Source organism: Microbacterium altimontanum (genome assembly GCF_058349865.2).
In genome coordinates this window covers 307,366-421,013 of sequence record NZ_JBYRJB020000004.1, presented here as the reverse complement: position 1 = coordinate 421,013, position 113,648 = coordinate 307,366, and the positions used below count along the sequence as shown (strand labels likewise).

Below are 113,648 nucleotides of genomic sequence, written 5' to 3'. Positions count from 1 at the left end.
AGTCTTTCTGTGGGAGCGAGCGGAACGGGCGGCGACATCACAGATGTCGGTACACGTCCTGAAGCGTCAGCCCCTTCGCGATCATCATGACCTGCAGGTGGTAGAGCAGCTGCGAGATCTCCTCGGCCGCCTCGTCGTCCGACTGGTACTCGGCGGCCATCCAGACTTCGGCGGCCTCTTCGACGATCTTCTTGCCGATCGCGTGCACCCCCGCGTCGAGCTCCGCCACGGTACCGGAGCCGGCGGGACGGTCGGCCGCTTTCGCGGCGAGCTCGTCGAACAGCGCGTCGAACGTCTTCACCATGCCAGGGTACCGGTCCCCCGGCCCGGCTCGGACCGGATGTCGACGCCGCGCTGCACCCCCACCCGGACCGCTCGCCTGTCGCAAATCGACCGTCGATGGGCGCAGGAAGGTCGATTCGCGACAGGCGAAGGGTCCCTCAGTGGCGGTGCGCGGCGGCGGTGGAGCGCAGCGCGGCGATGGCGGCGACGGGATCGTCGGCGCCGAAGACCGCCGAGCCGGCCACGAACGTATCGGCTCCGGCTTCCGCCGCCTGCGCGATCGTGGACTCGGAGATCCCCCCGTCGACCTGCAGCCACACCGACGAGCCGCGACGGCGCGCCTCGTCGGTGAGGGCACGCAGCTTCGGCATCGTCTCGGGCATGAACGACTGGCCGCCGAAACCCGGCTCGACCGTCATGACGAGGATCTGGTCGACGTCGTCCATGAGCTCCCGCAGCGTCTCGATGCCGGTCGCGGGCTTGACGGCGACGCCGGCGCGGGCGCCGATCTCCCGCAGCCGGCGGGCGAGCCCCCTCGGGTCGGCGGCGGCCTCGAGGTGGAACGTGACGGATGCGGCGCCGAGCTCGGCGTAACCGGGAGCCCACCGGTCGGGGTCGTCGATCATGAGGTGCACGTCGAGCGGGACGGGACTGGTCGCCTGGATGCGCTCGACCATCTGCGGACCGAACGTCAGGTTGGGGACGAAGTGGTTGTCCATGACGTCGACGTGGACGAAGTCCGCCGCGGCGATGCGGCCGAGCTCGGCCTGCATGTTGACGAAGTCGGCGGCGAGGATGCTCGGGTTGATGCGCGGGGCGGTGTGGGGCACGCCCCCATTATGTCGGGCGGCCCGGCGGTCAGCGCCGGCGCAGCAGGCTGATGAACATCGCGTCGGTGCCGTGACGGTGCGGCCAGAGCTGAGCACGCCCCGAGCCGTCGGCGGGAGCGGGAAGATCCATCGGCGCGCGGGCGATCGTCTGCAGCACGGCGCGGGCGTCGAGCTCCTCGATCGCGTCGCCGTGCCGGCGATGGACCTCCGCCAGCACCCCGGTGGTCTCGGCCAGGTGCGGCGAGCACGTCACGTACGCCACGATGCCGCCGGGGGCGAGGCCGGTGATCGCCGCCGACACGAGCTCGGTCTGCAGGGCCGTGAGCTCGGGCACATCGGCGGGCGTCTTGCGCCATCGCGCCTCCGGCCGGCGCCGCAGCGCGCCGAGCCCCGTGCAGGGCGCGTCCACCAGGATGCGGTCGTACGCGCCGGCCTCCTCGCCGCCGCGGACCCGGCCGTCCTCCTCGGACACGGACACGGGAAGCGGCACCGCCTCCAGCGCGCGCCGCACGAGCCCCGCGCGCGCCGGCACGAGTTCGTTCGCTTCGAGGCGCGCACCGTGCGCGAGCGCCTCCGCCGCGAGGATCGCCGTCTTTCCGCCCGGGCCCGCGCACAGGTCGAGCCAGCGCTCGCCGGGCCGGACCGGCAGCGCGCGGGTCAGGGCGAGCGCGGCCAGCTGCGATCCTTCGTCCTGCACGCGCAGGCCGCCGTTCGAGCCGCGCACGAGCGGCTCGGGGTCGCCTGCCCCGGCCTGGAAGCCGAACGGCGAGTACGGCGTGCGCGCCGCGTCATCGGGCAGTTCCGCGACGCCTGGCAGGGCGGCCATCGTCACGCGCGGCGCGGCGTTGTCGGCCTGCAGCAGCGCATCGAGCTCGTCGCCGCGCCCCTCGGCGGCCAATGCCCGGCGCATCGCCCGGATCACCCAGACCGGATGCGCCGTGCGCAGCGCGAGCCGCTCGTCGTCGGAGCGCGCCGACCGCTCGACGAGGGCGAGCCACTCCCCCGGCGTGTCGCGGGACACGCGTCGCAGCACGGCGTTCGCGAACCCGGCAGCTGGTCGCCCGGCGCCGTCGCGGACGAGCTGCACCGTCTCGTTCACCGCCGCGTGCGAGGCGATGCGCGTCGACATGAGCTGGTGCACGCCGAGACGCAGGGCGTCGAGCACCGCCGGGTCGATCTGGGCGGCGGGACGGTCGGCGGCTGCCGCGATCACCGCATCGTAGGTCGCCTGGCGTCGTAGCGTGCCGTACGCCAGCTCGGTGGCGAGGGCGGCGTCGGCGCCGCTGAGCCCCGCGCGGTCGATGAGCCGCGGAAGCAGGAGGTTCGCGTACGCATCGTCGGCGTGCACAGCCCGGAGGGTGTCGTAGGCGACTCCCCGTGCCGTCGCTGCCGTCACGAGCCGGCCACCGGTTCGCCGGCCCGCAGGCCGCGCCACCAGTCGCCGGCGTCCATCGCAGACTTGCCGGCCGGCTGCACGCGCTCGACGATGACGGGATCGTCGGCGGTGCCGATGAGGATGTCGCGGCCGTCCTGCGCGATGCGTCCGGGGGCCAGCCCGCCCGCCCGGTCGCCCGGGCGCAGCGCGAGGACCTTCACTCGCATGCCGGCGACCGTCGTGAACGCGCCGGGTTCGGGCGTCGTGCCCTGCCAGCGCGCGAGGACGCGCGCCGCCGGCTCATCCCACTGCAGTCGCGCGTCATCGATCGTGAGCTTCGGCGCGAGGGTGGCCGCGCCGCTCTGGGGCGTCGCGGTGGCGGTGCCCGTCGCGATCTCGCCTACGACCTGCGTCAGGAGGTGCGCGCCACGGTGCGCGAGCGCGTCGAGCACGTCCGCCGCCGTCGCCAGCGGCGGCACGTCGTAGCGCAGCTCACCGAGCACGTCACCGGCGTCGAGGGCCGCAACGAGGCGGAACACGCTCGCGCCGGTGGTCCGCTCCCCGGCGATGAGGGAATGCTGCACGGGCGCCGCCCCGCGCCAGCGCGGCAGCAGCGAGAAGTGCAGGTTGATCCAGCCGTGCTCAGGCGCCGACAGCAGCGGCTCACGCACCAGTCCGCCGTAGGCGACGACGACGCCGAGCTCGGGGCGCAGGTCCTGCAGTGTGGCGGTGACGTCGCCGGCGAGGCGCGCGGCCTTCACGACGGCGAGGCCGAGCTCGGCGGCGGCGGTCGCCACGGGGGACGGCGTGAGCGTGCGCTTCCTGCCCTGCGGCGCATCGGGCCGTGTCACGACGGCGATGATCTCGTGATCGGATGCGGCGAGCCGCTGCAGAGCGGGCACGGCGACCTCGGGGGTGCCGGCGAACACGAGGCGCATGGTTCTCCTCAGAATGTCAGCGCGGGGCATCACAGCTCGGGATCGAGCACATCGGCGCGCACTTTGAGTGTATTGCGCGGTCCTGCCGGCTTGCCCTTCGCCGGCCGGCGGGTGCGCAGCGCAGCCGTGACGACGGCGCCGCGCAGCGCCTCCGCGACTGCCCGGCCGTGGGCGTAGCCGAACCGGACGAGCGCGCGCGCCGCCGCATCGGCGCCGTCGACCGGCACCGGCCCGAGCACCGCGTCGGGTCCGAGCGCGGGGACAGCATCGCGCACGGCGGCGAGGGCGGCCTCGACCTCCGTCCTCGTCCCCTCCACGGCCGCGACGCGCACCGCCGGCGGCATGAGCAGCGGCGCCCGTTCGGCCAGCTCGGCGCGGGCGTAGGCCGGCTGCGTCCACGTGGCGAGTGCACGGGCGACGGGCCCGGCGACGCCCACGAGGTGCACCGGGGACCCAGGTGCCGCCAGAGCGGCGGCGTTCGACCACCAGCGCAGGCACGACTCTCCGATCCGAAGGTCGTCGGCCTGCAGCATCCGGTCGCCGTCGAGCAGCAGCACCGCACGGTACCCCCCGGCTGCGATCGGCTCGGCGCCGCGCGTCGCGATGACGAGCGCGGGCTGGGCGCCCACGCGCGCGACCGGGTGCTCTCCGTCGGCGACGATGACGCGCGTGCCGGGGAACGCCCGGCCGAGCTCGTCGGCGGTGCGCTCGCTCCCCGCCGAGGCCATGCGCACGCGGGTGGAGCCGCAGTTCCCGCACGTCCATCCGTGCGCCGAGCGGCCGCACCACGTGCACTCCGGCACCGCACCGTGGCGCCGGGCGTGCAGCGGTCCGCCGCACGTGGTGCAGCGGGCCGGCCGGCGACACTCCGCGCACACCAGGGTCGGCGCGAAGCCCGGACGCGAGACCTGCACAAGCACGGGGCCCTCCCGCAGTGCTTCCCGCGCCGCGGCGAAGGCCGCCGACGGCACGCGTGATCCGCGGGACTCGCCCTCCTTCGTCGCCGAGAGCACGACGCGCGGCGACGATCGGCGGGCAGGGGCCAGATCGCGGACCCATCGGGCGTCGACGAGCCGCTGCACGTCGGTGGAGCGGGTGTGCCCGGCGAACACCAGCGCGCACGGTTCGAGCTCCTGTCGCACGAGCGCGGCGTCCCGCGGATGCACGCCGGGGCTCAGCGGCTCGCTGAGCAGGGAGTCGCCGTCGTCCCAGATCGCGAGCAGGCCGAGCTCGTGCACGGGTGCGTACACGGCCGAGCGGTTCCCGATCACGATGCAGGGGACCTCCGCCAGCGTGCGCAGGTAGGCGGCGTAGCGGCGCGGGCCCGACTGTGCGGCGTCGACGCGCACGATGGCATCGGTGGGGACGAAGGATGCGAGTGCCGCCTCGAGCTGGTCGAGATCGCGGTGGTCGGGGGCGACGAGGATGGCGCTGCGTCCGGCATGCAGGGAGTGCGTGGCGGCGGCGGCCAGCAGCACGGCCCAGGAGCCGACGTCGGCGCCGTCGGGAAGCGGCGCGGGATGCGGAGGGGCGTCCACGGCCGCGCGGCCGCGCGCGGTCAGGAGATCGGCGAGTCCGGGGAACGCGTCGAGCACCGTGCGCGCACGCTGCTCCTGCGCGTCGTCGACCTGAGGCGCGGCAGGGGCGTCACCGGTCGCCCACGACTTCTCGGCGCGCACCATGCGCCTGGGGATGGCAAGGCGGAGCACGTCGTTCGCCCCGCCGGCGGCGCGGTCGGCCACCCGCCGGGCGAGGGCGTAGAGGCGAGCGGGCAGCACCTCCACGGGCGAGACGACGGCGTCGATCTCGGACAGCGGACGGTCGGCGGGGTCGTCGTCGGCGAGCTCGACGATATACCCGTCGACGACGCGTCCGGCGGAGCGCAGCGGCACCTTCACGCGCACTCCCGCCGCGGCATCCGCACGCAGCTCGTCGGGCACGGCGTAATCGAACAGCCGATCGAGCTGCGGCAGGGGCGAGTCCACGAGCACGCGTGCGACGCGGCGCGCGGCCATGTCAGATCCCGGCGGCGCGGCGCAGCTCGTCGACGCGGTCGGTCCGCTCCCAGGTGAAGTCGGGCAGCTCACGGCCGAAGTGGCCGTAGGCCGCCGTCTGCGCATAGATCGGGCGCAGCAGGTCGAGCTGCTCGATGATGGCGCGCGGACGCAGGTCGAAGACGTCGCGGATCGCGCGCGTGATCGTCTCGTCGGGCAGGGTGCCGGTGCCGAACGTCTCGACGTACAGGCCGACGGGGCTCGCCTTGCCGATCGCGTACGCGACCTGCAGCTCGAGCCGCGACGCGAAGCCCGCGGCCACGGCGTTCTTCGCGACCCACCGCATCGCGTAGGCGCCGGAGCGGTCGACCTTCGAGGGGTCCTTTCCGCTGAACGCGCCGCCGCCGTGGCGTGCCGCTCCCCCGTACGTGTCGATGATGATCTTGCGGCCGGTGAGGCCGGCGTCGCCCTTCGGGCCGCCCGTGACGAAGGGGCCGGCGGGGTTGATGAAGTATTCGGCGCGCGACGCGTCGAGACCCGTGGTCTCGAGGATCGGGTCGATCACCTCGGCCCGGACGGCGGCACGCAGCGCCGCCATCGAGATCTCCGGATGATGCTGGGTCGACAGCACGACGGTCTCGATCGTGCGCGGCACGTCGCCGTCGAACCCGACGGTGACCTGGGTCTTGCCGTCGGGCCGCAGGAACGGCAGCGCCTCGGTGCGACGCGCCTGCGTGAGGCGCTCGGCCAGCCGGTGCGCCGTCCATGCCGTGATCGGCATGAGCTGCGGCGTCTCGGTCGTCGCGTAGCCGAACATGATGCCCTGGTCGCCGGCGCCGAGTTCGTCGTTGGGGTCGGTGGAGCCGTCGTCACGGTGCTCGAGGGCGCGGTCGACGCCGGCCGCGATGTCGCCGGACTGCTCCCCGATGGACACGCTCACCCCGCACGAATCCCCGTCGAACCCGGTCTCGCTCGACGTGTAGCCGATGCGGTTCACGACGTCGCGCACGGTGCCGGGCACATCCGCCCACGCCTCCGTGCGGACCTCGCCGGCGACGTGCACGAGCCCCGTCGTCACCAACGTCTCGACCGCCACGCGGCTGCCCGGGTCCTTCGCGATGAGCACGTCGAGGATGCTGTCGGAGATCTGGTCGCAGATCTTGTCGGGGTGCCCCTCGGTGACGGACTCGGACGTGAACAGGCGCAGCGGCGTCATTGTGCTCCCAGGGTCGAGGGGTGGACGGGCACCAGTATGCCCCCAGCCGCCGACACGGCGGACGCTGGGGGCACTGGATGACTCAGGGTTACTCGGCCTGGCGGAGGCGGAGCTTGTCTTCGTTGATCTCGTGGAGCGCGATCGTCAGCGGCTTGTCCTCGACCGTGGAGTCGACGAGCGGCCCGACGTTGTCGAAGAGGTTGCCCTCGTGCAGGTCGGAGTAGTAGTCGTTGATCTGCCGCGCCCGCTTGGATGCGTAGATGACGAGCTGGTACTTGGAGTCGACCTTGTCGAGCAGATTGTCGATGGGCGGGTCGATGATGCCCTGGTTGCTACCGGCCATGGGAAACCTCCTGGTTAAGTCCTGTGCTCGTCATTCTACCCGGCGCGCGTGCGGCTTCACTGTGCGAGCGATGCGACCTCGGCCGCGGCGCGCGCCACGTCGTCGTTGACGACGCGGTAGTCGAACTCCGCCTGCGCCGCGAGCTCCGTCCTCGCGGTGCGCAGGCGCCGGGCACGCTCTTCGTCGTCTTCCGTGCCCCGCCCGACGAGGCGGTTCACCAGCTCGTCCCAGCTGGGCGGGAGCAGGAACACCAGCGTGGCCGACGGATCCGCGGCGTGGACCTGCCGGGCGCCCTGCAGGTCGATCTCGAGGAGGACCGTGCGTCCGGCGGCCATCGCGTCCTCGATCGGGCGCCGCGGAGTGCCGTAGCGGTGCTTGTTGTGCACGGTGGCGTGCTCGAGGAGTTCGCCGTCGGCGACCATGCGGTCGAACTCGGCGTCGTCGACGAAGAAGTAGTGCTCGCCGTCCACCTCCCCGGGCCGGGGAGACCGTGTCGTGGCAGAGACGGACAGGAGGATCTCCGGGTGCGCGGCCCTGATCTGGGCCGCGACGGTGCCCTTGCCGACGGCGGTCGGACCGGCGAGCACGAGCAGCCGGCTGCGCTGCGACCGCGGTTCGGGCTGGGGGAAGCGGCCGTCCAGCCAGCTGCCGAGCGCACGCAGCTGCCGCACACCCAGTCCGCCCAGCCGCTTGACCGGCGAGATCTCCAGCTCGGCGAGGATGCGGTCGCGCTTTCCCTCGCCGATCGCGGGGAGGGCCGTGAGGAACTCGGTGACGCGCAGCGTGCCGGCCGCCGAGGAGGTGTCGGCGCGGGCCCGGCGCACGACTTCCTGAGGCGAGGCGACGCGGGTGGCGATGTCGCGCTTGAGGCTCGCCCGGGCGCGCCGGGCCGCGATCGCCTTCTGCGACGCGGCGACCCGGTCGACCTCGGGGGGATGCTGTGCGTCGACCACGGTTCATGCCTCCAGTTCGCTGTGGTGGTTCGAGATCGCCTCGACCAGGCCGTCCGGTCCTGCGGAGAGGATGCTGCGGCTCGCGCTCGCGAGCACGTGCGGCGTGAGCGCACCGAACAGCGCGGAACAGTCTGCCAGCTGCGCCCCCTGATGTCCGAAACCCGGAGCGAGAAGGGGCATCCCCTCGAGCAGGTCGTCGGTGAGGCCGAACGCCGTCCGGTCGACCGTCGCGCCCACGACGAGCCCGATGCTGCGCCATCCGTCGCCCGAGTCCTCGAAGGAGCGCACCGACCCCGCGACCTCGGCCGCGACCGGCCGGACGTCGGCGTCGACCGCCTGCTGCAGCAGCGCCGCCTCCGGGTTGCTCGTGGCGGCGAGCACGAACACGCCCTTGTCGTTCGCCAGGGCGAGCTCGGCCGTCTCGCGCAGCGTGCCGACGCCGAGGTACGGGCTCACGGTGACGGCGTCGGCCTCGAGGGGAGCCCCGGGAGCCAGCCATGCCTCGGCGTAGGCGCGCATCGTCGAGCCGATGTCGCCGCGCTTGGCGTCGGCGAGCACGAGCAGCCCCGCGTCGCGGGCGGCACGGATGACGTCCTCGAGCGCCGCGAGCCCGGCCGCGCCGAAGCGCTCGAAGAACGCGACCTGCGGCTTCACGACCGCGACGCGGCCCGCGGCCGCCTCGACCACGCGCAGCCCGAACGTGCGCGCGGCGTCGGCCGACGCATCCAGCCCCCACGCCCGCAGCAGCTCGCCGTGCGGGTCGATGCCGACGCACAGACCACCGTGCGCCGCGAGCCCGGCGCGCAGTCGCGCGCCGAACGAGCTCACGCCGGCACCGCCCGGTCGGCGGCGTACTCCTGCAGGCTGCGGACGCCGAACCCGTCGCCGGTGGCGTCGAGCGCGGTCACGGCGGCGCCGAGCGTGGCGATCGTCGTGAACAGCGCCTTGTCCGCGGCGACGGCCGTGGCGCGGATCTCGTAGCCGTCGGCGCGCGCCGACATGCCGCTCGGGGTGTTCACGACGATGTCGATCGCGCCCTGGTCGATGAGGTCGACGACGGTCGGCTGCCCGTCGGCCGCGCCGTCGCTGTACTTGCGCACCACCGTCACCTCGATGCCGTTGCGGCTCAGGATCTCGGCGGTGCCCTCGGTGGCCAGGAGCGTATAGCCCATCTGTTGGAGGCGGTGGGCGGGCAGGATCACGGCGCGCTTGTCGTCGTCGGCCACCGAGATGAAGACGGTGCCCTGGCGCGGGATGCCGCCGTACGCCGCCGCCTGGCTCTTGGCGAACGCGGTCGGGAAGTCGCGGTCGAAGCCCATGACCTCCCCGGTCGAGCGCATCTCAGGGCCGAGCACCGAGTCTACGGTCTTGCCCTCGGCGGTGCGGAAGCGCTTGAACGGGAGCACCGCCTCCTTGACCGCGACCGGCGCGTCCATCGGCACCGTGGAGCCGTCGCCGGCGGCCGGAAGCATGCCCTCGGCGCGCAGCTCGGCGATCGTGGCGCCGGCCATGATGCGGGCGGCGGCCTTCGCGAGCGGCGTTCCCAGGGCCTTCGAGACGAACGGCACCGTGCGGCTGGCACGCGGGTTGGCCTCGATGACGTACAGCACCCCGGCCGAGACGGCGAACTGCACGTTGAGCAGTCCCCGCACGCCGACGCCCGCGGCGATGCCGCGCGTCGCGTCGCGCACGCGGTCGATCTCGGTGCGACCGAGGCTCATCGGCGGCAGGGCGCAGCTCGAGTCGCCGGAGTGGATGCCGGCCTCCTCGAGGTGCTCCATGATCCCGCCGATGTAGAGCTCCTCACCGTCGTAGAGGGCGTCGACGTCGATCTCCACGGCGTCGTCGAGGAAGCGGTCGACGAGCAGCGGCTTTCCCTCCCCGATGATCGCCTGATCGCCGATCCGCACGAAGTAGTCGCGGAGGCTGGGCGTGTCGTAGACGATCTCCATGCCCCGGCCGCCGAGCACGAAGCTCGGCCGCACCAGCACCGGGTAGCCGATCTCCTCGGCGACCGCGACGGCGCCCGCCTCGTCGACGGAGGTGCCGTGACGCGGCGCGACGAGCCCCGCCGCGTCGAGGATTCCGCTGAACAGGCCGCGCTCCTCGGCGAGGTCGATCGCCTCGGGGCTCGTGCCGAGGATCGTGTACCCGGCGTCCTCGATGCCCTTCGCGAGGCCCAGGGGCGTCTGGCCGCCGAGCTGGCAGATCACGCCGAGGATCTCCCCCGACGCCGACTCGGCGTGCAGCACCTCGAGTACGTCTTCGAGGGTGAGCGGCTCGAAGTAGAGGCGGTCGCTGGTGTCGTAGTCGGTCGAGACCGTCTCGGGGTTGCAGTTGACCATGATCGTCTCGAAGCCGGCGTCGGCCAGCGCGAACGACGCGTGCACGCAGGAGTAGTCGAACTCCACGCCCTGCCCGATCCGGTTCGGCCCCGAGCCGATGATGACGACCTTCGTCCGGTCGGAGGCCTCCACCTCGGTCTCGGCGTCATAGCTCGAGTAGTGATACGGCGTGAGGGCCGGGAACTCCCCCGCGCACGTGTCGACGGTCTTGTAGACGGGCCGCACGTCGAGCCCGTGGCGGACGCCGCGCACCTCTGCCTCGTCGAGACCCCGCAGCTGGGCGATCTGTGCGTCGCTGAAGCCGTGCTCCTTCGCGAGGCGCAGAGTAGCGGCATCCAGTTCGCCGGCGGCGCGCACCGCGTCGGCGACCTCGTTGATGAGCGCGATCTGGTCGAGGAACCAGGGGTCCATCGCCGTCGCGTCGAAGAGCTGCTCGACGGTCGCGCCGAAGCGCAGCGCCTGCTGGATGAGGATGATCCGGCCGTCGGTCGGGGTCTTCGCCTGTTCGATGAGCTCGTCGACGGAACGCGTCTGGTCGCCCCAGTGGAAGCTCGAGCCGCGCTTCTCCAGCGACCGCAGCGCCTTCTGCAGCGCGGTCGTGTAGTTGCGCCCGATCGCCATCGCCTCGCCCACCGACTTCATCGTGGTCGTCAGGGTCGTGTCGGCCGCGGGGAACTTCTCGAAGTTGAACCGCGGCACCTTCACGACGACGTAGTCGAGCGTGGGCTCGAAGCTCGCCGGGGTCACCCGCGTGATGTCGTTCGGGATCTCGTCGAGCCGGTAGCCGATCGCGAGCTTCGCGGCGATCTTCGCGATCGGGAAGCCGGTGGCCTTCGACGCGAGCGCCGACGAGCGCGACACGCGCGGGTTCATCTCGATCACGATGATGCGGCCGGTGGCGGGGTCGACGGCGAACTGGATGTTGCAGCCCCCCGTGTCCACGCCCACGCGGCGGATGATCTCGATACCGATGTCGCGCAGCTTCTGGTACTCGCGGTCGGTCAGCGTCAGCGCCGGGGCGACGGTGATGGAGTCACCGGTGTGCACGCCGACCGGGTCGACGTTCTCGATGGAGCAGACCACGACGGTGTTGTCGGCGCCGTCGCGCATGAGCTCGAGCTCGTACTCCTTCCAGCCGAGGATCGACTCCTCCAGGAGCACTTCGTTCGTCGGCGAGTCGTGCAGCCCGGCGCCGCCGATGCGGCGGAGGTCCTCCTCGTCGTAGGCGAAGCCCGAGCCGAGTCCGCCCATCGTGAAGCTCGGCCGCACGACGAGCGGGTAGCCGAGCTTCTCGGCTCCGGCGAGCAGCTCGTCCATCGTGTGGCAGATCACGCTGGCCGCGACATCCGCCCCCGCCTCGAGCACGAGCTCCTTGAAGATCTGCCGGTTCTCGCCCTTCTCGATCGCGTCGGGCTTGGCGCCGATGAGCTCGACGTCGTACTTGGCGAGGATGCCCTGCTCGTGCAGCGCCATCGCGGCGTTCAGCGCCGTCTGGCCGCCGAGGGTGGGCAGGATCGCGTCGGGCTTCTCCTTCGCGATGATCGTCTCGATGACCTCGGGGGTGATCGGCTCGATGTACGTCGCGTCGGCGAAGTCGGGGTCGGTCATGATCGTGGCCGGATTGGAGTTGACCAGGATGACCCGCACGCCCTCGGCGCGCAGCACGCGGCACGCCTGGGTGCCGGAGTAGTCGAACTCGCAGGCCTGGCCGATGACGATCGGGCCGGACCCGATGACGAGGACGGAGCGGATGTCGTCGCGCTTGGGCATCAGTTGTTGTCCTTGTTCTCGAGGTGCGCGATGACCATCTCGCGGAAGCGGTCGAAGAGGTAGTTGGCGTCATGCGGACCGCCCGCGGCTTCGGGGTGGTACTGCACCGAGAAGGCGGGGATGTCGAGGGCGCGCAGTCCCTCGACGACGCTGTCGTTCAGGCCGACGTGGCTGACCTCGACACGGCCGTAGCCGGCGGGGCTCTCGACCGGTCCGTCGAGCGGCGCGTCGACGGCGAAGCCGTGGTTGTGCGCGGTGATCTCGACGCGGCCCGTGTGCTTGTCGAGCACGGGCTGATTGATGCCGCGGTGGCCGAACGGCAGCTTGTAGGTGCCGAATCCGAGAGCGCGGCCGAGCAGCTGGTTGCCGAAGCAGATGCCGAAGAACGGCGTGCGGTCGTCGAGCACGCGGCGCAGCAGCGTCACCTGCTCGTCGGCGGTGGCGGGGTCGCCGGGGCCGTTGGAGTAGAACACCGCGTCGACGCCGGCATCCCGGATCTGCTCGTACGTCGCGTCGTGCGGCAGCACGTGCACGTCGAAGCCGCGGGCGGCGAGGTTCTCGATACTCGCCTGCTTGATCCCGAGGTCGATCAGCGCGACGGCGCCGATACGCTCTCCCCGCGCCGGGACGACGGACGCCTCGGCCACCGACACGGCGGCCGACAGGTTCCGGCCGGCCATCGCGGGCGCTTCGCGCACGATGCGCACCTGCTCGTCGGGGTCGAGCGCGGCGGCGTCGCCGGAGAAGATCCCGCCGCGCATGCTTCCGGCGGAGCGGATGTGGCGGGTCACCGCGCGGGTGTCGACGCCGCTGATGCCGACGATGCCGTCCTCGACGAGCGCGTCGTCGAGCGACGTGTTCGCCCGCCAGTTCGACACGACGCGGGACGGGTCGCGCACGATGTAGCCGGCGACCCAGATGCGCCGCGATTCGGGGTCTTCGTCGTTCATGCCGGTGTTGCCGATGTGCGGCGCGGTCTGCAGCACGATCTGGCCGGCGTACGAGGGGTCGGTGAGGGTCTCCTGGTACCCGGTCATCCCGGTCGAGAAGACGACTTCGCCGAGGGAGGTGCCGCGCGCGCCGTAGGCGCGGCCGCGGTGGCGCGTGCCGTCCTCGAGGACGAGCACGGCGGGGTCGGTGTTCACAGTCATGCGGCGGATCCTGTCCGGTGGTTCGTGATGAGGGTGCGGATGTCGTCGGCCAGGGTCTTGGCGGAGACGTCCTGCGGTCTGAGATAGGTGTCGACGGTCGTGCCGGGGTCGGTGCGCCAGGTGAGCCTGACGAGTCCGTCCCTCTCCACGACGCGGTCGATCGCGACGGTGGCCTGGCCGACGTCGTCGATGCGCTCGGCGGGCACGACGAGGCGGTCCTGGCCGGGAAGGTCGAGCGCCACGCCGGCGTCGGCCACCGTGATCACGGCGCGCGAACGGAAGCGCAGTCCCGGTGCGGCGATGCGCTGCAGCGGCTCCCCGGCGCGGGTGGTGGCGACGTACAGTCCCTCGTGCACGGCGATCACGTCGGCGCCGTCGGGCAGCGCGCGCGTGCCGGTGAGCGGCTGGGCGTCGCGCCTGGTTCGTCGGATCCAACCCCACGCCATGAGCGCGATCAGCACCACCGCGAGGGCGACGACGATGAGCACGGAGGTCTGCTGGTTCATGCGCGGCCCTCCGCCCCGTCGTCGATCGTGACACGGCCGCCGTGCACCGTCCACCGGACGCTGCCGGGCAGTTCCCGCCCGAGGTACGGCGAGTTGTCGCTCCGGCCGTGCAGGTCGACAGAGGTGAAGGCGCCGCCCGCCTCCGGGTCGTAGAACGTGAGCTCGGCGGGCTCTCCGGCCTCGATGGGCCTGCCGTGCCCGGCGAGGCGGCCGATGCGGGCCGGGGTTCGCGACATGACGCGGGCGACGTCCGCCCAGTCGAGAAGCCCGGTGGAGACCATGGCGGCGTGCACGACGCGCAGCGCCGATTCGAGCCCGACCATCCCGTTGGCGGCGGCCTGCCATTCGCAGGACTTCGCCTCGGCCGGGTGCGGTGCGTGGTCGGTCGCGACGATGTCGATCGTCCCGTCGGCGAGTCCTTCGCGCACCGCCTGCACGTCCTCGCGACGGCGCAGCGGCGGGTTCACCTTGTACCGCGCGTCGTAGCCGCGCACGAGCTCCTCGTCGAGGAGGAGGTGGTGCGGCGTGACCTCGGCCGTGACGGCGATGCCGCGCTTCTTCGCCCAGCGGATGATGTCGACCGAGCCCGCCGTGGACAGGTGGCAGACGTGCAGCCGCGAGCCGACGTGCTCGGCGAGGAGCACGTCGCGGGCGATGATCGACTCCTCGGCCACGGCGGGCCAGCCGGCGAGGCCGAGCTCGGCGGATACCGTGCCTTCGTTCATCTGCGCGCCCTCGGTGAGCCGGGGGTCCTGCGCATGCTGCGCGATCACACCGTCGAACGCCTTCACGTACTCGAGCGCCCGGCGCATGATGAGCGGGTCCCAGACGCAGAACCCGTCGTCGCTGAACACCCGCACCCGGGCACGGGACGAGGCCATGGCGCCGAGTTCGGCGAGCCGCTCGCCCTTCTGCCCGACGGTCACGGCGCCGATGGGCTGCACCGTCACGAGGCCGGCGGCCTCGCCGAGGGCCAGCTCCTGCTCCACGACGCCCGCGGTGTCGGCGACGGGCGAGGTGTTCGGCATCGCGAACACGGCGGTGTAACCGCCCGCGGCCGCGGCCTTCGAGCCGGTGAGGACCGTCTCGGACGCTTCGTAGCCGGGTTCGCGCAGATGCGTGTGGAGGTCGACGAGCCCGGGCAGGGCGATGAGACCGTCGGCGTCGACGACGCGGGCGCCGGCGTGCGAGAGCCCCGTGCCGGTCTCGGTGATGCGCCCGTCGGCAATCAGGATGTCGGCCGGGTCGCCGCCGTCGATGCGCGCGCCGCGGAACAGGAGGACCTCGGTCATCGTGCGTCCTCCTTCTGCGTCTGTCCGCCGGTGGACGCATCGACGCTCCGCTCCCCCGCCAGCAGCAGGTAGAGCGCAGCCATGCGCACCGACACTCCATTGGTCACCTGGTCGCGCACGGTTGACCGGGGCGAGTCCGCTGCCTGCGCGCAGATCTCCAAGCCACGGTTCATGGGACCGGGATGCATGACCATCGTACTCTCCGGCAGCGCGGCGAACCGTTCCGGGTCGAGACCCCAGCTGCGGGAATACTCCCGTTCGTTCGGGAAATACGCGGCGTGCATGCGCTCCGCCTGGATGCGCAGCATCATGAGCGCGTCGGGGCCGGCGGCGACCGCCTCGTCGAGGTCGTACCCGACCTGCACCGGCCAGGCCGAGACATCCTGCGGCACCAGCGTCGGCGGTGCGACGAGCGTCACCTGGGCGCCGAGGGTGTGCAGCAGCCAGACGTTGGAGCGTGCGACGCGCGAGTGCAGGATGTCGCCGACGATCGTCACACGCATCCCGTCGAGGTCGCGGCCCCGGCTGTCGGCGCCGTAGCGCCGCTTGCGCATCGTGAACGCGTCGAGGAGCGCCTGAGTGGGGTGCTCGTGGGTGCCGTCGCCCGCGTTCACGACGCCGGCGCTGATCCAGCCGCTCGTGGCGAGCGTGCGCGGTGCGCCGGAGGCGCCGTGCCGGATCACGACGGCGTCGGCGGCCATCGCCTGCAGGGTCTGCGCCGTGTCCTGCAGCGACTCGCCCTTCGAGACCGACGAGCCCTTCGCCGAGAAGTTGATGACGTCGGCGGACAGGCGCTTCGCGGCCGCCTCGAACGAGATGCGCGTGCGTGTGGAGTCCTCGAAGAAGAGGTTCACGACGGTCTTGCCGCGCAGCGTCGGCAGCTTCTTGACCTCGCGCTGCTGCGTGTCGGCCATGTCTTCGGCGACATCGAGGATCTGCAGGGCGTCATCGCGGCCGAGGGTCTTGGTGTCGAGGAGGTGCCTCATGACTCGATCGTCACCTCTTCGGCGCCGTCGATCTCGGCGAGGCGCACGTTCACCCGCTCCTCCCGCGAGCTCGGCAGGTTCTTGCCGACGAAGTCGGGCCGGATCGGCAGCTCGCGGTGGCCGCGGTCGACGAGGATCGCCAGCCGGACGGCCGCGGGCCGGCCGATGTCCTGGAGCGCGTCGAGGGCGGCGCGGATGCTCCGACCGGAGAAGAGCACGTCGTCGACGAGCACGACCGTCTTCCCGTCGATGCCGCCCGACGGGATCTGCGTCGGCTGCGGCGCGCGGGTGGGATGCCGGTGCAGGTCGTCCCGGTACATCGTCACGTCGAGCGCCCCGACCGGGACGTCGGCTCCGGCGACCTTGGCGACGAGCGTCGCCAGACGCTGCGCCAGGGTGACGCCGCGGGTCGGGATGCCGAGGATGACGAGGTCGTGCGCGCCCTTGTTCGACTCCAGGATCTCGTGCGAGATCCGCGTCAATGCGCGCGATATATCGGCGTCGTACAGCACGGTGCGCGTGCTCATCGCCGCTCCCTTCTCCGCCTCACGGGACGGGGTTAAAGGTTGCTTGCCCGATCAGTCTACCGGGCGGCGGCGCCTCAGCCGGCCGGACGCAGCGCCTCCTCGGAGACCGGGCACTGCTCGGAGCGGATCGGGTGACCCTGCGTCGTGAGACAGCGGCCGGTGGCGAGGTCCCACTTCCAGTCGTGCATGCTGCAGGTGAGCACGCCGTCCTCGATCTTGCCGGTCTTCGAGAGGTCGGCGCGCAGGTGGGGACAGCGGCGCTGCACCATCCATTCGCCCAGCTGCACGTCTTCGCTCGTGTCGCTCTGCTCCGAGTACCAGTTCTCCACGTACTCGATGCGGTCGTTCGACAGGCACTTGAAGAACGTGTAGATGAACTCGTTGAACTTGCCCTTGCGTCCCGCGGTGAACTGCATCGACAGGAAGATCGAGTTCGACCAGTCGATCTCGTGGTCGCGGATGTTCGTCGAGACCAGGTCGGCGGGGATGGTGTACCAGAACTCGCAGTCCTCGCCGGCGTACTCGCGCACCTTCGCCTTCGGGAAGTCGACGACGAGATCGAGTTCGCCGATCGTCATGCGGACCGGCCCCCCGACGCCCAGCCGGATCGTGCGCGACTTGCGCAGGAGCGGCTCCCACCATGCCTTCAGCTCGGCGAGCATCTCGGCGGGCTGGAGCACGGCGGCGCGGGATGCCTCTTCGTCGCGCAGCTCCTGCTGGCGGCTTGCGCGCTGCTCCTCGAGGTAGCTCAACTTGTCGTGGAACATCCGGTCGATCTCGGCATCGGTGTACAGCGTCTGGGTGATCGAGATCTCACCGTCGTTCAGGTCGACCTGCGTTCCCGGGACGAAGAGGTAGCCCTTCTGCTCCGGTCGCTCGAGGGCCATGTGCTCGAGGAACTGCGCCTGGTCGGTGAAGATCGCGTCGTCCTGCTGCCCCCAGCCGTTGAACCGGAACAGCTCGTCGCGCAGGAACATGGGCGGCCCCGCCATGGGGAACACGTGCTCGGCGTCGACCTTCTCGATGTAGTACATCGCCCGCTTGTTCTGCGCGTCGCGCTTGAGGCGGGCGAAGTTCTGCTTCGCCTCCTGCGGCAGGTCGTAGACCATCGGCCACCAGATGGCGCCGGAGGTCTGCGTGAAGTACGCCTGCGGCTTCGAGAAGCCGAGCAGCTTCTCGAGGTCGAGCGGGTGCGAGTCGTTCTGGTTCAGGACGCTGGCGGTGCCGTCGTCGACCGAGAGCGACGAGTCGCCGATCGGACCGTCGCTCGGCGCGCGCAGCGGGGTGATCATGAGCTTCAGCGCACCGAACTCCAGCGGTACACCCGCCTGCGTGTAGACGATGTTGGTGTAGCCCAGGCGTCGGATGTCGTCTTCGAGGTCGTCGGTCGGATAGTCGGGCAGCAGCACCGGGATGTCCTTGCGGATGTACCGCTGTAAGAGCAGCGGATCGAAGTGATCGCGGTGGCGGTGCGAGATGTACAGGAAGTCGGCGTTGCCGAAGCGCTCCCAGTCGAGCCCGCGGTTGTCGGGGAACGGGAACCACGAGCCGTAGAAGCTCGGCCCGATGACGGGGTCGCAGATGATGCTGCCGCCGGCGGTCTCGATGAACATTCCCGCGTGGCCGAGGCCGGTGATCCGCATGAAACTCCTCCAGGATGACTCGACCCACGAGTCTACGCGGCACCGAGTCGGGGCATCCTGGGGAACGCCGTGACGATCCCGGTCAGTCGAAGAGCTCGCGGATGTCGTCGGCCGTGAGCGTCTGCGCGAACAGATCGTCGTCGTCCATCACGGACCGGAACAGCCGGGCCTTGCGCTGCTGCAGGGCGAGCACCTTCTCCTCGATCGTGCCGGTCGCGATCATCCGGTACACGAAGACGCTGCGGGTCTGGCCGATCCGGTGCGTGCGGTCGATGGCCTGCGACTCCGCGGCCGGGTTCCACCAGGGATCGAGGAGGAACACGTAGTCGGCCTCCGTGAGCGTGAGACCGAACCCGCCGGCCTTCAGGCTCACCAGGAACACGGGGGCGTCGCCGGAGCGGAACGCGTCGATGACGTCGGCTCGGCGCCGCGTGGACCCGTCGAGGTACTCGTGGGCGATGCCCGCCGCGGCGAGCCGGTCGGCGGCGAGCTGCAGGAACGACGTGAACTGGCTGAAGACGAGGCAGCGGTGGCCCTCGCTCGCAAGCTCCGCGACATGCTCGACGAGTGCGTCGAGCTTCGCCGACGGAACGCGGGCGTCGGTCTCGTCGATGAGCACCGGGGCGAGGCTGAGCAGGCGGAGCATCGTCAGCGAGCGGAACACGATGAAGCGATTGCGGTCGAGGTCCTCCAGCAGACCGAGCACCTTCTGCCGCTCGCGCTGCAGCACGGTGTCGTAGATCGCGCGGTGCGCCGGGGTCAGCTCGATCGGGAGGATCTGCTCCTGCTTGGGCGGCAGCTCGGTCGCGACGCGCTCCTTCGTGCGCCGGAGCATGAGGGGCCGCACGCGGCGGCGCAATCGGCCCAGCCGCGCGGCGCGGAAGGGCGCGCCCTCCTGGTTCTCGGGGACCTTGCCCTTCTCGATCGGGCCGATGTACTCCTCCCGGAAGCGGCGCGCCGACGGGAACAGCCCCGGCGACGCGAGGGAGAGCAGGGCCCAGAGCTCGGTGAGCGTGTTCTCCAGCGGCGTGCCGGTGATCGCGTACACCGCGTCGGCCCTGAGACTCTTCGCGGCCTGGTGGAGCTTCGTCGCAGGATTCTTCACGAACTGCGCCTCGTCGAGGACGACGGCCGCCCAGTCGACGTCGGCGAACTCGGCTTCGTCGAGGCGCAGCAGGGTGTACGACGTGACGATCACGTCTGCCGCGACCGGGAGCGCGCCGCGGCGCGCCCGGGTCGCGTCGACGATCTGCACGTCGAGGTCGGGCGTGAACCGCTCGGCTTCGCTGTGCCACGTGGGAAGAACGGAGGTCGGGGCGACCACGAGGACCGGCCGCTGCTCGCCCGCCTCACGCAGGTGGGCGAGCAGCGCAAGGGCCTGCAGCGTCTTTCCGAGCCCCATGTCGTCGGCGAGGATGCCGCCCAGGCGGTGCCGCCACAGGAACGCGAGCCAGTCGAACCCGCTCTGCTGGTAGGGGCGCAGCGTCGCGTGCAGGCCCGCGGGCGCCGGAGTCGGCTCGATGCGGTCGACGTCGCGGAGGCCGTCGGCGAGGGCCCGCCAGGACCCCGCGGGTTCTGACACGTCGGCGAGATCCTCGAAGTCCTCCCAGAGCGTCGTCTGGTAGCGGCTGATGCGCGGCCCGGTCTCCCATTCGGCGAGATCGGCCGATTCGTCGATCAGTTCGCGCAGCCGGTCGAGGGCCGGGTGCGCGAGCGAGAAGTACGACCCGTCGACGAGGAGCAGCTTCGCGCGGCGCTTCGCGAGGGCGGTGAACAGCGGTTCGAACGGGATGCGTCGGCCGTCGATCGTCACGACGACGCCGAGATCGAACCAGTCGGGGTCGGTGCTCTCCACCGTCGAGACGGTGATCTCCGGGTCGCCGGTGAGCTCCCGGTAGGCGCGCGGGCGGCCCTTGGTCACCACCCGGATGCCCTCGAGTCCCTTCAGCGCCGGGACGGTGCGCGCGACGAACTCGGCGGCCTCGATGCCGCGCAGCGACGAGTGCGGCTCGAGCGGGACGGCGGCGGTATCGTGCCACACGTGCGCCAGCCGGGCGCGGACCGCGCTCTCCGCCTCCGCGTCGCGGTCGGGCGACCCGTCGGCGTCGAAGGGATGCCGCTGTCCGTCGGGGTACGACCACTCGACGTGGTAGTCGACGACCTCCCGGGGACGGAACTGGACGGTGAACTCGAGCACGGGCGGTGCGGGATCGGGGATGCGGATGCCGTCGTCCGCGACGATCTCGCAGCGGCGGGAGAGCCGGGGAAGCCCGACGCGGAGGAACTCCTCGGCCTCGCCCGGCGGCACGACGAGGCCTTCGGGGGTCGCCAGGACTGCGACGAGCGGCTCGCTCAGCGGCGCTTCGGCGAGGGTGAGCGCGATCGTGCCGCGTGCGACGTCCCAGGTATACAGGCCGGTGCGTCCGACCGTGCGCACGTGCGCCGGCTCCCGCTCGCGTCCGTCGACGACGACGCGCGGTGTCAGCGCCAGTCCGCCGGCGGGTTCACGCGAGAGCACCAGTGTGGCCGCCGCATCCGTCGCCAGCTGCACGCGCTGCCCCTTGCCTGCGGCGACGATCTCGACGCCGAGCCCTGCTGCCGTGCGCAGGTGCGGCCAGAGCAGCGTCGAGGCGACGACGTCGAGCGTGAGCCACTCGGACGCATCGGGGAACGCACCGAGCGACCGCACGTCGTGCGCGATGCTGTGCAGCTCGAGCAGCCACCGCACGTGGGTCTGGTCGAAGCGATGGCCGTATCGGCGGAGGCCGTCCCACGACACGTCGCCCTTGATCCAGCTTCCGGTGGCCCGGCTGCGCGCGAGCGGGCGCAGCCCGACGAGCAGCTCGCCGCCGGCCGTGGCGGTGCCCCGCGGGGTGGCGGTCTCCACCCGGCGCGGGGCCCATTGCGCGAGCCCGCCGGAGTGCCGGTGCCGCAGTTCGACGCCGAGCGCGAGCGGTGCGCCGGCGTCGGACGTGCGGGCCGCCGAAGCCGACAGCAGGTCGCGCCAGGAGGCGTTCACGGCCGAGACGTCAGGACGAGCGGGCGATGCGGGCGAGCACTCCGTGCACGAACGCGCCGGATTCGTCGGTGGAGAACTCCTTCGCGAGCTCCACCGCCTCGTCGATCGCGACGGCGGCGGGGACCTCATCGTTGAAGAGGATCTCCCACGAGGCGATGCGCAGCAGCGCGCGGTCGACGGCGGGCATGCGGGCGAGCGACCAGTCCTTCGCGAATGTGGTGATCTGCTCGTCGATCTCCTCGCGGTTGTCGATGATGCCGTCGACGATCTCCCGGGCGTACAGCCACGACGCCTCGCGGGCGGGCTCGTTCGCCGCGCGCTTGGCCTCGGCGGCGAGGATCGTCGCGATCTCGTCGCCGCGGACGTCGGACTGGAACAGGATGTCGAGCGCGCGTTTGCGCGCCTTCGTGCGTGCGCTCATGGCTGCCGGCGGAACCTGCTCAGTTGACGCGGCCGAGGTAGTCGCCGGTGCGGGTGTCGACCTTGACCTTGGTGCCGGTCTCGAGGAAGAGCGGCACCTGGATCTCGTAGCCCGTCTCGACGGTCGCGGCCTTCGTGCCGGCCGAGGAGCGGTCGCCCTGCAGGCCCGGCTCGGTGTAGGTGATCTCGAGGACGACCGACGCGGGGAGCTCGACGTACAGAGGGTTGCCGTCGTGCAGCGCGATCGTGACGAGCTGGTTCTCGAGCATGAAGTTCTTGGCGTCGCCGACGACGACGCCGGGGACGGTGAGCTGGTCGTAGTCGGCGGCGTCCATGAAGACGAATCCGTCGCCGTCGCTGTAGAGGTACGTGAAGTCGCGGCGGTCGACGTTCTCGATCTCGACCTTCGAGCCGGCGTTGAAGGTCTTGTCGATCGTCTTGCCGGAGACGACGTTCTTCATCTTCGTGCGCACGAACGCCCCGCCCTTGCCGGGCTTGACGTGCTGGAACTCCACGACGCTCCAGAGCTGGCCGTCGATCTTCAGGACGACGCCGTTGCGGATGTCTGCGGTGGATGCCATGTGTCAGTGTTCCGTTTCGTTCAGGGTTCTCGCGAGCACGGGTGCGCACGCACGTCCGGCGTGCGGCCGACAGTCGATTCTACGGGACGAGCGCGTCGTCGCGGGCTGGCGGCGGCGCGAGGGGCCGCGGTGCGGCCGGTCAGCCCTCCGCCTGCCCCGCGATGACATCGCACAGGAGGCCGACGGCGCGGCCGTATCCGGCGACCCCCTCCCCCACGACGTGCACGATGGCGACGTCGTTGACATAGGAGAACCGTCGGAACTCCTCGCGGGCGTTCACATCCGAGATGTGCACCTCGGCGACCGGGAGCGCGACGCCCGACAGCGCATCGCGCAGGACGACGGACGTGTGCGTCAGCCCTCCGGGGTTGATCACGATGCCGGCGCAGTCCGCACGCGCGTCGTGGATCGCGTCGAGCAGCACTCCCTCGTGGTTGCTCTGCACGGCGCGGACCTCGAATCCACGCCGTGCCGCGGCATCCATCGTGATCCGCACGACGTCGGCGAGCGTGTCGGTGCCGTAGATCTCGGGTTCGCGGGTGCCGAGCAGGTTGAGGTTCGGCCCGTTGACCAGCAGCAGGCGACGTGGCACGGTCACTGTCCCACCTCCTGGTATGCGGCGAACAGCAGCGACTCGTCGGGCGCCTGCATGACGGTCGGCTTGCCGATGTCGTCGAGCACGATGAAGCGCAGCATGCTGCCGCGGGCCTTCTTGTCGCGGCGCATCGTCGCGAGCAGCTGCTGCCAGGCGCCGGCGCGATACGTCGTCGGCAGACCGAGAGCGGTGAGGATGCGGCGATGCCGGTCGACCGCGTCGTCGGAGAGGCGGCCCGCCAGCCGGGACAGCTCCGCGGCGTACATCATCCCGACGCTGATCGCCGCGCCGTGGCGCCACTGGTAGCGCTCGGCGTACTCGATCGCGTGGCCGAGCGTGTGGCCGTAGTTGAGGACCTCCCGCAGGCCCGCCTCGCGCAGATCCTCCCCCACGACGCGCGCCTTCATGCCGATCGCGAGCTCCATGCAGCGGCGGAAGGCGTCGCTCGTCGGGTCGACGACCGCGACCGGGTCGGCCTCGATGAGGTCGAGGATCTCGGGGTGGGCGATGAACCCCGCCTTGACCACCTCGGCGAATCCCGCGGTGCGCTCGTTCGCCGACAGGGAGTCGAGCAGGTCGAGGTCGCAGATCACGGCTCTCGGGGGCCAGAACGCGCCGACGAGGTTCTTCCCCTCGTTCGTGTTGATCCCGGTCTTGCCGCCGATCGCCGCGTCGACCATCGCGAGCACAGTCGTCGGCAGCTGCACGACTGCGACGCCCCGCAGCCATGTCGCGGCGACGAAGCCGGCGAGGTCGGTCACCGCTCCGCCGCCGAACCCGACGATGACGTCGGTGCGGGTGAAGTCGGCCTGTCCGAGCACCTGCCAGCAGAACGACGCGACCTCGATGCGCTTGCCGGGCTCCGCGTCGGGGATCTCCGCGAGCAGCACCTGCAGGCCGGTCTCGCCGAGGTCCTCGCGCAGCTGCGCCGCGGCCGTCGCGAGGGACGGCTGGTGCACGATGAGCACCTTCTGCGCGCCGTCGGGAATCGCGTCGGGAAGGGTCTGGCGCAGGATGCCGCGCCCCACTGTGATGTCGTACGGGTGCTCGCCCGCCACCGTGATCACCGTGCGGTCCGTCATGATGTTCCTTCCCGGCGCGCGTCGCGCTGCGCCCATGCGTTGCCCACCCAGTCTGCGACCGCGGCGACGATGTCGCGAATGTGGCCGGCGGAGGTGTCGAACGTCACGTCGGCGAGCTGCGCGTAGAGGTCGGCGCGCTCCGCCGCCACCTGCGACCACCGCTCCATCGCGTCGTCCCCCTGCAGCAGGGGCCGGGCCGAGTTGCGGATTCGACCGGCGACGGTGCGCGGATCGACGGTCAGCAGCACGACCGGATGAGCGGCCAGATCGGCGCGCGTGTCGGGATGCAGGACCGCGCCGCCGCCCAGCGCGACGACGCCGTCGGTCTCCAGGGCCTCGCGCACCGCGTCGCGCTCGAGGGCGCGGAAGCGCTCCTCCCCGTCGTTGGCGAAGATGTCGGCGATCGGGCCGTGCGCGCGGGCGATCGCGATGTCGGTGTCGAAGAAGCCGACGCCGAGCGCCTTCGCCGTCTTGCGGCCGATGCTCGTCTTGCCGGCGCCCATCGGGCCGATGAGCACGACGCTGCGACCGGTCATGCGAGCGCGGTGTCGCTCGCCGCGGCGGTGCGCAGCGTCGGCGGGATCGCGGCGAGGTACGCGTCGAGGTTCCGCGCCGTCTCATCGACGCTGTCGCCGCCGAACTTCTCCAGCACGGCCTCCGCGAGCACGATCGCGACCATCGCCTCGGCCACGACGCCGGCGGCGGGCACGGCGCAGACGTCCGAGCGCTGATGGTGGGCCGAGGCGGTGTCGCCGGTCGAGACGTCGACGGTGCGCAGCGAGTGCGGCACCGTCGCGATGGGCTTCATTCCGGCGCGCACGCGCAGGAGCGTGCCGGTCGACATCCCGCCCTCCGTGCCGCCGGCGCGGTCGCTCGCGCGGGTGATGCCGGCCTCCGCCACGAACAGCTCGTCGTGCGCGGCCGATCCGCGCCGCCGCGTCGTCTCGAACCCGTCGCCCACCTCGACGCCCTTGATCGCCTGGATGCTCATGAGCGCCTGCGCGAGCCGTCCGTCGAGGCGCCGGTCCCACTGCACGTGCGAGCCGAGCCCGGGCGGCAGTCCGTACGCCAGCACCTCGACGATGCCGCCGAGCGTGTCGCCGGCCTTGCGGGCGTCGTCGACCTCGGCCACCATCCGCTCGCTGGTGGCGGCGTCGAAGCAGCGCAGCGGATCGGCGTCGAGTGCCGCGACATCGTCCGGCGCCGGCAGCGGGGCGTCGTCGGGCGTGCGCACCGGGCCGATCGACAGCGTGTGGCTGACCAGCCGGATGCCGAGCTCGCCGAGGAACGCCCGCGCGATCGCGCCGAGGGCGACGCGCGCGGCGGTCTCGCGGGCGCTCGCCCGCTCGAGGATCGGACGTGCCTCGTCGAAGCCGTACTTCTGCATGCCGACGAGATCGGCGTGGCCGGGCCGGGGTCGGGTCAGCGGCGCGCCCCGCCCGCGGGAGCGCTCGGTGAGCTCCACGGGCTCGGCGCTCATCACCTCGGTCCACTTGGGCCACTCGGTGTTGCCGATGCGCAGCGCGATCGGGCTTCCCATGCTCAGCCCGAAGCGCACGCCCGCCGAGATCGTGAGCTCGTCCTCTTCGAACTTCATGCGGGACCCGCGCCCGTAGCCGAGCTTGCGCCGGGCGAGGTCGGCCTGGATCGCCTCGCGTGAGACCGGGACGCCGGCCGGCAGTCCCTCCATCAGGGCGACGAGTTCGGGGCCGTGCGATTCGCCGGCGGTGAGCACGCGGAGCATCCTCCCAGTCTCCCATGCCCCGTGCGGCCGTCAGTCGTCGATGACGGATGCCCGCATCGCCGCCAGCACTGCCTCCTCGTCGGGAACCTCGAGGTCGGGTCGGCCTCCGCAGAACACGCGCACCTGCCGCAGCGCCTGGTGCACGAGCATCCCGATCCCGGGGACCGCCCGGCTCCCCTGCCGCTCCCACGCTCGGGCGAGCGCGGTCGGCCAGTGACCGTAGACGACGTCGTACAGGACGCCGCCGCGGGCGGCGAGCGTGTCGGCGGTCCCCTCGGCGACCTCCGCGCCGCCCGGCAGCGTCGCGAACGTGAGAGGCACCGGGTCGAGCGTGTCGGAGAGGGCGCCGGTCGTGACCGTCACGCCGAGCGACTCGCCCAGCGGGACGAGGGATGCCGCCGCCTGCGGACGCCGCGCGGTGACGTGCACGCGTCGTACGCCGAGCGCGGCGAGGCCGACGAGGGCCGATGTCGCGGTGGCCCCGGCTCCCACGATGCGGGCCGCCTCGATCCCGTCGAAGCCGTGCTCGCGAAGGTCGGCGGCGATGCCCCCGACGTCGGTGTTGAAGCCCTGCGGCCCGGTGTCGGAGAGCAGCAGCGTGTTCACCGCGCCCGTGAGGCGGGCGGCGTCGTCGAGGCTCTGGGCCGCGTCGCGTGCCACCCCCTTCAGCGGCATCGTCAGCGACAGGCCGCGCCAGCGTCCGTCGAGGCCGGCGAGGGCATCGGCGAACCCGGCGGCGTCCACCCGCCGGCGCCCGTACTCCCAGTCGAGGCCCAGCACCCGATAGGCCGCGGCGTGCAGACGCGGCGACAGACTGTGGTCGATCGGGTCGCCCCAGACGGCGAGACGGTCGCCTGTCAGCATCCCGAGTCCGGGTGCGTCGTGCACCACTGCTGCCACTGCGCGACGGCCTTCTGATGCTCGGCGTATGTCGTCGTGAACACCGTCTTGCCCGTGTCGAGGTTCACCGTGACGAAGTAGAGCCACGGGCCCGGAGTGGGATGCATCGCGGCGTCGATCGCCTGGTCGCCGGGGTTGGAGATCGGGCCGACCGGCAGACCGGTGTGCACGTACGTATTCCACGGGTTGTCGTCCTCGAGCGCCGCCTTGCTGGAGCTCGCCGTGCCGTCGTGCATCTCGCCGTAGCCGTACTGGGCGGTCGAGTCCATCTGCAGCTTGCCGAACGTCTCCTTGTTCGAGGGGTCGAGCCGGTTCTCGATGACGCGCGAGACCTTGTAGAAGTCCTTCTCCTCGCGTGCCTCGCGCTGGATGATCGACGCGATCGTGAGGATGCGCTCCCGGTCGGCCGCCGGCACGTTCGCCTCGTCGAGCGAGGCCACCGTGCGGTCGACCATGGTCTTGATCACGTCGCTCGCGGTCACGCCCGGCTGGAACTCGTACATCGCCGGGAAGAGCCATCCCTCGAGGGTCTTGGCCTTGACCCCGTACTTCGACGGCTCCTTGGCCGCGGCCTGGAAGTCGGCGAGCGGGATCTTCAGGGCATCGGAGAGACGCTTGAGGATGACGTCCTCGGTGAGCCCCTCCGGCAGCAGCGCCGAGTTCTCCAGCTTCGAGGCGGGGTCCTCGAGCGCCTTGAGCGCCGCCGCGGCGGTCATCTTCTTCTGCAGCTTGTAGACCCCCGGGTAGAAGGTCGGGCTCTGCCCGGAGCTGATGAGCATGTCGTAGAACACCGAGGAGGTCTTGGTGACGCCGGCCGCCGCGAGGGATTTCGACACCGAGGCGCCGTTGTCGCCCGAGACGATCGTCACGAGCGCCTCGCCCGTCGCGAGGCCCGGCTCGTAGTCCTTCGGCTCCTCCCAGCCCATGAAGGAGCGGATCTTGTCCTCGTACGTGTTCCACACGTACAGCCCGCCGGCGCCGATCCCGCCGAGCACGACGAGCACCACGGCGAACGCGATCCAGCGCGCGCGCCGCTTCTGCCGCTTCGACTTCTTCGGCGGCGGTGCGCCGAGCGCGTCGGTCGTCGCCGATCCCGTGAAGAGGTCCTCGAACGAGGGCCGGGCGGGCGCGGCCGGAGTGGCCTGCGGCTGCGGCGCGTCCTGCGCAGCCGCACGAGCGGCCGCCTCTCGCGCCGCGCGGCGCGACGGCGGGGGGACGTCGGTGGACACGTCGTTCGAACCACTGTCATCGGGCATTGTCAGGCGGGCTCCTGCGCTGGGGGGAGAAGGTCTCCGGCCGGGCGACCCGTACGCTTCTCGATGTCGATGGCGTGCTGGAGGAAGACCACAGCGGCGACCTGGTCCACAATGCTACGAGATGAACGCTGTGATCTGCCCGATCCGCGCAGAGCGGCGTGTGCGCTGACGGTGCTGAGCCGCTCGTCGACGAGGCGGACGGGCAGGGCGGATGCCACTGCCAGCGCCGCGGCGAACTCCCGGGCGTCCGTGGTCGACGGGGTGTCCTGCCCGCTCATGTTCAAGGGCAGTCCGACGATGAGTTCGAACGCGTGGTACTCGTGCGCGAGCTCGACGATGCGCGGGATGGGGTCGCCCTCGCGCGGCACCGTCTCGACGGGGACGGCGAGCATCCCGTCGGGATCGCACCGTGCGACGCCGACACGGGCCTTGCCCACGTCGACGCCGAGGCGCGCCCCCCGGCGGAAATCGCTCACGCGGCCTCCAGGCCCGCCCGCACCGCGGTCAGCGCCGCCGGCAGGGCCGCGGGGTCGGCGCCGCCGCCCTGTGCGACGTCGTCGCGTCCGCCGCCGCCGCCGCCGAGGGCCGCGGCGGCCGCCTTCGCGAGCGCGCCGGCCTTGACGCCGGCCGCCCGGGCCGCGTCGTTCGTGGCGACGATGACGACCGGACGGCCGCCTGCCACGCCGCCGAGTGCGACCACGGCGGCGTCGGCGCCGAGGCGCTCGCGCACCTGCAGGGCGAGCGAACGCACATCGTCGGCCGAGCCGACCGCGCCGACCGAGGCGGCGACGAGGCGCTGCCCTCCGACGCGTTCGGCGGCATCCGCGAGCGCCGGAACGCGCCCGGCGAGGGCCTGCGCCTCGAACGCCGCGATCTTCTTCTCCGCCGCCTTCAGCTGGGCGGTGAGGTCGGCGATGCGGGCGGGAAGCTGATCGCGCGGTGTCTTCAGCGTGCTGGTGAGCTGCGAGACGATGGTGCGCTCGGCGGCGAGGTCCCGGAACGCGTCGAGGCCGACGAGGGCTTCGACCCGGCGGTTCGAGGCGCCGACCGACGATTCGCCGACGAGGTTGATGAGGCCGACCTCGGCGCTCGAGGAGACGTGCGTTCCCGCGCACAGCTCTCGGGACCACGGGCCGCCGATGTCGACCATGCGCACGGTGTTCCCGTACTTCTCACCGAACAGCGCCATGGCGCCCAGCTCCTTCGCCTCGGCGAGCGGAAGGACGCGCGTGGTGACCTGCAGGTTGTCGCGGACGGCGTTGTTGGCGATCTCCTCGATCTCGCTCTTCGTCGCGGGCGACAGCGCCTGGCCCCAGGCGAAGTCGAAGCGCAGGTAGCCGGCGCGGTTGAGCGAGCCGGCCTGCGTGGCCGACTTGCCCAGCGTGTCGCGCAGCGCGGCGTGCACCAGGTGGGTCGCCGAATGCGCCTGTGCGGCGGCACGGCGGTTGGACGCATCCACCACACTCGTCGCCGGCTGGCCGACGCCGACCTCGCCCTGGGTGACCTCGACGGTGTGGCTGACGAGCCCGGGAACCGGCTTCTGCACGTCGAGGACCTCGAGCTCGTAGCCGGGGCCGACGATGGCGCCCTTGTCGGCGACCTGACCGCCCGATTCCGCGTACAGCGCCGTCTCGGCGAGGATGATCTCGGCGATCTGGCCCTGGCTCGCGTGCTGAGCCGGAACCCCGTCGACGAGGATGCCGAGCACCGTCGAGGGTGTCTCGAGATGGGTGTAGCCGGTGAAGACCGTCTCCCCCAGCGCCCGGAACTCGCGGTACACGCTCTGGTCTGCGAGGGCGCGCTTGCGCGAGCGGGCGTCGGCCTTGGCGCGCGCCTTCTGCTCCTGCATGAGGGTGTCGAACGCCGAGCGGTCGACATCGAGCCCCGCCTCCTGCGCGACCTCGAGCGTGAGGTCGATCGGGAAGCCGTAGGTGTCGTGCAGCAGGAACGCCTCCGATCCGCTGATGGCCGCCACGCCCGCCTTCTTCGTCTCGTCGATCGCGAGATCGAGGATCGTGGAGCCGGCGGCGAGGGTGCGCAGGAACGTCTCCTCCTCCGCGAACGCGTAGCGGGAGATCCGCGTCCAGTCGTCGGCGACGACAGGGTACGCATCCTTCATCGCGTCACGTGACGCGGCGAACAGCTCGGGGAAGGTCGCTCCCTCGACGCCGAGCAGACGCATCGCCCGCACGGTGCGTCGCATGAGGCGCCGCAGGATGTAGCCCCGGCCCTCGTTCGACGGGGTGACCCCGTCGCTCAGGAGCATGAGCGACGACCGCACGTGGTCGGCGATCACCCGGAAGCGCACGTCGTCGCCGTGCTCGGCGCCGTAGCGGCGTCCGCTGAGCTCGACGGCGCGGTCGAGCACGGGCCGCACCTGGTCGATCTCGTACATGTTCTCGACGCCCTGCTTGAGGAACGCGACGCGCTCCAGGCCCATCCCGGTGTCGATGTTCCGCTTGGGCAGGGGCCCGACCACATCGAACTCGGTCTTCGACCGCACGTTCGTGATCTGCTCCTGCATGAACACGAGGTTCCAGATCTCGGTGAAACGGCTGTCGTCGACGGCCGGACCGCCGTCACGGCCATAGGCCGGTCCCCGGTCGACATAGATCTCGGAGCAGGGGCCGCCCGGCCCGGGCTGGCCGGTGTGCCAGTAGTTGTCCTCTTTGCCCATCCGCTGGATGCGCTCGTCCGGCAGGCCGGCGATCCGCTTCCAGAGCCCGGCGGCCTCGTCATCGTCGTCGTAGACGGTCACCCAGAGGTCGCGCTCCGCGAAGCCGAGCCCGCCGTCGGCTTCCGCACTGGTCAACAGCTCCCAGGCGTAGCCGATCGCACCTTCCTTGAAGTAGTCGCCGAACGACCAGTTGCCGAGCATCTGGAAGAACGTGCCGTGGCGGGCGGTGTGCCCGACCTCCTCGATGTCGAGGGTGCGGATGCACTTCTGCACGTCGGCGGCGCGCGGGTACGGCGCGGGAACGAGCCCGTTGAGGTAGGGGATGAAGGGCACCATGCCGGCGATCGTGAACATGATCGACGGGTCGTCGCTGACGAGCGAGGCGGACGGGACGATGACGTGGTCGTTCTTCTCGAAGTACGAGAGGTAGCGCTGGGCGATCTCAGCGGTCTTCATGCGGTTCTTTCATGGATCGGATCGCGCAGGGCAAGGCTCTGCGCGCAGCAGGGGGAAGCGCCGGGGCGGGCGGGCGGAGGGGGTTCAGGCGCCGGCGGCGGCGTCCTTGACGGCGGCGGACACCGCATCGGTCGCGCTGCGCGCGGCGTCGGCCGCGGCATCCTTCGCCTCACTCACGGCCGAGGAGAGCCGCGTCTCCTGCTCGCGGTAGGCGTCGCCGATGCGATCGGTGAACTCGGCGATGCGGGCGTCGATCTCGGCGAGCACCTCGCGACCGCGGGGGTCCTTGTTCACGTAGTGGGCGAGCACGAAACCGCCGGCCACACCGAGCAGGAGCAAGAGGAGCTTCTTCATGTCATCCCTTCCGCGCGCGCGGGCGGCGGCGCGACCTTCCCCATCGTAGGCGGAAATGCCGGAAGGGCGTCGGGTCGCCCCGACGCCCTTCCGGACATACCGCGGATGCGCGGACCGGTCAGATCCGGATCAGCGGCCCGAGTAGTACTCGACGACGAGCTGCACGTCACACGTGACGGGCACCTCGGCGCGCTTCGGGCGACGCACGAGGCGCGCCTGCAGCTTGTCGAGCTCGACCTCGAGGTAGCCGGGAACCGGGGGAAGAACCTCGGCGTTGCCGCCGGCGGCTGCGACCTGGAACGGCTCGGTGCCCTCGCTGCGCTGCTTGACGTGGATGAGCTGGCCCGGCTTCACGCGGAACGACGGGCGATCGACGATCTGGCCGTCGACCATGATGTGCCGGTGCACGACGAACTGGCGGGCCTGCGCGGTCGTGCGGGCGAAGCCGGCGCGGACCACGAGGGCGTCGAGGCGCATCTCGAGCAGCTCGACGAGGTTCTCACCCGTCAGGCCGTCCTGGCGCTTGGCCTCCTTGAAGACGATCTGCAGCTGCTTCTCGCGGATGCCGTACTGCTCGCGCAGACGCTGCTTCTCGCGCAGGCGGACGGCGTAGTCGCTGTCGGCCTTGCGCTTGGTGCGGCCGTGCTCGCCGGGGCCGTAGGGGCGCTTCTCGAGGTAGCGCGCGGCCTTCGGGGTGAGCGCCACGCCGAGGGCGCGGGAGAGGCGGACCTTGCGGCGGTCCTGGGACTTCGTGACCACGAAGCGTTCCTTCCATGACGCGGCCGTGTCTTTCACGGCTCGCGGACGTATCCCCCGCTCTTCGCCCATCCGGACTGCACGCCGGGGCACGCCGGAAGGTCTTGATCAGAAGAGGGAGATGCCCGGAAACACGGTTTCGAGCCGCTCAAGTCTAGCAGAGCCCGATCCGAGTCACTCTCCGAGGATGCGACGGATCTTCTCGAGGCGGGCCTGGACGTCGCGCTCGGCGCCGCGCGCCTTCGGCTCGTAATACCGCCGCCCGCGCAGCTCGTCGGGGAGGTACTGCTGGGGCGCCACGCCGATCTCGCTGTCGTGCGGGTACACGTAGCCCTTGCCGTGGCCCAGCCGCTTCGCTCCGGGGTAATGCGCGTCGCGCAGGTGCACCGGAACGCGCCCGAACCCCCCGCCGCGGACGTCGGCGATGGCCTTGTCGATCGCCAGATACGCCGCATTCGACTTCGCCGTCGTCGCGAGGTACGCGGTCGCCTCGGCGAGGGGGATGCGTCCCTCGGGCATGCCGATGAACGCGACGGCGTCGGCCGCGGCCACGGCGATCTGCAGCGCCTGCGGATCGGCGAGGCCGATGTCCTCCGCCGCGGAGATGACGAGGCGACGGGCGATGAAACGCGGGTCCTCCCCCGCCTCGATCATCCGCGCGAGGTAGTGCATCGCGGCGTCGACGTCCGACCCGCGGATCGACTTGATGAAGGCGCTGATCACGTCGTAGTGCTCGTCGCCCTGCCGGTCGTAGCGCAGCAGCGCCTTGTCCACCGCCTGCGCGACGTGCTCGGCGGTGACCGTCGGCGCGGCGCCCGCGTCGTCGTCGGGCTCCTCATCCTCGTCCTCGCCGTCCCCCGGCTCCTCGACGGCGGGGACGGCGAGGGATGCGGCAGCCTCGAGCGCCGTCAGCGCCCGCCGCGCGTCACCCGACGACAGGCGCACCAGCGCCGTGCGCGCCTCGTCGGACAGCGTCACCGCGCCGGCGAGCCCGCGCGGGTCGTCCACCGCGCGATCGACGAGGAGCGCGAGGTCGTCGTCGGTGAGCGGCTGCAGCGTGAGCAGCAGGGAACGGCTCAGCAGCGGCGAGATCACCGAGAACGACGGGTTCTCGGTGGTGGCGGCGATGAGCACGACCCAGCCGTTCTCCACGCCCGGCAGCAGCGCATCCTGCTGCGCCTTCGTGAACCGGTGGATCTCATCGAGGAAGAGGATCGTCGACTGCCCGTAGAGATCGCGCTGATTCAACGCATCCTGCATCACCTCGCGCACGTCGCGTACGCCGGCGGTCACCGCCGAGAGCTCGACGAACCGACGTCCCGACGACCGGGCCACCGCCTGCGCCAGCGTCGTCTTGCCCGTGCCGGGCGGCCCCCACAGGATCACCGAGACGGTGCCGGCGGCCGTCGCATCGCGGTCAGCGAGCTTCACCAGCGGCGAACCCGGGCGCAACAGGTGCCGCTGACCGGCGACCTCGTCGAGCGAGGTCGGACGCATCCGCACCGCCAACGGCGTCTGGCCGGAGAACAGCGCGGAAGGACGGGTCACCCCCTCAGGCTATCGAGAGCCCCTGACCTCGCGCCGTGCGACGTGGGCTTTGTCGGCTCATATCCGGCGCCCTTAGGATCGTCCCTGCCCGACACCGGGCAGTGACGACGTGGGATGGAGGCGCCGTGGCGGCGAGCAGGGACAGGGATGCCCGCATCCGGCGCGAGCGGGCGCGCGCGTACGAGGCGCGTCTGCAGCTGAACGCACAGCGGGCGCGACGACGGGTCCGCGACAACGTGATCGGCGGCATCGCGGGCGGCATGCTGCTGATCGGCATCGTCGGTGCGCAGACCGCGTACTACACCGCGGGACCGGGCAAGCCCGCCCCCGCACCGAGCACGACCCCGACGCCCACCGTGACGACGCCGGCTCCCGCCGTGACGACACCGGTGCCGAGCGCGACACCGTCGCCCGCGACGACACCGTAGGCGGCGGGGAGGTCGTACTAGGCTGGTGACCCGTCCATTCCCCCCGCAGACGGCGCGAGCCGTGATGAGGTGCACCCCGTGACTGCCGACGCAGAGAACACCCCCGTGACCCCGCCCGTTCCGGGCCCGCGACCCGCCGCGGTGCCGAAGCCCGGCCCCGCGGCGAACAAGCCCGGTCCGGCGCCGAGCACGCCCAGCGACGAGCCCTGGGGCCGCGTCGACTCCAGCGGTGTGGTGTCGGTGCGCGAGGGCGGGAGCTGGCGTGTCGTCGGCGAGTACCCCGACGGCACGCCTGACGAGGCGCTCGCGTACTTCGAGCGGAAGTTCGCCGACCTCGCCGGCGAGGTGTCGCTCCTGGAGGCGCGGCACCGTGGGGGCGGCGCCTCAGCGGCCGACCTGCGCACCACCGCCACCGCGCTGCGCGAGAAGACCGTCGACGCGACCGCCGTGGGCGACCTCGCCGGCCTGCAGCAGCGCGTGGACGCGCTGCTCGCCGAGCTCGAGGAGTCCGCTGCCGCGGAATCGGTCGCGGCCCGGGAAGCGGTCGATGCCGCGATCGCGGAGCGCACCGCGCTCGTCGAGCAGATGGAGCAGCTCGCGGCGCGCGACCCCAAGTCGGTGCAGTGGAAGCAGACGACCGCCCAGGTGAACGAGCTGTTCGAGCAGTGGCAGTCGCAGCAGAAGAACGGTCCGCGGCTGCCCAAGTCGGCGGGACAGCGCCTGTGGAAGCGGTTCCGCGACGCCCGCGCGACCATCGAGAAGCATCGCCGCGACTTCTACGCCGAGCTCGACGAGACGCACAAGGACGCCCGCACCCGCAAGACGACGCTCATCGAGCGGGCGGAGGCGCTCGCGCCCAAGGGCGAGGACGGCATCGCCGCCTACCGCGACCTGCTCGACGCGTGGAAGAACGCGGGCCGCGCCGGAAAGAAGGCCGACGACGCGCTGTGGGCGCGGTTCAAGGCCGCCGGCGATGCGCTCTACGGCGCGCGCGCCGAGCGCGAACAGGCCGACGCCGAGGCGTCGCGGGAGAAGATCGACGCGAAGCGCGCGCTCCTCGACGAGGCGGCACCGATCGTCGACGAGCCCGACCTCGGCAAGGCGCGTGCGGCGCTCACGGGCATCCAGCGCCGGTGGGACGAGATCGGACGCATCTTCCCCCGCGACAAGGAGCGGGCGCTCGACGACGAGCTGCGCAAGATCGAGCAGAACGTCCGCGGGCGCGAGGACGCCGACTGGAAGCGCAACAACCCGGAGACCAAGGCGCGCGCGAACGACATGACGCGCCAGCTCACCGAAGCCATCTCGAAGCTGGAGCAGGAGCTCGCCGCCGCCGAGGCGTCGGGCGACAAGCGGGCGATCGCGAAGGCCGCGGAGGCCCTCGAGGCACGCAGGGCCTGGCTCAAGGCCGTCGGCGGCTGACGGGTTCTCCACAGACCCGGCCGGCCCGCGCCACGCGGGGTCCGGGTGGGGCACACTGCCGTGTATGGCATCGCCCCACCTCTACTTCGCCGGCGACCGCCTCTCGCAGGCCGAGCTGACGGCGGCGTGCCTGGACGGTCATCTCGTCGCGGTCGACGAGGCGTTCATCCCGGCCGACGCCGTCGAGACGCCGGCGCTGCGCGCGGCATCCCTTCATCCCCTGCTCGGCGAGGCGCTCGCGGCCACCCACCTCAGCGCCGCGTGGATCCACGGGGCGCTCTGCGCGCCGCCGGCCCGGCACCGCGCGCAGCGCGTCTGTGCGCGACGACTCCACCACATCATCGACCGCAGACTGGACTACCGCGACCGCCGGCTGCCCCCGGGTGACGTCATGGTCGTCGGCGGAGTCGCCGTCACCGTTCCGGACCGCACGCTCGCCGACCTGGCGCGTGTACCCGATGCCGATCACGAGCACGCCGCCCGCATGATGGCGAGCACGGGCGTCGCCGACGTGGCGGCGGCGGTCGCCCGCCTCACCGCATCCGGTCCCCTGCAGAACAAGCGCGTCGCCCTCGCCCTGCTCGAGGAGATCGCCGCGGCACAGCCGGCGGATCAGCCCGAGGTCACCCGGTAGACGTCGTATACGGCCTCGATCCGCCGCACAGCGTTCAGGACGCGGTCGAGGTGCACCGTGTCGCCCATCTCGAACACGAAGCGGCTGATCGCCAGCCGGTCGTCGTTCGTGGAGACCGTGGCGGAGAGGATGTTGACGTGGTGCTCGCTGAGCACGCGCGTCACGTCGCTGAGCAGCCCCGACCGGTCGAGCGCCTCGACCTGGATCTGCACGAGGAACACGCTCTTGGTCGTCGGCGCCCATTCGACGTCGATGAGCCGCCCGGGGTCGGACATCAGCGACTTCACGTTCGTGCAGTCCGCGCGGTGCACCGAGACGCCGCTGCCGCGCGTCACGAACCCGACGATCTGGTCGCCCGGGACCGGAGTGCAGCACTTCGCGAGCTTGACGAGGATGTCGGGCGCCCCGCGCACGAGGATCCCGGAGTCGCTGCCGCCGCGGTGCGACCGCGGCTTGCCGCCGTGCGGGGGAAGATCGATCGGGCCGGTCGCCGCCTCGTTCACCGTGATGAGCGCCGTGACCTTCTCGAGCACCGACTGCGTGGAGACGTGGCCCTCGCCCACGGCCGCGTACAGCGCCGACACGTCCTCGTAGCGCAGCTGCTGGGCGACCTCGGCGAACGAGTCCTGGTTCATCAGGCGCTGCAGCGGCAGGTTCTGCCGGCGCATCGCGCGGGCGATCGCCTCCTTGCCCTGCTCGATCGCCTCCTCGCGGCGCTCCTTCGTGAACCAGCCGCGGATCTTGTTCCGCGCCCGGGTGCTCTTGACGAAACTCAGCCAGTCCTGGCTGGGGCCGGCATCCGGGTTCTTCGAGGTGAACACCTCGACCACGTCGCCGGAGTGCAGCTCGGACTCCAGCGGAAGCAGGCGCCCGTTGACCTTCGCGCCCATCGTGCGATGCCCGACCTCGGTGTGCACGGCATAGGCGAAGTCGACGGGCGTCGCGCCGGCCGGAAGGCCGATCACACGGCCCTTCGGCGTGAAGACGTAGACCTCTTTCGCGCCGATCTCGAAGCGCAGCGAATCGAGGAACTCCCCCGGGTCGGCCGTCTCGGCCTGCCAGTCGGAGATGTGCGCGAGCCACGCCATGTCGGCGTCGGCGGCGCGGCTGTCGGCCTTGCCGGTGTTGACCCGCTCCTTGTACTTCCAGTGCGCCGCGACGCCGTACTCGGCCTGCTGGTGCATCTCATGCGTGCGGATCTGGATCTCGACGGTGCGGCCGCCGGGGCCGATCACCGTCGTGTGCAGCGACTGGTACAGGTTGAACTTCGGCGTGGCGATGTAGTCCTTGAACCGCCCCGGAAGCGGTGTCCACCGCGCGTGGATGGCGCCGAGCACGGCGTAACAGTCCCGCACGGTGTTCACGAGAACCCGGATGCCGATGAGGTCGTAGATGTCGTCGAACTCACGGCCTCGCACGACCATCTTCTGGTACACCGAGTAGAGCTGCTTCGGCCGGCCCATCACCTGGCCGCGGATGCGCAGGTCGCGCAGGTCGGCCTCGACGTCGCTGATGACGCTGTGCACGTACTGCTCGCGCTGCGGAGTGCGCTGCTTGACGAGGCTGTCGATCTCGGCGTACAGCTTCGGCTGGAGCACCGCGAACGACAGGTCCTCCAGTTCGGCCTTGATCGTCTGGATGCCGAGCCGATGCGCGAGCGGCGCATAGATCTCGATCGTCTCCGTGGCCTTCTTCTTCGCCTTCTCGGGCGGGACGAAGCCCCACGTGCGGGCGTTGTGGAGACGGTCGGCGAGCTTGATGAGGAGGACCCGGATGTCGCGCGACATCGCGACGATCATCTTCCGGACGGTCTCGGCCTGCGCGCTCTCGCCGTACTTGACCTTGTCGAGCTTGGTGACGCCGTCCACGAGCATCGCGACCTCGTCGCCGAACTCCATCGTGAGCCGGTCGAGCCCGTACTCGGTGTCCTCGACGGTGTCGTGCAGGAGTGCGGCGGCGACCGCGCGGGGCCCGAGACCGAGGTCGGCGAGGATCTGCGCGACGGCGAGCGGATGCGTGATGTACGGCTCGCCGCTCTGCCGCTTCTGGCCGGCGTGCGCCGCCTCCGCGGTGGAGTATGCGCGCTCGATGATCGACAGGTCGCCCTTGGGGTGGTGCGATCGCACCGTGCGGATCAGCTGCTCGACGTCATCGCGCCGCGCGCTGCGCGAGAAGATGCGCGGCACGAGGCGCCGCAGCGAGGAGCTCTGTCCCGCGGGGATGGTCTCGGCCATGGCTGCACCTCCTCCGCGTCGACTGGGCCAATTCTACGATGCCCCGTGCGCGCGGCATCCGGCGCGGCCCGGGGCGCTCCTCACACCGTGACGGCGGCCTGCGCGCGCGTCTTGCGCACCTTCGCGTCGTGCGCCTTGAGTGCCGGCTCGTTCTCCCGGAACAGCGAGTACAGCGGCGAGGCGACGAACAGCGTCGAGTACGCCGCGACGATGATGCCCACGAAGATCGACAGCGAGATGTCGCTGAGGGTCTGCGCACCGAGCCAGATCGCGCCGATGAACAGGATCGCCCCGACGGGCAGGATCGCGACGATCGTGGTGTTGATGGAGCGCACGAGCGTCTGGTTCACGGCGAGGTTCACCGACTCGGAGAACATCCGGTCGTTGTGCCCGCCGTCCTCATGCGTGTTCTCGCGGATCTTGTCGAACACGACCGTGGTGTCGTACAGGGAGTACGCGAGGATCGTCAGGAAGCCGATCACGGCGGCGGGCGAGATCTCGAAGCCGGCGAGGGCGTAGATGCCGATCGTGATGACGAGCACGTCCACCAGGCCGATGATCGCGGCGGCCGACATCTTCCAGGTGCGGAAGTACAGGGCGAGGATGAGGAAGGTCAGGGCGAGGAAGATCGCGAGTCCCCACAGCGACTGCCGGGTGACGTCGGCGCCCCAACTGGGACCGATGAAGGATGCCGTGACGTCGGCCTGATCGACGTGGAACTGCGAGGCGAGCGCGTCGCGCACCTCCTGCGTCTGCGCGCTGCTCATCTGGTCGGTCTGCACGCGCACACCGTCCGAGCCGACGGTGGTGACCTTCGTCGTCGCGTCCGGGACCACCGAGAGGACGGCCTTCGTCGCGGCATCCTGATCGGGGTTCGACACTCCGGAGACGGTGAACTGCGACCCGCCGGTGAACTCGATCGAGAACTGCACCGGCCGGAACAGCGGCACGAGCACCGATCCGACGACGAGGATCGCCGCGATGATGAACCACAGCCGCCGCTTGGAGACGAACGGGAAGGAGACCTTGCCCGAGTAGAGGTCGTTGCCGAACTGGCTCATGACGCCCATCAGTCCTCGGCTCCCTTCTTCGAAGAGTCGGTACTGCCGCTGCCGCGGGCAGCCAGCTCGGACTGCAGCTTGCGCTCGGCGATCGTCTGCCGGCGCTCCGCCTCACCGCGTGACCGGCCGGTGCGCCGCGCGGCGGCGCCCTTGACCTCCGCGACCGGTGCACGGAACTGCGCGCGCCCGCGGTACACGGCACCGAGCGCGTCGGGGTCGAGCCCCGAGAGCCGGTGCCCCTCGCCGAAGAAGCGGGTGCGGGCGACGAGCTGCATCACGGGGTGCGTGAACAGGATGAAGATCAGGATGTCGATCGCCGTCGTGAGACCGAGGGTGAATGCGAAGCCCTTCACCGTCGCATCCGCGAGGATGTAGAGCACCACGGCGGCGAGGATGTTGACGGCCTTCGCGATGTAGATGGTGCGCTTCGCGCGGCCCCAGCCGTCTTCCACCGCACCGGTGATCGACTTGCCGTCGCGCAATTCGTCCCTGATGCGTTCGAAGTAGACGATGAACGAGTCCGCGGTGAAGCCGATCGTCACGATCAGACCGGCGACACCCGCGAGCGACAGGCGGAAGCCCATGCGCCACGCGAGGATGCACAGCGCCGCCCACGTGATGACCGCCATGACCGCGAGGGACGCGATGATCACGAACCCGAGCGCGCGGTAGCTCACGAGCGAATAGACCGCCACCAGGGCGAGGCCGATGAGGCCCGCGATGAGGCCGATCTGCAGCTGCTGCGAGCCGAGGGTCGCCGAGATCGTGTCGGAGCTCACGACGGTGAAGCTCAGGGGCAGTGCGCCGTACTTCAGCTGGTCGGCGAGCACCTTCGCGCTCTCCTGCGTGAAGCTCCCCGAGATCGACGGCTGTCCGTCGGTGATGACGGCGTTCATCTGCGGCGCGGAGATGACCCTGCCGTCGAGCACGAACGCGAACTGGTCGCGCGGCGACTGGTTCTGCCCCTTCAGGGCGAACAGCCGCTGGCTCACGTCGGCGAAGGTCTTCGTGCCGTCGCCGTTGAACTTCAGCTGGACTTCCCACTGGCCGTTCTGCGAGTTCTGCCCGTAGGAGGCGTCGACGATCGACGATCCGTCAAGTTCGACGGGCCCAAGGATGTACTTGGCAGAGCCATCGTCGCTGCAGGTGATGAGCGGCTCGTCCTTGGGCTCGTTGGCCGGGTCGTTGTCCTTGCTGTTGCAGTCGTACGCGAGGAACTCGGCCTGCAGCTTGGGGGTGACCCAGCTCATGTCGCTGCCGTTGCTGGGCGACGCGGTCGGCGTGGACTGCAGCGTCGGCGCGGGAGTCGGGTACGGCGTCTGCTTGCCGTCGTCTCCGACGAACGACGTCGACGGTGCGCCCGTGTACAGCACGGCACGCAGCTGCAGCTGGGCGGAGGCCTCGATGCGCGCACGCGTCTCGTCGTCGGCCTGGCCGGGGATCTGCACGACGATCTGGTTGCCTGCCTGCGTCGTGATGTCCGACTCGCCGACACCCGACGCATCCACACGCTGGCGGATGATCGTCGCGGCCTGGTCCATCTGGTCCTGCGTCGGCGCCGATCCGTCAGGAGTCTTCGCCTGAAGGATGATCTGCGTCCCGCCCTGCAGGTCGAGCGCGAGCTCCGGGACCCACGACGCCTCCTTGAACGCATACACGCCGAGCGCGTTGATGCCGAACAGCACGGCGATGACGATGACGAGGCCCAGCAGGGCGCGCCAGGCGTGCCGGACAGGAGTCGATGTGGCCACGGAGGGTCAGCTTTCTCGCAGAAGGACGGGTCAGGCCTCGGGGGTGTCCTTCTTGTCGGACTGCTCGCTCTGCGCGCGCAGACGCTCGGCGGTCTCGTCGGCCGTCTCCACGCGCGGTGCGTCGTCGGCGGGGACCTCGTCGGCGGCGACGGCGGGCTCGTCCGTGGGGGTGATCACGCGCAGGATGGCCTGGCTGTGCACCTTGATGTCGACACCCGGCGCGATCTCGACGACGGCGGGCTGGTCGAGGTTGTCGGGGTCGTACGAGACGATCGTGCCGTACAGGCCGCCCTGGAGCAGCACCTCTGCACCGGGGACGGTCTGACGGGCCTTCGCCTCCTGCTCGGCCTTCTGCTTCGCCATCCGGCGCCGGGAGCTCCAGAACATGAAGACGAGGAGGATCACCAGGAGGATGATCAGACCGTACTGCTGGAAGAACTGAGCCATGAGGCGGCAGGCACCTTTCGAAAGCGGCGCGCCAGGGCGGCGCTGCCGGAGGATTGGGGGGAAAGCCTTCAGCGATTATAGGTCATCGAGGTTCAGGGCCCCGTCCGCGTGCCGCAGGCCCAGATGGGCGTAGGCCGCCGGCGTCGCGACGCGCCCGCGCGGCGTGCGCCCCATGTAGCCGATCCGGACGAGGTACGGCTCGACGACCGACTCGATCGTCTCGGCCTCTTCGCCGACAGTGACGGCGAGGGTGTTCAGGCCGACCGGGCCGCCGTGGAACCGGCGGATGAGGGCGTCGAGCACTGCACGGTCGAGGCGGTCGAGCCCGATGGGGTCGACGTCGTAGAGCTCGAGGGCGGCGTCGACCTGTGCCGTGTCGACGGCGTTCGTCGCAGATCCCGAGCCGTGCACGATGACGTAGTCGCGCACGCGGCGCAGCAGGCGGTTGGCGATGCGGGGGGTGCCGCGGGAGCGCCGGGCGATCTCGGCCCGCGCCTGTGCCGGCAGCTCGATCTCCAACATCGTGGCAGAGCGGCCGACGACCTGCTCGAGCTCTTCGGGTTCGTAGTACTCGAGGTGAGCGGTGAACCCGAACCTGTCGCGCAGGGGATTGGGCAGGAGGCCTGCTCGCGTGGTCGCTCCCACGAGCGTGAACGGTGCGAGGTCGAGCGGGATGCTCGTGGCGCCGGCGCCCTTGCCGACCATGATGTCGATGCGGAAGTCCTCCATGGCGAGGTAGAGCATCTCCTCGGCGGAGCGCGCCATGCGGTGCACCTCGTCGATGAACAGCACTTCTCCGGGGGTGAGGCTCGACAGCAGTGCTGCGAGGTCGCCGGCGTGCTGGATCGCCGGGCCGCTCGACAGCCGCAGGGCGCGCCCGCTCTCATGGGCGACGATCATCGCGAGGGTCGTCTTGCCGAGGCCGGGAGGGCCGGCCAGCAGGATGTGGTCGGCGGGGCGCTGCTGGATGCGTGCGGCGTCGAGCAGCAGCTGGAGCTGTCCGCGCACCTTCTGTTGGCCGATGAACTCCTTCAGTGACGAGGGGCGCAGTGCCCCCTCGATCGCGAGCTCCGACTCGTCCTGCGCCTGGGGGTCGAGGTCATCCACGGCCGGCCCCCGTCCGTGCCGGGCCCAGGTGTGCGAGCGTCAGGCGGAGCAGGGCGGGCACGTGCGCGCGGTCGGCGGGCGACGCATCCGCTGACACCGCCTCCACAGCTTCGGCCGCCACCCGCTCCGACCAGCCGAGTCCGACGAGTGCGGTCACGACCTGCCCGCCGACGCCGTCGGGAGCGGCATCCGGCGCGGGCGCCGCCGCGGGAGGCGCGAGCTTTCCCGTCAGCTGCACCACGATGAGCTTCGCGGTCTTCGGGCCGATGCCCGATACGCGTCGGAACGGTGCATCGTCATCGTCGGCGACGGCCTGGGCGATCTGGTCGACGCTCATCGCCGACAGCACTCCGAGCGCGGACTTCGGGCCGACGCCGGTGACGCCGAGCAGGATCGTGAACAGCGCGCATTCGGCACGCTCGGCGAAGCCGTAGAGCGAGAGCGCGTCCTCGCGGACGATGAGCGTCGTGTGGAGCTGCAGCTGCTCCCCCACGCGCGCCGCGCGCGCGACATCCGGCGTGACCGCCACCGAGAACCCCACGCCGCCCACGACGAGTTCGACGAGGTCGGGGCCGGTGTGGAGCACGGAGCCGTGCAGCGAGGAGATCATGAGCCAAGCCTAGGGGGGTTCTCGGACGTTTGTTCGATCGACACGCGCGCTCACCGCCGGGCGACGCGCTCCGCTGCCGCCCAGGCACGCTGCGCGGGAGTGAGCCCGGAGGTCTGAGCCGCCGGGGCGTTGATATCGCCGCGGCGCCACGCGTGGCAGAGCGCGAGGGCGAGCGCGTCGGCGGCGTCGGCGGGCTTCGGCAGCTCGTCGAGCCGCAGAACCCGCGCCACCATCGTCTGCACCTGCAGCTTCTCGGCATTGCCGTACCCCGTGATGGCGGCCTTGACCTCGCTGGGGGTGTGCGTGGCGGCGGGGATGCCGTGCTCGGCGGCGAGCAGGAGGGCGACGCCGCTCGCCTGCGCGGTTCCCATCACGGTGCTGCGGTTGTTCTGCGCGAAGACGCGCTCGACGGCGAGCACATCGGGCCGGTGCTCGGCGAGCACCTCGCGGATGCCGGCTGCGATCGCGGCGAGCCGCCGTTCGATCCGGGAATCGAGGGGCGAGCGGATGACGCCGACATGGACGAGGCGTGCCGAGCGGTCGGGAGCCACGTCGACGACGCCGACGCCGCAGCGAGTGAGGCCGGGGTCGATCCCGAGCACGCGCAGTCGTCGGCTCATCCTTCAACCGTACGCAGAGCGAAGGCGCACGTCGGTGATCGACGCGCGCCTTCGTTCACGGGGTCAAGTTCAGTCGTCCTGCTCGAGCTCCGCCTGCACCTCGGCTGAGAGGTCGAAGTTGCTGAAGACGTTCTGCACGTCGTCGCTGTCCTCGAGTGCGTCGATGATGCGGAACACCTTGCGAGCGGTCTCGGCGTCGACCTCGACCTTGAGCGACGGCACGAACTCGACGTCGGCGGATTCGTAGTCGATCCCGGCGTCCTGGATGGCGGAGCGCACGGCGACGAGGTCGGATGCCTCGGTGATGACCTCGAACCCCGACGGATGCGGTTCGACCTCCTCGGCGCCGGCCTCGAGCGCTGCCATCATCACGTCGTCCTCCGTCGTGCCGTCGCCCGAGACGACGAGGACGCCCTTGCGGGTGAAGTTGTACGAGACGCTGCCCGGGTCGGCGAGGGTGCCGCCGTTGCGCGTGAGGGCCGTGCGCACCTCGGCGGCGGCGCGGTTCTTGTTGTCGGTGAGGCACTCGATCAGGAGGGCGACGCCGTTGGGACCGTACCCCTCGTACATGATCGTCTGGTAGTCGACCGACTCGCCGGAGATGCCGGCACCGCGCTTGATCGCGCGGTCGATGTTGTCGTTGGGGACCGAGGTCTTCTTGGCCTTCTGCACGGCGTCGTACAGGGTCGGGTTGCCGGCAAGGTCGGCGCCGCCGATCTTCGCTGCGACTTCGATGTTCTTGATGAGCTTGGCGAACGACTTGGCACGACGCGCGTCGATGACGGCCTTCTTGTGCTTGGTCGTCGCCCACTTGGAGTGGCCGGACATGCTGACAAGTTTACGGTGTCGGCACCGGCGGGCGTGCGAGGGGCCGTGGCGGCGGAGCGATCCCTCGGTCAGCTCGCGAGCTTGACGAGGGTGCGCAGGTTCCGGTTCGTCGTGGTGCGCTTGTACACCGCGCGCGAGAGCACCTTCGCGAAGGGCGTGCTGACCGTGGTGCCCTTGACGGGGTTCCAGTAGACGACGCCGTCGCCGGGCTGCACCGGGTCGACATCGGGGTCCAGTCCCTGGGCGGCGGCGGCGAGGTCGTCGACGACGGCTGAGTCGGAGGCGAAGACGACATACGGATGTCGCGCGGGGTCGTCGGCATCGAAGGGGAACGCGTCGATCGCGTCCTGGAGCTCCTCGAGGGTCACGAGCACGATCCAGGCGTCATAGTCGAAGCACTCGCGCAGCGCGGCCTCGATCCCGTGCTTCAGTGCCGAGCGTCTGGCGGGCCCTTCAGGCGCCTCGAACCTCACATTGCCGCTTGCCAGCACCGTGCGCACGGCGTCGAACCCGAGCGTCGTCCGGAAGAGCTCGGCGAGGTCGGCCGACCGGATCGAGATGCCGTTCACGTTCACCCCGCGCAGGAGGGCCACCCACCGTGTCATGCCCCGAGGTTACGGGCTCGCGCGCTCGTGTGTCTCAGACGGACGCCGGCTCGCCTGGAGGGATCATGCGCCGCGACCGGAAGGCTGCGCACACGAGCGAGCCGCCGCTACGTCGCCTCAGAAGGGTGCGGGGTCGCGTTGGAGTGCCTCACGCATGGCGTGTCTGTGTTTCGGGTCTGGGTGGAGCAGCGCGGTCATCTGGAATCTCACCGTGCCGGGTGGTCGAGTGAGGTGGGTGCGGCGAGTGGGCGCAGTCCACCGCAGGATCCCGCCGCCGAGCTGCTCCACCGACCAGTCGGTCTCGTGTTTCACGGTGTGATGGCGTTTGCACAGGTGCTCGAGGTTGCACAGGCACGTCGGACCACCCTCCGCGTACGCGATCGTGTGATCGATATCGCAGTTCTGGACGGGACGCCGGCATCCCGGGAACCGGCACTGCTGGTCCCGCACCTGTAGGTACAATTTCTGCTTCTTCGTGGGTCGGTACCGGTCGACGCTGATCGGCACCCCGGTGGACGGGTCGGTGAATACCCGTATCCACGTCGGCGCTATCCCGGCGAGCTGCTTCGCGGTGTCATCATCGATGGGTCCGAACCCCGCGACGGCGGCCCCACCGATCCTGGTACCGGCGAGGGTGGTGGCGGGGACTGTCACCTGCACGGTGGGTGAGATGGCGCCGAGCGCGCTTCGTGCTTGGTCGGTGGCGCCGTGGCCTTCGGGGACGCTGGTCAGCAGCAGGTCGCAGAACACGTCGGCCATGATCTGCGCCTGCGTCCGCTCATCAAACACCGGCGCCTCGGCCGCAGCATCCGTGGTGTCCGCGTGGCCGGCTGCATGGCTGCCATCCGCGCCGCTTGCCACATGGGCGGCATCCGCGTCGCCGCTGTCGCCGTCGACAGGCGTGTCACCTGCGGCGGTCGCGGCGTCACCGGCCTCCGTCGTGGCGCCGCGGGCGTCGGCCATCACCCTCGCATCTGCTTCCGCTTCCGCCTTCGCAATGGCGGCGGCTTCGGCGTCGGCCTTCTCTGCCTCGTTCTGTGCGTACAGTTCGGCGGCCATGTCCCGCAAACGGTTGAACAGTCCGACGCCTTGCGCGGTAGGGACGTCGGCGGTGATCCGGGACAGTCCCGGCTCCAGTTCCCGCACCGTGACCTTGCGGCGCTTGACGGCTTCGCGTACCCGCTGTTCGGTTCCTTCCGGGTCCAGCCGCTGCACCAGCCCGTCCAACGCGGGCCGCAGCTGCCCGGGGGTCATCTCCGCCGCCATATCGAGGGCGACCGCCTCGTACTCGCGGCGGACCGTGTCATCCTCGATCACCGCACCGGTGTCCGCGATCACCATCGCATGCTCGGGTGAGATCTGGCCGCAGGAGGCGTCATAGAGGGTTTCGTAGAACTGGTTCGTGAGCGTCCACGCGGTGGACACCTTCCGCGCTACCTGCCACTCACTCAACCGCAGAGAGGCGGCGACCCCGGCGAAGATCTCCCGCATGCCCAGCTGCGTCGCGTGGGTGATCGCACCGTCGCGGGCACCGCGTTCCCGTTCCCGGCGTTCCACCAGGCCCGCGACGCGTTCGAAGAAGAACATCTCCGCCGCGAACGCCGACGCCGCCCGCTCGCGACAGTGGGAGAGGTGATCGACGATCTCATCCAACTCGGAGATCACCGGAGACAGACCCGCGCCCGGTGTCGACATCGGTGCCACCTCCTCGTAGAGATCCTCCTGATCGGTACTTCCAGTGTACCGAACACGCGTTCGATCTGCAAGGATCTTCTTGCCCCGAGATCCTGCCTGAAGTGGCGAAGCAAGGCAGTCTCGTCGTCCACCTTCACCGCCACCGCGAGAGGTCGCTGGCCTTCCCAGATTCGTACATAGCATCATCCATCCTGAGCGTTCTTTATGCCCTGGCATCTCCCAGACATGACGAACCTCCCCAGCCCGGACACCCCCCATCCCAAGCCAGCGGAGAAGCGAGCCGAATCCCAGCGCACGCACGCACCACCGGGCTTGCGACCCACCTCCCCCGTGGCACGGCGCCACGCCCCCTCACCCCTCGGAGGAAGAACGTCCAGCTCTCTCCCGCGCCGCGTCGAGCAGGAGCTGATGGAACCGCGTCTCGCCGTTCATCTCGGGATGGAAGGACGTGCCGATCAGGTCGCCCTGCCGTACGGCGACGACGGTGCCGTCGTCGAGACTCGCGAGGGTCTCGACCTCCGGCCCCGTCTCTTCGACGAGCGGTGCCCGGATGAACACCGCGTGCACCGCGGGCGCACCGACGGCCGGCACATCGAGGTGCGTCTCGAACGACTCGACCTGGCTGCCGAATGCGTTCCGGCGCACTGTGACGTCGAGACCGCCGAGCGTCTGCTGACCGACGATGCCGTCAGCGATGCGGTCGGCGAGCATGATGAGCCCCGCACAGGTGCCGTACACAGGCAGCCCCGCGGCGATCGCGCGCCGCAACGGCAGCTGCACGCCGAACGTGCGCGACAGCTTGTCCATGACCGAGGACTCACCGCCGGGGATCACCAGGCCGTGCAGCCCGCCGAGCTCGCGCGCCCGGCGCACCGCGACGGTCTCGGCGCCGAGGCCGTGCAGGACGTGCATGTGCTCGCGCACGTCGCCCTGCAGCGCGAGCACGCCGATCCGCACCACGGTGCTACCAGCCGCGTTCGGCGAGACGATGCGGTGCGGGGAGGTCCGCGACGTTGATGCCCACCATCGCCTCGCCGAGACCCCGCGAGACCTCGGCGATCACGGCCGGGTCGTCGTGGAACGTCGTCGCCTTCACGATCGCCGCAGCACGGGCGGCGGGGTCGCCCGACTTGAAGATGCCCGAACCGACGAACACGCCGTCGGCGCCCAGCTGCATCATCATCGCCGCATCCGCCGGCGTCGCCACTCCCCCGGCCACGAACAGGACGACGGGGAGCTTGCCCGTCGCGGCGACCTCCGCCACGAGCTCGTACGGCGCCTGCAGCTCCTTCGCCGCGACGTAGAGCTCGTCCTTCGTCATGGAGCGCAGCACGTTGATCTCTGCCGAGATCTTCCGGATGTGCTTGGTCGCCTCCGACACGTCGCCCGTGCCCGCCTCGCCCTTCGACCGGATCATCGCGGCACCCTCGTTGATGCGGCGCAGCGCCTCGCCGAGGTTCGTCGCGCCGCACACGAACGGCACGGTGAACTCCCACTTGTCGATGTGGTTCACGTAGTCAGCCGGCGAGAGCACCTCGGACTCGTCGATGTAGTCGACGCCGAGCTGCTGCAGGACCTGCGCCTCGACGAAGTGGCCGATCCGCGCCTTCGCCATCACCGGGATGGACACGGCGGCGATGATGTCATCGATGAGGTCCGGGTCGCTCATCCGGGCGACGCCGCCCTGCGAGCGGATGTCGGCGGGCACGCGCTCCAGTGCCATCACCGCGACAGCGCCCGCGTCCTCGGCGATCTTCGCCTGATCGGCGGTGACGACATCCATGATGACGCCACCCTTGAGCATCTCGGCGAGCCCGCGCTTCACGCGTGCGGTGCCGGTGTGAGTCTGTTCTGCCACGATCGCCCTCTCGTTGATTGCCACAGGATGCGGCATTGGCCTATGCCAAAACGTAGCACGCTCGCGTACAGTCGTGACCGGAGGATTCATGAGCATTCCCACTGCGATCGGCATCGCCGGCGCCACCGCGGCCGAGATCGCCGACAGCGTGCGCGCGCTGCACGACCGCGGCGAGCTGCGCGAGGGCGACCCGCTCCCCCCGGTACGCGCGCTCGCGCAGGAGCTGGGCGTGAACCGCAACACCGTCGTCGCCGCGTACCGCCAGTTGGCGCAGACGGGCCTCGTCGAGTCGCTCGGTCGCGCCGGCACGCGCGTCGCATCGCGGCGGCCGCTCGCCCAGGAGGGGTTCGCGGCCGACAGCGTGCTGCGCGATGTCGGCACCGGGAACCCCGACGCCGCCCTCATCCCCGGCCTCGCCGAAGCCCTCTCCGCGGTCGTCGGGCGTCCGGTGCTCTACGGAGAGCCTGTCATCGACCCCGATCTGGAGGCGTGGGCGTGGGAGTGGATGGCGCGCGATGTCGCACCGGACCGGGTGCGCCTCACCGTCACCTCGGGAGCCGTCGATGCGGTCGAGCGACTGCTCGCCCAGGCCCTCACCCGCGACGACGCCGTGGCGCTGGAGGACCCGTGCTGGCTCGCCGGCATCCAGACGGTGCGCCTCGGTGGCTACCGGCCCATCGCGGTGCCGACGGATGCGGAGGGGATGACGGTCGACGGGCTGCGCGCCGCGCTCGGCCAGGGCGTGCGCGCGGTGATCTGCACCCCCCGGGCGCAGAATCCGACCGGCGCAAGTCTCAGCGCGGAGCGCGCGGCGGCCCTGCGCACGGTGCTGGCCGATCACCCCTACGTCCTGGTGATCGAGGACGACCATTTCTCGCTGCTGTCCCAGCAGCCCTTCCACAGCATCGTGGGGCCGGAGCATCGCAGGTTCGCGCTCGTACGGTCGGTGTCGAAGTTCCTCGGCCCCGACATGTGCCTCGCCGTCACCGCATCCGACGCCACCACCGCCGATCGACTCGCCCAGCGGCTCAGCCCCGGCACGACCTGGGTGAGCCACCTCCTGCAGCGGCTTGCGACCGCACTGCTGGCCGACCCGACCGTCCGCGTCGACATCGCGGCGGCCGGCGCCCACTATGCCGCCCGGAACGCCGCCTTCGCACAGCGGCTCCGAGGCCTCGGGCTCCACGCCCCGATCGGCGACGGCCTCAATCTCTGGGTGCCGCTGCCCGTGCCCGCGCGTGCCGTGTCGGAGCAGCTCATGCGCCGCGGGTGGCTCGCGCGCACCGGCGACGAGTTCACGCTGTTCGGCGACGCATCCGCTCACCTGCGCCTCACCGTGCATGAGCTGTCGGATGCCGATGCCGACGCGCTCGCGGCGGATCTGGCCGCTGCCGTCGGCGCTGTCGGCGGCAGCCGCACCGAAGTGGGATGATCGATCGGTGACGATCCTCTCCATCCAGTCCGCCGTCGCCTACGGACACGTGGGCAACTCCGCCGCCGTCTTCCCCCTGCAGCGCATCGGCGTCGAGGTCATACCGGTCTACACCGTCAACTTCTCCAACCACACCGGGTACGGCGCCTGGCGCGGCCCGCTCATCAGTCCCGACGACGTGCGCGACGTGATCACCGGCGTCGAAGAGCGCGGGGCATTCGCCGACGTCGACGTCGTGCTCTCGGGCTACCAGGGCGGCGAGGGCATCGGCGACGTCATCCTCGACGCCGTGACCCGGGTAAAGGCCGCCAACCCGCGCGCTGTCTACGCGTGCGACCCGGTCATGGGCAATGCGAAGTCGGGATGCTTCGTCGCACCGGCGATCCCCGAGCTGCTGCGCGAGAAGGTGGTGCCGGCCGCCGACATCATCACGCCGAACCAGTTCGAGCTGGGCTACCTCACGGACACCGCACCCGACACGCTCGCTTCGACGCTCGACTCCGTCGACGCGGCGCGGGCGATGGGACCGCGGACGGTGCTCGTCACGAGCGTCGAGCGGCCCGACCGGCCCGCGGGGACGATCGAGATGCTCGCGGTGGACGACGACGGCGCGTGGATCGTGCAGACTCCGCTCCTGCCGCTGAAGGCGAACGGATCGGGAGACGTCACGGCGGCCCTCTTCACGGCTCACTACCGCCGCACGGGAAGCGCCGCGGAGGCGCTCGCCCGCACCACCTCGAGCGTCTTCGATCTGCTGCGCCTCACCCATGAGTCGGGGCAGCGCGAACTGCAGCTCATCGAGGCGCAGGACTTCTACGCGACTCCGCGCATGCAGTTCGAGGTCGCGCAGGTGCGCTGAGCGTCACCAGGCGTCGGCGACGGCCCGTCGCACCTCACCGAGCAGCTGCGGCAGGGCCTTCGTCTTCGCGATGATCGGGAAGAAGTTCGCATCCGTCGCCCAGCGCGGCACGATGTGCTGGTGCAGATGCTCGTCGACGCCCGCGCCGGCCACGCGGCCCTGATTCATGCCGATGTTGAACCCGTCGCAGCGCGACACCTCGCGCAGCGTGCCCATCGCGTGCTGCGTGAGGGCGCCGATCTCGGCGACCTCCTCCGCCGTCGCCTCGTCGTACGTCGCGATGTGACGATACGGGCACACGAGAAGATGGCCGGAGTTGTACGGGAAGAGGTTCAGCAGCACGTAGGCGGTCTCCCCGCGATAGACGATCAGGCCGTCCTCGTCCGCCTTGCCGGGCGCCGCGCAGAACGGACACGACTCGCGCATGGCCTCCGCGCCCGCCCGGATGTACGCCATCCGGTGCGGCGTCCACAGCCGCTGGAACTCGTCGGGCACCCCGGGGAGGTCGCTCGCCGCGACCAGTCCTGGAACCGGGCCGGATGCGGCATCCTCGCTCATGCCAGATCCTCGGCGGTGTTGACGAGCGTCTTCTCGTCGATCGCCCGGCGCACGAGGCGCACGGCGTCGTCGACCGGTACGCCATTGCGCTGCGACCCGTCACGGAAGCGGAACGACACGGTGCCGGCCGCGCGGTCCTGCTCCCCTGCGATGAGCTGCAGCGGGACCTTCTGGGTCGTGTGAGTGCGGATCTTCTTCTGCATCCGGTCGTCGCTGTGGTCGACCTCGGCACGCACGCCGTCGGCCTTCAGCCGGGCGACGATGTCGTCGAGATAGTCGGCGTATTCGTCGGCGACGGGGATGCCGACGACCTGCACGGGTGAGAGCCACACCGGGAACGCACCGGCGTAGTGCTCGAGAAGGATGGCGAAGAACCGCTCGATCGACCCGAACAGCGCACGGTGGATCATCACCGGCCGGTGCTTCTCCCCGTCGGGACCGGTGTACTCGAGCTGGAACCGCTCGGGCAGGTTGAAGTCGAGCTGCACCGTCGCGAGCTGCCAGGTGCGGCCGAGGGCATCCTTCGTCTTGAGATCGATCTTCGGCCCGTAGAAGGCGGCCTCGCCGGGGACCTCGGTGAGCTTCAGACCCGACGCCTGTGCGACTCGGCGCAGGGCATCCGTCGCGACAGCCCAGTGCTCCTCGTCGCCGATCCACTTCGACTTCTCGTCGTCGCGCATCGACAGCTCGAGTTCGAACTGGGTGAGACCGAAGTCGCGCAGCATCGACAGCACGAAGTCGAGCACGCGCGTCGCCTCGTCCTCGAGCTGGTCGGGGGTGACGAACAGGTGCGAGTCGTCCTGGGTGAAGCCGCGCACGCGGGTGAGGCCGTGCAGCGCACCGGAGAGCTCGTAGCGGTACACCGTGCCGTTCTCGTACAGCCGCATGGGCAGGTCGCGATAGCTGCGCGCGCGCTCGCGGTAGATGAGGATGTGCATCGGGCAGTTCATCGGCTTGAGGTAGTAGTCGATGCCCTGCTTGGTGATCTCGCCGTTCTCGTCGCGCTCCTCGTCGAGCCGGATGGGCGGGAACATTCCCTCCCGGTAGGTGACGAGATGGTTCGACTCGAGGAAGAGATCCTTCTTCGTGATGTGCGGCGTGTACACGTAGGTGTAGCCGCCCTCGCGGTGGCGCTTGAGTGCGTGCTGCTCCATCTCCTGGCGGATGATGCCGCCCTTGGGATGCCAGACCGAGAGGCCCGAGCCGATCTCGTCGGGGAACGAGAACAGATCGAGCTCCTTGCCGAGCTTGCGGTGGTCGCGCTTGGCCGCCTCCTCCAGGCGCTCCTGATAGGCACGCAGCTCGTCCTTCGTCGGCCAGGCGGTGCCGTAGATGCGCTGCAGCTGCGGGTTCTTCTCGCTCCCGCGCCAGTAGGCCCCGGCCACGCGCTGCAGGGCCCAGCCGTTTCCGATGAGCCGGGTGTTCGGCAGGTGCGGGCCGCGGCACAGGTCCTTCCACACCGTTTCGCCGTCGCGATCCACGTTGTCGTAGATCGTCAGCTCGCCGCCGCCGACCTCGACGCTCGCACCCTCGGTCTTCTCTGCGCCGCCGCCCTTCAGGCCGATGAGTTCGAGCTTGAACGGCTCATCGGCGAGCTCGGCACGGGCCTCGTCGTCGGTGACGACCCGGCGCACGAACCGCTGGCCCTCGCGGATGATGCGCTGCATCTCCTTGGTGATGGCCTTGAGGTCGTCGGGGGTGAACGGCTCGGGCGTGCCGAAGTCGTAGTAGAAGCCGTCGGCGATCGGGGGGCCGATGCCGAGGTTCGTCTGCGGCTTGAGACGCTGCACCGCCTGCGCGAGGACGTGCGCAGCGGAGTGGCGGAGGATGTTGAGCCCGTCGGGGCTGTGGATGGTGACCGGCTCGACGTCGTCCGTCGTGTGCACCGTCGTGGCGAGGTCCTTCAGCTCGCCGCCGACGCGCATGGCGACGACGGATCGATCGGGGAACAGGGCGAAGCCGTCGGTGGAAGTGGTCACCCGTCGAGTCTATCGGCGCCCGGCGCGTGGCTTCGGCGGGCGATCGGTGCGATCAGGCGACGGTGATGTCGACCTGGATCTCTCCCGCGAGGTGCTCGAGGTCGGACACCGCCGCGTCGATGTGGGCGGGCTGCGCGGCCCGGGCGGTGACGGTGGCTTCGAACAGCTCGCCGCCGGCCATCGGGGCGGCGAGGGTCCGACTCGTGAACCGATCGATCGTGAGTCCGGCACCGGCGAGGGTGCTGGTGAGGTCGCGGACGATGCCGGGCCGGTCGTTGCCGAGCACCGTCAACGTGACGCGCTCTCCCGACGGAACGGCGGATTCGGCGTGGCCACGGTAGGGCGTGATCGCGAGGAGCCCGTCGAGCTCGCCCAGGGCGCCGGTGAGCGCGTCGGCCTTCTCATCGGGCACCTCGACCAGCACGATGCCGGCGAAGGCGCCCGCGAGCTCGGCGAGCTCGCTGCGCTCCCAGTTGCCGTCATGCGCCGCGACGGTGTCGGCGAGGGCGCGGACGAGTCCGGCGCGGTCGTCACCGACGAGGGTGAGCACGAGATGGGCCATGCGCCGAGCCTACTGCGCTCTGCCTTCTGCGCCGTGCCTTCGGCGCGAGGTTGATGCAGCGGTAGGTGGCGGCGTCAGGCGCCGACGGTCGCGTGCTCCCGGGCCTCGTGCCTTGTGTGCGCCTCGTCGTGCTGAGGCGCCTCGTCGCGGTCGCCGTGCGCGTCGGCCGACTCCGGCCGGCGCGGCGTGGCCTTCGCCCGCACGGTGCGGGCGAGGTGATGGGCCGGCCGCTCGACGATGAGCCAGAACACCCAGGCGACGATGAGCGACAGCGGCACCGCCGTGAGGACCGTCCACCGCGCGGCATCCGTCATGTTCGCCATGAGGATCACGATCGGCTCGTGGATGAGGTACAGGCTGAAGGAGATCGCGCCGAGCAGCGCGATGGGCCGCCACGTGAGGATGCGGCGCAGCGCCGTGCAGTGGACCGCCGCGACCACCAGCAGGGCGGCGCCGAGAACGATCGGCGCCTGGGCGAACGCCACCGCGCCGGCGTGGCCGAGGGGCAGCAGCAGGAGCCAGTGCATGCTCAGCAGCACGGCCGCCAGGAGCAGGAGGCCGGTCCAGACGAGGCCGCCGGCCCGGCGCGTCATCCGGGTGACCACGCGGCCGATGCGGTCCCACTCCCCCTCGATCGCGACGCCCAGGCCGAAGATCGGCAGGTACTGCAGCGCGGCCACGCCGGTGGAGGCGCCGACCGACGAGAGGACGATGCACGCGACGCCGAGCATCCACGCGGGGATCGCCCGGGCGGCGTAGGCGGCGACGGGCAGGATCAGCGAGAAGAGCACCTCCCAGCGGAGCGTCCACAGGGGCGACACGACGCCCGAGGTCCCCCCGACGAGGGTCAGGTCGCGCAGCACGTCCGAAAGCGGATAGCCCGGTGCCCGGTCGAGCCACGGGCTCGGCGGGGCGCCGTCGTGCGGCAGCAGGATGATCGCATAGGCCAGCGCGACGGCGCCGATCACCGGCACGTAGAGGCGGAGGACGCGCGACGGGAAGTACGCGAACCAGTCGAACGATCGCGACCGCACCGCACGGGCGAGGACGAACCCCGAGAGCACGAAGAAGACCACGACAGCTTCGGCTCCGCCCCAGACGAGGTGGAGCGGCGTATACACGAAGGCGAAGCGCAGCGGGTTCCCGTCCACGTGTCCGCCGTAGTAGGCGGCCGCGAGCGACGGCGAGACCAGGAGCGCATGGTGGACGACCACCACGAGCGCTGCGACGCCGCGGAGCCCGTCGAGAGCAGACAATCGTGAAGCTGCTGGCATCTTCTCGACGTTACAAAGCCGTTATGAAGAATCCCTGAACATCGGCGGGTTGTGAGAACAGTCTCATGCCGAGCACCCGTCCGCAAACGGCAAAACCCCCGGTAAACCGAGGGTTTCAACGAGTGCGCGATACTGGGATCGAACCAGTGACCTCTTCCGTGTCAGGGAAGCGCGCTACCGCTGCGCCAATCGCGCCTATACAGGCTGTTCACTTATCCGGCCGGAGCCAGGAGTGGAGGTGGCGACGGGATTCGAACCCGTGTAAACGGCTTTGCAGGCCGGTGCCTAGCCACTCGGCCACGCCACCGCGTGGTTCGAACCCCACGGCGTGATCCCCAGGGGGTTCTCGCACTCGAGCGGATGACGAGACTCGAACTCGCGACCCTCACCTTGGCAAGGTGATGCGCTACCAACTGCGCTACATCCGCATTTCCGCCCCGGATCTCTCCGGCGCAGATACGACTCTAGCCGATTCGCACACCGTCGCAAAACCAGATGTCGCCCGCGCGTGTCATGCTCAGGTGGTTCGAAGGGGCCCGCAATATCCGGTAGAGTCTTCTTGGCCCCGCGGGGCCGAGGGCGATTGGCGCAGCTGGTAGCGCGCTTCCTTCACACGGAAGAGGTCGTCGGTTCGAGTCCGGCATCGCCCACCCCGATCTCACTCCGCTCGCGAGGGCTTCGACGCCTTTCCATCGAGCCAGAGCACGTCCGACTCGTCGCGGTGGCTTCCGCTCGTCCCGACGTGCTTCGCGTCGATCTGCGGACCCTTCTTGATGACGTGCACGAGCGCCATCCCGTGTCCCCGTCCGAGGCCGTAGTCGGCCTTCAGCCATTCGAGGATCGTGCCCGCCTTCACCGATGGGTCGGCGAATCCCCTCTCCTGTGCCTTCTCGACGAGCTGCCGGGGCGTGAGTCCGGTCTTGTCCTCGATCGCGTCGAGGTATGCCTGAAACGACATCGTTCGCCATCCTTCCTCGGCGCGCCGCGGCTCCCCCGAGACGCGCGCCGTCACGCGGTCACCTTATCGTCCTCCAGCGCGTACCCTTCCTCGCCGTGCACGACGGTGTCCACGCCGGCGAGTTCGTCCTCGCTGCCGATGCGGAACCCCATCACGGCGTCGATGCCCCGCCCGATCGCCCAGGAGATGCCGAACGAGAAGACGAGCACCGCGACCGCCGCGATCGTCTGCACGATCAGCTGATCGGCGTTCCCACCCGTGAACAGCCCGGTGCCGGTCGCGAAGAAGCCGAGGAAGAGCGTGCCGATGAGTCCGCCCACGAGGTGCACGCCGACGACATCGAGCGAATCGTCGATGCGCAGCAGGTACTTGAGCTCCACCGCCTTCGCGCACACGACGCCGGCGATGAGTCCGAGCAGCAGCGCCCAGCCGGGCGTGAGGTTCGCGCACGCCGGCGTGATCGCGACGAGCCCCGCGACCGCGCCGGAGGCCGCGCCCACGGAGGTCGGCTTGCGACCGGTGAGCTTCTCGATCGCCAGCCAGCCGAGGATCGCTGCGGCCGTCGCACCGAGCGTGTTGATCGTGATGAGCCCGATCGGCGACTCCCCGGAGGCGATGCCGTCCCCGACGGCCGCTGCACCCCCGTTGAAGCCGAACCAGCCGAACCAGAGGAGCGCCGCTCCCAGCAGCACGAGGGGGACATTGTGCGGCTTGTGGATCTGCCGGCTGAATCCGACGCGTTTGCCGAGCACGAGGGCGAGGGCGAGGGCGGCTGCGCCGGCATTGATGTGCACCGCGGTGCCGCCGGCGTAGTCGATCACGTTCGCCGACAGTCCCAGATGGGTGCCGAGCGAGGCGATCCACCCGTCGGGGTTCCACACCCACCCGGCGACGAGGAAGTAGTCGAGCGTGACGAACAGCGCGACGAACGCCATCCAGGCGCCGAACTTCGCACGGTCGGCGATCGCGCCGGAGATGAGCGCGACGGTGATGATCGCGAACGTCGCTCCGAACGCGACCCCGACCAGGTCCACGTTCGAGTGCTCACCGCCCGCGAGCGCGGCGAGGCCGAAGTCGGCGAACGGGTTGCCGACGAAGCCCACCCATCCCGTCGAGACGTTCTGCATGCTGAACCCGTACAGGATCCACAGCACCGCCACGAGACCCATCGCACCGAAGCTCATCATCATCATGCTGACGACGCTCTTGGCGCGTACGAGACCGCCGTAGAAGAACGCCACGCCGGGCGTCATGACCAGTACGAGGGCTGTGGCCACGATGTACCACGAGAGGTTTCCGCTGTCCATACTCGACAGTGTGGAGCCGCGACGTTTCCCGCAACGTGCCGGTTCGTTTCGGCGGTGTTACAGCGCGGGCCGCCATGTGAACATCGCGTTTCCGCGACCCGCGCCCGCCCGCGCGTCAGGACGTCGTCAGTGCGATGAGGCGGGAGATCGCTCGCAGGTACTTCTTGCGGTACCCTCCGGCGAGCATCTCCGCGCCGAACACGTCGCTCAGCGGCCGACCGGTCGCGCGGATCGGCAGCTGGGCGTCGTACGCGCGGTCGACGAACGCCACGAAGCGCAGCGCCGCAGACTGATCGTCGAGCTGCTCCACGTCGCGCAGCCCGATGACGTCCACTCCCTCGATCAGGCGGATGTACCGCGAGGGGTGCACCTTCGCGAGATGGCTGACGAGGGTGGCGAACGAGTCGTCCGAGACGACAGCGGATGCCGCGGCCTCGGTCACGGCGTGCTCGTAGGCCGCCTCGTTCAGCGCCGGGGCCGTGCCGTCGACGGCCCGCTGCCGGTAGTCGGTGCCGTCGATGCGGATCGTCTCGAAGCTGTCGGACATCGCCTGTATCTCGCGCAGGAAGTCCTGCGCGGCGAACCGGCCCTCGCCCAGGGCGTTCGGAGGCGTGTTGGATGTCGCAGCCAGGCGCGTGCCGCCGGCGACGAGCTCGCCGAGCAGCCGGGTCATGACCATGGTGTCGCCGGGATCGTCGAGCTCGAACTCGTCGATGCACAGCAGCTGCGACCCGCCGAACAACTCCACGGTCTTCTGATAGCCCAGTGCTCCGACGAGCGCCGTGTACTCGATGAACGAGCCGAAGTACTTCTGCCGGGCGGGCATCGCGTGATAGATCGACGCCAGCAGGTGCGTCTTGCCGACCCCGAACCCGCCGTCGAGGTACACGCCGGGCTTCGTCTCCGGCGCCTTCTTCGCCCGACGGAAGAACCCTCCCCGGCTCGTCGGCGCTCCCGGCGAGCTGAACGCCTCGAGCCGGTCCTTCGCGCTCTGCTGCGACGGGTAGGCCGGGTCGGGCCGATACGTGTCGAAGGTCGCGTTGCGGAACTGCGGCGGCGGGACGAGGGCGGCGACCATCTCGACCCCGGAGACCTGAGGGAGACGATCGGTGAGATGCACGATTCCGGTGCTCAAGGGCGGGCTCCTGCGACGCGGACATGTCCGATCCGAGGCGAACATGACGCAGTGTGAACGGGCGGGCTCGACGCCCGAACGGGCGACTAGTCTCGGAAGAGACGGCATCCACCCTACGCCGTCGCATCCCGACACCCGATCCGAGGAGTGCGCCGTGCCCGTCGATTCCGACACCTCATCCGCCAAGTTCGCCGAGTACGCCGACCCCGCGCGCCTCGTCACCGGCGACTGGCTGCAGGAGCGCCTCGGACAGCCGGGACTCGTCGTCGTCGAATCGGACGAGGACGTCCTGCTGTACGAGACCGGCCACATCCCGGGCGCCGTGAAGGTGGACTGGCACACCGAGCTCAACGACCCGGTCGTACGCGACTATCTGGACGGGGACGGATTCGCGAAGCTCCTCGGCGGCAAGGGCATCTCCCGCTCCGACACCGTCGTCATCTACGGCGACAAGAACAACTGGTGGGCCGCCTACGCCCTGTGGGTGTTCTCCCTCTTCGGACACGAAGACGTGCGGCTCCTCGACGGCGGACGCGACCTGTGGATCGCCGAGGGGCGCCCCCTGACCACCGAGAAGACCGTCCGCACCCCCGTGGACTACCCCGTCGTGGAGCGCGACGACAGCGACCTGCGCGCCTTCCGCGAGGACGTCCTCGCCCACTTCGGCCGGCCGCTCGTCGACGTGCGCTCGCCGGAGGAGTATTCGGGCGAGCGCACGTCGATGCCGGACTATCCCGAGGAGGGCGCCCTCCGCGGCGGCCACATCCCCACGGCCTTCAACGTGCCGTGGAAGCGCGCGGTCGCCGACGACGGCACATTCAAGCCGCGCGCCGAGCTGGATGCGATCTACCGCGACGAACTCGGCCTGAGCGAGGGCGACGCCGTGGTGGCCTACTGCCGCATCGGCGAACGTTCGAGCCACACCTGGTTCGTGCTGCGGCACCTCCTCGGGTTCCCCGACGTGCGCAACTACGACGGCTCCTGGACCGAGTGGGGGTCCGCGGTGCGGGTGCCCATCGCCACCGGCAGCGAACCCGGCGAGGCCCCGGCCCGTTCCTGACCGGCGTGGGAGAATGGCGGGGATGACACTCCTTCCCGACGCCCTCGCCGAGATCCGCGACGAGTTCCTCGAGCTCGATGAGCCCGAACGGCTGCAGCTGCTGCTCGAGTTCTCGCGCGAGCTCCCCGCCGTGCCCGCGCGGTACGAGGACGATCCGGGTCTCTATGAGCGCGTCACCGAGTGCCAATCGCCGGTGTTCATCGCGCTCGAGGTCGACGACGAACAGGTCGTCACGATGCACGCGACGGCACCCGCGGAGGCGCCGACCACCCGCGGCTTCGCGAGCATCCTCGTACAGGGGATCACCGGTCTGAAGGCCGCCGAGGTCCTCGCGATCCCCAGCGACTACGCCCAGAGCCTCGGGCTCACGCGGGCCGTGTCGCCGCTGCGCCTCGCCGGCATGACCGGCATGCTCGTGCGGGCTCAGCGCCAGGTGCGCGCGCTCACCAGCGTCTGACGGTCACGCCGCCTGGTCGACGGCGGTGAACCGATGCTCGTCGAGCCACCGGCGGATGGCGTCGCTCCATCGCTGCGAGTCGTAGTTCCACAGCTTGGTGTGGCGCGCGACCTGGAAGGTCTCGAGCGTCACCAGGTCGGGCCGGGCCTCGGCGAGCCGGTGCGAGCCGTCGGCGGGAACGAACCCGTCGTCGTCGCTGTGCAGGATGAGCACGGGGCGGGTCAGCTCGTCGGCGCGCGCGACGATGTCGAGCCGGTCGAGCGGAATGGGATCGGCGCCCGTCAGCACCGTCGCCCACTCGGCCTGCAGGGCGCCCAGCGCCAGTTCGCTGACCCGCTCGGGGACCTTCAGCAGCCGCGCCTGATAATCCAGCACGACGCGCCAGTCGACGACCGGCGAGTCGAGGATGACACCGGCGATCGCCTCGCGGTGCGGTGAGCCGAGCGCCAGCTGCAGCGCGATGGCGCCGCCCATCGACCAGCCCATCAGCACGGCCCGCGATGCGCCGCGCCGAAGGGCGAACGCGATCGCGGCGTCGACATCCCGCCACTCGGTCGACCCCAGCGCGTACCGCCCGGTGCGGCTGCGCGGAGCGTCGCCGTCGTTGCGGTACGAGGTCACGAGCACCGGGAAGCCGAGGGCGTGGAACACCGGCACGGCGCGCAGGCATTCGGCGCGGGTGGTGCCGCGCCCGTGCACCTGGATGACCCATGTGTCGGCATCGGGCTCACCGTCGAAGAGCCATGCCGGGCACGGCCCGAGAGCCGAGCCGATGAGCTCGGTCGAGAACGGCAGGTGCAGCTGATCGGGAGCGTCGTAGTACCAGCCACTGAAGGCGGCATCCGCCGACAGGCGCGACTCGGGGCCGATCTCGGTCAGCAGCTTGCGCTTCACCGTCGTGGCGTCGGCGCCGAGCACGGTGCCGAGTTTGATGTACGACTCGGTGCCCGAGGTGAACAGTCCGTAGCGCCCAGGAAGCTCGGTGTCGGCGGTCCGCGCGAGGGTGATCGTCTGCGCCGGCACGTCGACGTCGACGATGGCGGTGTCGCGCTGCCGCGGCACCGGCGTGACGATCTTGCGCGCCATCCGGACGGAGGCGTAGCCCCACAGCGCGAGCGTGGCGCCGAGCGCCGCGGACAGCAGGCTCACGGCAGTGCGGATGCCGAGAACGGCGGCGGGTGAGGCGCCGGCGGATGCGGCGCGCCTGGAGGGCTTCATCGACCGTTCACTCTAGTCTGTCGGCGTGGCAGACCCCCGTGAATCGTCGCCCTTCGAACGCGCCGCCGCGCAGGTGCGGGCGACGACGTTCCGCGCCGATCTCGTCGCCCGGGAGATACCGGCTCCGAACGGGCTCGCCCCCTTCGCGCTCGCGATCGCCGCAGACGTGCGACCCGACCCCGACAGCGGCGAGTCGCCGTACGGCACCGGACGGTTCGTGCTGCTGCACGACCCCGAGGAGCCGGAGGGCTGGCAGGGCGCATGGCGTATCGTGAGTTTCGCGCAGGCGCCTCTGGAGCCTGAGATCGGAAGCGATCCGCTCCTGGCGGACGTCACCTGGTCGTGGCTGATCGATGCCCTCGACTCCCGGCACGCGGAGTACCACTCCCCGGCCGGAACCGCCACGAAGACGCTGTCGCGGGGCTTCGGGTCCCTCGCCGCGGAAGGCGACGGCTCCCAGATCGAACTGCGCGCCTCCTGGTCGCCGACCGGCGACATGGCGGTGCACGTGCAGGCGTGGGCCGAACTCGTGTGCATGCTCGCCGGGCTGCCGCCGGGGTCGGAGGGAATCGAAGTGTTCACGGCGCGGAGGATGATGCGTGACTGAGTACGAGGTGCTGGCCGATGCCGCCGCACTCGAGCATGCGGCAGAGCGCCTCGCCGCGGGGTCGGGCCCCGTCGCCGTCGACGTGGAGCGGGCGTCGGGGTACCGCTACTCCCAGCGCGCGTACCTGATCCAGGTGTTCCGCCGCGGCGCCGGCACATTCCTCTTCGACCCCCCTGCGATCGGCGACCTCCAGCCCCTGCAGCGGGCGATCGGCGCCCAGGAGTGGATCCTGCACGCCGCGAGCCAGGATCTGCCGTCACTGCGCGAACTGGACCTGGTGCCGCCGGTGATCTTCGACACCGAGCTCGCCGCACGGCTGCTCGGCCACGATCACGTCGGCCTCGGCGCCGTGGTCGAGGACGCGCTGGGCGTCACGCTCGCCAAGGCCCACTCGGCGGCCGACTGGTCGACGCGTCCGCTCCCCCAGCCGTGGCTGGAATACGCGGCACTCGACGTCGAGTACCTGCCCGATGTGCGGGATGTGCTCGCCGCGGAGCTCGCCGAACAAGGCAAGGAGGAGTTCGCGCGACAGGAGTTCGCCGCCGAGCTCGCCCGCCCCGCCAAGCCGCCGCGCGAGGACCCGTGGCGCCGGCTCAGCGGGCTGCACACTGTCCGGGGCCGGCGGGCGTTCGCCATCGCGCGAGAGCTGTGGACGGCACGCGAGGAGTTCGCGCAGACCGAGGATGTGTCACCCGGCCGGCTCGTCCCGGATCGTGCGCTCGTCGCGGCGATCCAGGCCGACCCGAAATCGAAGGGCGAGCTCGCGGCGCTCAAGGAGTTCACGGGGCGCGCGAGCAGGACGCAGCTGGACCGATGGTGGGCGGCGTTCGAGCGCGGACGTGCGACATCCGATCTGCCGCTGGAGCGTGTGAAGGGCGATGGCCTTCCGCCGGTGCGCGCCTGGCGTGACCGGCATCCGGCCGCCGACGCACGGCTGAAGACGGCGCGGCCGGTGGTGGAGGCGCATGCCGAGGCGCTGCACATGCCGACAGAGAACCTGCTCACCCCCGAACTGCTGCGCCGCGTCGCCTGGCAGCCGCCCGAGGAGATCACCGCCGGGTCCGTCGGACAGGCGCTCGCCGTGCTCGGCGCCCGGCCGTGGCAGGTTGCAGAGACCGCACACATCATCGCCGATGCGTTTGTCGCATCCGTGCAAGAGGCCGAGTCGGGCGACGAAGCCGCTTCGTAGGATCGCCACACCCGGTTCGAGGGGCTGCAGGGCCCTGCCTAGGCTGGGGTCATTCTCACCTATTTGGAGGCAGAGTGGCCGAGCTTTCGGACGTCTATTTCGTCGACGGAATGCGCACCCCGTTCGGGCGCGCCGGCGAAAAGGGCATGTACTGGAACACCCGCGCCGATGACCTCGCCGTGAAGGCGACCATCGGGCTCATGGAGCGGAATCCCGCCGTTCCCGCGGACCGCATCGACGACGTCGCGATCGCCGCGACGAGCCAGACCGGCGACCAGGGGCTCACGCTCGGCCGCACGGTGGGCCTGCTCGCCGGTCTTCCCCAGACCGTGCCCGGATTCGCGATCGACCGCATGTGCGCGGGTGCGATGACGAGCGTGGCGATGATGTCGGGCTCCATCGCGTCCGGCATGTACGACGTCGCCCTCGCCGGCGGCGTCGAGCACATGGGCCACCACCCCATCGGGGCCAACGCCGACCCGAACCCCCGATTCGTCGCCGAGCGCATGGTCGACCCGGCGGCGCTGAACATGGGGGTGACCGCCGAGCGCATCCACGACCGGTTCCCCGAGCTCACGAAGGAGCGCGCCGACCGGTACGGCATGCTCAGCCAGCACAAGGCGCAGGCCGCCTACGACGCGGGCAAGATCCAGCCCGACCTCGTGCCCGTCTCGATCAAGGACGCGTCGGGCGCCTGGGGCCTCGCCACCGAGGACGAGGGCCGCCGGCCCGCCACGACGATGGCGGACCTCGCCGGGCTGAAGACCCCGTTCCGCCCGCACGGCCGTGTCACCGCCGGCACCTCTTCGCCGCTGACGGACGGCGCGACGATGTCGCTGCTGGCCGGCGGCGACGCCGTCAAGGAGCTCGGGCTGACGCCGAGGATGAAGCTCGTGTCGTTCGCGTTCGCGGGCGTGCAACCGGAGATCATGGGCATCGGTCCGATCCCCTCCACGGAGAAGGCGCTGCGCAAGGCTGGTCTGTCGATCGATGACATCGGCCTCTTCGAGCTCAATGAGGCCTTCGCGATCCAGGTGATCTCGCTCCTCGACCACTTCGGCATCGCCGACGACGACCCCCGGGTGAACCAGTGGGGCGGTGCGATCGCCGTCGGCCACCCGCTCGCCGCGTCCGGCGTGCGCCTGATGATCCAGCTCGCCGCCCAGTTCGCGGAACGGCCGGACGTGCGCTACGGATTGACCGCGATGTGCGTGGGCCTCGGCCAGGGCGGATCGGTCGTGTGGGAGAACCCGAACTACGACGGCAAGAAGAAGAGGAAGTGACCGCGGTGGCACAGACCGTCTCCGAACAGTACGCATCCGTCGACTTCTCGCCGCTCGACGCCCTCGCCGGCGACGAGGTCGTGACCCACTCGCCGGTCCGCGACGTCCGCCTGCCGTCGGGCAGGGTGCTCGCCCTCATTACGCTCGACAACGGCCGCGATCACCGCCGCCCGAACACGCTCGGCCCCGCCACTCTCGCAGAGCTGAACACGACGCTCGAGGGCCTGGCCGCGCGTGCCGCGGCGGGCGAGATCGCCGCCGTCGGCATCACCGGCAAGCAGTACATCATGGCCGCCGGCGCGGACCTGTCCGACATCTCGAAGGTCGGATCGAAGGCCGGCGCCAAGCTCATCGCGCAGCGCGGCCATCAGGTGCTCGGCCGGCTCGGCGAGCTGGGGGTGCCGACGTTCGCGTTCGTGAACGGCCTCGCCCTCGGCGGCGGGCTGGAGATCGCCCTGAACGCGACGTACCGCACCGTCGACGCATCCGCTGCCGCGATCGCCCTGCCCGAGGTGTTCCTCGGAATCATCCCGGGCTGGGGCGGCGCGTACCTGCTGCCCAACCTCATCGGCATCGAGAACGCGCTCGAGGTCGTGATCTCGAATCCGCTGAAGCAGAACCGGATGCTCAAACCGCAGCAGGCGTACGACTACGGCATCTTCGACGCGATCTTCTCGCCGGCGAACTACCTCGAAGATTCGCTGCGATGGGCCGACGGCGTGCTGAGCGGCACGGTCAAGGTCGAGCGGAGGAACGAGCCGGGGAAGATCGAGCGCTCGGTGAAGTGGCCGGTCGCCATCAAGATGGCGCGCGGGATGCTGGAGAGCAAGATCGGGACGGTTCCGCGCTCGCCGTACGCCGCGCTGGAACTCCTCGAGAAGGCGCGCAGCGGGTCGAAAGCGGAGGGATTCGCCCGCGAGGACGAGATGCTCTCGGAGCTCGTGGTCGGCGACCAGTTCGCGGCGTCGATGTACGCGTTCGACCTCGTGCAGAAGCGCGCGAAGCGGCCCGTCGGCGCTCCCGATAAGGATCTCGCGCGCAAGGTCACGAAGGTCGGCGTGATCGGCGCCGGGCTCATGGCGAGCCAGTTCGCCCTGCTGTTCCTGCGCAAGCTGCAGGTGCTGGTACTCATCACCGACCTCGATCAGGCGCGCGTCGACAAGGGCCTCGCCTACATCCGCGACGAGATCGGCAAGCTGGAGGGCAAGGGCCGGCTCGATGCCGACACCGCGAACAAGCTGCGCGGGCTCGTGCACGGCACGACCGACAAGAGCGAGTACGCCGATTGCGACTTCGTCATCGAGGCGGTGTTCGAGGAGGTCGGCGTCAAGCAGCAGGTCTTCGACGAGATCGAGAAGATCGTCGCCGACGACGCGATCCTCGCGACGAACACGTCGTCGCTGTCGGTCGCCGAGATCGGCGCGAAGCTCGCCCACCCCGAGCGGCTCGTCGGCTTCCACTTCTTCAACCCGGTGGCGGTGATGCCGCTCATCGAGATCGTGAAGACGGACGAGACGACGGATGCGGCGCTGTCGACCGCCTTCGTCGTCGCGAAGGGTCTCGGCAAGAACGCCGTGCTGACCGCCGACGCGCCGGGCTTCGTCGTCAACCGTCTGCTGGCCAAGGTCATGGGCGAGGCGGCACGCGCCGTCTACGAAGGCACCCCGGTGGACAAGGTGGAGAAGGCGTTCGCCCCGCTCGGGCTGCCGATGGGGCCGTTCCAGCTGATCGACCTCGTCGGCTGGAAGGTCGCCGCGCATGTGCAGGACACCATGGCGCATGCCTTCCCCGAGCGGTTCTACGCGAACGAGAACTTCCACGCCCTGGCCGAGCTGCCCGAGATCGTCGAGAAGGACAAGGGCGGTCGGGTCACCGGGTTCACGAAGGCCGCGGAGAAGGTCCTGAAGCCGGCCGTCGGCAAGACGCCCGTCGACGACGCGACGATCCTGACGCGGGTGCAGGACGGCCTCGCCCACGAGATCAGGATCATGCTCGACGAGGGCGTGGTGCCCGAGGTGGAGGACATCGACCTGTGCCTCATCCTCGGGGCCGGCTGGCCGTTCATCGACGGCGGCGCGTCGCCCTACCTCGACCGTGAGGGAGCGTCGCAGCGCGTGTTCGGGGACACCTTCCACCACCCGCCGATCCGCGGCATCGACGCCTGAGGCCGGTCTCCTCGCCGCGGAGACATCCCGACACGAGGGTCCCTTTCGCTGGAAGGGGCCCTCGTCGCGTCCCTCTCCTCGCCTCGTCCGCCGGCAGCGGCGGGGGCGTCAGAACAGCTCGTCCTCCGTCGGCGCATCCGCGCGGCCGACGGCGTCGCCGCGTGCGAGGATCAGGGCGGCGACCGCGAACACCAGCATGAGCACGCCGAGCGGGTTCGCGAAGCCGATCGCGATGCCGAGGCCCGGCTCCGCCGGTCCGGTGAGGATCGTCTGCAGGCCGTCGGCTGTCACGTCCGGGATCGTGAGCCCGAGCAGGACGGCGCATCCCCACGACGCGAACAGCGTGCCCCACGTGGCGCGACGCGTCGAGTAGCCGTTTCGCGCCGTGCGAACCACGGCCTCCGCGATGAACAGATGCAGGATCACCAGCACGATGCCGAGCGTCAGGGCATAGACGAGTGTGAGGGCGCCGGCGACGCCGAACAGGGCCCGACCGAAGGCGATCCAGCACGCAAGGGCGATGCCCGCCACGGCGATGAGCACACCCGGAGAGGAAGACCGCATCCTCCCACCGTATCCGAGCCGCATTCGCGGTCCTGCGGGGGCATGAAAGGCGGAGATCTCACCGAAGGCGGAGGAAATCCGCCCGCTCTCTCCGAACCTCGCGCCATCTCCGCCTTCCGCGCGCTGGTTAGGGTTGACCCAGGAGCGGAAGGAGCATCGCAGTGGATCAGTCGCCGCGCGACTTCGACACCGTGCGCACACCCGACCGGCCGATGGCCTTCACCGGGCGCGAGCTGCGATATGGCGCCTGGGTGGCGTGGCTCACGTTCGTCGCCCTCCTGCTTCTCACGCTCACCCTGACCGCGGCCATCAGCGACCTCGTCATGCGTCCGCAGCCAGGGTGGGGCTCAGCGACGCGCTTCCTGGTGGTCGCCCTTCCTGTGGCTGCTGTCTTCGGCGGCGCGGTCTCGGCGCTGGTCGCGCTCACGCTGCTGCCGGTCGTCGCGGCGCTCGCACGGCGTCTTGAACGGGTCGCTGACCGTCGGGTCCATGTCGCCGTTTATGCCGTCTTCGGCGCGGTGCTCGGCCTCGCGGCGTGCATCGTCTCTCGGCTCGCATCCGACATGCCACCGGGCAGCATGGGCGGTGACGGGGCGGTCTTCGCCGTCGCCGCCGGCATCTGCGCCGCATCCGTCGTCTTCGGGTGGTGGCGCGCGGTGCGCAGGGCCTTCAGGCGGCCGGATCGCCTGATGCGAGCGAGTTCGCGCTCCGCCGCTCCGGCGGACTGATCGAGCAGACGTCGGACTCCCCTGGAACCGGGCGCGCCGACGGCACGCGCGTGCCGAGCACCTGCGCGACGATGTCGGCCGCGATCCTCGCCGCCGTCAGCCCTGCATCGTGGAGGATCTCCTCGCGGGATGCGTGCGGGATGAAGTCGTCGGGAAGGCCGAGCTCGTCGACGGCGGTGTCGACCCCTGCCTCGCGCAGCACCTGGCGCACGCGCGTGCCGACGCCGCCGACGCGGATGCCGTCCTCGATCGTGATCACGAGGCGATGGGAGGCGGCGAGGTCGACGATCGACGGCGCCACCGGCACGACCCACCGCGGGTCGACCACCGTCGCGCCGATCCCCTGCGCCAGCAACCGGTCCGCGACGTCCACGGCGACATGCGCCATGGGCCCGATGCCGACGAGGAGCACGTCGGGCGTCGCGGCACGGGCGAGCACGTCGACGCCGTCGGCGAGACGCTCGAGCGCCGGCAGCTCGTCTGCGACGCCGCCCTTCGGGAAGCGGACGACGGTCGGGGCGTCGTCCACGGCCACCGCCTCCCGCAGCTCCTCCCGCAGGCGCACGGCGTCGCGTGGAGCGGCGATGCGGATGTGCGGCACGATCTGCAGCGTCGCCAGATCCCAGATCCCGTGGTGGCTCGGGCCGTCGGGGCCGGTGACCCCTGCCCGATCGAGCACGAACGTAACGCCCGCGCGGTGCAGGCCGACGTCCATCAGCACCTGGTCGAAGGCCCGGGAGACGAAGGTCGCGTACAGCGCCACCACCGGGTGCAGACCGCCGTAGGCGAGCCCCGCGGCCGACGCGACGGCGTGCTGCTCAGCGATGCCGACATCATGCACCCGGTCGGGGAAGCGCTGGGCGAACGGCAGCAGCCCCGTGGGACGCAGCATCGCGGCCGTGAGGGCGACGACGTCGGGGCGATCGGCGCCGATCTCGGCGAGCTCGGCGGCGAACGCATCCGTCCACGACTGCGCCGACGACCCGCCGAGGGCGGCGCCCGTGCGCGGGTCGATCCGCCCCACGGCGTGGAACTGATCGGCGACGTCGCTGAGCGCCGGGGCATACCCGCGTCCCTTCTCGGTGATCGCGTGCACGATGACCGGCGCACCGTAGCGCTTGGCGAGCTGCAGCGTCTCGACGAGGGTCGGGATGTCGTGCCCGTCGACCGGACCCAGGTACTTGATGTCGAGATTCGAGTACAGCGCCTGGTTCCCGGTGAAGCGGGACAGGAAGCCGCGGGTGCCACCGCGCAGTCCGCGGTGCATCGCCCGGCCGAGGGCGCCGAAGCGGTGGAAGAGGTCCTCCGACCGCTCGTCGAGCTGCCGGTAGGTCTGGGCGGTGCGGATGCGGTTGAGATACCGGGCCATGCCGCCGATCGTCGGCGCGTAGGACCGGCCGTTGTCGTTCACGACGATCACGAGGTTGCGGTCGTTGTCGTCGGAGATGTTGTTCAGCGCCTCCCACGTCATCCCGCCGGTGAGCGCGCCGTCGCCGACCACCGCGACGACATGCCGGTCGCGCCGGCCGGTGCGCGCGAACGCCCGCGAGATCCCGTCGGCCCAGCTCAGCGAGCTCGACGCGTGCGACGACTCCACGACGTCGTGCGGGCTCTCGGCGCGCTGCGGATATCCGGCGATCCCCCCGGCCGAGCGCAGCTGGGAGAAGTCCTGCCGCCCGGTGAGCAGCTTGTGCACGTACGACTGATGACCGGTGTCGAACACGATCGGATCGTTCGGGGAGTCGAACACGCGGTGGATCGCGAGGGTGAGCTCCACGACACCGAGGTTCGGCCCGAGGTGGCCGCCCGTGCGGGCGACGTTCTCGATGAGGAACCCGCGGATCTCCGCCGCGAGGCGGCTCATCTCGTCGGGGGTGAGCGCATCGAGGTCGCGGGGACCAGCGATGGTCGGCAGAATCGCCATGCGTCTCCTTCCGCGCCCGCACAATTCTACGCAGTGGCCCGGCGTGCGCCACGGGAACGGCCCCGGAGCCTGCATGGCTCCGGGGCCGTTCGACGGGATGCGTCGGCTCAGACGAGCGAGCGCAGCACGTACTGCAGGATGCCGCCGTTGCGGTAGTAGTCCGCCTCACCGGGGGTGTCGATGCGGACCACGGCGTCGAACTCCACCGGTGCCTTGCCCTGGGGCGAAGAGTCGGTGGGCGTGGCGACCACGTGCACGGTCTTCGGCGTCGAGCCCTCGTTGAGCGCCTCGATGCCGGTGATCGCGAACTCCTCCGTGCCGTCGAGGCCTAGGGAATCCGCCGTCTCGCCGGCGGGGAACTGCAGCGGGATCACGCCCATGCCGATGAGGTTCGACCGGTGGATCCGCTCGAAGCTCTCCGCGATGACCGCCTGCACGCCGAGGAGCGTCGTGCCCTTGGCCGCCCAGTCGCGCGAGGAGCCGGAGCCGTACTCCTTGCCCGCGAGCACCACGAGCGGAGTGCCGGCGGCCTGGTAGTTCACGGAGGCGTCGTAGATGAACGACTGCGGTCCACCATCCTGCGTGAAGTCGCGCGTGTAGCCGCCCTCGACGCCGTCGAGGAGCTGGTTGCGCAGCCGGATGTTCGCGAACGTGCCGCGGATCATCACCTCGTGGTTGCCGCGACGCGAGCCGTACGAGTTGAAGTCCTTGCGGTCGATGCCGTGCTCGGTGAGGTACCGGCCGGCCGGGCTGTCGGCCTTGATCGCGCCGGCGGGCGAGATGTGGTCGGTCGTGACCGAGTCGCCGAGCTTCGCGAGCACCCGGGCGCCGGAGATGTCGGTGACGGGCTCCGGCTGCGCCGCCATGCCCTCGAAGTACGGGGGCTTGCGCACGTAGGTCGACTCGTCGTTCCACTCGAACACCGCGCCGGTGGGCGTCGGCAGCGACCGCCACCGCTCGTCGCCGTCGAACACCGACGAGTACTCGCGGTTGAACATGTCGGTCGAGATCGACGAGTCGATCGTCGCCTGCACCTCGCCGGCGTCGGGCCAGATGTCCTTGAGGAACACCTCGTTGCCCTCGCTGTCGGTGCCCAGCGCGTCGGTGTCGAAGTCGAAGTTCATCGACCCGGCCAGCGCATAGGCGATCACCAGCGGCGGCGACGCGAGGTAGTTCATCTTGACGTCGGGGTTGATGCGACCTTCGAAGTTGCGGTTGCCCGACAGTACCGCGGTCACGGCGAGATCGCTCTCGTTGACGGCGGCGGAGACCTCCTCGATCAGCGGACCGGAGTTGCCGATGCAGGTCGTGCAGCCGTAGCCCACGGTGTAGAAGCCGAGGTTCTCGAGATCCTCGGTCAGCCCCGACTTGTCGTAGTACTCGGTGACGACCTTCGAGCCGGGGGCCAGCGTGGTCTTCACCCACGGCTTGACCTTCAGCCCCTTCTTCGCCGCGTTGCGGGCCAGCAGGCCGGCGGCGAGCATGACCGACGGGTTCGAGGTGTTGGTGCACGAGGTGATCGCGGCGATCGTGACGGCACCGTGATCGATCGTGTACGTCTCGCCGTCGGCCGACGTGACCTCGGTCGGCTTGGAAGCCGTCTTGGGCGCGTGCGAGTGGTGCGAGTGGCGGTGGATGCTGTGCTCGTCCTCGGGCGAGTTCGCCGGCGGGTCGGATGCCGGGAACGACTCGGCGATCTCGAGGTCGACCAGGTCGTGCTCGGCGTCGGCGTAGTTGCGCAGGTCCTGCTCGAACTGCACCTTCGACTCACTCAGCAGAATGCGGTCCTGCGGGCGCTTCGGACCGGCGATCGACGGGACGACGGTGGAGAGGTCGAGCTCGAGGTACTCGCTGAACACGGGCTCGACGGCCGGGTCGTGCCAGAGCGTCTGCTCCTTCGAGTACGCCTCGACCAGCGCGACCTGCTCGTCGCTGCGGCCGGTCAGCCGCAGGTAGTCGAGCGTCACCTCGTCGATCGGGAAGATCGCGGCGGTCGACCCGAACTCGGGGCTCATGTTCCCGATCGTCGCGCGGTTGGCGAGCGGAACGGATGCCACGCCCTCGCCGTAGAACTCGACGAACTTGCCGACCACGCCGTGCTTGCGCAGCATCTCGGTGATCGTCAGCACGACGTCGGTCGCGGTGACGCCGGCGGGGATCTCGCCCGACAGCTTGAACCCGACGACGCGCGGGATGAGCATCGACACCGGCTGGCCGAGCATCGCGGCCTCGGCCTCGATGCCGCCGACGCCCCAGCCGAGCACGCCCAGGCCGTTGACCATCGTGGTGTGGGAGTCGGTGCCGACGAGGGTGTCGGGGTACGCGCGCAGCACGCCGTCGACCTCGCGGGTGAAGGTGACGCGGGCGAGGTACTCGATGTTCACCTGGTGCACGATGCCGGTCCCGGGCGGCACGACCTTGAAGTCGTCGAACGCCGTCTGGCCCCAGCGGAGGAACTGGTAGCGCTCGCCGTTGCGCTGGTACTCGATCTCGACGTTGCGCTCGAACGCGTTCGGCGTGCCGAACAGGTCGGCGATCACGGAGTGGTCGATGACGAGCTCCGCCGGCGACAGCGGGTTGATCTTCGTCGGGTCGCCGCCGAGGTCGGCCATCGCCTCGCGCATCGTGGCGAGGTCGACGATGCAGGGCACACCGGTGAAGTCCTGCATCACGACGCGCGCGGGCGTGAACTGGATCTCGGTGTTCGGCTCGGCGTTCGGGTCCCACGACCCGAGCGCCTGGATCTGCTCCTTGGTGACGTTCGCGCCGTCCTCGGTGCGGAGCAGGTTCTCCAGCAGGACCTTGAGGCTGAACGGGAGCTTCTCGTAGCCCTCGACGGCGTCGATCCGGTGGATCTCATAGTCGGTGCTGCCGACCGTCAGGGTGCTCTTCGCACCGAAGCTGTCAACCGTGGACACGTCTCGTCTCCTTCGTCGGCGGCGGTTGGCAGGCGTTCGCCCGCCGTCCCATCATCCCCCGTCGCACGGACCGCCACCAGTGAGGGGCGCCTTACCGGCACAGGGGAAATTTATCTTGATATCAAGATAAATGTATCACTCCCCCATGGTCGGCGACGCGTGCGACGCACCGTCCGCCGGCTTCGGATACAGCCCGCGCACGGCGAGCCATGTGACCGCCACGAGCGGCGCGAACAGCGGCAGGCCGAGGATGAGCTTGAGCGTGCCCAGCGCCGTCACCTGATCGGCGAGGAAGAGCGGCAGCTCGACGGCGAGGCGCACCGCGAACAGTGCCGCCCAGGCGATCGTGAGCCAGAACAGCACGCGCCGCTTGCGCCGATCGCGCCGCCACGCGGTGCCGTCGTTCATGAGCCAGCCGACCGCGACGCCGATGAGCGGCCAGCCGATGAGCGCCGAGACCAGCAGCGCGGTGCCGTAGACGCCGTTCGTGACGAGGCCCAGCACGAAGTTGTCGGCCGCGCGGCCCGTCCACAGGGCCAGCGCGGCGGCGGCGCCGGTCGCGATGAGACCCCCGATCGCGGCGGAGGCGGGTGAGCGCATGATGAGCCGCGCCGCGGTGAAGACGACGGCGAGTCCCACCGACAGCCCGACGGCGAGCCAGAGGTCGCCCTGCTTCGATCCGGGCTGCACCGTGAGCGTCCACACGACGACGAAGACGAGCGTGGGGAGAACGGACTCGAGGATGCCCCGCCAGCCGCCCATCGCACGCCACACGACGTGACCGGTGCTGCCGCCGCGCGCGGGATCGAGGCCCGCCCGGCGGGCGGCGGCGCCGAGGGCGGCGCCGATCATGTCGGATGCGGCCGGCTCGGCCGCATCCTTCCGTCCGTTCTCCGGGTCCGTCACGCGGCGCCCGGCGTCGACGGCATCTTGAGCGGGATGAGGTCGCGCGGCGGCATCGGCGACCCTCCGCGCACGACGACGATCGAGCGGAAGAGGTCCTCGAGCTTCGCCGCGGCATCGATGTCGGCCGTGGCGGCTCCGCCGATGACGCCCCGGAGGAACCATCGCGGTCCGTCGACGCCGACGAATCGCGCGAGCCGACGCCCGGCCGTGCCGTCCGGCGAGACGACGGGGACCTCGGCGAGCAGCTCGGCACCGAGCGGCCCCTCGCGCTCCTCGACGCGTCCGCCCTGCTGGCGCACCTGCTGACGGATCTGCTCGCGGGTCTCGTCCCACAGCCCCGCCGACCGCGGAGCGGCGAACGGCTGCACCTGCAGCGTCGAGTCGGCGTAGTCGAGTCCGACGGCCACGATGCGCTGCGACTGCTCCTCGACCTCGAGCCGGAGGTTCAGCCCCTCGCGCGGGAGGATCTTGATGCCGCCGAGATCGATGTACGGGCGGACCGGATTCGCCTCGGAGTCGTCGAACGGCCCGGCCGTGGCGCGGTCGGCGGGTGCCGACTTGTCGGCGCCGGAGGCGGAGGTGGCATCGGTCATGAGGTTGTCCTCGTCTCGTTCTGGTAGCCGGTGGAGCCGAACCCGCCGATGCCGCGGGCGCTGTCGGGCAGCGCGTCCACGGGCAGGAACACGGCGCGGGTGACCGGCATCACGATCAGCTGGGCGATCCTGTCGCCGGCGGCGATGTCGTACGCCTCGCCGCGGTCGGTGTTCAGCAGGGTCACCTTGATCTCCCCGCGGTAGCCGGCGTCGACGGTGCCGGGCGAGTTCACCACCGTGATGCCGTGCTTGGCGGCCAGCCCGCTGCGCGGGACCACGAAGGCGGCGAACCCGTCGGGCAGGGCGATCCGCACCCCGGTGCCCACGAGCGCCCGCCGGCCCGGCTCGAGGCGGACGGCCTCGGCGGCGACGAGGTCGGCCCCGGCGTCACCGGGGTGCGCGTAGGCCGGAACCTCGGGGGCGATAATGGGAACGTCCACGGTTTCGGTCACTCATCGAGGGTAATGCAGAAGACATCAGCGGGCGCCACCTCCGGCGCCGACATCCGGTACCGCGAGCGCCTGACGCCGTCCCTGTGGACGATCGTCGCCGCAGCGGTCGCGGCCCCCATGGCAGCGATGGTGTTCGTGCCGTTCGACAAGACCCTCGCGCTCGTGATCGGATGCGTCGTCGCGGTGCTCGTGGTCTGGTTCGTGCTCGCCGCCGCCCCGCGCGTCGAAGTGGCGGGCGGCGAACTGCGAGCGGGGCGCGCGCACATCCCGGTGTCGCAGCTCGGCGAGCCGAGCTGGGCGACCGGGGCGGACGCCCGCGACCTGCGCGGTCCCGGTCTGCCACGGGACGCGTGGCACCTCATCCGCGGCGGGATCGACGGCATTCTGAGCGTCGAGGTGACCGACCCGGCCGATCCGGTTCCGGTGTGGATCGTGTCGTCCCGCACACCGGATCGGCTCGCGGCGGCGATCCGTCGTGCGCAGCGCGCGGACACGACGGACGCCGCCTGACGGCTCAGGCCGCGCAGTCGATGCAGATGGGGCCGGCCGCGTCTTCGTGATCGAGCTGCGAGCGGTGCTTGACGAGGAAGCAGCTCATGCAGGTGAACTCATCCTCCTGCGGGGGAAGGACGACGACATCCAGCTCGAGGTCGGACAGGTCGGCACCGGGCAGCTCGAAGCCCGAGGGGTTGTCGGAATCCTCGTCGCCGGTGGAACCTGAGAGCTTGTCGGGAACCCGCTCTTTCAGGGCCTCGATCGACTCGCTGTCGTCCTCGTTCTTGCGCGGTGCGTCGTAATCGGTGGCCATTCCTGGAGGTCTCTACTTTCCCATGGTGATGTGCATGCGCCCGTTCGGGGCGGCGACAGTCTGCATGACGCGAGGGCATTTCGCAAATGGGGATGCGGGCGCCCCCGCGGTCGGGTCGTGAACGTGCGATGAAACGGACGGCACGCCCGCGATATTCCCTGCGACGGGGCTCCTCCGTGCGAACATGGGCGCACATCCGCAATGGAAAGGCGCGGTTCGCATGGAACAGCTCAGAGTCATCGGATCCGAAGACGACGCCCTCGTCCTCGCGACCGAATCCGGACAGCGCTTCACGCTCGCCGTCGACGACGTGCTGCGCAGCGAGCTCAAGCGCGCGCACCGGCACGCCGAGCGCGCTGAACCGCGCGGTGCGCGACCGAGCCCGCGCGACATCCAGGCGCGGGTGCGCGCCGGTCTGTCGGCCGCCGAGGTCGCGGAGGCGCTCGGCGTCACCCTGGAGGACGTCGCCCGGTACGAGGGCCCGGTGCTCGCGGAGCGGGAGCACATGGTCGGGCAGGCACTCGCCGTCCCGGTGCTGGTCGCCGGCGATCTCGACGACGGCTCGCCGACCTTCGGCGGCGCCGTGCGGATGAAGCTCGCGGAGGCGGGCGCAACCGGTGAGCGCTGGACGAGCTGGAAGGACGAGACAGGCTGGATCCTGAAGCTCGAGTTCACCGCCGCCGACGTCGACCACGACGCCCGGTGGAGCTTCGACCCCCGCCGCAGCACACTGTCGCCGCTGAACGCCGACGCGTCTCAGCTGTCGCGCCAGGGATCCCTTCCGGAGGGACTCATCCCCCGGCTCCGTGCCCTCGATGTGCCGCAGCCGAAGGACGACTCCCGCTTCGACAGCGGGGCCTTCGGCCCGCGTCGGCTGCAGGTCGAGACCGACGACGAGTCCGCGCCGGCCGCGGCGTCATCGGTGACGGACGCCGCGATCAAGCGGGCGCCGGAGCAGTCGCAGACCTCGAGCGAGACGGCGGATCTGCTCGAAGCCCTGCGGCGACGGCGGGGACAGCGCGCACCGCTCCCGTCGGAGGCCGACGAGGTGCCGGCCGCATCGGAGCCGGTCGCGCTGTTCGACGCCCTCGAGCCCGGTTACGACCCGGCCGAGGAGGAAGCGCCGACGCGGGAGCCGGAGCCCGAGCGCGCGCACGCGACGCAGGGCGATGCGCGGCGCAAGGGACGCACGGCGATGCCCTCGTGGGACGAGATCGTCTTCGGCGCGCGCACCGAGGACAGTTGAGCTCAGCGGTCGGCGTACGCTCCCAGGCGGACCAGCGGCACGACCCGCTCCTCGTCGGTGAGCGAGCCGTGCTGGCCGATCATCTTCTGCGGCCCCTTGTCCGCTTCCCGGTCGTCGTAATACGCGATGCCCGCGCGAGCGGCGACGAGCACGTCGCCGATCCGGTCGCGCACGGCGTCGTCCACCCACCCGAACACCCCCGCCGCGATCGCCTCGTCACGGGAGAAGACCCAGGACCGCCCGCTCTCCGACGCGCGCCAGGCGGCGAGCACCGCATCAGCCCGGCCCGGCTCCGCGTACAGATGGAGCATCCGCGGCTCGCCCGCGACGGTGCGGACGTCATCGGTGAGGCCGTCGCCGTCGCGCAGCAGGATCTGCCGGTGGCGGGGCACATCCACCATCCCGTGGTCGGCCGTGACGACAGCCCCCACACCGGGCGTCAGCGCGGCATCGAGGGTTCGCGCCGCGCCGTCGACGCGTTCGAGCACCGCCGACCATTCGTCGGACTGCCAGCCGTGCTTGTGCCCGACGCCGTCGAGCTCCGGCGCATAGACGTAGATCAGGGCGCCCGGATGCCGCGCGGCGAGGTCCGCCGCGGTCGTGACCCGCTCCTCGACGGCACCGGCGGAGAAGATCTGCGCACCGCGCAGCGTGGCGGCGGTGAAGCCGCTGTGGGTGAACTTCGCCTGGGAGACCACGAAGCACGGCCGTCCCGTCTCCGCCTCACGCTGCATGATCGGCTCGCTGCGCTGCCAGACACGAGGGTCGAGAGTCCCCTCGTCCCAGCCCTTGAGCTGGTTGACGGCGACGCCCGTCGCCGGGTCGACGACGCGGTATCCGACGACCCCATGGGCGCCGGGTGCCGTGCCGGTGAGCAGGCTCGTGAGGGCGGCGGCGGTGGTGGACGGGAAGACCGTGCGCGTGACATCGCGTCTGGCGCGAGCCGCCGCCAGGAATCGGGCGTGCCCGGACCTCGCGCCCAGGTTCAGCGCTCCCAGCCCGTCGACCACGAACACGATGGCAGCGGAGGCCGGGGCGAACCAGCCCGAGGTACCGGACAGGGATGCCACCAGCTGCGGCACGACCCCGGTGAGGCTCCGGGCATGCGGCGGCTCGGCCGGTAGGCTGATGGTCATCGGGGCCAGTCTCGCACACGACGCGCGGCCCCTGTCCGCCCACCCGAGAGCCGGAGCCGTATGCCTGCCAAGACCCCTTCGCCGTCGAGCCCGGATCAGGAGCGGATCGAAGACGTCGACGTCTCGGCGGAGATGCAGGGGTCGTACCTCGAGTACGCGTACTCGGTGATCTATTCGCGGGCGCTGCCCGATGCGCGCGACGGTCTCAAGCCCGTGCAGCGACGCATCCTGTTCCAGATGGCCGAGATGGGCCTGCGTCCCGACAAGGGACACGTCAAGAGCGCCCGCGTCGTCGGCGAGGTGATGGGAAAGCTGCACCCGCACGGCGATTCCGCGATCTACGACGCGCTCGTCCGGCTCGCCCAGCCGTTCACGATGCGGGTCGCGCTCGTCGACGGTCACGGAAACTTCGGCTCGCTCGACGACGGCCCGGCGGCGTCGCGGTACACCGAGGCGCGGCTGGCGCCGCCGGCGCTGGCGCTGACCGAGAGCCTCGACGAGGACGTCGTCGACTTCATCCCCAACTACGACGGCCAGTTCCAGCAGCCGCAGGTGCTCCCGGCCGCGTTCCCGAACCTCCTCGTCAACGGCGCATCGGGCATCGCCGTCGGCATGGCGACGAACATGGCGCCGCACAATCTCATCGAGGTGATCGCCGCCGCGGTGCACCTGCTGGAGAATCCCGATGCCACGGTCGAGGAGCTCATGGAGTTCGTCCCCGGGCCCGACCTGCCCGGCGGCGGCATCATCACCGGCGTCGACGGGATCAAGGAGGCGTACCAGACCGGCCGCGGCAGCTTCCGCACCCGGGCGAAGGCGACCGTCGAGTCGCTCGGCCCGCGCAAGACCGGGATCGTCGTCACCGAGCTGCCGTACCTCGTGGGACCGGAGCGCGTGATCGAGAAGATCAAGGACGCCGTCACCGCGAAGAAGCTCACCGGCATCTCCGACGTCGCCGACCTCACCGACCGCAAGCACGGACTGCGCCTCGTGATCACGGTCAAGACCGGCTTCGACCCGAAGGCCGTGCTCGAGCACCTGTACCGGCTCACGCCGCTCGAGGACTCGTTCGCGATCAACAACGTGGCCCTCGTCGACGGTCAGCCGAAGACGATGGGCCTGCGGGAGCTGCTGCAGGTGTACCTCGACCACCGGGTGCAGGTCGTCACGCGGCGCAGCGAGTACCGTCTCGCACGGCGCCGTGAGCGCCTCCACCTCGTCGAGGGACTCCTGATCGCGATCCTCGACATCGACGAGGTCATCCAGGTGATCCGCAGCTCCGATGACAGCGAGCAGGCACGCACGCGGCTGCGCGACGTGTTCGATCTGTCCGAGCTGCAGGCCGAGTACATCCTCGAGCTGCGGCTGCGGCGGCTCACGAAGTTCTCGCGCATCGAGCTGGAGGCGGAGCGGAACGAGCTGAACGCCGCGATCGAGGAGCTCGTGCGGCTGCTGGGCGACGATGTGCTGCTGCGGCAGCAGGTCGCGCGCGAGTTGGACGCCGCGGCCGACGCGTACGGCACCCCCCGGCGCACGCTGCTGCTCGACGGCGGGCCCGTCCGGCCCCGGAGCGCGAAGCCGACGGCGGAGCTGGAGATCGCCGACACCCCGTGCCGCGTCTTCCTGTCTGCCACCGGCCGCATGGTGCGGGCCGATCTCGTCCCGGACGTCCCGGGCGGCGGCATCGTCACACCCGCCCGGCGGTTCAAGCACGACGCGATCCGCGCGAGCGTCGACACGACCGTCCGCGGCGATGCGGGCGCGGTGACATCGGCGGGCCGGCTCGTCCGCTTCTCCCCCGTCGACCTGCCGGCGGTTCCGGGGAACTCCGTCCAGCCGGCGGCGGGCACCCGCGCCGATCAGTACCTCGCCCTGGCCAAGGACGAGCACGTCGTCGGGATCGTTCCGCTGGCGGACGAGCCGGCGATCGCCCTCGGCACCGCGGCCGGCGTCGTCAAGCGGGTGTCGGCCGGTGAGATCTCGACCAAGCACGACGTCGAGATCATCGCCCTGAAGCCCGGCGACGCGGTCGTGGGGGCGGCGCCGGCTCCCGATGACGCCGAGCTCGTCTTCGTGACGTCGGATGCGCAGCTCCTGCGGTTCCCGGCATCGTCGGTGCGACCGCAGGGGCGCGGCGCCGGCGGGATGGCGGGCATGCGCGTCACCGCCGGCGAGCGGGCGGTGTTCTTCGGAGCCGTTCCGGCCGACGCCGCGGACGCCGTCGTGGTGACGGTGGCGGGGTCGAGCCAGGCTCTGGCCGGCGCCGACGCCGGGACCGCGAAGGTCTCCGACTTCGCCGAGTACCCGGCGAAGGGGCGCGGCACCGGTGGCGTGCGCGCACAGCGCTTCCTGAAGGGCGAGGACGCCCTGCGACTGGCATGGATCGGCGAGGCCGCGCGCGCCGTCGGCACCGACGGCAGCGTGCGGCAGCTGCCCGAGACGGGCGCGAGGCGGGATGCGTCGGGCACGCCGTTGGACGGCGTGGTCGGCGCGATCGGCACCGCCGTGCGCTGACGCCCGCGCGTTGCGCGCCGGAGCGGCGGCCTACGCGTCGATGCGCTCGCGCGCGAGGCGGTGGCTGGAGTCGACGATGAACGACCGCCGCGGGGCGACGTCGCTGCCCATCAGCATCTCGAAGACGGCCGACGCCGCCTCCGCGTCCTCCACCCGCACGCGGCGGAGCGTGCGTCCGGCCGGATCCATCGTCGTGGTGGCCAGCTGCTCCGCATCCATCTCGCCGAGCCCCTTGTACCGCTGGACGGGCTCCTGCCACCGGCGCCCCGACTTCGAGACCTTCGCGAGCAGCGCGTGGAGCTCCTGCTCGCTGTACGTGTAGATCGTCTCGTTGGGCTTCGTGCCGGGGTTCACGACGATCACCCGGTGCAGCGGCGGCACGGCGGCGAACACCCGGCCGTCCTCGATGAGCGGCCGCATGTAGCGGAAGAAGAGGGTCAGCAGCAGGGTCCGGATGTGCGCACCGTCGACATCCGCGTCGCTCATCATGATGATCTTGCCGTAGCGTGCGGCGCTCAGGTCGAACGACCGCCCGGAACCGGCGCCGATCGACTGGATGATCGCGGCGCACTCGGCGTTGCCGAGCATGTCGCCGATCGAGGCCTTCTGGACGTTGAGGATCTTGCCCCGGATGGGCAGGAGCGCCTGGTGCTCGCTGTTGCGTGCGAGCTTCGCGGTGCCGAGGGCCGAGTCGCCCTCGACGATGAACATCTCCGATTCGGCGACGTCGTTGGAGCGGCAGTCGACGAGCTTCACCGGCAGTGACGACGACTCGAGGGCGCTCTTGCGGCGCTGGGTCTCCTTGTGCGCGCGCGCCGAGATGCGCGCCTTCATCTCGGAGACGATCTTGTCGAGCAGCTGTGACGCCTGCGCCTTGTCGTCGCGCTTGGACGACGTGAGCTGCGCGGTGAGCTGCTTCTGCACGACGTTCGAGACGATCTGACGCACCGCCGGGGTGCCGAGCACCTCCTTGGTCTGTCCCTCGAACTGCGGCTCCGCCAGGCGCACCGTGAGGACCACCGTCAGTCCGGCGAGCATGTCGTCCTTCTCGAGCTTGTCGTTGCCGATCTTCAGCTTGCGCGCGTTCTGGTCGACCTGGGCGCGGATGGCCTTGACGAGGCCCTGTTCGAAGCCCTGCTGGTGGGTGCCGCCCTTGGGCGTCGCGATGATGTTGACGAACGACCGCACGACGGTGTCGTATCCGGTTCCCCACCGCACGGCGATGTCGACGTCGCACGAGCGCTCGATCTCGGTCGGCACCATCGCCCCCGACGGCTGGAGCACCGGGACGTTCTCGGTGAAGCTGCCCGAGCCGGTGAGTCGCCAGGTGTCGGTGACGGGCGCGTCCGTGGCGAGGAACTCGGCGAACTCCGAGATCCCGCCGTCGAACCGGAACACCGACTCGACGGGCTCGAATCCGGCGGCCACCTCGCGCTCGTCGCGGATCACGAGTTCCAGGCCCGGCACGAGGAACGCCGTCTGCCGCACCCGCTGCTCGAGCTCGGTGAAGCCGAACGCGGCGTCCTTCGTGAAGATCTGCGTGTCCGCCCAGTAGCGGATGCGTGTCCCGGTGACGCCCTTGGCCACCTTTCCGACCGTGCGCAGACGGCTGGCCGTGTCGAACGGCGTGAAGGGAGCGTCCGGCCCCTCGCCGTCGAAGATGCCCGGCTCGCCGCGGCGGAACGACATCGCCCACGTCTTGCCGTCGCGGTCGACCTCGACGTCGAGCCGGCTCGACAGAGCGTTCACGACCGACGCGCCCACGCCGTGCAGGCCGCCCGAGGCCGCGTAGGATCCCCCGCCGAACTTGCCGCCGGCGTGGAGCTTCGTGAAGACCACCTCGACGCCCGACAGGCCCGTGCGCGGTTCGATGTCGACGGGGATGCCGCGTCCGCGGTCGCGCACCTCGACGCTGCCATCGGCGTACAGGATCGTGTCGATGCGGCTGCCCGACCCGCCGAGCGCCTCGTCGACGGAGTTGTCGATGATCTCCCAGAGGCAGTGCATGAGGCCGCGCGAATCGGTCGAGCCGATGTACATCCCGGGCCGCTTGCGGACCGCCTCGAGCCCCTCGAGCACCTGCAGATGATGGGCGGAGTACTCAGCAGTCACAATCCTCAAGGATATCGGGCGGGCCGATAGGCCCTGGCCCGACACACGGCCCGCTCCCCGGCCCGTACGCGCTGAGCGAAATGCGCGGCGATCCGGGCATCCCCACAGGCCGCCCGTGGTTGTATTCCTTGTACGCACCGTCCATCACACAGCACGAGGAGGCAGACGATGAGCACACTCACAACCCCCGAGGAGCAGGCCCTCGTCGAGTACCGCCTGACGGCGATGGACCGGTGCGACGCGTGCGGCGCACAGGCGTACATCGCCGCCGTGGTGGGCGGCAGCGAGCTCCTCTATTGCGCGCACCACGGGCGCAAGTTCGAGGAGAAGCTTCGCAGCGTCGCCACCAGCTGGCACGATGAGACCGCCCGCCTCGACCAGGCCTGAGCCTGCCGCACGTCGGTGTCGGCGCCGTGAGCGCCTGAGCCGGCCGCTTCCTCAGCGGTAGCGGCGCTCGAGCCGCGGCGAGATCCGCAGCATCACCTGTTCGCCGATCGTCCCCAGGATCTCGGCGGCATCCGTCATCGTCCCATGGGCGCGGCCGCCGAGCAGGGCGACCTCGTCGCCGATCGCCGCGTCGGGCCAGCCCTCCACCTCGCACTGCGTCGCGGAGATGGACAGCAGCGTCCGCGGTCCGGCGGGAGTCGCGACGTCCCAGCGACCGGCGAGCCGTGAGTCCAGGCCGTCGAGCGACCCCACCGCGACGGTGACGCGGCCGCCGTCCACTCCCGCGACCGGAGCCACGAGGGTCGCGATGGGACGGATGCCGAGTTCGGCGTCGCTCGGCCCGTCGGAGGGACGGATGCCGTAGGCGAACGCGCCGATGCGCACGAGATCGAAACGGAACTCGGCGCGAGCGAACGCCGCCGCGCTGGCGGCGAGGTGCCGCAGGACGGGGCGATCGCCGAGCGCCTTCGCCGCCGCGACGAAGATCTCGCGCGAGGCGTCGTCCTCGGCGTCCGATGCTTCCGCGATATGACTCCAGACGCCCTCGACCCGGAGCGCTCCCCGGGCCTCGGCGGCGCGCGCGTCGGCGACGGCGTCCGCCCACCCCTCGGGGCGGATGCCGTTTCGATGCAGACCGCTGTCCACCTTCAGATGGACCCGAACCGTACCGCCGGTCTTCGCGGTGACGCGCGCCGCATCGCCGATCAGCCCACGCGTGCCGAGGCCGAGCTCGATGTCGTCGTCGATCGCCGCGCGGATGTCGTCGTCGCCGTAGACGGTCCAGGCGAGGATGCGTGCTCCCCCCGCTGAGGCCGGTCCGGCGACTCGGCGCACCCGCTGGGCGGTGTCCACATCGAACGTGCCGAACCAGCGCACTCCCGCGGCGACGGCCGTGCGGGTGATCGTCTCGAGCCCGTGGCCGTACGCGTCGTCCTTCACCACGAGCAGGTGTTGCGCGGGCGCCACCGTGGTGCGGATGCGCCGCAGGTTCGCCTCGAACGCCGCGAGGTCGACATCCACGCGCGCCGTCATCGCACGTCCTCCCGCTGTGCGCGGGCGCCGGCGAGGACGGCGATCTCCGCAGCGGCGAGCCCCGTCGCCGTGACCCAGTCGGCCAGGGAGGGCTCCCCGCGCGCCGGGTCGCCGAAGAAGACGACCTCGTCGCCCGGCTCCGCGTGCAGATCGCCGAGATCGATGACGCAGGCGTCCATCGCCACGCGTCCCACGATGGGCGCGCGCCCGCCGGCCACGGCGACCGTGACGGCGCCGCCGACCTCGCGGACCACTCCCTGCGCGTAGCCGCCCGACACGAGACCGATCAGGGTGTCGTGGGCGGCGCGGAAGCGGTAGCCGTACGAGACGCCCTCGCCGGTGCGCAGCGGCTTCGTGCCGAGCAGGCTTCCCCGCAGCGACATCACGGGCCGCGCCGGCGCGCGCGGTCCGACCTCGCTCGGCAGGCCCCACAGTGCGGACGGGTCGACGGAATCGGCCGGAGTGTCGCCGTCGGCGAGCACGCGCAGCCCGGCCGCTGCCACGGTCTCGGCGCACGCGGCGAGGCCGTGGCCCCAGGCGTCGCGGCGCAGATCGGCGACGGCGCCGTCGCCGTGCGCGGCACGCAGCGCCGCGGCGTTCGCGTGCAGCGCGGAATGGGAGATCAGGGCGCGGACGGGGCGCGGGGCGGTGGCGGTCATGCCGCTACCAGGTCATCACTGCTTCGTGCTCGGGGCGGGTGCCGGTCCGGATGCCGGTCGCGGTGACGCGGGTCTCGTAGAGCCCCGGGATCCAGTTGCCCTCGATGAGCACGGGTCCGGTGGGCGTGACGGCGACGTCCCATCCCACGTACGGCACCTCGGGGAGCACGCGCGCGGCCCGGTCGATCAGCGCGACCACGTCGTCCCACATCGGCACCCGGAAGTCGGGAATCGACAGCCCCGAGTCGGGGTGGACCGGGTAGAACGTGTTGTTCTTGCCGGAGTGGCCCTGACCGACGGCACGGCCGTCGGCGTCCAGCATCGTGAAGAACCCGCCCCAGCTGAACTGGTCGCTCACCGCTCCGCGGCCGAACTTCTGCACGCGCGAGACCAGGTGCACCGCGTCGCCGTCGAAATAGGAGACGACCCGCGTCGTGTTCACGGTCCCCGGGCAGTAGGCGGCGAGGTCGGGATGCTGCACGATGGCCTCCTCCACGAGCACCTGCCCCTTCGCCACGAGCTCGTCGTAGAACGCCGTCCAGTCGGTGACGTCCTCCGCCTGGTACCGGAACACCCCGTGCCCCTCGCGGCTGATCGGCTCCTTCGCGATCAGCACGGGATGGCGCTGCGCGAACGCCTCCAGGTCGGCTGCCGTCGCTTTCCCGAGGTCGAGCCACTCGCGCCCGGTGAACTCGGCGAACCGCGCGTGGAAGCGGCGCTTGTCGTTGAGGGTCTCGGCAGCTTCACGGTCGTTGAGCCTGTTCGCGATGTGGTGCTGCACGAGGGAGGTCATGAACGTCTTGCGCTCGCGCCGGCTGAGCGCCGCGAAGTCGGCCTCGTAGTAGTCGAGGAACGCGGTGTCATGGAACGCCGCAGCCCACAGCATGTCCACCGCCACCGCCGGCATCCACTTGCCCTGCTCCTGGGAGATCTGACGCGCCAGCGTGGTCACCCGCGACGGCCGGAAGGCGCGGGCGCGGTTCGCGAAGTACTTCACGCGGGCGTTGAGGTCGATCTTCATTGCGGGGAGGGTCGCCTTCCAGGTTCAGGGCGCTGCGGCGGACACGGCGCGCGGGGACCGGTCAAGCATAGTCGGCGGGCGCTGGCCGTCCCCTGAGGGAAAGGGGCCGGGAGCCTGCGTGATACGTTCGAGCGCATGGGTCAACTCGCCGTTCGGCTGCGCTATCTGGCCGGTCGCGCACGCAACCTCAGCCCCGCGAACCTCGCCGAGTTCACCCAGCACGTCAAGCGCGTGTCGAAGGCCCCGACGCCGGTCATCATCGCCGACATGCTCTGGTGCTCGGTCCGCTACGACATGGGGTTCCGCGACTACGCCGTGTGGGACATCCGGCTCCTGAAGGCCCGGGAGCGGAAGACGTGGATGACGCATCCGAAGTCCTTCCGGATCACGAAGATGCTCAACAGCGCGGACGCACGCCCTCTCGTCGAGGACAAGACCATCTTCTACCGCGACTTCGCCGACGACATCCGCCGGGAGTGGGTGGACGTGCGCACCACCGACGATGCCGGGCTCGCTGCATTCCTCGAACGGCATGAGCACGTCATCGCCAAGCCCGCGAACGGCTTCGGCGGCGGCGGGATCGACCGGGTGAGGAGCGCCGACGTCACGGATCTCGCGAGCTGGCGCACGGCCCAGATCGAGAAGGACCAGACACTGCTCGAAGAGGTGCTCCCCCAGCATCCCGACCTCGCCGCCGTCTACCCCGGCAGCGTGAACACCGTGCGTCTCGTCACGTTCCTCGACCCGGCCGGCACGTTCCACGTGATCGCGGGCGTGCTGCGCATCGGCAACGGCGGGGTGATCGACAACTTCGCCGGCGGAGGCATGTTCACGATGCTCTCCGATCAGGGCGTCGCGCTCTACCCCGGCGTCGACAAGCAGAGTAACGTGTACGAGAAGCATCCCGTGACCGGTGTGCAGATCGAGGGCCTGCGGGTGCCGATGTACGCCGATGCCGTCGCGATGACCGAGCGGCTCTCGCGGCGGCTCCCCCAGATTCCGTACATCGGGTGGGACATCGCCATCACTCCGGATGGACCGGCCGTGATCGAGGCGAATCACAACTCGAGCGTGTTCCAGATGAAGCCCACGGTCTCCGGCGTGCGCACGGGGCTGCTCTCGCGCTACCGCGACGCCACCGGACTGGATCTCTGAGACCGACCTGACGCGAGAGGCTCCGGCGACCCGGCGCCTCTCGCGCGTTCAGACGGGACGGACGATGCCGAGCGGCGTCGACTCGTGGCCCTGCCCGAGCGGATTGTCGCGCAGGATCGCGACGAGCCGCTGCTCCGCGGCACGATCGAGGGTCGACCCGAGGATGTTGCCGCCGAGGTCGTTGATGTCGACCACGGCGACCTCGCAGCGGGTGTCGAGCAGCGCCTTGAGCCGTTCCGCGACCGCCCGCGGCTGGGTCGGGCCGAGCACGACGGCTTCGTTGTAGGGCGGGATCGTGTGCTTCGTCGGCCCGTCGATCGCGCGCGCCTTGTCGCCGGCGATCCGGTAGAAGTCGCCCTTCCGCCCGAACGCCTTCGTCACGGCCGCGACGACGGCGGCGAACAGGATGCGCGGGGTTCCGCACTCGCGCAGCGCCATCTCCATCGTCTCCGGCATTCCCAGGCCGATCCCGTAGGGCGTCTTCGTGACGTACTTCGCGAGGAACGTCGCGAGCCGACGGGGCCGGATCTCCGAGACAGGGTACGACCGGCCCTGCGTGATCGCGACGATCTTCTCCGTGACGAACAGCGTGTCGCCGGGCTGCACGTGGGCGCCGGCGCTCTCCCGCACGAACACGTCGAGGTCGTCGCCCGGCATCACGACCCGCGTGCGGATCGGGATGCGGGCGTACGACGCTCCGTCGATCGTGACGGTGAGGGCCTTGCCGGCGTTCGCCTCGCCGCTCACTCGAGGTAGTCCCGCAGCGACTGCGAGCGGGACGGATGCCGCAGCTTCGCCATGGTCTTCGACTCGATCTGCCGGATGCGCTCGCGCGTCACCCCGAACGTGTCGCCGATCTGGTCGAGCGTCTTGGGCTGTCCGTCACCGAGACCGAAGCGCATCCGGATCACGCCCGCCTCGCGCTCGCTGAGCGAGTCGAGGAGGGACTCGAGCTGGCGCTGCAGCATCGTGAAGCCCACGGCGTCGGCGGGGACGACCGCCTCGGTGTCTTCGATGAGGTCGCCGAACTCGCTGTCGCCGTCCTCACCGAGCGGCGTGTGCAGCGAGATCGGCTCGCGGCCGTACTTCTGCACCTCGACGACCTTCTCGGGCGTCATGTCGAGCTCGCGGCTCAGCTCCTCGGGCGTCGGCTCGCGGCCCAGGTCCTGCAGCATCTGACGCTGCACGCGGGCGAGCTTGTTGATGACCTCGACCATGTGCACAGGGATGCGGATGGTGCGCGCCTGGTCGGCCATCGCCCGCGTGATCGCCTGGCGGATCCACCACGTCGCGTACGTGGAGAACTTGAAGCCCTTCGTGTAGTCGAACTTCTCGACGGCACGGATGAGGCCGAGGTTCCCCTCCTGGATGAGGTCGAGGAATTGCATCCCGCGGCCGGTGTAGCGCTTGGCGAGCGACACCACGAGACGCAGGTTCGCCCCGAGCAGGTGGCTCTTCGCGCGCTGGCCGTCGCGGGCGACCCACTGCAGGTCGAGCCCGAGCTGCGAGGACTTCTCGGTCGCCGACATGTTCGCGAGCTTCTCCTCGGCGAACAGACCCGCTTCGATGCGCATAGCGAGCTCGACCTCTTCGGCCGCGTTCAGCAGCGGCACCTTGCCGATCTGCTTGAGGTAGTCCTTGACGGGGTCCGCGGTCGCGCCGGTGATCTGCGTGGAGTAGACGGGGACGTCGTCCTCGTCCTTCGAGGAGATCACGATCGCGCCGGAGGGCAGCGGCTCGGTGAACTCCTTCTTCTTCGCGTTGGCGGAGTCGTCGTCTTCGTCCTCGTCGCTCGTCTCCGCGTCGGCCTTGTCCGTCTTGCCAGCGGCGGTGGGCGCGTCGGTCTCGACGTCGTCGATCTCCTCGTCGATCTCGTCCTCGGGCTCGTCGGAGGACGTCGTCTTGCTCGCCTTGGTCTTCGCGGGTGCCTTCGCTTCGTCTCGCTCCGCTCGCTCAGTGCGACGCTTCGCCGGCGCCTTCTTAGCCGGCGCGGTCTTCGCCGCCTTCTTGCCGGCCGGCTTCGCGGGCGCCTCGGCGCTCTGAGCCGCCGCCACCTCTTCGACCTCGGTGTCCTTGGTGCGCGAGCGGGTTGTGGTCTTCGTGCCTGCGGTCACGTTTCGCCTTTCGCCGGGAGCTGGTGTCACGCCGCCCCGTGTCGTTTCGGACATGGTCGTTTCGGACACTAGTAAGACCCTTGTCAAGTCCTTCTGCGGTCTGGGCTCCCCCTCACGAGGACCCCACGCAGACGCTGACAACGGGTCGGTGATCCATTGTCGCACATTCCGCGCCCGTCCCCGGACGCCTCGACAGGGAGTTCACCAGAGGAAACGTCCGGTCGGCGGCGGATATTCCGCATCCTCAGCCGAGCGGTCCGCCGTTCTTTTCGTCGTCGCCCGACGGGCGGGTGGCGAGGAACCGCTCGAGCTCCGCGGCGAGCTCCTCGGCGCTCGGCAGGTCGCCCGTGTGCACCATCGGGGCGGCCTGGGTGGAACCCGCCATATACGCGTCGTAGCGATCCTCGAGGGCCGTGAGCATGCGGGTGAGCTCCTCGTTCTCGTCGACCTGCTCCTGCACACGCTGGAGGAAGCCGCGGTTGCGTTCCCGCAGCTCCTCGCCCGTGAAGACGAGCCCGGTGGCGGCGGTGATGCTGTCGAGCGCGGCCAGGGTCGCGGCGGGATACTCGGTGTCGCCCAGATAGTGCGGCACCAGCAGGATGAATCCGGCGACGGCCGTTCCGTCCTGCGCGAAGCGGTGCTCGAGGAGGTGGCCGATCGTACCCGGCACCTCAGTGTGCGGCCGCCAGACGGAGTGCGCGGCGGTGAGCTCGGGACGCGTGCCGCTGACCGTCGTCCCGATCGGTCGGGTGTGCGGGACGGGCATGGGGATGGAGTGGATCCAGGTGACGGTGGAGACGCCGTATTCCTCGGAGAGGGAGAGCACGCTGCGCGCGAAGCCGTCCCAGACGAAGTCGGGCTCATACCCCGCGAGAAGCAGGAAGGGCTGGCCGAGAGCGTCGCGCACGAGTGAGAGCTCGAGCCGCGCGGGTCGGTAGCCGATGATGCGCTCCCCGTCGAACGTCACGGCGGGACGGCGCGCCCGGTAGTCGAGGAGCACGTCGTTGTCGAAGACGACGAGCGGGGACGACTCGAGATCGTCGTGCATCACGTCGATCAGCTGCGACACGGCGCTCCCCGCGTCGGTGAATCCGGTCAGCGCGATGACGAGGGGAAGTCCTCGCGGCACCGGCGGCGCCGACGCCGCGCGCTCGTACAGCGGCGCGTTCTGAGGCATGTCTCCACTCTAGGAGAGGCGGCCGCGAAGGCGGTCCGATCCCGCTCACAGCGAACATGGCGGCATCGCTGTGCGCGGCCCTCGATCGCGGGGGGCTCAGAGACGGCTCCTAGGATGGGGCATATGCCGTTCCCGAAGCCGGCGCGCAGCGACGCGTCAGTCCGTGAATCCGACTCCGAGCTTCTGATCCTCGCGCTCCCCCCGCTCGACGATCCCGCTGCCCCCGATCTCAGTGAGTGGCCCGGTCTCGTCGAGACGTTGGCGGCCCTCGGTTTCACGGGGGCGGCAGAGACGGTGTGCCGCGTCCCGGCGCCCGATCGCGCTCCGCAGCGCGTCGCCGTCGTCGGAACCGGCCCCGCCCCCACCCCCGACGCGGTACGGGTCGCGGTGGGCGCCGCGGTGCGCAGCCTCACCGGGTTCGCGTCGGCCGCCATCGCCGTGCCCGGCGCCGACGCCGCAGCACAGCGCGCCGCCCTGGAGGGCGCGGTGCTGGGCGGGTACTGGTTCGATGACTACAAGTCGGCCTCCGACCGACGGCGCCCCGCGGGCGCCGTCACGGTGCACGGCGACACGCTCAGCGACGCCGATGTGGTCAGGGCCGAGGTCGCCGCCGATGCGGTGGCTCTCGTCAAGGACCTGACCGCGACCCCCGCGCAGTGGCTCGGCCCGGGCGATCTCGCGCAGAAGGCCGTCGACGCCGTGGCCGGCCTCGCCGTGGAGGCGACGGTCCTCGACGAGGACGCGCTCGCCGAGGGCGGCTACGGCGGAATCCTCGGGGTCGGCCAGGGGTCGGTGCGACCGCCGCGCCTGGTCAGGCTCGACTACGCGCCCCAGCACGCGCAGCGCCATGTCGCGCTCGTCGGCAAGGGCATCACGTTCGACACCGGCGGCCTCTCCCTGAAGCCGCCCGCGTCGATGGTGGGGATGAAGACCGACATGTGCGGTGCCGCGACGGTGCTCGCCGTGCTGCGGGCGGCGGCCCGGCTCGAGCTGCCCGTCAGGGTCACCGCGTGGATGTGCATCGCCGACAACATGCCGTCCGGGTCGGCGATCCGGCCCGGAGACGTGCTGCGCACCCTCGACGGCACGAGCGTGGAGGTTCTCAACACCGATGCCGAGGGACGGCTCGTCCTCGCCGACGGGCTCGCCGCCGCCAGCCGTGAGCACCCTGACACCATCGTGGACGTCGCGACGCTCACCGGTGCGATCGTGGTGGCGCTCGGCAACCGGCACACGGGGGTCATGGGCTCCGACGACGCCGTCGCGGCATTCCTCGACGCTTCTGCGCAGACGGGCGAGCTCGCATGGCATATGCCGCTGCCCGTGCACATGGAGAGCGAGCTCGACTCCCCCATCGCCGATCTGCAGAACGCGAAGATCGGCGACCGCGCCGGCGGGTCGCTGTTCGCCGGCCTGTTCCTGCAGCGCTTCGTCGGCCGCTCCGGCGACGACACCGACTCCCCCCGCATCCCCTGGGTGCACCTCGACATCGCCGGATCCGGCGAGACCATCCGCGCCCACGGCTTCACGGAGAAGGGCCCGACCGGCTCGACCGTGCGGGCGCTCATCACCTTCCTCGAAGGAGCGGAACACCGATGACAGAGCACACCTTCGACATCGTCGTCCTCGGCGGCGGGAGCGGCGGCTACGCCGCAGCCATCCGGGCGGCCGAGCTCGGGAAGTCCGTCGCACTGGTCGAGCAGGACAAGGTCGGCGGCACCTGTCTGCACCGCGGGTGCATCCCGACCAAGGCGCTGCTGCACGCCGCCGAGGTCGCCGACGCGACACGCGACGCCGCATCCGTCGGGGTGCGCGCGAGCCTCGACGGCATCGACGTCGCCGCCGTCCGCTCGTATCGCGAGGGCATCGTCGCGAAGAAGTACAAGGGTCTCGAGGGGCTCATCAAGGCCCGCGGCATCACGGTGTTCCACGGCCACGGAACGCTGGCCGCCGACCGAGCGGTCCACGTGGGAGACGATGTCCTGCGGGGCACCGATGTGATCCTCGCCACCGGGTCGTACAGCCGGTCGCTGCCAGGACTCGAGATCGGCGGTCGCATCATCACGAGCGAGCAGGCGTTGGCGCTCGAGGAGGTCCCGCAGCGCGTCGCGATCCTCGGCGGCGGTGTGATCGGCGTGGAGTTCGCCAGCGTGTGGCGTTCGTTCGGCGCCGAGGTGACGATCATCGAGGCGCTCGACCATCTCGTCCCGAACGAGGACGTCGCCCTCAGCAAGGGCCTCGAGCGCGCTTTCCGCAAGCGCGGGATCGCCTTCTCGCTCGGCGTGCGGTTCGCCTCGGCCACGCAGACAGACGATGGCGTCACGGTGACCCTCGAGGACGGCGCGACGGTCGAGGCCGACTACCTGCTCGTGGCGGTGGGACGGGGCCCGGTGACCGCCGACCTCGGCTTCGAAGAGGCCGGGGTGGTGCTCGAGCGCGGATTCGTGCGCACCGACGATCACGGACGGACGGATGCTGACCACGTGTGGGCCGTCGGCGACATCGTGCCGGGCCTCCAGCTCGCCCACCGGGGGTTCCAGCAGGGGATCTTCGTGGCGGAGCAGATCGCGGGGCTCGATCCCGTGCCTGTGCCCGAGACCGACATCCCGAAGGTCACCTACTGCCACCCGGAGGTCGCCTCTGTGGGCCTCACCGAAGCGCAGGCCGTCGAGGCGCACGGCGCCGACGCGGTGGCGGCCTACGAGTACAGCCTCGCCGGCAACGGCAAGAGCGAGATCATCGGGACCACGGGTCTCGTGAAGATCGTGCGCCGCGTCGACGGTCCGGTCGTGGGAGTGCACCTGCTCGGCGACCGGGTCGGCGAGCTCATCACCGAGGGACAGCTCGCCGTCGGCTGGGAGGCGCACCCCGAGGACATCGCGCCTTTCATCCATGCGCACCCGACGCAGAGCGAAGCGCTCGGCGAGGCGTTCCTCGCCCTCGCCGGCAAGCCGCTCCACGCGCTGTGACCACACCGGCGCCGAGCGCGTCACTAAGCTAGAACAGATATCGGCTTCTGAAGGAGACACACCCATGAGCACTTCCGTGGTCCTCCCCGCGCTCGGCGAGAGCGTCACCGAGGGAACGGTCACCCGCTGGCTCAAGAACGTCGGCGACACCGTCCAGGAGGACGAGGGCCTGCTCGAGATCTCCACGGACAAGGTGGACACCGAGATTCCCTCTCCGGTGAGCGGCGTCATCGAGGAGATCCTCGTCGCCGAGGACGAGACCGTCGAGGTCGGCGCCGTCCTGGCGAAGATCGGCGACGGCTCCGGTGCGTCCGACTCCGAGGGTTCGGCCCCGGCCGCCGAATCGGCACCCGCTGAGGAATCGGCACCCGCCGAGCAGTCTGCGCCGGCCACGCAGTCCGCCCCTGCCGCGCAGGAGGCCCCCTCCGAGCAGCCTGCGGCTGCGGAGACCCGGTCAGAGGCCCCCGCCGCGCCGACCGCAGCCGCCGGCGGCGCCGGCAAGGACGTCGTGCTCCCCGAGCTCGGCGAGAGCGTGACCGAGGGCACCGTCACCCGGTGGCTCAAGCAGGTCGGCGACGACGTCGCCGTCGACGAGCCGCTGCTGGAGATCTCGACCGACAAGGTCGACACGGAGATCCCTTCGCCGTTCGCCGGCGTCCTTCAGGAGATCCTCGTCTCGGAGGACGAGACGGTCGCCGTCGGGTCGCCCCTCGCCCGGATCGGCGAGGCCGGAGCCGCCCCGTCGGCGCCGGCGCAGCCCGCCGAGGAGCCGCAGCAGCAGGCACAGGCCGCGCAGCCGCAGGCGGAGCAGCAGCCGACGGAGCAGCCGCAGCCGCAGGCGGAGCAGCCACAGCAGCAGGCACAGGCTCAGCAGGCCCAGCCGTCGGCGACCGCTCAGCCCGCGCAGGCGCAGCACCCGGACCCGCAGCAGGCGCAGGCGCCGGCGGCCGCCCAGACGCAGGCCGCGGCCGGCGCTGCCGACGACGAGCTCACCTACGTCACACCGCTGGTCCGGCGTCTCGCGCAGCAGCAGGGCGTCGACCTGTCCACCGTGAAGGGCACGGGCGTCGGCGGACGCATCCGCAAGGAGGACGTGCTGAAAGCCGCTGAGGCGGCGAAGGCCCCCGCAGCCGCGCCGGCCGCCGCCTCCGAGGCAGCACCGGCCCTGGAGGTCTCGCCGTTGCGCGGTACGACGCAGCCGATGTCGCGTCTTCGCCGGGTCCTCGCCGAGCGCGCGGTGGCGTCGATGCAGCAGACCGCGCAGCTCACGACGGTGGTCGAGGTCGACGTCACGAAGCTCGCGGCGCTGCGCGACAAGGTGAAGGGCGAGTTCCTCTCGAAGACCGGCGACAAGCTGTCGTTCCTGCCGTTCTTCGCGCTCGCGGCGACCGAAGCGCTGAAGGCGTTCCCCGTCATCAACGCGAGCGTCGACGGCGACAAGATCGTCTACCCGGCGAGCGAGAACCTGTCGATCGCCGTCGACACCGAGCGTGGGCTGCTGACCCCGGTGGTCCGCGACGCCGGCTCGAAGAACATCGCGCAGATCGCTCACGAGATCGCCGACCTCGCTGCCCGGACCCGTGACAACAAGCTGAAGCCCGATGAGCTCGCCGGCGGCACGTTCACGCTCACGAACACCGGTTCGCGCGGAGCGCTCTTCGACACGCCCGTCGTCTTCCTTCCGCAGTCGGCGATCCTCGGTACCGGCACTGTCGTCAAGCGCCCCGGCGTCGTTTCGGTCGACGGCAAGGACGCGATCGCGGTCCGCTCCTACGTCTACCTCGCGCTGTCATACGACCACCGCATCGTCGATGGCGCTGACGCCGCGCGGTTCCTCAGCGCGATCAAGACGCGCCTCGAGGCCGGGGCGTTCGAGGGCGACCTCGGGATCTGACCCGGCTCACGGCTCATGGCTGCTGCGCGACGTCATGGACGTCGCGCAGCAGCCATTCGTCGTCTCGGTGCACGATGACCACGAGCTGATCCGCTCCCGGTGACCGCGTCGGATGCACGCGCAGCACCGCAGCGCCGCCGAAGTCGTCCAGCAGAGCGACGCTTCGTGCGGCGCTCGGCAGATCGACCGCTCCGGCGTACGTCGCGCTCGGGTCCTCCTGCGTCCTCGCGCGGCAGGCGGCGTCGCCGCAGGCCGCGCGGGCGTCGAGCAGAGCGGTCGCCGCCGCCTCCCAAGACCGCTCGCCGCTCGGCGCCTTCGCACCGTGGGAGCTCCGCACGGGAGCCGGTGTCGACGCCGCGTCCGACCGCGGCGTCGCGGTCGACGGCCGCCCGTGGACCGTCTCGGCATGCGCGGCGCTATGCCCCGCGCCGTCGTCGCCCTGCGGCCACAGCAGCCCGCCGGCGAGCACCAGCGCCCCCAGGACCGAAGCGATGACGACCGGCCGGCGACGGTGCGGGCGGTCGCTGCGGACGCGCCGCCAGACGGCGGTCGTCACGTGCGATGCGAGCTCCGCCAGCGAGCCGTCGACGTGCGGCGTGAACGCCTTCCACCACGCCTCCCGCACGGGCGGCTCCTCCGCCTCGGCCGCGACCCGGTCGGCCCACGCCGCCCGGGCCCGCATCGGGGCGAAGACGTTCGTGGCGAGCGGCGCGGGCGGTGCGAGCGCGAAGAGCCCGGCCTCGAGCTCCTCCACCCGATGTGCGAGGCTCCGCGGGTCGGCGAGCGCCTCCCGCACCGTGTCGAGCGCGAGCGCGACGGCCCGATCCTGTTCCGCTGCGGCGCCCAGCTCGGCGAGGAGTCCGTCGGTCGCCTCCGCGAGCGGCTCCGTCCCGCCGGCGACGAGCACGGGGCGTCCGCGATCATCCAGCCACCACGTGCCGGCCAGCGGCGCCGCCCCACCCGCCCCGTCCGTCCGGACCATCGGCAGGGAACGCACGACGTCGGCCGCACCGCGCAGCACGCTGACGGCGAGCGTGACGGTCTCGCCCCGATCGAGCGGCACGCCCGCCGCTGCCCGGCGGCCGAGGAACGCGTCCACCGGCTCGACGCACGCCGGCATGACGGCGACGTGTCCCCGCGGGGTGCGGACGAGGTCGCGGGGCGCCGCCACATGTTCACCGGCAGCGACCTCCCAGGCCCAGAAGCCTCCCAGCTCCGCGACGTCGACGAGCAGGCATGTGCCTCCGCCGTCGTCCTGGGCGAGCACCGCCGCCCAGGGCGCGGCGGGAGGGGCGACCCGGCGGATCTGCCGAGGGCCGAGCGGCAGCCCCGCCGCCGTTCCCACCGGGGCGCGCTCGTGCGAAGGCTCCACTGCCACGCTGTGATCGCTCATGCTTCCAGTGTCGTGAGCCGACGCATCCGGACCCGCTCCCGATCGCGATCTGTGGAGAGTCGGCCCGCTTCCTCCAGCTGGGGAGGAACCGCTCGGCACCGGTAGGCTGGAGGGTATGGCCGCACGCAGTTCCCAGCCGGAGAAGAAGCCCGGCTTCTTCTCTCAGCTCGCCTCGCTCTTCCGCTTCACCAAGGAGATCTTCCCCTGGTTGCCGTGGGCGCTCGTCGGCATCCTCATCGTCGGCATCTGCCTCGGCATCCTCGTCGGCTACCTCATCCCGCCGGTCGCACTGTGGAGCATCATCCTGTGGGGCGTCACCGGTGCGCTCTTCGGCGTGCTGGCGGGTCTCATGACGATGACGCGCCTGTCGACGAAGGCCATGTACGCGAAGATCGACGGACGGCCCGGGGCCACCGGCCACGTGCTGTCGACGACGCTCGGCCGCAGCTGGCAGGCGAGCGACACCCCGGTCGGCGTCAACCCGAAGACTCAGGAGGCGGTGTACCGCGCCGTGGGGCGCGGCGGCGTCGTCATCGTGGGCGAGGGCGCCCGCGGCCGCCTCACCCGCCTCGTGAACGAGGAGAAGTCGAAGGTCAAGCGCGTCGCCAGCGGCGTTCCCGTCACCGTGCTGTACGTCGGTCACGGCGAGGGCGACGTGCCCATCGGCGACCTCGCCAAGACGATCAAGAAGCTGCCCAAGGCGATCAACCGCGCGACGCAGGCCGCCGTGATCAAGCGCATCGACTCCGTGTCGCAGTCGCTCGCCTCGCTGCCGATCCCGAAGGGCATCGACCCGATGCGGGCGCGGGCGCCGCGCCCCCGCTGATCCCCGGGCTCCTCATCCCGGATTCAGGTCCCGGGCCTCTCAGGCCCGCAGCCCCGGCCGCTCAGGCCCGGATCAGCACCGTCCCGGCGAGCTTGTCGTGCAGTCCGCGCTGGTCGGCGTCCCAGACGAGCGCGGGGATGACGAGGAACAGGAGCGCCGTGCGCACGACCGGGCGCCACAGTCCGACCCACCCGCCCGGCAGCCGCGCCACGCGCAGCCCCATCAGGCGATGCCCGGGGCTGCCGCCGATCGTCGGGATGAACACGATCTGCACGATCGCGAACACGATGTTGGCCGCCCAGGGATCGGCGACGACGACCCCGGTGACCGGGTCGACCGAATGGAAGAACGCGTATCCGATGAGACCCGCCGTGGCCACGTCGATCGCGAGTGCGGCCAGTCGCCGCCCGAACCGCGCGATGCTGTTCGGTCCGGAGTCCGGAAGTCCCAGTCGCTCACCGGGATACGAGGATGTCGTCGCGTCGGGCACCCGTCAAGCCTAGACGGCGCGTGTAACATGCCGGAAACATGCGGGACACCACCGGGCAATGCGGTGTGGGTAACTTCACCAGTGTCCGTTCCCGCGGACGAATCCCACCCGATCATGGAGAGCACATGTTCACAGAGCCCGCCGAGGTGCTGACTTTCATCAAGGACGAGGACGTCAAGTTCCTCGACATCCGCTTCACGGACCTCCCTGGTGTGCAGCAGCACTTCAACATCCCTGCATCGACGGTCGATGAGGAGTTCTTCACCGTCGGTCAGTTGTTCGACGGCTCCTCCATCCGCGGGTTCGCCAACATCCACGAGTCGGACATGCAGCTGATCCCGGACGTCACGACGGCGTACGTCGACCCGTTCCGGGAGGCGAAGACGCTCATCATGGTGTTCGACATCTACAACCCGCGCACGGGCGAGATCTACGGCAAGGACCCGCGTCAGGTCGCGAAGAAGGCCGAGAAGTACCTCGCGTCGACCGGGATCGCCGACACCGCGTTCTTCGCCCCGGAGGCGGAGTTCTACATCTTCGACGACGTGCGCTACGAGGTGAAGCAGCATTCCAGCTTCTACTTTGTCGACTCCGAAGAGGGAGCGTGGAACACGGGCCGCGTCGAAGAGGGCGGAAACCTCGCCAACAAGACGCCGTTCAAGGGCGGCTACTTCCCCGTCTCCCCCGTCGACAAGACCGCGGATCTGCGCGACGACATCAGCCTGCGCCTCATCGAGTCGGGCCTGGAGCTGGAGCGCGCGCACCACGAGGTCGGCACGGGGGGCCAGCAGGAGATCAACTACCGCTTCGACACCATGGTGCACGCGGCCGACGACATCCTGAAGTTCAAGTACATCGTCAAGAACGTCGCCGAGCAGTGGGGCAAGGTTGCGACGTTCATGCCGAAGCCGCTGTACGGCGACAACGGGTCGGGGATGCACACGCACCAGTCGCTCTGGCAGGACGGCAAGCCGCTGTTCTACGACGAGAAGGGCTACGGCGGACTGTCCGACGTCGCACGCTGGTACATCGGCGGCATCCTCAAGCATGCGGCGGCGGTGCTCGCGTTCACCAACCCGACGCTCAACAGCTACCACCGGCTGGTGAAGGGCTTCGAGGCGCCGGTGAACCTCGTCTACTCGGCCGGCAACCGCTCGGCCGCCATCCGCATCCCGATCACGGGGTCGAACCCGAAGGCCAAGCGCATCGAGTTCCGCGCGCCCGACGCATCCGGCAACCCGTACCTCGCGTTCGCCGCGCAGCTGATGGCGGGCCTCGACGGGATCAAGAACCGCATCGAGCCGCACGAGCCGGTCGACAAGGACCTGTACGAGCTCCCGCCCGAGGAGGCGAAGGGCATCCCGCAGGTGCCGAACTCGCTGCAGGACTCGCTCGACGCCCTCGCCGCGGACCACGCGTTCCTCCTCGAGGGCGGCGTGTTCACGCAGGAGCTCATCGACACGTGGATCGAGTACAAGATCGAGAACGAGATCAAGCCGCTCGCGCAGCGTCCGCACCCCTTCGAGTACGAGCTGTACTTCGGGGTCTGACGCCGTTCGGCCGATACACCGGAAGGAGCCTCGCCGACGGGCGGGGCTCCTTCCCGTTCACCCGTAGAACAGCTTCTCGAACGACCGGCGGGCGCGGCGGGATGCCCGCATCCACGCCTCCTCGACCGCCGAGGCGGAGCGGGGCGGGAACTCGAGGAGGCGTCCGATGCCGTCGAGCTGCCGTCGATCGGCGGGAAGCACGTCGCTCGTCTGCCCGCCGAGCAGCGTGTTCGCCGAACGGAGCCTGCTGGCGAGGCGCCACGCCTCGCCCAGCCGCTGCGCCGCCGGCGCGGGGACGAGGCCTGCCTCGGTCGCAGCGTCGAGCGCCTGCAGCGTCGAGGTGGTCCGCAGCGCCTCCCGTACGTGCGCGTGTTCGAGCTGCAGCAGCTGCACCAGCCACTCCACGTCGCTGAGGCCCCCCGGCCCGAGCTTCAGGTGCCGCTCGCGCGGCGCGCCCTGCGGCAGGCGCTCGTTCTCGACGCGCGCCTTGATCCGCTTGATCTCGCGCAGGTCGGCGTCGCGCACTGCCGCGGGATAGCGGACGTCGTCCGCCAGCGCCATGAAGTCTGCGAGCAGGTCGGGATCGCCTGCGACGGGTCGTGCGCGCAGCAGCGCCTGCGCCTCCCACGACACCGACCACCGCCGGTAGTACTCGCGGTAGGAGTCGAGGCTGCGCACCAGCGGGCCGTTCCGTCCCTCCGGTCGCAGGTCGGCGTCGAGCTCCAGCGGCACGCGGTGGTCTTCGGCGTGCAGCCGCAGCTGCGTGACGAGGGCGCGCGCGAGGTCCTGCGCCCGCTGCGGGTCGAGCCCCTCCGCACGGTAGACGAACAGCACATCGGCGTCCGAGCCGAAGCCCAGCTCGGCTCCCCCGAAGCGCCCCATGCCGATGATCGCGAACTGGAGGGATGCGTCTTCCGCCGGGAGCACCTCCCGGGCGACGGCGCGCAGAAGCGCCTGGATCGTGACGTCGGTGATCGTGGTGAGCGCGTGTGCGAGCTCCTCGAGCGTCAGGACGCCGAGCACTGTCGCCATCGCGGTGCGCAGCAGCTCGCGCCGCCGCAGCGCGCGCACCGCACGCACGGCCGGCACGGTGGCCGTGTGCCGGGTCTGGATGGCCCGCGCCTCCTGCTGGAGCGCCGCCGCGGTGCGGGGTCTGAGCCGCTCGTCGTCGTCGAGCCACGCCACCGACTCGGGGATCCACTCCATCAGCTCGCCCACGTACCGCGACCCCGAGAGCACCCGGGTGAGGCTCTCGGCGGCGGCCGACGAGTCGCGCAGCATGCGCAGGAACCATGGTGTGTCGCCGAGCCGCTCGCTGATCCGCCGGAAGGCGAGAAGCCCGTAGTCCGGATCGACGCCGTCGGCAAACCAGCGGATCATCACGGGCATGAGATGCCGCTGGATCGTGGCCTTGCGACTGAGACCGGTCGTCAGCGCGGCGATGTGCCGCAGTGCCCCGGCCGGGTCGCCGAACCCGATCGCGGCGAGGCGGTCACCCGCCTGCTCGGGCGAAAGGGTCCGCTCCTCCTCGTCCAGCCCTGCCACGGCCGCCAGCAGCGGCCGGTAGAACAGGCGGACGTGGATGTCGCGCACCTCGCGCTTGACGCGCTCCCAGAGCTGCCAGACGGCGTCGCCGTTCTCGGCGAGCCGCGAGGCGCGGGCGAGCACGCGGAGCTCTTCGGGACGCGACGGCATGAGATGGGTGCGCCGGAGGCCGCGCAGCTGCACGCCGTGCTCGAGCACCCTCAGGGTCCGGTAGTCGTGGTCGAAGGCCGACGCATCCGCTCGCCCGATGTACCCCTCCGCCCTGAGCGCGCCCAGCGCCTCGAGGGTGCCCCGCTGCCGGATCGCCGGGTCGGTGAGACCGTGCACGAGTTGCAGCAGCTGCACCGTGAACTCGACGTCGCGGATGCCGCCCGGACCGAGCTTCAGCTGATACGGCACCTCCTCGTCGGGGATGTTCTCGGTGACCCGCTCCCGCATCCGCTGCACGTTCTCGACGAAGTCGGCGCGCGCGGCGCTCCCCCAGACGCGTGCGCGCACCGCCGCGACGTACTCGTCCCCGAGACCGCTGTCCCCCGCGACGGACCGCGCTTTCAGCAGCGCCTGGAACTCCCAGCTGTGCGCCCACCGGTCGTAGTACGACAGGTGCGATGCGAGAGTGCGCACGAGCGCACCCTGCTTGCCTTCCGGCCGCAGATTCGCGTCGACCTCCCACAGCGGCGGTTCGACCTCCATGCCCGAGATGCCGCGCATCGTCTGGATGGCGAGTCGCGTCGCGATGTCGACCGCCCGACCCTCGGACAGTCGCTCGACGGCGTCGTCGGCGACGCCGGTGACGAAGATCACGTCGACGTCGCTCACGTAGTTCAGTTCGCGGGCGCCGCACTTGCCCATGCCGATCACGGCGAGCCGGGTGTCGGCGACATCCTCCCGTGGGAAGAGGCCGAGGGCGCCGCCCGCCGCCACGCGGGTGCGCGCGACGCACAGCGATGCCTCCAGCGCCGCGCCCGCGGCGTCCGCGAGGGCCGCCGACACGTCGTCGACGACGCCGACCGGGTCGTCGGCGAGCAGATCGAACACCGCGATGCGCGCCAGCAGCCGTCGGTAGCGCACGCGCAGGGCCACCCACGCCTCCTCCGAGCCATCCGCGGCGAAACCATCGGCAGCGGCGACGGATGCCGCCAGCTCGGCGTTCAGCTCGACCCGGTCGGGCAGCGACGGCCGAGGGGCCAGGAGATCCTCGAGCTCGGCCGGGTGGCGCAGATAGAAGTCCGCGAAGCCGCGGGAGGCGCCGAAGAGCGCCCAGGCCGCACGTGCGCCGTGCTCGTCGGCGATCACCGCCCGCACGGGGGCGGCGTCGCGACGGGCCACGCGCAGCATGCCGTCGAGGGCGTCGTCGGGATCGGCCGCGGTGCCCGCCGCCGCCATCAGCGGCTCACGGGCGAGCCCGGTGGCGTCGGCGAGATCGCCGAGTCGGGCGTCGGCCTCGGCCAGGCGGGTGAATCCCAGCCGCGCGAGGACGGAGAGGGCCGACGCGCGATCCACCGCTGCCATCGAGCGCTCCTAGAGCATCTCGAGGTTGCGCTGCAGCTCGAACGGGGTCACCTGTGACCGGTACTCCTCCCACTCGCGCCGCTTGTTCAGCAGCACGTAGTTGAAGACCTGTTCTCCCAGCGTCTCGGCGACGAGCTCCGACTCCTCCATGTACTCGAGGGCATGCTCGAGGCTCGACGGCAGCGGGGCGAAGCCCAGCGCACGCCGCTCCGCGGCGCTGAGCGACCAGACGTTGTCCTCCGCCTCGGGGGGAAGCTCGTACTCCTCCTCGATGCCCTTGAGGCCGGCGGCGAGCATGAGGGCATACGCGAGATACGGGTTCGCCGCCGAGTCGAGGGCGCGGTACTCGACCCGGGAGGACTGGCCCTTGTTCGGCTTGTACATCGGCACGCGCACGAGCGCCGAGCGGTTGTTGTGGCCCCAGCAGATGAAGCTGGGGGCCTCGTCGCCGCCCCACAGACGCTTGTAGGAGTTGACGAACTGGTTCGTGACGGCCGCGATCTCGTTCGCATGGCGGAGGAGGCCGGCGATGAACTGGCGGCCGACGCGGGACAGCTGGTACTGGGCGCCCTCCTCGTAGAACGCGTTCACGTCGCCCTCGAACAGCGACATGTGGGTGTGCATGCCGCTGCCGGGCTGGCCGGAGAGCGGCTTCGGCATGAACGTGGCGTACACGCCCTGCTCGATCGCGACCTCCTTGACCACGGTGCGGAACGTCATGATGTTGTCGGCCGTCGTGAGGGCATCGGCGTACCGCAGGTCGATCTCGTTCTGTCCCGGACCGCCCTCGTGGTGGCTGTACTCGACGGAGATGCCGAGATCCTCGAGCATGCGGACCGAGCTGCGACGGAAATCGTGCGCCGTTCCGCCGGGGACGTTGTCGAAATAGCCGGCGGAGTCGACCGGCACCGGTCCGTCGGGGCCGAGCTGCGACGACTTCAGGAGGTAGAACTCGATCTCGGGATGCGTGTAGAACGTGAAGCCCGAGTCGGCCGCCTTCGCCAGCGTGCGCTTGAGCACGTGCCGCGGGTCGGCGACGGCGGGCTGGCCGTCCGGGGTGGTGACGTCGCAGAACATCCGGGCGGTCGGGTCGACCTCGCCGCGCCAGGGAAGGATCTGGAACGTCGTCGGATCGGGATTCGCGAGCAGGTCGGACTCATACGACCGCGTCAGCCCCTCGATCGCCGAGCCGTCGAATCCCAGCCCCTCGGTGAAGGCGCCTTCGACCTCGGCGGGCGCGATCGCGACGGATTTGAGCGTGCCCACCACGTCGGTGAACCACAGGCGGACGAACTTCACGCCGCGCTCTTCGATCGTGCGCAGCACGAAGTCCCGCTGCTTGTCCATGCTCTCCCCTCACTGGCGGCGCGGTGCGCCGCGGATATCAGCCTTCGAAGCTGTTCTCGGCGGCGCCGGGCTCGTTCCAGCCGTCTTCGCGCCGTTCCTCCTCGGCCCACTGGCGGGAGCGCTCCTGCATGATCTCCGGCGCCCGTGCCGCCTCCTCCGCGGTGTCGAAGGGGCCGGCGCGGTCGGGTGCGGGCGACTGCATGCCGCGCTCCACCTCGCCGGTCACGAGGTTGTACCAGAACTTGTCGTCGTTGTCGGCCATGGTGACTCCTCGGGTTCTGCACGGGCGTGCCGCGCGCCGGGATGCCCGCGGATGCGGGCGGTGTCTCGATCCTACTGATCGCGGGCGGATGACACGCGGCGGGTGCGGATGCCCGGCTTGGCTAGGCTGATCGCATGGCAACGAAGACGACGCGTGCGGTCGGAGTGGACATCGGCGGCACCGGGATCAAGGGCGGAATCGTCGATCTCGACAAGGGCGAGCTCATCAGCGACCGGATCAAGGTGGCGACGCCCGACGGGGCGAAGCCCGCCGACGTGCTCGCCGCCGTGAAGGAGGTCCTCGCCACGCTCGAGGTGAGCGACGACCCCATGCCGCTCGGCGTCGCCTTCCCCGCGATCGTCAAGAACGGCAAGACCCTGTCGGCCGCCAACGTGTCGCACGACTGGATCGGGTTCGATGCGGAGAAGTTCTTCGAGGACGGCCTGGGCCGCGACATCCACTTCGCGAACGACGCGGACGTCGCCGGGATCGCCGAGGTGCGCTTCGGCGCCGCCCGCGGCAAGGACGGGCTGGTGATGCTGACCACGCTCGGCACCGGCATCGGGACCGCCATGATCTACAACGGGACGCTCATCCCGAACACGGAGCTCGGACATCTCCAGCGCGCGCAGCACAAGCGCGACGCCGAGGCATGGACGGCGTACTCCGCAATGGAGCGCGAGAACCTGAGCTGGGCGAAGTGGTCGAAGCGCCTGCAGTGGTACTACAGCTACCTCGAGTTCCTGTTCAGCCCCGACCTGTTCGTCGTGGGCGGCGGCGTGTCGAAGCACGCCGACGAGTTCCTGCCGCTGCTGGATCTGCGCACCCAGATCGTGCCCGCCGTGCACCGCAACAACGCGGGCATCATCGGCGCCGCCGCGCTCGCCGCCGACTGACCCGGCGGCGCGAGCTCGAGAAGGGGCGAATGGGTCGGCCTGTACGCCGGGTTCTGTCCGGGGGCGTGAAGCCCCGTGGATGGCCATCTCTCTCGGCGACACGTTGCCGTGCCGCTCCAGCGGTCTACCCGGGGACTCGGCGGGCCGCGTCACCATCCCCTGTCTGACCTTGCTCCGGGCGAGGTTTGCCGTGCGGGCCGCGTCACCGCGACCCCGGTGGTCTCTTACACCGCCCTTTCACCCTTACCGGGACGAGCCCGGCGGTCTGCTCTCTGTGGCACTGTCTCGCGGATCACTCCGGGTGGCTGTTGGCCACCGCCCTGCCCTGTGGAGCCCGGACGTTCCTCGGCGCGACGGGCGGACCCGCCGCGACGCGGCCATCCAGCCGACCCATTCGCCCATCGAGCCTAGCGGCTCCCCGTGAGCACACGCTCTGCACCTCTCGTCAGCGCGGAGGTTGTGCGATATGCTTCCCCTGCGCCCCGACTGGGGAGGGCGCACCCGACCATGGGGATGGTCGGCTGAATGCCTTACTGGGGAGGCAGTGATGTTTCGCAAGACCATGACGGCTCTGGCTGTCGCCGCGCTTCTGACGCTCGGCGGTGCATCGACCGCGATCGCCGACGACACGGCGGCGCCCGACGGGTCGAACTACACGCCGCGCACTCCCGCGCAGCCGTCGCTCACCGGCACCACGGCCGGCGCCGAGTGCCGCGGCGACTCACCGTGGATCCACTTCAACATCGTGCTCACCGACCCCGACCACGAGTCGACGAGCAACGCCGCTACGCTGATCATGTCCGACGGGACGCACTCCACGACGATCGATCTCGGCACGCTCGTGAACGGCAGGCTCTCCGGCAGTGTGCTCTGGCCGGGTGCCAGCGTCGACTCGGCCGGCCATCCCGCGACCTGGCCCGGATGGGAGACCAGGAACGGGTCACTGACGCAGACGTCGGGCAACTTCGCGTGGACGCGCGGGAACATCACCGCCACGATCGACGTGAACCCGTCGATCGTCGTGCCGGTGAGCTATCCCGCCGTCACATCGGGATGCGCGAACCCGATGGCGGTGTCGTCGGCGGCGATCCTGCCCGTGACGGGCCTGAACGTGCCCGTGGTCCCGATCGCGATCGGCGGAGGGATCGTCCTGCTCGCCGGCGCGGGTCTGCTCGTGGCACGCCGACGGATGCGTCGCAGTTGACCATCGCGGATGTCGGCGCTCCGCCTCGGCGGCGCCGCGTGCGGTGGTACGTGCTCGGACTCGTCTTCGCGGTCTGCGTCCTGCTCGCCGCGGTGGCATGGGTCGGAGTGCGCGCGCTGCTCGTGAAGAATGAGGTCGAGGCCATCCAGTCGCTCACAACGCGGATGACGACGGCGCTCGCCGCCCGCGATCTCGACGAGGTGGGCTCGGCGAATCGAGAGCTCGCGGTCCACGCCCATCGGGCCGCTGAGCTGTCCGGAGACCCGCTCTGGCGCACGGCCGAATCGCTGCCGGTGCTCGGCGCGAACCTCGCAGCGGTGCGCCTGGTGGCAGAGGGTGTCGACACCCTGAGCACCCAGGTCGTCGCGCCCATCATGGCCGCATCGACCGCCCTCTCCGAGTCGCCGGACCCGCTCGGAGCACCGTTGGCGGCGGCTGTGGCGGCCGGGGGCCCGATCGATCGTGCCGCCGCCGAGCTGCACGGACTCGTGGTGCGGCTCGACCGGGTCTCCGCGGTGGGGCTCGTTCCCCAGGTCTCCGACGGACTCACAAAGGTGCGCACGGTGGCAGCGGAAGCCGACGCGGTGCTGCGTCCGCTTGCGACATCGGCCCAGGCTCTTCCCGAGATCCTCGGCTCGGAGCAGCCCCGCACCCTGCTCCTGATGATCCAGAACCCGGCGGAGCTACGCACGGGCGGCGGCATCACCGGAACGTTCGTGCAGCTGCGGGCCGACGAGGGCAGGATGACGATGCAGCGGATGACCGACTCCTCGCATTTCCGGCACCGTGACGCGCCCATCATCCCCATCTCCCGGGACCTCGACAAGCTGTACGGCGACGTCACCGGGCGGTTCGTGCAGAACGCCTCGATCCCCACGGACTTCGCTCTCACCAGCCGGCTCGCCACATCGTGGTGGGAGGCCGACGGCGGGGCACGACCCGATGCGGTGATCTCGATCGACCCCGTCGTGCTGCAATCGCTCCTCGCCGTGACCGGACCGGTGAAGCTCGCAGACGGATCCACGCTGAGCGCGGGGAACCTCCACGAACGCCTGCTCGTCGTGCCGTACATGACCATGACGCAGCCGCAGCAGTCAGCATTCTTCGCACAGGCGACGACGGCGATCTTCGGCCGCCTGTTCACGCAGGGATTGACGCCGGTGGACTGGGCGCGGGCTCTCGCACAACCGGTTCAGGACGGACGGGTCTCGGTGTGGAGCGCCGACGCGCGCGCCCAGGCGGCCATCGCCCGAGGTCCGCTCGGCGGCCCGCTGGTCAGGCAGAGGCTCGCCGGGGACAACGCGTTCGGCGTGTACTTCAACGACAACACCGGTGCGAAGATGGCCAGTTTCATGACGACGACGATCTCGTCGGCGACGGGGACCTGCCGTGCCGACGGCAAGACGACCGTCGCCGTCTCGGTCACGCTGACGAGCACCGCTCCCGCGAAGGCCGCCTCATGGCCGTTCAGCATGAACGGCGGGGGCCACTGGGGCATCCCCCCGGGAGACATCGGCATGAACGTGACCGTGGCCGCGCCACCCGGAGCCTTCGTCGACTCCGTCGTACTGGACGATCGCGGCACGAGCGCGGTCGCCGCCGACGCGGAAGGCCATCCCAGCAGCATCGCGCACGTCACTCTTCGCCCCGGCGACACCAAGACGCTCACCTTCCGTTTCGTCACGTCGCGCGGCGGTCCCGTCCAGATCGTGCACACTCCGATGCTCACCGACCCCGCAGTCGCCACGACTGTGCTGCGCTGCGGCTGACGCATCCGCTCATTCCTTGTCGGCGGTCGGCGTCACCTTCAGATCGAGGGGGAAGTCGATCGGGAACGTGCCGAACAGCAGCCGGCCGGCGGACGCCGCCGCCTCGCGCACGATCTGCGCGGCGGCGTCGGCGTGGCACTCGGGGGTGTGCACGATGAGCTCGTCGTGCAGGAAGAACGCCAGATGCGGTCGCGCGGCGAATGCCGGACCTGACCGCGGCGCGGATTCGTCGGGGGGCACGGGATCGAGGGCGTCGAGGCGCGTGCGCACCTCGCCGAGCCATGCGAGCGCCCACTCGGCTGCCGTGCCCTGCACGACGAAGTTGCGGGTGAACCGGCCGCGGTCGCCCGCGGAGCGCCGCGCCCGATCGCGCTCGGCCGGCGATCCCGTCTCGCCCGCCGCCCGCTCCTGGGCCAGGCGCCAGGCGGTCGTCACCGGCGGGCAGGAGCGCCCCAGCCACGTCGTGACGACTCCCCCGCGCTCGCCCGTCGTCGCCGCGTCGTCGACGAGGGCCATGGCACGGGGGTACGCACGCCGCAGACGCGGCACGAGCCGACCGCTCTCGCCGGTCGTCGCCCCGTACATCGCGCCCAGCATGGCGACCTTCGCCTCGGCCCGGGTGGCGACCGCTCCACTGGCCACGATGCCGCTGTAGAGGTCGGCGCCGCGCGCCGTCTGCGCGAGGCCGAGATCGCCCGACATGCCGGCGAGGACACGCGGCTCCAGCTGGGCGACATCCGCGACGACGAACATCCACCCGGGGTCCGCACGCACCGCGCGCCGCAGTCGCCGTGGGATCTGCAGCGCGCCGCCGCCCGACGAGGCCCAGCGGCCTGTCACGACCCCCGCGGGAACGTACAGCGGCCGGAACCGGGCGTCGTCCACCCACTCCGCCAGCCACGCCCACCCGTTGGCGGTGAGCAGCCGATTCAGTCGCTTGTACTCGAGCAGCGGCGCGATGACGGGATGCTCGTACTGCGCCAGCTCCCACTTCGATGTGGAGCGCGCCTGCACCCCGACCCGATGCAGACTCCGCAACAGCTTGGGCGGGGAGTCGAGACTCGCCTGCGCGTCGCCCAGCAGCCCGCGCACCTGTGACGCGAGGACCGCCATGCGCTCGGGGAGCCCGCCGGCCGCGGGACGCCGACCCAGGACCTCCTCGAGGAGACGCTCGTGCTCCGCGACATCCCACGGCAGCCCCGCGGCGCGCATCTCGGCGGCGATCAGCGCGCCGGCCGACTCCGCCGCACACAGCAGCTCGAGCCGGCGGGGGTCGGCGGATGCGGCGACCGCCGTCCGCTGCCGCTCCCACTCGCGCAGCGCCGCGTCCACATCATCGGGCGGCCCGGCCGGCGCCTGCTCGTCGCTCAGCGCGAACAGCGCGGGCGCGTCCCTCTCCTCCGTCGCGGGTGCGCTGTCCCACGGCGACGGCCGGCGGATGGGATCGTCGACGCCGACGAGTGCGCTGCTGCGCAGAATCGCGTGGCAGAGGCGCAGATCGCGGCAGCGCGGGATCCGCACGCCGGCGGCGAGGAGCGGCGGATACCAGCGCACCGCGTCGGACCACACCCAGCGGGCGCGGGGATGCGTCGCCCGCAGCTCCTCCACACGGGATGGGAGCTCCGCCTCCGGCGCCTGCTCCCGCGCCAGTTCACCGTGCGCCGCGTCGAGGACGACGATGACGGTCCCGGCTCGGTCCGTGCCGAGGACGATGGATGCGGCGTCGGAGGCGCTCACGAGGAAAACGCGTCGACGCCGCGGTGCGTCACAGCCCGGATTCCTCGGTGCGCACGAGGATGCATCCGCACTGCGGGCACGTCACCACGGCGGATGCGTCGGCCTGACGCACCTCGTGCAGATCGGTGCCGGACAGCATCATCCGGCAGCCCTCGCACATCTGACGGGTCAGCTGCGCCGCACCGACCCCACCGCGCTGCACGAGCCTGTCGTACATCGCCAGCAGGTCGCCCGGGATGTCGGCGGCGACGGCGGCGCGGTCGCGGGTCGCGCCCTCGAGCCGCGACGTCGCGTCGGCAAGCGCCGACTTGGCCTCGGCACTCAGCCGGCCGCCTTCGGCGTTGACCTCGGCGAGCACGCGCTCCTGCTCCGCGACGGCCGATTCGGCCTCCTCGAGCCGCTCCATCAGGACGAGCTCGGCGTCCTCCAGATCGCTCTTGCGGCGCGCGAGCGAGGCGAGCTCGCTCTCCAGCCCCTGCGCATCCTTCGGGTTCGTCGCTGCGGCGAGGCGCTGCTCATCCCGCTCACGCCGCGCGTCGACGACGGCGACGTCGGACTCGATGCGACTCAGCTCGGTCTTCAGGTCGTCGCGGACGCCCTGCCGCACGGTCAGCTCGCGGGTGAGCTCCTGTCGCTGGGCGAGCAGCTCGCGCACGCGCGCCGCCTGCGCCGGATTGTCCCGATCATGCGTGGCCTTGCGGATGCGTCCGTCGAGGTCTGCGAGGTCGAGAAGACGGCGCTGCTGCGCGGGCTGTGCGTTCACGTGGGCCCTGCCGGGATCGAACCGACGACATCCACGGTGGAATCCGGGAGGTTGGCACCCGTCACCAGCATCCACCAGGCCCCGAGCCTGCAGGCTCTCGACAACTCTAACCGGAAGGCGATCTGACCATGGCGACCATCATCCAAACCGGACCGAACCGTTTCATCGCCGGCGACCCGCCCGAGGAGCTCCCTGAGGGGCACCACTGGTGCGCGTCCTGCGGCGGCAGCGGCCTCGAGTACGACTACGACGGTGAGCTGCAGATCTGCTTCGCATGCTTCGGCGCGTGCACGAGCGAGTGCACTGACACAGCCTGCCCGACGCATTCGAGCCTGCACCCTCTCACCCTTCCGGGTGAGTCGCTGCCCGCGTGATCGGCGATGCGGGCGACGACGTCATGAACGCGCCGAGCAGGACCACGCGCGGAAGTCTGTGCCTGGTCACAGGTGAGTCCTCCCCCGCCCGTTCCCATGGTGGTGATATGACCGATGACGCTCTCACCGCATTCGACACCTACCAGCGCGGCAAAGGCCTCGCCGCGACCACCATTCGCAACCGGGCCAGCATCCTCCGGCAACTCGGCACCGACCCGCTCACCGCCACCACCCACCAGCTGCGCGCCTTCATCGGCCGGCCCGGGATCAGCGCAGCCAGCCGCCGCACGAACCTCAACTGCCTGCGCGCGTTCTACGCCTTCCTCGTGCTCGACGGCTACCGCCCCGACAACCCCACCGACCGCATCGACTCCGTCCGCGTGCCACGCGACCTGCCCAGGCCGTTCAGCGTCGAACAGATCGACGCGCTCCTGGCCAGCGGCGCCTACCGGCGAACCCGGGCCATGATCCTCCTCGGCTACTACCAGGGCCTGCGGGTCTCCCAGATCGCCGCCGTCCGCGGTGACGACATCGACCTGCTCGCCGGGACACTCACCACCATCGGGAAGGGATCGCTCAACCTCGTCCTCCCCCTCCACACCGTCATCCGCGACCTCGCCGACGCCATGCCCCGCGGGTACTGGTTCCCCGCACGGCGAGACGCACCCGGGCACGTGAAGCCCTCCTCGGTGACGGAGCTCGTGCACAAGGCCAAGCTACGCGCCGGGATCACCGACCCGAAGCTCACCGCCCACTCCCTCCGCCACTCGTACGCCACCCACCTGCTCGAGCACGGCGTCGACGTGCGCGTCGTGCAGGAGCTCCTCGGCCACGCGAACCTCTCCACCACCCAGGTCTACACGCGCGTGTCCGACCATCAACGCCGCGCCGGGATCCTCGCCCTCCCGGCACGACCGGTGCCCGACCGGTCGGGTAGGCTCGCTGCCTGAAGGCCGGTTAGCTCAGATGGCAGAGCACATCGTTTACACCGATGGGGTCGCGCGTTCGAGCCGCGCACCGGCCACCTCTGGCGGCAGTGATGTGTCGGGGACTAGAGTTCGCCGCATGAGCGACACGACTACCGCCGCTGCGTGGTTCCCTGACCCGTCCGGGGTCCACCAGTACCGCTACTGGGACGGGACCCTGTGGACCGATCACGTCGCCGACGACGGGACACAGTCCGTTGACCCGCTGCGGTCCATCGACGAGCTCGCTGCGGCGGCGAAGGACGCGGAACGCGATCGCCGCGACGCGGAACGTGCGACGGCCCGTGCAGCGAAGGCGGCAGCGCAGGCGGAGCGTGACGCCGCCCGATCCGCGGCGAAGGCCGTCGCCGACCAGGCCCGCGCCGAGAAGAGGGAAGCCGCCGCGGCCCGCAGGGCGGAAGAGAAGCAGCACAACGCTGAGAACCCGTTTGCGATCTTCGGGGGCGCGTTCGTGAAGGGCGGGCAGCTCACCCACAACTTCCAGAAGACAGACCTCACCGAAGCGACAGCGGAAGCGACCCTCGGAGCCCCGAGTCAACGCTCCACGCTGACCCGGATGGGTGCTGGCGCGATCATCGCCGGCCCGGTCGGTCTGGTCGTCGGCGCCGTCGCCCGCAAGAACACGTCTAAGAGCTACGTCACGATCGGCACCCCGGACGGGGTCATCGTCCTCGAGGGGCAAGCGAAGGATTACCCGGCGGCGGTCAAGTTCGCGGATGCTGTGAACCGATCGCACCGCTGACAACGTTGGAAGCCGCCCATGTATGACCTTCCCGGACCGTTCACTTGCCCCGACTGCGACACCATCCTGGTCGACGGTGACGGTGGTCTCGTGTGCCGACGCTGCGACGTCGTCGTGATCCCCGCCGAGCAGGTGAAGATGCCAGGCGACGACGGGGCAATCACCGACCTGCACGTCGGCCGGCGCGGGTAGCATCCACCGCATGCATCCCGACGTCGCCCTCACCGTGCAGCTCGACGCGATCTGCGCGCGCGGGAAGTACACCACTGACCCGGCGCCCGTGATCGACCAGCTGCGCGACGCCGCCGGCGGCCGCGTCGACGTGCTGCACGAGTCGGTCGGCACGTGGGTCGGGTACTTCGACTCACCCGAGACGCATCGCCTGTGTGCGGCGATCCTCGAGGCGTTCCCCGATGCAGAGGCGTGGGTTGGGCTCGGGCAGTCGCGACGCGGCCACGTGCACGGCACCACCGGGTTCTGAGTCCTGTGGTCCTCTCCCGCTGTGGTGGGTCACGGTGTTAACCTTGCGTCATGAAGCAGGCCGCTTACTGGCTCGGGGTGCTGATCGTCGCGTGCTTCAACGTGTCTTGGGCGATGGGATTGCCGTCGCCGTGGGCGGTTCTTCTGGGCCTTGCTGGTGTAGGGATGATCCTGTGGTCGCTTCGTGCTTTGGGTGCTCTTGCTCAGGCTGAACGGAGCTCACGGTCTCGTGCAGAATCCGTTCCAGGTCGTCACCGCTGATCCCAGACGGATGGTTCTGTGAGACCGTGAGCAAGAGGGTGATCACTGACATGAGAACCATGATCCACGTGCCCAACGCGACGCTCGTCTGACTGCGGAACGCTTCGAGCCAAGGCTTCGCTTCTGGGACGTTCTGGCTGAGCGTCGCCTCCAGCACCTTCACGACGTGCTGCTCATCCGGCTGGCGGGATGCGAGCTCCTGATTCGCCCACTTCAAGCTTGCCCCGAGGAGTCGCGCTTGCGCGCCGCCTATGCGGATT

103 protein-coding genes, 5 tRNA genes and 1 other RNA gene (1 of these 109 running past the window's edge) are annotated in these 113,648 nt (G+C 70.7%); 32 read left to right on the top strand and 77 right to left on the bottom strand.

The features are described 5' to 3' along the window. Positions 1 to 37: 37 nt before the first annotated feature. The 30 genes from AC3RX1_RS09450 to AC3RX1_RS09305 all read right to left on the bottom strand — a co-directional run bounded on the left by AC3RX1_RS09450 (position 38) and on the right by AC3RX1_RS09305 (position 33,539). A complete protein-coding gene (locus AC3RX1_RS09450; RefSeq protein ID WP_491501013.1) occupies positions 38 to 301 on the bottom strand; it encodes a phosphoribosyl-ATP diphosphatase in 264 nt (87 codons plus the stop codon). A 139-nt stretch (positions 302 to 440) separates the two neighbouring features. Further along, complete coding sequence (rpe, locus tag AC3RX1_RS09445) at positions 441 to 1,112, bottom strand: ribulose-phosphate 3-epimerase (RefSeq protein ID WP_491500973.1); 672 nt, start codon at positions 1,110 to 1,112, stop codon at positions 441 to 443. A gap of 28 nt (positions 1,113 to 1,140) precedes the next feature. Further along, positions 1,141 to 2,508 carry an RsmB/NOP family class I SAM-dependent RNA methyltransferase gene (locus tag AC3RX1_RS09440; RefSeq protein ID WP_491500972.1) on the bottom strand — a complete coding sequence of 456 codons (1,368 nt, stop codon included), beginning with the start codon at positions 2,506 to 2,508 and terminating at the stop codon, positions 1,141 to 1,143. Next, positions 2,505 to 3,425, bottom strand: coding sequence for a methionyl-tRNA formyltransferase (gene fmt, locus AC3RX1_RS09435; RefSeq protein WP_491500971.1), 921 nt, complete (start codon positions 3,423 to 3,425; stop codon positions 2,505 to 2,507). The genes AC3RX1_RS09440 and fmt overlap by 4 nt, the downstream gene beginning before the upstream one ends. 29 nt (positions 3,426 to 3,454) lie before the next feature. Continuing rightward, the gene (locus AC3RX1_RS09430) at positions 3,455 to 5,440 is read right to left on the bottom strand and encodes a primosomal protein N' family DNA-binding protein (RefSeq protein WP_491500970.1); all 1,986 of its coding nucleotides are present in this window, start codon (positions 5,438 to 5,440) and stop codon (positions 3,455 to 3,457) included. Position 5,441: 1 nt separating this feature from the next. Next, a complete protein-coding gene (gene metK, locus AC3RX1_RS09425; protein ID WP_491500969.1) occupies positions 5,442 to 6,635 on the bottom strand; it encodes a methionine adenosyltransferase in 1,194 nt (397 codons plus the stop codon). Positions 6,636 to 6,723: 88 nt separating this feature from the next. After that, entirely contained in the window at positions 6,724 to 6,978 is a 255-nt protein-coding gene (gene rpoZ, locus AC3RX1_RS09420; RefSeq protein WP_491500968.1) for a DNA-directed RNA polymerase subunit omega, read from the bottom strand. A 56-nt stretch (positions 6,979 to 7,034) separates the two neighbouring features. Continuing rightward, on the bottom strand, positions 7,035 to 7,931 hold the full coding sequence (gene gmk / locus AC3RX1_RS09415) for a guanylate kinase (RefSeq protein ID WP_491500967.1): 897 nt from the start codon (positions 7,929 to 7,931) through the stop codon (positions 7,035 to 7,037). Positions 7,932 to 7,934: 3 nt separating this feature from the next. After that, positions 7,935 to 8,759 carry an orotidine-5'-phosphate decarboxylase gene (gene pyrF / locus AC3RX1_RS09410; protein ID WP_491500966.1) on the bottom strand — a complete coding sequence of 275 codons (825 nt, stop codon included), beginning with the start codon at positions 8,757 to 8,759 and terminating at the stop codon, positions 7,935 to 7,937. Further along, positions 8,756 to 12,046 carry a carbamoyl-phosphate synthase large subunit gene (gene carB, locus AC3RX1_RS09405; RefSeq protein ID WP_491500965.1) on the bottom strand — a complete coding sequence of 1,097 codons (3,291 nt, stop codon included), beginning with the start codon at positions 12,044 to 12,046 and terminating at the stop codon, positions 8,756 to 8,758. Before carB ends, pyrF begins: the two co-directional genes overlap by 4 nt. After that, positions 12,046 to 13,197 (bottom strand): glutamine-hydrolyzing carbamoyl-phosphate synthase small subunit, encoded by a 1,152-nt coding sequence (carA, locus tag AC3RX1_RS09400; RefSeq protein WP_491500964.1) that lies wholly within the window; start codon positions 13,195 to 13,197, stop codon positions 12,046 to 12,048. The genes carB and carA overlap by 1 nt, the downstream gene beginning before the upstream one ends. Further along, positions 13,194 to 13,703 (bottom strand): PH-like domain-containing protein, encoded by a 510-nt coding sequence (locus tag AC3RX1_RS09395; protein ID WP_491500963.1) that lies wholly within the window; start codon positions 13,701 to 13,703, stop codon positions 13,194 to 13,196. Before AC3RX1_RS09395 ends, carA begins: the two co-directional genes overlap by 4 nt. After that, positions 13,700 to 14,995, bottom strand: a complete 1,296-nt coding sequence (locus AC3RX1_RS09390) for a dihydroorotase (protein WP_491500962.1) — start codon at positions 14,993 to 14,995, stop codon at positions 13,700 to 13,702. The genes AC3RX1_RS09395 and AC3RX1_RS09390 overlap by 4 nt, the downstream gene beginning before the upstream one ends. Continuing rightward, positions 14,992 to 15,981 carry an aspartate carbamoyltransferase catalytic subunit gene (locus AC3RX1_RS09385; protein ID WP_491500961.1) on the bottom strand — a complete coding sequence of 330 codons (990 nt, stop codon included), beginning with the start codon at positions 15,979 to 15,981 and terminating at the stop codon, positions 14,992 to 14,994. Before AC3RX1_RS09385 ends, AC3RX1_RS09390 begins: the two co-directional genes overlap by 4 nt. After that, positions 15,978 to 16,508, bottom strand: a complete 531-nt coding sequence (gene pyrR, locus AC3RX1_RS09380) for a bifunctional pyr operon transcriptional regulator/uracil phosphoribosyltransferase PyrR (RefSeq protein ID WP_491500960.1) — start codon at positions 16,506 to 16,508, stop codon at positions 15,978 to 15,980. The genes AC3RX1_RS09385 and pyrR overlap by 4 nt, the downstream gene beginning before the upstream one ends. A 74-nt stretch (positions 16,509 to 16,582) precedes the next feature. After that, the gene (locus AC3RX1_RS09375; protein WP_491500959.1) at positions 16,583 to 18,151 is read right to left on the bottom strand and encodes a Rieske 2Fe-2S domain-containing protein; all 1,569 of its coding nucleotides are present in this window, start codon (positions 18,149 to 18,151) and stop codon (positions 16,583 to 16,585) included. 82 nt (positions 18,152 to 18,233) lie between these two features. Then, complete coding sequence (locus tag AC3RX1_RS09370; protein ID WP_491500958.1) at positions 18,234 to 21,170, bottom strand: DEAD/DEAH box helicase; 2,937 nt, start codon at positions 21,168 to 21,170, stop codon at positions 18,234 to 18,236. 10 nt (positions 21,171 to 21,180) lie between these two features. Beyond that, complete coding sequence (gene nusB / locus AC3RX1_RS09365; RefSeq protein ID WP_491500957.1) at positions 21,181 to 21,591, bottom strand: transcription antitermination factor NusB; 411 nt, start codon at positions 21,589 to 21,591, stop codon at positions 21,181 to 21,183. A 19-nt stretch (positions 21,592 to 21,610) separates the two neighbouring features. Next, positions 21,611 to 22,171 (bottom strand): elongation factor P, encoded by a 561-nt coding sequence (gene efp / locus AC3RX1_RS09360; RefSeq protein ID WP_491500956.1) that lies wholly within the window; start codon positions 22,169 to 22,171, stop codon positions 21,611 to 21,613. A 139-nt stretch (positions 22,172 to 22,310) separates the two neighbouring features. Further along, the gene (locus AC3RX1_RS09355; protein WP_491500955.1) at positions 22,311 to 22,769 is read right to left on the bottom strand and encodes a type II 3-dehydroquinate dehydratase; all 459 of its coding nucleotides are present in this window, start codon (positions 22,767 to 22,769) and stop codon (positions 22,311 to 22,313) included. Then, on the bottom strand, positions 22,766 to 23,848 hold the full coding sequence (gene aroB / locus AC3RX1_RS09350; protein WP_491500954.1) for a 3-dehydroquinate synthase: 1,083 nt from the start codon (positions 23,846 to 23,848) through the stop codon (positions 22,766 to 22,768). The genes AC3RX1_RS09355 and aroB overlap by 4 nt, the downstream gene beginning before the upstream one ends. Further along, a complete protein-coding gene (locus AC3RX1_RS09345) occupies positions 23,845 to 24,384 on the bottom strand; it encodes a shikimate kinase (RefSeq protein ID WP_491500953.1) in 540 nt (179 codons plus the stop codon). Before AC3RX1_RS09345 ends, aroB begins: the two co-directional genes overlap by 4 nt. Then, on the bottom strand, positions 24,381 to 25,592 hold the full coding sequence (gene aroC / locus AC3RX1_RS09340) for a chorismate synthase (protein ID WP_491500952.1): 1,212 nt from the start codon (positions 25,590 to 25,592) through the stop codon (positions 24,381 to 24,383). Before aroC ends, AC3RX1_RS09345 begins: the two co-directional genes overlap by 4 nt. A 30-nt stretch (positions 25,593 to 25,622) precedes the next feature. Then, positions 25,623 to 26,480, bottom strand: a complete 858-nt coding sequence (locus AC3RX1_RS09335; RefSeq protein WP_491500951.1) for a shikimate dehydrogenase — start codon at positions 26,478 to 26,480, stop codon at positions 25,623 to 25,625. Then, on the bottom strand, positions 26,450 to 27,748 hold the full coding sequence (gene mltG / locus AC3RX1_RS09330; RefSeq protein ID WP_491500950.1) for an endolytic transglycosylase MltG: 1,299 nt from the start codon (positions 27,746 to 27,748) through the stop codon (positions 26,450 to 26,452). Before mltG ends, AC3RX1_RS09335 begins: the two co-directional genes overlap by 31 nt. Positions 27,749 to 27,750: 2 nt before the next feature. Next, a complete protein-coding gene (gene ruvX, locus AC3RX1_RS09325) occupies positions 27,751 to 28,224 on the bottom strand; it encodes a Holliday junction resolvase RuvX (RefSeq protein WP_491500949.1) in 474 nt (157 codons plus the stop codon). Further along, the gene (gene alaS, locus AC3RX1_RS09320) at positions 28,221 to 30,881 is read right to left on the bottom strand and encodes an alanine--tRNA ligase (RefSeq protein WP_491500948.1); all 2,661 of its coding nucleotides are present in this window, start codon (positions 30,879 to 30,881) and stop codon (positions 28,221 to 28,223) included. The genes ruvX and alaS overlap by 4 nt, the downstream gene beginning before the upstream one ends. 84 nt (positions 30,882 to 30,965) lie before the next feature. Continuing rightward, positions 30,966 to 31,235: an ATPase gene (locus tag AC3RX1_RS09315; protein ID WP_491500947.1), complete on the bottom strand. Its 270-nt coding sequence runs from the start codon at positions 31,233 to 31,235 to the stop codon at positions 30,966 to 30,968. A gap of 129 nt (positions 31,236 to 31,364) precedes the next feature. Beyond that, entirely contained in the window at positions 31,365 to 31,994 is a 630-nt protein-coding gene (gene rpsD, locus AC3RX1_RS09310; RefSeq protein WP_491500946.1) for a 30S ribosomal protein S4, read from the bottom strand. A 171-nt stretch (positions 31,995 to 32,165) separates the two neighbouring features. Next, complete coding sequence (locus AC3RX1_RS09305) at positions 32,166 to 33,539, bottom strand: replication-associated recombination protein A (protein ID WP_491500945.1); 1,374 nt, start codon at positions 33,537 to 33,539, stop codon at positions 32,166 to 32,168. A 125-nt stretch (positions 33,540 to 33,664) separates the two neighbouring features. On the opposite strand from AC3RX1_RS09305, the gene AC3RX1_RS09300 reads away from it, so the two are divergent. The 3 genes from AC3RX1_RS09300 to AC3RX1_RS09290 all read left to right on the top strand — a co-directional run bounded on the left by AC3RX1_RS09300 (position 33,665) and on the right by AC3RX1_RS09290 (position 36,023). Continuing rightward, positions 33,665 to 33,967, top strand: coding sequence for a dioxygenase (locus AC3RX1_RS09300; RefSeq protein ID WP_491500944.1), 303 nt, complete (start codon positions 33,665 to 33,667; stop codon positions 33,965 to 33,967). Positions 33,968 to 34,045: 78 nt separating this feature from the next. Beyond that, on the top strand, positions 34,046 to 35,389 hold the full coding sequence (locus tag AC3RX1_RS09295; protein ID WP_491500943.1) for a DUF349 domain-containing protein: 1,344 nt from the start codon (positions 34,046 to 34,048) through the stop codon (positions 35,387 to 35,389). Positions 35,390 to 35,453: 64 nt separating this feature from the next. Beyond that, positions 35,454 to 36,023, top strand: coding sequence for a type IV toxin-antitoxin system AbiEi family antitoxin (locus AC3RX1_RS09290; RefSeq protein WP_491500942.1), 570 nt, complete (start codon positions 35,454 to 35,456; stop codon positions 36,021 to 36,023). Here AC3RX1_RS09290 and AC3RX1_RS09285 read toward each other — a convergent pair. The 12 genes from AC3RX1_RS09285 to pdxS form a co-directional block, all read right to left on the bottom strand. Continuing rightward, positions 36,002 to 38,257, bottom strand: coding sequence for a RelA/SpoT family protein (locus AC3RX1_RS09285; RefSeq protein WP_491500941.1), 2,256 nt, complete (start codon positions 38,255 to 38,257; stop codon positions 36,002 to 36,004). The two genes, AC3RX1_RS09290 and AC3RX1_RS09285, sit on opposite strands and share 22 nt — an antisense overlap. 80 nt (positions 38,258 to 38,337) lie before the next feature. Then, entirely contained in the window at positions 38,338 to 39,327 is a 990-nt protein-coding gene (gene secF / locus AC3RX1_RS09280; protein ID WP_491500940.1) for a protein translocase subunit SecF, read from the bottom strand. Beyond that, complete coding sequence (gene secD / locus AC3RX1_RS09275) at positions 39,327 to 41,069, bottom strand: protein translocase subunit SecD (RefSeq protein WP_491500939.1); 1,743 nt, start codon at positions 41,067 to 41,069, stop codon at positions 39,327 to 39,329. The genes secF and secD overlap by 1 nt, the downstream gene beginning before the upstream one ends. Positions 41,070 to 41,099: 30 nt before the next feature. After that, positions 41,100 to 41,516 (bottom strand): preprotein translocase subunit YajC, encoded by a 417-nt coding sequence (locus AC3RX1_RS09270; RefSeq protein ID WP_491500938.1) that lies wholly within the window; start codon positions 41,514 to 41,516, stop codon positions 41,100 to 41,102. Positions 41,517 to 41,591: 75 nt separating this feature from the next. Beyond that, the gene (gene ruvB / locus AC3RX1_RS09265) at positions 41,592 to 42,623 is read right to left on the bottom strand and encodes a Holliday junction branch migration DNA helicase RuvB (protein ID WP_491500937.1); all 1,032 of its coding nucleotides are present in this window, start codon (positions 42,621 to 42,623) and stop codon (positions 41,592 to 41,594) included. Then, positions 42,616 to 43,233, bottom strand: coding sequence for a Holliday junction branch migration protein RuvA (gene ruvA / locus AC3RX1_RS09260; RefSeq protein WP_491500936.1), 618 nt, complete (start codon positions 43,231 to 43,233; stop codon positions 42,616 to 42,618). The genes ruvB and ruvA overlap by 8 nt, the downstream gene beginning before the upstream one ends. A gap of 50 nt (positions 43,234 to 43,283) precedes the next feature. Next, positions 43,284 to 43,853, bottom strand: coding sequence for a crossover junction endodeoxyribonuclease RuvC (gene ruvC / locus AC3RX1_RS09255; protein WP_491500935.1), 570 nt, complete (start codon positions 43,851 to 43,853; stop codon positions 43,284 to 43,286). Between the two features lie 69 nt (positions 43,854 to 43,922). Beyond that, positions 43,923 to 44,681, bottom strand: a complete 759-nt coding sequence (locus AC3RX1_RS09250) for a YebC/PmpR family DNA-binding transcriptional regulator (protein ID WP_491500934.1) — start codon at positions 44,679 to 44,681, stop codon at positions 43,923 to 43,925. Positions 44,682 to 44,749: 68 nt separating this feature from the next. Further along, positions 44,750 to 45,286, bottom strand: a complete 537-nt coding sequence (locus tag AC3RX1_RS09245) for a DUF1697 domain-containing protein (protein ID WP_491500933.1) — start codon at positions 45,284 to 45,286, stop codon at positions 44,750 to 44,752. 117 nt (positions 45,287 to 45,403) lie between these two features. Further along, complete coding sequence (locus AC3RX1_RS09240) at positions 45,404 to 47,281, bottom strand: HNH endonuclease signature motif containing protein (protein ID WP_491500932.1); 1,878 nt, start codon at positions 47,279 to 47,281, stop codon at positions 45,404 to 45,406. Between the two features lie 51 nt (positions 47,282 to 47,332). Next, positions 47,333 to 47,941, bottom strand: coding sequence for a pyridoxal 5'-phosphate synthase glutaminase subunit PdxT (gene pdxT / locus AC3RX1_RS09235; protein ID WP_491500931.1), 609 nt, complete (start codon positions 47,939 to 47,941; stop codon positions 47,333 to 47,335). Positions 47,942 to 47,945: 4 nt separating this feature from the next. Then, positions 47,946 to 48,875, bottom strand: coding sequence for a pyridoxal 5'-phosphate synthase lyase subunit PdxS (pdxS, locus tag AC3RX1_RS09230; protein ID WP_491500930.1), 930 nt, complete (start codon positions 48,873 to 48,875; stop codon positions 47,946 to 47,948). A 52-nt stretch (positions 48,876 to 48,927) separates the two neighbouring features. Here pdxS and AC3RX1_RS09225 point away from each other — a divergent pair, with 52 nt between their 5' ends. Together AC3RX1_RS09225 and pdxY are read left to right on the top strand one after the other, a co-directional pair. Continuing rightward, entirely contained in the window at positions 48,928 to 50,271 is a 1,344-nt protein-coding gene (locus AC3RX1_RS09225) for an aminotransferase class I/II-fold pyridoxal phosphate-dependent enzyme (RefSeq protein WP_491500929.1), read from the top strand. 7 nt (positions 50,272 to 50,278) lie between these two features. Continuing rightward, the gene (gene pdxY / locus AC3RX1_RS09220; RefSeq protein WP_491500928.1) at positions 50,279 to 51,130 is read left to right on the top strand and encodes a pyridoxal kinase PdxY; all 852 of its coding nucleotides are present in this window, start codon (positions 50,279 to 50,281) and stop codon (positions 51,128 to 51,130) included. Positions 51,131 to 51,133: 3 nt separating this feature from the next. Here the strand turns inward: pdxY and AC3RX1_RS09215 are convergent, their stop codons facing one another. From AC3RX1_RS09215 to AC3RX1_RS09185, 7 genes are all read right to left on the bottom strand, one after another. Further along, positions 51,134 to 51,688 (bottom strand): HIT family protein, encoded by a 555-nt coding sequence (locus AC3RX1_RS09215; protein WP_491500927.1) that lies wholly within the window; start codon positions 51,686 to 51,688, stop codon positions 51,134 to 51,136. Next, positions 51,685 to 53,613 carry a threonine--tRNA ligase gene (gene thrS, locus AC3RX1_RS09210; RefSeq protein ID WP_491501012.1) on the bottom strand — a complete coding sequence of 643 codons (1,929 nt, stop codon included), beginning with the start codon at positions 53,611 to 53,613 and terminating at the stop codon, positions 51,685 to 51,687. Before thrS ends, AC3RX1_RS09215 begins: the two co-directional genes overlap by 4 nt. A gap of 106 nt (positions 53,614 to 53,719) precedes the next feature. Beyond that, positions 53,720 to 54,229 (bottom strand): glycine cleavage system transcriptional repressor, encoded by a 510-nt coding sequence (locus AC3RX1_RS09205; protein ID WP_491500926.1) that lies wholly within the window; start codon positions 54,227 to 54,229, stop codon positions 53,720 to 53,722. Positions 54,230 to 54,303: 74 nt separating this feature from the next. Beyond that, the gene (locus AC3RX1_RS09200; protein ID WP_491500925.1) at positions 54,304 to 55,503 is read right to left on the bottom strand and encodes an acyltransferase family protein; all 1,200 of its coding nucleotides are present in this window, start codon (positions 55,501 to 55,503) and stop codon (positions 54,304 to 54,306) included. 123 nt (positions 55,504 to 55,626) lie between these two features. Beyond that, positions 55,627 to 55,698: transfer RNA gene (locus AC3RX1_RS09195), tRNA-Val, on the bottom strand. Between the two features lie 38 nt (positions 55,699 to 55,736). Next, a tRNA-Cys gene (locus AC3RX1_RS09190) sits at positions 55,737 to 55,810 on the bottom strand. Positions 55,811 to 55,858: 48 nt separating this feature from the next. Beyond that, positions 55,859 to 55,931 (bottom strand) — tRNA-Gly (locus tag AC3RX1_RS09185). 149 nt (positions 55,932 to 56,080) lie between these two features. Here AC3RX1_RS09185 and AC3RX1_RS09180 point away from each other — a divergent pair. Beyond that, a tRNA-Val gene (locus tag AC3RX1_RS09180) sits at positions 56,081 to 56,153 on the top strand. Positions 56,154 to 56,161: 8 nt separating this feature from the next. Here AC3RX1_RS09180 and AC3RX1_RS09175 read toward each other — a convergent pair. The 3 genes from AC3RX1_RS09175 to zapE form a co-directional block, all read right to left on the bottom strand. Then, positions 56,162 to 56,461, bottom strand: coding sequence for a DUF4287 domain-containing protein (locus AC3RX1_RS09175; protein WP_491500924.1), 300 nt, complete (start codon positions 56,459 to 56,461; stop codon positions 56,162 to 56,164). 50 nt (positions 56,462 to 56,511) lie between these two features. Beyond that, positions 56,512 to 57,768, bottom strand: a complete 1,257-nt coding sequence (locus tag AC3RX1_RS09170) for an ammonium transporter (protein ID WP_491500923.1) — start codon at positions 57,766 to 57,768, stop codon at positions 56,512 to 56,514. 115 nt (positions 57,769 to 57,883) lie between these two features. Continuing rightward, a complete protein-coding gene (gene zapE, locus AC3RX1_RS09165) occupies positions 57,884 to 58,846 on the bottom strand; it encodes a cell division protein ZapE (RefSeq protein WP_491501011.1) in 963 nt (320 codons plus the stop codon). Between the two features lie 211 nt (positions 58,847 to 59,057). Here zapE and AC3RX1_RS09160 point away from each other — a divergent pair, with 211 nt between their 5' ends. Both AC3RX1_RS09160 and AC3RX1_RS09155 read left to right on the top strand, forming a co-directional pair. Beyond that, on the top strand, positions 59,058 to 59,963 hold the full coding sequence (locus AC3RX1_RS09160) for a sulfurtransferase (RefSeq protein ID WP_491500922.1): 906 nt from the start codon (positions 59,058 to 59,060) through the stop codon (positions 59,961 to 59,963). Positions 59,964 to 59,985: 22 nt separating this feature from the next. After that, entirely contained in the window at positions 59,986 to 60,420 is a 435-nt protein-coding gene (locus AC3RX1_RS09155; RefSeq protein WP_491500921.1) for a SufE family protein, read from the top strand. Between the two features lie 3 nt (positions 60,421 to 60,423). On the opposite strand, the gene AC3RX1_RS09150 is transcribed toward AC3RX1_RS09155, so the two are convergent. Further along, complete coding sequence (locus AC3RX1_RS09150; protein ID WP_491500920.1) at positions 60,424 to 61,638, bottom strand: alpha/beta hydrolase family protein; 1,215 nt, start codon at positions 61,636 to 61,638, stop codon at positions 60,424 to 60,426. A gap of 25 nt (positions 61,639 to 61,663) precedes the next feature. On the opposite strand from AC3RX1_RS09150, the gene AC3RX1_RS09145 reads away from it, so the two are divergent. The 4 genes from AC3RX1_RS09145 (at position 61,664) to AC3RX1_RS09130 (ending at position 66,882) form a co-directional block, all read left to right on the top strand. Continuing rightward, a complete protein-coding gene (locus AC3RX1_RS09145; RefSeq protein ID WP_491500919.1) occupies positions 61,664 to 62,245 on the top strand; it encodes a DUF3000 domain-containing protein in 582 nt (193 codons plus the stop codon). Beyond that, the gene (locus AC3RX1_RS09140) at positions 62,238 to 63,434 is read left to right on the top strand and encodes an HRDC domain-containing protein (RefSeq protein WP_491500918.1); all 1,197 of its coding nucleotides are present in this window, start codon (positions 62,238 to 62,240) and stop codon (positions 63,432 to 63,434) included. Before AC3RX1_RS09145 ends, AC3RX1_RS09140 begins: the two co-directional genes overlap by 8 nt. Positions 63,435 to 63,508: 74 nt before the next feature. Then, on the top strand, positions 63,509 to 64,717 hold the full coding sequence (locus AC3RX1_RS09135; protein WP_491500917.1) for a thiolase family protein: 1,209 nt from the start codon (positions 63,509 to 63,511) through the stop codon (positions 64,715 to 64,717). Further along, the gene (locus AC3RX1_RS09130) at positions 64,714 to 66,882 is read left to right on the top strand and encodes a 3-hydroxyacyl-CoA dehydrogenase NAD-binding domain-containing protein (RefSeq protein WP_491500916.1); all 2,169 of its coding nucleotides are present in this window, start codon (positions 64,714 to 64,716) and stop codon (positions 66,880 to 66,882) included. Before AC3RX1_RS09135 ends, AC3RX1_RS09130 begins: the two co-directional genes overlap by 4 nt. A gap of 108 nt (positions 66,883 to 66,990) precedes the next feature. On the opposite strand, the gene AC3RX1_RS09125 is transcribed toward AC3RX1_RS09130, so the two are convergent. Then, positions 66,991 to 67,446: a hypothetical protein gene (locus AC3RX1_RS09125; RefSeq protein ID WP_491500915.1), complete on the bottom strand. Its 456-nt coding sequence runs from the start codon at positions 67,444 to 67,446 to the stop codon at positions 66,991 to 66,993. A 161-nt stretch (positions 67,447 to 67,607) separates the two neighbouring features. Here AC3RX1_RS09125 and AC3RX1_RS09120 point away from each other — a divergent pair, with 161 nt between their 5' ends. Further along, a complete protein-coding gene (locus AC3RX1_RS09120; RefSeq protein ID WP_491500914.1) occupies positions 67,608 to 68,174 on the top strand; it encodes a hypothetical protein in 567 nt (188 codons plus the stop codon). Here AC3RX1_RS09120 and dxs read toward each other — a convergent pair. From dxs to dut, 5 genes are all read right to left on the bottom strand, one after another. Further along, on the bottom strand, positions 68,116 to 70,098 hold the full coding sequence (gene dxs / locus AC3RX1_RS09115) for a 1-deoxy-D-xylulose-5-phosphate synthase (RefSeq protein WP_491500913.1): 1,983 nt from the start codon (positions 70,096 to 70,098) through the stop codon (positions 68,116 to 68,118). The two genes, AC3RX1_RS09120 and dxs, sit on opposite strands and share 59 nt — an antisense overlap. 107 nt (positions 70,099 to 70,205) lie before the next feature. Then, positions 70,206 to 73,016, bottom strand: a complete 2,811-nt coding sequence (acnA, locus tag AC3RX1_RS09110) for an aconitate hydratase AcnA (protein ID WP_491500912.1) — start codon at positions 73,014 to 73,016, stop codon at positions 70,206 to 70,208. Positions 73,017 to 73,151: 135 nt separating this feature from the next. Beyond that, entirely contained in the window at positions 73,152 to 73,868 is a 717-nt protein-coding gene (locus AC3RX1_RS09105; RefSeq protein WP_491501010.1) for a DUF3159 domain-containing protein, read from the bottom strand. Between the two features lie 50 nt (positions 73,869 to 73,918). Further along, positions 73,919 to 74,515 (bottom strand): DUF3710 domain-containing protein, encoded by a 597-nt coding sequence (locus AC3RX1_RS09100; RefSeq protein ID WP_491500911.1) that lies wholly within the window; start codon positions 74,513 to 74,515, stop codon positions 73,919 to 73,921. After that, positions 74,512 to 74,967, bottom strand: a complete 456-nt coding sequence (gene dut / locus AC3RX1_RS09095) for a dUTP diphosphatase (protein WP_491500910.1) — start codon at positions 74,965 to 74,967, stop codon at positions 74,512 to 74,514. Before dut ends, AC3RX1_RS09100 begins: the two co-directional genes overlap by 4 nt. 12 nt (positions 74,968 to 74,979) lie before the next feature. On the opposite strand from dut, the gene AC3RX1_RS09090 reads away from it, so the two are divergent. Continuing rightward, on the top strand, positions 74,980 to 75,477 hold the full coding sequence (locus tag AC3RX1_RS09090; RefSeq protein ID WP_491500909.1) for a DUF3093 family protein: 498 nt from the start codon (positions 74,980 to 74,982) through the stop codon (positions 75,475 to 75,477). A gap of 4 nt (positions 75,478 to 75,481) precedes the next feature. Here the strand turns inward: AC3RX1_RS09090 and AC3RX1_RS09085 are convergent, their stop codons facing one another. Next, on the bottom strand, positions 75,482 to 75,775 hold the full coding sequence (locus tag AC3RX1_RS09085; RefSeq protein ID WP_491500908.1) for a DUF4193 domain-containing protein: 294 nt from the start codon (positions 75,773 to 75,775) through the stop codon (positions 75,482 to 75,484). Between the two features lie 220 nt (positions 75,776 to 75,995). On the opposite strand from AC3RX1_RS09085, the gene sepH reads away from it, so the two are divergent. Beyond that, positions 75,996 to 77,021 (top strand): septation protein SepH, encoded by a 1,026-nt coding sequence (gene sepH / locus AC3RX1_RS09080; RefSeq protein WP_491500907.1) that lies wholly within the window; start codon positions 75,996 to 75,998, stop codon positions 77,019 to 77,021. 2 nt (positions 77,022 to 77,023) lie between these two features. Here sepH and AC3RX1_RS09075 read toward each other — a convergent pair whose 3' ends face one another. Further along, the gene (locus tag AC3RX1_RS09075; RefSeq protein WP_491500906.1) at positions 77,024 to 78,157 is read right to left on the bottom strand and encodes an alkaline phosphatase family protein; all 1,134 of its coding nucleotides are present in this window, start codon (positions 78,155 to 78,157) and stop codon (positions 77,024 to 77,026) included. A 60-nt stretch (positions 78,158 to 78,217) separates the two neighbouring features. Here AC3RX1_RS09075 and AC3RX1_RS09070 point away from each other — a divergent pair, with 60 nt between their 5' ends. Continuing rightward, positions 78,218 to 80,671 (top strand): DNA gyrase/topoisomerase IV subunit A, encoded by a 2,454-nt coding sequence (locus AC3RX1_RS09070; protein ID WP_491500905.1) that lies wholly within the window; start codon positions 78,218 to 78,220, stop codon positions 80,669 to 80,671. A 30-nt stretch (positions 80,672 to 80,701) separates the two neighbouring features. Here the strand turns inward: AC3RX1_RS09070 and AC3RX1_RS09065 are convergent, their stop codons facing one another. Beyond that, complete coding sequence (locus tag AC3RX1_RS09065) at positions 80,702 to 82,783, bottom strand: DNA gyrase/topoisomerase IV subunit B (protein ID WP_491500904.1); 2,082 nt, start codon at positions 82,781 to 82,783, stop codon at positions 80,702 to 80,704. Between the two features lie 168 nt (positions 82,784 to 82,951). Between AC3RX1_RS09065 and AC3RX1_RS09060 the strand changes: the two genes are divergently transcribed. Continuing rightward, the gene (locus AC3RX1_RS09060) at positions 82,952 to 83,170 is read left to right on the top strand and encodes a DUF7455 domain-containing protein (protein ID WP_491500903.1); all 219 of its coding nucleotides are present in this window, start codon (positions 82,952 to 82,954) and stop codon (positions 83,168 to 83,170) included. Positions 83,171 to 83,221: 51 nt separating this feature from the next. Here the strand turns inward: AC3RX1_RS09060 and AC3RX1_RS09055 are convergent, their stop codons facing one another. The 3 genes from AC3RX1_RS09055 to AC3RX1_RS09045 are packed head-to-tail and all read right to left on the bottom strand — an operon-like array spanning position 83,222 to position 85,942. Continuing rightward, on the bottom strand, positions 83,222 to 84,262 hold the full coding sequence (locus AC3RX1_RS09055; RefSeq protein WP_491500902.1) for an alanine racemase: 1,041 nt from the start codon (positions 84,260 to 84,262) through the stop codon (positions 83,222 to 83,224). Further along, positions 84,259 to 84,921, bottom strand: a complete 663-nt coding sequence (locus tag AC3RX1_RS09050) for an alanine racemase C-terminal domain-containing protein (RefSeq protein ID WP_491500901.1) — start codon at positions 84,919 to 84,921, stop codon at positions 84,259 to 84,261. Before AC3RX1_RS09050 ends, AC3RX1_RS09055 begins: the two co-directional genes overlap by 4 nt. Positions 84,922 to 84,925: 4 nt before the next feature. After that, the gene (locus AC3RX1_RS09045; RefSeq protein WP_491500900.1) at positions 84,926 to 85,942 is read right to left on the bottom strand and encodes a sugar-transfer associated ATP-grasp domain-containing protein; all 1,017 of its coding nucleotides are present in this window, start codon (positions 85,940 to 85,942) and stop codon (positions 84,926 to 84,928) included. 135 nt (positions 85,943 to 86,077) lie between these two features. Here AC3RX1_RS09045 and AC3RX1_RS09040 point away from each other — a divergent pair, with 135 nt between their 5' ends. Next, positions 86,078 to 87,097 (top strand): sugar-transfer associated ATP-grasp domain-containing protein, encoded by a 1,020-nt coding sequence (locus tag AC3RX1_RS09040; protein ID WP_491500899.1) that lies wholly within the window; start codon positions 86,078 to 86,080, stop codon positions 87,095 to 87,097. A 48-nt stretch (positions 87,098 to 87,145) separates the two neighbouring features. Here AC3RX1_RS09040 and AC3RX1_RS09035 read toward each other — a convergent pair whose 3' ends face one another. The 3 genes from AC3RX1_RS09035 to AC3RX1_RS09025 all read right to left on the bottom strand — a co-directional run bounded on the left by AC3RX1_RS09035 (position 87,146) and on the right by AC3RX1_RS09025 (position 90,388). Next, complete coding sequence (locus tag AC3RX1_RS09035; protein WP_491500898.1) at positions 87,146 to 87,844, bottom strand: coenzyme F420-0:L-glutamate ligase; 699 nt, start codon at positions 87,842 to 87,844, stop codon at positions 87,146 to 87,148. Then, positions 87,841 to 89,211: an RNA polymerase sigma factor gene (locus AC3RX1_RS09030; protein ID WP_491500897.1), complete on the bottom strand. Its 1,371-nt coding sequence runs from the start codon at positions 89,209 to 89,211 to the stop codon at positions 87,841 to 87,843. The genes AC3RX1_RS09035 and AC3RX1_RS09030 overlap by 4 nt, the downstream gene beginning before the upstream one ends. A 244-nt stretch (positions 89,212 to 89,455) precedes the next feature. Beyond that, positions 89,456 to 90,388, bottom strand: coding sequence for a proteasome assembly chaperone family protein (locus tag AC3RX1_RS09025; RefSeq protein ID WP_491500896.1), 933 nt, complete (start codon positions 90,386 to 90,388; stop codon positions 89,456 to 89,458). Positions 90,389 to 90,511: 123 nt separating this feature from the next. On the opposite strand from AC3RX1_RS09025, the gene AC3RX1_RS09020 reads away from it, so the two are divergent. The 3 genes from AC3RX1_RS09020 (at position 90,512) to sucB (ending at position 95,251) form a co-directional block, all read left to right on the top strand. Then, on the top strand, positions 90,512 to 91,987 hold the full coding sequence (locus AC3RX1_RS09020; RefSeq protein ID WP_491500895.1) for a leucyl aminopeptidase: 1,476 nt from the start codon (positions 90,512 to 90,514) through the stop codon (positions 91,985 to 91,987). Then, complete coding sequence (gene lpdA / locus AC3RX1_RS09015; RefSeq protein ID WP_491500894.1) at positions 91,984 to 93,357, top strand: dihydrolipoyl dehydrogenase; 1,374 nt, start codon at positions 91,984 to 91,986, stop codon at positions 93,355 to 93,357. The genes AC3RX1_RS09020 and lpdA overlap by 4 nt, the downstream gene beginning before the upstream one ends. A 64-nt stretch (positions 93,358 to 93,421) precedes the next feature. After that, a complete protein-coding gene (gene sucB / locus AC3RX1_RS09010) occupies positions 93,422 to 95,251 on the top strand; it encodes a 2-oxoglutarate dehydrogenase, E2 component, dihydrolipoamide succinyltransferase (protein WP_491500893.1) in 1,830 nt (609 codons plus the stop codon). Between the two features lie 13 nt (positions 95,252 to 95,264). Here sucB and AC3RX1_RS09005 read toward each other — a convergent pair whose 3' ends face one another. Then, positions 95,265 to 96,644 (bottom strand): hypothetical protein, encoded by a 1,380-nt coding sequence (locus AC3RX1_RS09005; protein ID WP_491500892.1) that lies wholly within the window; start codon positions 96,642 to 96,644, stop codon positions 95,265 to 95,267. A 115-nt stretch (positions 96,645 to 96,759) separates the two neighbouring features. Here AC3RX1_RS09005 and AC3RX1_RS09000 point away from each other — a divergent pair, with 115 nt between their 5' ends. Then, positions 96,760 to 97,470 (top strand): DUF4191 family protein, encoded by a 711-nt coding sequence (locus AC3RX1_RS09000; RefSeq protein WP_491500891.1) that lies wholly within the window; start codon positions 96,760 to 96,762, stop codon positions 97,468 to 97,470. A 61-nt stretch (positions 97,471 to 97,531) separates the two neighbouring features. Here the strand turns inward: AC3RX1_RS09000 and AC3RX1_RS08995 are convergent, their stop codons facing one another. Beyond that, the gene (locus AC3RX1_RS08995; protein WP_491500890.1) at positions 97,532 to 97,960 is read right to left on the bottom strand and encodes an RDD family protein; all 429 of its coding nucleotides are present in this window, start codon (positions 97,958 to 97,960) and stop codon (positions 97,532 to 97,534) included. Between the two features lie 125 nt (positions 97,961 to 98,085). Between AC3RX1_RS08995 and glnA (AC3RX1_RS08990) the strand changes: the two genes are divergently transcribed. Further along, positions 98,086 to 99,510 (top strand): type I glutamate--ammonia ligase, encoded by a 1,425-nt coding sequence (gene glnA / locus AC3RX1_RS08990; RefSeq protein ID WP_491500889.1) that lies wholly within the window; start codon positions 98,086 to 98,088, stop codon positions 99,508 to 99,510. 57 nt (positions 99,511 to 99,567) lie between these two features. On the opposite strand, the gene AC3RX1_RS08985 is transcribed toward glnA (AC3RX1_RS08990), so the two are convergent. The 3 genes from AC3RX1_RS08985 to AC3RX1_RS08975 are packed head-to-tail and all read right to left on the bottom strand — an operon-like array spanning position 99,568 to position 104,176. Then, on the bottom strand, positions 99,568 to 102,567 hold the full coding sequence (locus AC3RX1_RS08985; protein ID WP_491500888.1) for a bifunctional [glutamine synthetase] adenylyltransferase/[glutamine synthetase]-adenylyl-L-tyrosine phosphorylase: 3,000 nt from the start codon (positions 102,565 to 102,567) through the stop codon (positions 99,568 to 99,570). 9 nt (positions 102,568 to 102,576) lie between these two features. After that, complete coding sequence (gene glnA, locus AC3RX1_RS08980; RefSeq protein ID WP_491500887.1) at positions 102,577 to 103,914, bottom strand: type I glutamate--ammonia ligase; 1,338 nt, start codon at positions 103,912 to 103,914, stop codon at positions 102,577 to 102,579. Positions 103,915 to 103,951: 37 nt separating this feature from the next. Further along, entirely contained in the window at positions 103,952 to 104,176 is a 225-nt protein-coding gene (locus tag AC3RX1_RS08975) for an SPOR domain-containing protein (protein WP_491500886.1), read from the bottom strand. Between the two features lie 134 nt (positions 104,177 to 104,310). On the opposite strand from AC3RX1_RS08975, the gene ppgK reads away from it, so the two are divergent. Next, positions 104,311 to 105,072 carry a polyphosphate--glucose phosphotransferase gene (gene ppgK / locus AC3RX1_RS08970; RefSeq protein ID WP_491500885.1) on the top strand — a complete coding sequence of 254 codons (762 nt, stop codon included), beginning with the start codon at positions 104,311 to 104,313 and terminating at the stop codon, positions 105,070 to 105,072. A 26-nt stretch (positions 105,073 to 105,098) separates the two neighbouring features. Here ppgK and rnpB read toward each other — a convergent pair. Next, positions 105,099 to 105,465, bottom strand: an RNA gene (gene rnpB / locus AC3RX1_RS08965) — RNase P RNA component class A. Between the two features lie 154 nt (positions 105,466 to 105,619). Between rnpB and AC3RX1_RS08960 the strand changes: the two genes are divergently transcribed. Both AC3RX1_RS08960 and AC3RX1_RS08955 read left to right on the top strand, forming a co-directional pair. Continuing rightward, entirely contained in the window at positions 105,620 to 106,276 is a 657-nt protein-coding gene (locus tag AC3RX1_RS08960; protein WP_491500884.1) for an LPXTG cell wall anchor domain-containing protein, read from the top strand. Beyond that, positions 106,273 to 108,045 (top strand): DUF4012 domain-containing protein, encoded by a 1,773-nt coding sequence (locus tag AC3RX1_RS08955; protein ID WP_491500883.1) that lies wholly within the window; start codon positions 106,273 to 106,275, stop codon positions 108,043 to 108,045. Before AC3RX1_RS08960 ends, AC3RX1_RS08955 begins: the two co-directional genes overlap by 4 nt. A gap of 9 nt (positions 108,046 to 108,054) precedes the next feature. Here the strand turns inward: AC3RX1_RS08955 and AC3RX1_RS08950 are convergent, their stop codons facing one another. Both AC3RX1_RS08950 and AC3RX1_RS08945 read right to left on the bottom strand, forming a co-directional pair. Next, positions 108,055 to 109,782: a bifunctional 3'-5' exonuclease/DNA polymerase gene (locus AC3RX1_RS08950; protein ID WP_491500882.1), complete on the bottom strand. Its 1,728-nt coding sequence runs from the start codon at positions 109,780 to 109,782 to the stop codon at positions 108,055 to 108,057. 28 nt (positions 109,783 to 109,810) lie between these two features. Further along, positions 109,811 to 110,545, bottom strand: a complete 735-nt coding sequence (locus AC3RX1_RS08945; protein ID WP_491500881.1) for a zinc ribbon domain-containing protein — start codon at positions 110,543 to 110,545, stop codon at positions 109,811 to 109,813. Positions 110,546 to 110,673: 128 nt separating this feature from the next. Here AC3RX1_RS08945 and AC3RX1_RS08940 point away from each other — a divergent pair, with 128 nt between their 5' ends. The 6 genes from AC3RX1_RS08940 to AC3RX1_RS08915 all read left to right on the top strand — a co-directional run bounded on the left by AC3RX1_RS08940 (position 110,674) and on the right by AC3RX1_RS08915 (position 113,128). Next, complete coding sequence (locus AC3RX1_RS08940; RefSeq protein ID WP_491500880.1) at positions 110,674 to 110,919, top strand: hypothetical protein; 246 nt, start codon at positions 110,674 to 110,676, stop codon at positions 110,917 to 110,919. A 107-nt stretch (positions 110,920 to 111,026) separates the two neighbouring features. After that, positions 111,027 to 111,869, top strand: a complete 843-nt coding sequence (locus AC3RX1_RS08935) for a tyrosine-type recombinase/integrase (protein WP_491500879.1) — start codon at positions 111,027 to 111,029, stop codon at positions 111,867 to 111,869. A gap of 1 nt (position 111,870) precedes the next feature. Next, positions 111,871 to 111,943, top strand: a tRNA-Val gene (locus tag AC3RX1_RS08930). A 41-nt stretch (positions 111,944 to 111,984) separates the two neighbouring features. Continuing rightward, entirely contained in the window at positions 111,985 to 112,647 is a 663-nt protein-coding gene (locus tag AC3RX1_RS08925) for a DUF2510 domain-containing protein (RefSeq protein WP_491500878.1), read from the top strand. Between the two features lie 18 nt (positions 112,648 to 112,665). Continuing rightward, on the top strand, positions 112,666 to 112,839 hold the full coding sequence (locus AC3RX1_RS08920) for a hypothetical protein (protein WP_491500877.1): 174 nt from the start codon (positions 112,666 to 112,668) through the stop codon (positions 112,837 to 112,839). Between the two features lie 10 nt (positions 112,840 to 112,849). After that, positions 112,850 to 113,128 carry a hypothetical protein gene (locus AC3RX1_RS08915; protein WP_491500876.1) on the top strand — a complete coding sequence of 93 codons (279 nt, stop codon included), beginning with the start codon at positions 112,850 to 112,852 and terminating at the stop codon, positions 113,126 to 113,128. A gap of 96 nt (positions 113,129 to 113,224) precedes the next feature. Here the strand turns inward: AC3RX1_RS08915 and AC3RX1_RS08910 are convergent, their stop codons facing one another. Further along, positions 113,225 to 113,648 carry the 3' portion of a hypothetical protein gene (locus tag AC3RX1_RS08910; protein ID WP_491500875.1) on the bottom strand. It continues 185 nt past the right edge of the window, so only the last 424 of its 609 coding nucleotides appear in the window; its start codon lies beyond the right edge, outside the window; it ends in the stop codon at positions 113,225 to 113,227.

Coding starts and splice junctions, on each gene's coding strand:
- fmt (WP_491500971.1), bottom strand. CDS start 3,425: ATGCGCCTCGTGTTCGCCGGCACCCCCGAGGTCGCCGTGCCCGCTCTG.
- AC3RX1_RS09430 (WP_491500970.1), bottom strand. CDS start 5,440: ATGGCCGCGCGCCGCGTCGCACGCGTGCTCGTGGACTCGCCCCTGCCG.
- metK (WP_491500969.1), bottom strand. CDS start 6,635: ATGACGCCGCTGCGCCTGTTCACGTCCGAGTCCGTCACCGAGGGGCAC.
- rpoZ (WP_491500968.1), bottom strand. CDS start 6,978: ATGGCCGGTAGCAACCAGGGCATCATCGACCCGCCCATCGACAATCTG.
- carB (WP_491500965.1), bottom strand. CDS start 12,046: ATGCCCAAGCGCGACGACATCCGCTCCGTCCTCGTCATCGGGTCCGGC.
- carA (WP_491500964.1), bottom strand. CDS start 13,197: ATGACTGTGAACACCGACCCCGCCGTGCTCGTCCTCGAGGACGGCACG.
- AC3RX1_RS09395 (WP_491500963.1), bottom strand. CDS start 13,703: ATGAACCAGCAGACCTCCGTGCTCATCGTCGTCGCCCTCGCGGTGGTG.
- AC3RX1_RS09390 (WP_491500962.1), bottom strand. CDS start 14,995: ATGACCGAGGTCCTCCTGTTCCGCGGCGCGCGCATCGACGGCGGCGAC.
- AC3RX1_RS09385 (WP_491500961.1), bottom strand. CDS start 15,981: ATGAGGCACCTCCTCGACACCAAGACCCTCGGCCGCGATGACGCCCTG.
- pyrR (WP_491500960.1), bottom strand. CDS start 16,508: ATGAGCACGCGCACCGTGCTGTACGACGCCGATATATCGCGCGCATTG.
- AC3RX1_RS09375 (WP_491500959.1), bottom strand. CDS start 18,151: ATGCGGATCACCGGCCTCGGCCACGCGGGAATGTTCATCGAGACCGCC.
- nusB (WP_491500957.1), bottom strand. CDS start 21,591: ATGAGCGCACGCACGAAGGCGCGCAAACGCGCGCTCGACATCCTGTTC.
- efp (WP_491500956.1), bottom strand. CDS start 22,171: ATGGCATCCACCGCAGACATCCGCAACGGCGTCGTCCTGAAGATCGAC.
- aroB (WP_491500954.1), bottom strand. CDS start 23,848: ATGACGGACCGCACGGTGATCACGGTGGCGGGCGAGCACCCGTACGAC.
- AC3RX1_RS09345 (WP_491500953.1), bottom strand. CDS start 24,384: ATGACCGGTCGCAGCGTCGTGCTCATCGGCCCGATGGGCGCCGGCAAG.
- aroC (WP_491500952.1), bottom strand. CDS start 25,592: ATGCTCCGCGTGCTCACCGCCGGCGAATCGCACGGCCCCGAACTCGTC.
- mltG (WP_491500950.1), bottom strand. CDS start 27,748: ATGCCCGATGACAGTGGTTCGAACGACGTGTCCACCGACGTCCCCCCG.
- alaS (WP_491500948.1), bottom strand. CDS start 30,881: ATGAAGACCGCTGAGATCGCCCAGCGCTACCTCTCGTACTTCGAGAAG.
- AC3RX1_RS09315 (WP_491500947.1), bottom strand. CDS start 31,235: ATGAAGAAGCTCCTCTTGCTCCTGCTCGGTGTGGCCGGCGGTTTCGTG.
- AC3RX1_RS09290 (WP_491500942.1), top strand. CDS start 35,454: ATGGCATCGCCCCACCTCTACTTCGCCGGCGACCGCCTCTCGCAGGCC.
- AC3RX1_RS09285 (WP_491500941.1), bottom strand. CDS start 38,257: ATGGCCGAGACCATCCCCGCGGGACAGAGCTCCTCGCTGCGGCGCCTC.
- secF (WP_491500940.1), bottom strand. CDS start 39,327: ATGGGCGTCATGAGCCAGTTCGGCAACGACCTCTACTCGGGCAAGGTC.
- AC3RX1_RS09270 (WP_491500938.1), bottom strand. CDS start 41,516: ATGGCTCAGTTCTTCCAGCAGTACGGTCTGATCATCCTCCTGGTGATC.
- ruvA (WP_491500936.1), bottom strand. CDS start 43,233: ATGATCTCCTCGCTGCACGGCTCCGTGCTCCACACCGGCCCCGACCTC.
- ruvC (WP_491500935.1), bottom strand. CDS start 43,853: ATGAGCCGACGACTGCGCGTGCTCGGGATCGACCCCGGCCTCACTCGC.
- AC3RX1_RS09250 (WP_491500934.1), bottom strand. CDS start 44,681: ATGTCCGGCCACTCCAAGTGGGCGACGACCAAGCACAAGAAGGCCGTC.
- AC3RX1_RS09245 (WP_491500933.1), bottom strand. CDS start 45,286: ATGACACGGTGGGTGGCCCTCCTGCGCGGGGTGAACGTGAACGGCATC.
- pdxS (WP_491500930.1), bottom strand. CDS start 48,875: ATGCCGCATCCTGTGGCAATCAACGAGAGGGCGATCGTGGCAGAACAG.
- AC3RX1_RS09225 (WP_491500929.1), top strand. CDS start 48,928: ATGAGCATTCCCACTGCGATCGGCATCGCCGGCGCCACCGCGGCCGAG.
- AC3RX1_RS09215 (WP_491500927.1), bottom strand. CDS start 51,688: ATGAGCGAGGATGCCGCATCCGGCCCGGTTCCAGGACTGGTCGCGGCG.
- thrS (WP_491501012.1), bottom strand. CDS start 53,613: ATGCGCGTCGGCGGCGAGCTGAAGGACCTCGCCACGACGGTGCACACG.
- AC3RX1_RS09205 (WP_491500926.1), bottom strand. CDS start 54,229: ATGGCCCATCTCGTGCTCACCCTCGTCGGTGACGACCGCGCCGGACTC.
- AC3RX1_RS09200 (WP_491500925.1), bottom strand. CDS start 55,503: ATGCCAGCAGCTTCACGATTGTCTGCTCTCGACGGGCTCCGCGGCGTC.
- AC3RX1_RS09175 (WP_491500924.1), bottom strand. CDS start 56,461: ATGTCGTTTCAGGCATACCTCGACGCGATCGAGGACAAGACCGGACTC.
- AC3RX1_RS09170 (WP_491500923.1), bottom strand. CDS start 57,768: ATGGACAGCGGAAACCTCTCGTGGTACATCGTGGCCACAGCCCTCGTA.
- zapE (WP_491501011.1), bottom strand. CDS start 58,846: ATGGTCGCCGCCCTCGTCCCGCCGCCGCAGTTCCGCAACGCGACCTTC.
- AC3RX1_RS09155 (WP_491500921.1), top strand. CDS start 59,986: ATGACACTCCTTCCCGACGCCCTCGCCGAGATCCGCGACGAGTTCCTC.
- AC3RX1_RS09150 (WP_491500920.1), bottom strand. CDS start 61,638: ATGAAGCCCTCCAGGCGCGCCGCATCCGCCGGCGCCTCACCCGCCGCC.
- AC3RX1_RS09125 (WP_491500915.1), bottom strand. CDS start 67,446: ATGCGGTCTTCCTCTCCGGGTGTGCTCATCGCCGTGGCGGGCATCGCC.
- dxs (WP_491500913.1), bottom strand. CDS start 70,098: ATGGCGATTCTGCCGACCATCGCTGGTCCCCGCGACCTCGATGCGCTC.
- AC3RX1_RS09105 (WP_491501010.1), bottom strand. CDS start 73,868: ATGATCGGCGCCGCCCTCGGCGCCGCCGCCCGCCGGGCGGGCCTCGAT.
- AC3RX1_RS09100 (WP_491500911.1), bottom strand. CDS start 74,515: ATGACCGATGCCACCTCCGCCTCCGGCGCCGACAAGTCGGCACCCGCC.
- AC3RX1_RS09090 (WP_491500909.1), top strand. CDS start 74,980: ATGCAGAAGACATCAGCGGGCGCCACCTCCGGCGCCGACATCCGGTAC.
- AC3RX1_RS09085 (WP_491500908.1), bottom strand. CDS start 75,775: ATGGCCACCGATTACGACGCACCGCGCAAGAACGAGGACGACAGCGAG.
- sepH (WP_491500907.1), top strand. CDS start 75,996: ATGGAACAGCTCAGAGTCATCGGATCCGAAGACGACGCCCTCGTCCTC.
- AC3RX1_RS09075 (WP_491500906.1), bottom strand. CDS start 78,157: ATGACCATCAGCCTACCGGCCGAGCCGCCGCATGCCCGGAGCCTCACC.
- AC3RX1_RS09070 (WP_491500905.1), top strand. CDS start 78,218: ATGCCTGCCAAGACCCCTTCGCCGTCGAGCCCGGATCAGGAGCGGATC.
- AC3RX1_RS09060 (WP_491500903.1), top strand. CDS start 82,952: ATGAGCACACTCACAACCCCCGAGGAGCAGGCCCTCGTCGAGTACCGC.
- AC3RX1_RS09055 (WP_491500902.1), bottom strand. CDS start 84,262: ATGACGGCGCGCGTGGATGTCGACCTCGCGGCGTTCGAGGCGAACCTG.
- AC3RX1_RS09050 (WP_491500901.1), bottom strand. CDS start 84,921: ATGACCGCCACCGCCCCGCGCCCCGTCCGCGCCCTGATCTCCCATTCC.
- AC3RX1_RS09045 (WP_491500900.1), bottom strand. CDS start 85,942: ATGAAGATCGACCTCAACGCCCGCGTGAAGTACTTCGCGAACCGCGCC.
- AC3RX1_RS09040 (WP_491500899.1), top strand. CDS start 86,078: ATGGGTCAACTCGCCGTTCGGCTGCGCTATCTGGCCGGTCGCGCACGC.
- AC3RX1_RS09025 (WP_491500896.1), bottom strand. CDS start 90,388: ATGCCTCAGAACGCGCCGCTGTACGAGCGCGCGGCGTCGGCGCCGCCG.
- AC3RX1_RS09020 (WP_491500895.1), top strand. CDS start 90,512: ATGCCGTTCCCGAAGCCGGCGCGCAGCGACGCGTCAGTCCGTGAATCC.
- lpdA (WP_491500894.1), top strand. CDS start 91,984: ATGACAGAGCACACCTTCGACATCGTCGTCCTCGGCGGCGGGAGCGGC.
- sucB (WP_491500893.1), top strand. CDS start 93,422: ATGAGCACTTCCGTGGTCCTCCCCGCGCTCGGCGAGAGCGTCACCGAG.
- AC3RX1_RS09005 (WP_491500892.1), bottom strand. CDS start 96,644: ATGAGCGATCACAGCGTGGCAGTGGAGCCTTCGCACGAGCGCGCCCCG.
- AC3RX1_RS09000 (WP_491500891.1), top strand. CDS start 96,760: ATGGCCGCACGCAGTTCCCAGCCGGAGAAGAAGCCCGGCTTCTTCTCT.
- glnA (WP_491500889.1), top strand. CDS start 98,086: ATGTTCACAGAGCCCGCCGAGGTGCTGACTTTCATCAAGGACGAGGAC.
- AC3RX1_RS08985 (WP_491500888.1), bottom strand. CDS start 102,567: ATGGCAGCGGTGGATCGCGCGTCGGCCCTCTCCGTCCTCGCGCGGCTG.
- glnA (WP_491500887.1), bottom strand. CDS start 103,914: ATGGACAAGCAGCGGGACTTCGTGCTGCGCACGATCGAAGAGCGCGGC.
- AC3RX1_RS08975 (WP_491500886.1), bottom strand. CDS start 104,176: ATGGCCGACAACGACGACAAGTTCTGGTACAACCTCGTGACCGGCGAG.
- ppgK (WP_491500885.1), top strand. CDS start 104,311: ATGGCAACGAAGACGACGCGTGCGGTCGGAGTGGACATCGGCGGCACC.
- AC3RX1_RS08960 (WP_491500884.1), top strand. CDS start 105,620: ATGTTTCGCAAGACCATGACGGCTCTGGCTGTCGCCGCGCTTCTGACG.
- AC3RX1_RS08940 (WP_491500880.1), top strand. CDS start 110,674: ATGGCGACCATCATCCAAACCGGACCGAACCGTTTCATCGCCGGCGAC.
- AC3RX1_RS08935 (WP_491500879.1), top strand. CDS start 111,027: ATGACCGATGACGCTCTCACCGCATTCGACACCTACCAGCGCGGCAAA.
- AC3RX1_RS08925 (WP_491500878.1), top strand. CDS start 111,985: ATGAGCGACACGACTACCGCCGCTGCGTGGTTCCCTGACCCGTCCGGG.
- AC3RX1_RS08920 (WP_491500877.1), top strand. CDS start 112,666: ATGTATGACCTTCCCGGACCGTTCACTTGCCCCGACTGCGACACCATC.
- AC3RX1_RS08915 (WP_491500876.1), top strand. CDS start 112,850: ATGCATCCCGACGTCGCCCTCACCGTGCAGCTCGACGCGATCTGCGCG.